The organism is Actinomadura mexicana, assembly GCF_900188105.1.
In the GTDB taxonomy this organism is placed as follows: Bacteria; Actinomycetota; Actinomycetes; order Streptosporangiales; family Streptosporangiaceae; genus Spirillospora; species Spirillospora mexicana.
On sequence record NZ_FZNP01000002.1, the window covers coordinates 230,257 to 340,989 of the forward strand.

A 110,733-nucleotide genomic window follows, 5' to 3' on the forward strand; every position below is an offset into this window, starting at 1 on the left:
GTAGTCTTCTTCGGTCAGGTCCGCCTTCTTCGCCCGCAGCAGCTCGACGATCCTGCGGCCGGACGCGTGCCCCGTCGACTCGCCCCCGCCGCCCTTCTGGCCGGCCGACCGCGACTCGTCCGTCTCCAGGAAGCGCTCCAGCTCCTTCGCGGTCATGTTGACGACCCTGCCGAACTCGGCGGCCGTCTCCTCGCCGCTCATCCGGACCCTTCGCCCTTGCGCCCGCCGCCTTCGCCTCCGCTCCCCCTGCCCCCGCGGTCCTTCTTCTGCTCGCGCAGCGCCGAGCCCTTGTGGACGGCCTTCTTGCCGCTCTTCTCACTGCGGACGACGTACTGCGGCTCCTCCGGCGAGGCGGCCACCGTGCGCCCCGCCTCCTCCCGCCTGTCGGTGACCTTCTTCTCCACGTGCCCCTCGGTGGTGGACCCATGAGTGCTCCAGGTGACCTCGTCCCCCGGTTCCGGCTCGTCCTTGCGCTTGTTCATATCGTCCCCCCGTTCGGTCCTACGGGTGGCGTTACCCGTCCCAGCGAGAACCATCCGGCGCATGCTTGCGCAGGTCAGCGCCGGGGACCGGACCGCATCAACGACGACCGACCACGGAGGCGCACATGAATGCCGGCAATGGGCGAACCTGCCTCGTCACGGGGGCCAGCGGCTACATCGGAGGCCGCCTCGTGCCGGAACTCCTGGACGCCGGCTACCGGGTGCGGTGCATGGTGCGCTCGGCCCGGCGGCTGCGCGACCACCCGTGGGCGGACCGGGTGGAGATCGCGGAGGCCGACGCGACCGACCCCGGGTCTTCCCGCCGGGCCCTTGAGGGCGTGGACGTCGCCTACTACCTGATCCACGCGATCGGCGGCACCGGCGGCTTCGCCGAGACCGACCGGCGGGCGGCCCGCACGTTCTCCGGCGCGGCGCGGGAGGCGGGGGCCCGGCGGCTGGTCTATCTCGGCGGGATGGAGCCGGAGGAGGAGTTGTCGGCGCACCTGCGCTCCCGCGCCGAGGTCGGCCGCATCCTGCTGGACGGCGGGGTGCCGACCGCGTGGCTGCGCGCCGCGGTGATCATCGGGTCGGGCTCGGCGTCGTTCGAGATGCTGCGGTACCTGACCGAGCGGCTGCCGGTGATGGTCACGCCGCGCTGGGTGCGCACCCGCATCCAGCCGATCGCGATCCGGGACGTCCTGTACTACCTGGTGGCGGCCGCGGACCTGCCCGCGGACGTGAACCGGGGCTTCGACGTCGGCGGGCCGGACGTGCTCACCTACGTCGACATGATCCGCGGCTACGCCCGCGCGGCGGGGCTCAAGCAGCGGATCATCCTGCCGGTCCCGGTGCTGAGCCCGCGGCTGTCGAGCCTGTGGGTGGGGGGCATCACGCCCGTTCCGGGCGCGCTGGCGCGGCCGCTGGTGGAGTCGCTGCGCAACGAGGTGGTGTGCAGGGAGAACGACCTCGCCGAGTACGTGCCGCCGCCGCCCGGCGGGCCGGTCGGGTTCGAACGCTCGGTCGAACTGGCGCTGCGCCGCGTCCGGGAGGCGGACGTCGCCACCCGCTGGTCCTCGGCGAGCACGCCCGGCGCGCCCAGCGACCCGCTGCCGACGGACCCGGACTGGGCGGGCGGCAGCCTCTACACCGAGGAGCAGGTCCGCCGGACGGACGCGCCGCCCGAGCGGTTGTGGGAGGTGGTCGAGGGGATCGGCGGCGACCGCGGCTGGTACTCCTTCCCCGTCGCCTGGCGGGCGCGGGGCGTCCTCGACCGGCTGGTCGGCGGGGTCGGGCTGCGGCGCGGCCGCCGCGACCCGCGCCGGCTGCGGATCGGGGAGGCGGTGGACTTCTGGCGCGTGGAGGAGATCGAGCGGGGGCGGCTGCTGCGGCTGCGGGCCGAGATGCGGCTGCCGGGGCTGGCCTGGCTGGAGTTCGCCGTGCGGCGCGACGGCACCCGGACGTCCCTCACGCAGCGGGCCCTGTTCCACCCCCGGGGCCTCGCCGGGCACGCGTACTGGTGGGCGTTCCGCCCGTTCCATGACCGGATCTTCGGGGGGATGTGCGCGGGCATCGTCCGCGCGGCCGAGCGGGGCGGGGCGCCGAATCGGCGAGCGACGGTGCGGGCCCGCTGAAGCTCCGCCCACCCTGACCCGCGGCCCGCGGCCCGGGGCGATGCAACCGACCGGGCGTCGCGTCACGAAGAACTGTGCAGACCTGAAGAACCGTGCAGAACTCACTCGGGACGACGATGCAGAGAAATGGCGTGAACCCGACATCGTGCAGCACGCCGGCCCAGCCGTCGCGGTCGGCGCCGACGACGCGAGCGGTACTGAGGGGAGGGCGGGGCTGATGGGAGGGCGGGGCCCGGTCGTCGTGATCGGGGCGGGTCTCGGCGGCCTGTCCGCCGCGATCCACCTGGCGGCGCGGGGCCGCGAGGTGGTGCTGGTCGAGGCCCGGGACGTGCCGGGCGGCTGCTGCGGGACCGTGCACACCGGCCACGGCGGGCGCGGCGGCGAGTACCGGTTCGACACCGGCCCTTCGGTGCTGACCATGCCGGAGGTCCTCGCCGAGACGTTCGGCGCGGCGGGCGCGGACCTGGAGAGCGTGCTGCCGCTGCGGCGCCTGGACCCGTTCTACCGACTGGCGTTCCACGACGGGTCCCGGCTGGACGTGGTGGGCGGCGCCGAGCGGATGGCCGCCAACGTCCGGGCGCTGTGCGGCCCGGCCGAGGCGGCGCGTTACCTGCGGTTCCGGCGGCGGCTCGGGGAGATGTTCGAGGCGGAGTGGTCGTCGTTCATCGACGCCGACATGACCCGGCTGCGCGGCATGGCGCGGCCCGCCGCGCTGCTCAGGCTGGCGGCGGCGGGCGGGTTCCGGCGCCTGGACCGCTTCGTGGCCGGGCACCTGACCGACGAACGGCTCGTCAGGGCCCACACCTTCCAGGCGCTGTACGTGGGGCTGCCTCCGCACAGGGCGCTGGCGATCTACGCCGTCGTCGCGCACATGGACACCGTCGGGGGCGTCTACTTCCCGTCCCGGGGCGGCATGCACGCCGTGCCGCAGGCGCTGGCTGCGGTCGCGGAGAAGGCCGGCGCCTCGATCAGGTACGGCGTCCGCGCCGAACGGGTCGAGACCGGCGCGGACGGGGTGGCGGCGGTCCGGCTGGACACCGGGGAGCGGCTCGCCGCGAGCAGCGTCGTGGTCGCCTGCGACCTGCCGCGGGCGCACGCCGGGCTGCTCCCGGAGGGGGCCGGCGACTGGCGCCTGCGCAGACCGCGCTACTCGCCCTCCTGCCTGGTCATGCACTTCGGGCTCGACCGGCGGCTGCCCGGCCAGTCCCACCACACCCTGCACTTCGGCCGCGAGTGGGGCGCCGCCCTCTCCGCGCTGGCGGCCGGACGTCCGCAGCCGGACCCGAGCCTGCTCGTGACGTATCCCGAATCCGACCACACCGCCGCGCCCGCCGGGCACTCGACCCTGAGCGTCCTGGAGCCCGCGCCCAACCTGGCGGGCGGGGCCGACTGGGGCCGCCTCGCCCCGCGACTGGAAGACCGCCTGCTGGGCCGTCTGGCCGACCTCGGGTACGGCGACCTGTCGGCGGCGCCCAGGGAGACGTTCGACCCGCCGGCGTGGGCGCGCCTCGGCCACTCGGCGGGCACGCCCTTCGCCCTCGACCACCGCTTCCGGCAGACGGCGTGGTTCCGCCCGTCGGGCCGGAGCCGCCGCGTTCCGGGGCTGCACTTCGCCGGGATGTACACCGCGCCGGGCGTGGGGGTCCCGCCCGCGCTGATCTCCGGGAGGCTGGCCGCCGCCCGGATCCTGGAGGGCGCCCGATGACGCTGACCGCGAGCTACGAGCACTGCCGCCACCTGAACGCCCGGCACGGGCGCTCCTTCTACCTGGCGACGCTGCTGCTGCCCACGTGGAAACGCCGGCACGTGCACGCCCTGTACGGGTTCGCCCGCCACGTCGACGACATCGTCGACGAGTACAGGGCCACCGGCGCGGAGGGACGGGCCGCGGCGCTGGACCAGGTCAGGGGACGGCTCGACGCGGCACTGGCCGGCGAGCACGTCCGGGACCCGGTACTGCCCGCGTTCGTGCACACCGTGCGCTCGTTCGGCGTCGAGCACGAGGACATCGACGCGTTCCTGGAGTCGATGCGCGCCGACCTGACCGTCACCCGGTACGCGACCTACGACGACCTGCTGGCCTACATGGAGGGGTCGGCCGCGGCCATCGGCCTGATGATGCTGCCCGTCCTGGAGACCCTGCCCGGCGCCGGACGGACCGCGCGCGAGCCCGCCCGGGAGCTCGGCCGGGCTTTCCAGCTGACCAACTTCCTCCGCGACGTGGCCGAGGATCTCGGCCGGGGCCGCGTGTACCTCCCGACGAACGACCTGAAGAGGTTCGGCGTGACCGAGGCCGACCTGGCCGCCGGCGCGTGCACGCCCGGCATCCGCGAACTGGTGGCCTTCGAGGCCGGCCGTGCGCGGGAGCACTACGGCCGCGCGCTGGAGGGGGTGAAGCTGCTGGTGCCGTCCTCGCGCCCCTGCATCCGCGCGGCGCACGAGCTGTACGGCGGGATCCTGAACGAGATCGAGGCGGCCGGCCACGACGTGCTGGCCGCGCGGGCGCGGGTGCCCCGCCGCCGGCGCGCCGTGATCTACGCGCGGCACCTGCTGGCGGCGTCGGCCGCGGGCCGGGCCGAGCGGCGGATTCCCGCCGGGATGGTCTGACATGGGGGAGACGGGCGGCACGGCGCGGGTCGTGCTGGACGCGATGGGCGGCGACCACGGGCCCGCCGAGACGGTCCCGGGCGCGCTGGCGGCACACCGCGAGCACGGGGTCCCCGTCCTGCTGGTGGGACGGGCCGACGAGGTCGACGAGGAGCTGCGGCGGCACGGCGGCGTCGGCGAGCTGGAGGTGCAGCACGCCGACGACGTGATCCCCATGGCCGAGCGGGGCTCGAACGCCGCGTTCCAGTCGAAGTCCAGCCTGATGGTGGGCTGCGAGCTGGCGCGGCGCGAGGGGGCGGCGTTCGTGTCGGCCGGGTCCACCGGCGCGGTGGTGACCTGCGCGGTCCGCGCCTTCGGGCGGCGCGAGGGCGTGCTGCGCCCGGCGCTGGCCGTGGCGCTGCCCGCGGTGTCGGGCTTCACCGTCCTGGTCGACGCGGGCGGCACCGCCGACCCGTCGGCGGAGATGGTGGCGCAGTTCGCGACGCTCGGCACCGGGTACGCGCGGAGCGTCCTCGGCGTGGCCGATCCGTCGGTGGGGCTGCTGTCCATCGCGGCGGAGCCGGGCAAGGGAAACCGGCTCGTCCGGGACGCGGCGCTGCTGCTGCCGGAGATGCCGGTGCGCTTCCACGGCAACGTCGAGGGCCACGACGTGCTGGCCGGAACCGTCGATGTGGTCGTGACCGACGGGTTCACCGGGAACGTCGTGCTGAAGAACATCGAGGGCTGCGTCCGCACGACGCTCGGCCTCGTCGCCCGCGCCGGAACCGTCGACGCCGGGCCGCTGGAGGCGGTCGCGCGGCTGTACGCGGCCGACACCCACGGGGGCGCCGCCCTGCTGGGCCTCACCGGGACGGTCGTCGTGGCGCACGGCTCGTCGAGCGCGGCGGCCGTCGCCCGCGCCTGCGTGGTGGCACGCGGCCTGGCCGCGGAGGGTCAGTGAGCCGCGGGGCCGGTGCCGTGGGCGGCTCCGTCCCGGTCGCCGGGGCGCAGCGGGTCGCGGCCGTTCCAGGTGCCCTCGCTGCCGAACGGAACGAAGCGGGCGAAAAGCTCCTCGCTGTACCAGCCTTCACGGCGGACCCGGCTGATGACGGCGCGGTGGGCGCCGCCCTGGTAGGCGTAGCGGCGGACGGCCGCCTCGTCCCGCCACAGCGAGAACGTCGCCTGCCGGGCGAGCGGCCACTCACCGATCCCGACCGAGGCGAGGCAGCCGTCCTGGCCGCGCAGCAGGCGGTCCACGTCCGGTACGGAACGGTAGAACGCCACCAGCCGTCCCGGACGGATCGACGCCCTGGTCAGCACGGCCACCGGCCCGGGCGGCGGAGGGTGTGCCGCCGCTCCGGCGAGCGGATCGGCCCCTCCCCAGCCGCCCCGGGACGCCACCGGCGCGAGCCGCACATGCCAGGACTCCTCGGCCTCGTCCCGCCACCGCGCCCCGATCGGCGAACGCGCGAGGAAGCGCTCCAGCGCCGGTTCGCCGTCCCACACCGCGAACAGGGCCCAGCGGCGCAGGTCGGCGCCGAGGCTCATGGACCGGCCCCGGCCCGTCCCGAGCAGCCGCCAGAACCGCAGGCCGCCGGTGCCGCGCAGCACCGGACGGTCGAACGCCATGTACCGCATGGCGTCCACTCCCGCGTACCTGACGAGGTGGAACGAGGCGATGACTTCCGTACCCGTGGCGGTGCCTTCCGTGTTCATGCGATGGTTCCCGTGTTCACAGCGGTGATTCCCGTGCTCGCGGCGGTCATCGGCGGCTACCTGCTGGGCTCGGTGCCGGTCGCGGTGCTCGTCGGCCGCGCCCACGGCCTCGATCCGCGCGACGTCGGCGACCGCAACCCCGGCTTCTGGAACGTCATGGAGCAGCTCGGCCGGAAGGCCTCCGTGCCCGTCTTCGCCGGCGACATGCTCAAGGGGACGGCGGCCGGGCTGCTCGGCCTGCTGGTGAGCGGGGCCGAGACGGGCCGGTTCGGCTCGGTGGCCGGGGCGAGCGTCCTGCCGGTGTACGCGGCGGTCGGCGCGGCGATGGCCGGCCACGCCTGGCCGGTGTTCGCCGGGCGGCGGGGCGGTCGCTCGATCCTGACCTTCGCGGGCGGGTTCGCGGTGATCTGCCCGGCGGCGTTCGCGCTCGGCCTCGTCCTGCTCCTCGCGGGGAGTCTCGTCTTCTCGTTCGCGTGGGGCGCCCGCCTCTCGGTGTTCTCGCTGCCGGTGCTGCAGCTGTTCTTCGCGCCGGTCGAGCAGGTCGCCGGGACCGGGGCGCTGATGTGCCTCATCGGGCTGCGTTTCGGACAGGCGGCGCTGGCGGGGCGGCGGGCCTGACCACCGCCGGGCCGTAGTCCCGGCCGCGCCAGGTGCGCGTCGGCAGCAGCGCCGACCAGGTGAGCCGGACGGCCGTCGCCACGTCCAGGAACGGGGACGCGGCGAGGCCGGGGCCCGGACGCGCGTAACTGCCGCGCAGCGCCGTCACGAGGAGGAGCCGCTGCGCCAGCAGGCCGAGGTCGAGCGGCGTCGGCCGTCCCGCCGCGAGCCGCAGGACGGGGAGCGCGGCGGTCAGCCAGACCACGGCCAGGTCGCCCGCCAGGTGGGCCGCGGGGGTGACGTCCCGCAGCGCGATGGACCGTCCCCATTCGTGCCACACGCCGGCGGCGGAGGTGTGCATGTCCACCTCCAGCAGCGGGCCCGCGTCCACGAACGCGACCCGCCAGCCGTCGCGGGCGAGCAGCCTTCCGAGCGCCACGTCGTCGGTGAGATGGTGCCTGACCCGCGCGAACCCGTCGGCCTCGTCCATCCGCGCCTTGCGGAAGGCCATGCACTGGCCGGTGACGAGCAGCCGCTCCACGGACGCCCCCGGCCCCGCCTGCGCCGTCGTCGAGCCGATAGGCCCGAAGCGGTAGACGAGCGTGGCCAGCAGCGAAGCGTGCAGCGCCTGCTCCACCGCGTTGTCGCAGATGAAGCGGGGTCCCGCGCTCACCAGGTCGTGGGCGTCCAGGAGCGCCGCCAGTCGCGCGCAGAGGCCCGCCTTGGGACGCATGTCGGCGTCCAGCAGGACCACGATCGGGCCGGTCGCGGCCTGCACGCCCTGGTGCAGGGCCCACTGCTTGCCGATCCACCCGTCCGGCAGCGGCGCGCCGGGGACGACGGTGGCGCCCAGCCGCCCGGCCAGCCGCGCGGTGCCGTCGCGGGACTCGTCGTCCACGACGATGACCTCGCCCACGGCCGGGTCGGCGAGCAGCGGCGCCAGGCACTTCTCGATCCGGGACTCCTCGTCGCGGGCGGGGATCACCACGGACACCCGCTCGGACGGCGGTCCCGCCGCCCCCGGCCCCAGCGGCGCGGGACGGCGGCGCCCCCGGGCGAGCCGCGCCGCGACGACCCCGGCGGCGGCCGCCTGGAGGACGGTCAGCGGCCTCATCGCGCTTCCGGCCTCATGGTGTTTCGTTTGTTTCGCGGGACGGGGTGCCGCGTGCGCCGCCGAAGTCCTGGTTCACGAGGGAGGCGACGATCCGTCCGCCCATCGCGACGAGCGGGAGGCCGCCGCCCGGATGCGCCGACCCGCCCACCAGGTAGAGGCCGCGCCGCGGGCCGCGGTTGCCCGGTCGGCGGAACGGAGCGAGACGTCCCTGGTAGGCGGTGCCGTAGATGGCCCCGCCCCAGGCGCCGTACCGGTCGCGCAGGTCGGCGGGCGTGAACATGTCCACGAACCGGAGCCGTCCCGAGAGGTCGTGCCCGCGTTTCGCCAGCCGCTCCAGCACCATGTCCCGGTACGACTCGCGGGACATCGGCCACCGGCCGGGATCGCGCGCCGGGACGTTCACCAGCATCACCCAGTTCTCGGCCCCGCCCGGGGCCTGCGTCGGGTCGTCCACCGCCGAGCAGCCGATGTGGACGGTCGGGTCGTCCGGCGGCACCTTCCGGTGGAAGATGTCGTCGAACTCCTTCCGGTAGTCCGCCGAGAAGACGACGGAGTGGTGCGGCAGGTCCTCGGTCCGGCCGTCCACCCCCGCGAGCAGCAGAAGCGCCGACGACGACAGGCCGAGCCCGGCGAGCCTGCGCAGCCGGCGCCGGTCGGGCAGCAGCCAGCCGTACAGCGCCGCGGCATCGGCGTTGACGATCACGGCGTCGGCGCTCACCCGCTCCCCCGACGCCAGCACCACGCCCGAGACCGCCGACCGGCCGGCGGCCACTTCCACCACCTCGGTCCCCGTGTGCACCTCGACGCCCGCGGCGGTCAGGAGCCGGGCGAGGGCGTCGGCGATCCGCGGCAGGCCGCCCGCGACGTACCAGCCGCCGTCCCCGTGCTCGATGGCCGGCACGCAGCCGAGGGCGGCCGGCGCCTGGTACGGGCTCGACCCCGCGTACGTCGCGTACCGGCCGACGTACTGGCGCATCCGCGGATCGTCGAAGAAGCGCCGCGCCAGGCCGTCCAGCGTCCGGCCCGGCGCGACCGAGAACAGGTCGCCGATCCGGGGCCGTTCGGGAGGACGGCCCAGCGGCCCGGCGAAGAACGTCCGCTCCGAGGCCGCGTAGCACTCCCGCGCCCAGCCGTAGAAGGACCGCCAGGCCGCGCCCTGCCCGGGGCTCAGGCGGTCGACCTCCTGCTCCATCCGGCCGGGGCCGCGGAACGCGCGCAGCCGCGACCCGTCGGCGAAGCGGTACCGGCACAGCTCGTCCAGTTCCACCAGCGGGACGTCCACGCCGAGTTCCCGGAACAGGCGCGGCATGGTCAGCAGGGACGGGCCGAGCGAGAACGCGAACCCGTCCCGCTCGTGCTCCGCCAGCTTCCCGCCGAGCCGGTCCAGCCGCTCGTAGAGCCGGACCTCGTGGCCCCCGCGCGCCAGCCGCAGCGCGGCGGTCATCCCGCCGACCCCGCCGCCGACCACGATCACTTCCGCCATGCGCGCCTCCATGCCGGGACGGCGAACGCCCCCATCGCCACCCCGCCCGCCGCCGCGACCAGCGGGTCCCGCGGCTCGAACACCGCCGCGAACGCCAGCGTCTCCATGCCCGCCATCACCGAGTACAGCGTGACGAGCCCCCGGGAGGGGCCGGGCTCCGAGGACGGGCCGTACCCCCGAGCCGACCCGTGCCACCAAACCGGGCCGTGCCTCCAAGCCGGAACGGCGGCGTCCTCCCGTCCCACGATCAGATCTATCGCCAGCATGACCAGGAAGGACACCACCAGCCATCCGGCGAAGTTGCTGAGCGGCACGCCGCGGTAGGGGCCGCCGTCCGCCCACGTCCACAGGCCGAGCCGCAGCATCTGCGGGTCCAGGAACAGGTCCCACGCCGTCAGCGCCGCGGCCCCGGCCGCCCACCGCGCGAACCGATTCCCCGGCGCGATCGCGGTCGCGACGGCGTGCGCGGCCAGGCCCATGCCGCCCCACGCCGCCGCCACGATGACCGGCACGCCGCCGGCCTGCGGCCGCAGCACCGAGGTGTAGGAGTACTCCCCGAACGGCAGCCCCGTGCGGATGCCGGCCCATTCGGCCGCGTACCCGATGGCCACCGTCGCGGCGAAGGCCCCGGCCGCCCGGCCGGGGCCCCGCCGGTCGGCGAGGAACGCCACGGCGCTGGCGGACAGCAGCACCACGACGACGCTCGTCAGCCGGATCGGCTCAGGTCTCAGCCCGGACGCGACCTGGGCCGCCACCATCGCGGCCAGCAGCCCGGCGCCGAGCAGTCCGAGGGGTCGCGACACCCGCGCGTCCCAGCCGAGCCGCGTTCTGCGCACAAAGCCCACACGACCACTTCGTACCGAGGCGCCTCACCGGATGCATCGATCGTCAGGCCGCGGCCCGGACGCGCGGCAGCAGCAGCCCCGCCACGGCGATGAGCAGGCCCAGACCGGCCGCCATGAGGAAGACCCGGTCGTAACCGGCGGCGAGGGCGGCGGTCGTGGCCGGCGCGCCGGGCGCCGCCTGCGTCCGCGCGGTGGCCGCCGTCGCGAGCACCGCCAGGCCCACAGCACCGCCCGCCTGAGCGGCGGTGTTGGCCAGCCCGCCGATGACCCCCGCGTCGCGCCGCCTTGAAAGGGTGGGTTGGTGTTATCTCACGTCTGGGTAGGCGTCCAGGGGGGCCTGGATGGGGCACAAGGGATGAAGCGGGCACCGTGGAGGTGCCGAGAGCACGGGTGAGCTTACCGACGGTGCGGGCGGGTTCATTTCGGACGAGAGTGACCTCCGGACGACGGTTGTTATCTGCCCGCCTCCAGGTCGGCTTCGGACACGGGTGGAAGCGCTGCGTGATCAAAGCTCACCGTCTGGACGGTGCACTGGGCGAACAGTTGGGGTGGCGGAGCGGTCGAGGGGCTCCCAGTCGGAGTTCGGCATTACGGGCCGCTTACTCGACCTGGTCTTTCGGGGATGTCGACTGAGCGTGCGTGATCCCGGGCGCGTCTTGTCTGGTCACGATTACGCCCGGGTGGGTGGCCGTGGCCGGTTGCCTCGGTACTGTAGATCAAGAAGGAGCACAAACAAGATTCCCTAATCGAGGAGTTCTCGCATGTCCGAGATCACCACCACCAAGGCGCCTTTCAACACCGACGCTCCGGCACGTGCGACCAGGATCTCTTTCCTGAACCACCTGAGGGCTCGCTTGGTCTTCGACAAGCACGACTACGACCGCTACGTCGACGCCCGCAAGGCCGGTGCCACCCACGCGGAGGTGCTGGAGGCTCGCGCCGACGGCGTGCCCCTGTGGGACTACACCAAGGCCCGCAAGGCCGGTGCCACCCACGCGGAGGTGCTGGAGGCTCGCGCCGATGGTGCCGACGTCGGGCACTACGCCATGGCGCGAATCGCCGGTGCCGCCCACGCGGAGGCACTGGAGGCTCACGCCCGCGGCGTCAACGTGGCGTTGTACGCCGGCGCGCGGGGCCTGGCCGACATCCTCAGTTGGCGGGGGGCCTCAGAGTGCGACAGCGCTTCCCACGCGGAGGCGTTGGAGGCACACGCTCACGGCATCGACCTGAAGCGCTACGCCAAAGCGCGGCAGGAACACCACGCCTCCCACGAGGCCGTTCTGTTCGGCCACGCCAGCGGGATCGACGTGGCCGACTACGCCCACGCGCTGAAGGCCGGCGCCACCCACGCGGAGGTGCTGGAAATCCAGGCCGAGGGCATCGTCCTGCGCTGCTACGCCGAGGCGCGCGGCAACAGCGCGTCTCACGCGGAGGTGCTGGAGGCGCACGCCAATGGCATCAAGGTGTGGGACTACCGGTCCGCGAGGGCTCGGGTCGCCACGCACGCGCAGGTGCTGGAGGTGCACGCCATCGGCATCGACGTGGGTCAGTACGCGTCCGTGCTGCCTCACGCCACGCACGCGGAGGTGCTGGACGCCCACGCCAAGGACGTCGACCTGGACGAGTACCGGGACGTGCGCAGCTACGAGGGCTTCCGGTCGCACGAGGAAGCCCTGGAGGTCTGCCTCGCGGGCATCCCCTGGGAGAGGTACGTCTCCGCAACGCGCGCGCTTTACCCCGCCTCTCACGCCGAGGTGGTCAAAGCGCTCCTGGACTCCCCCGACCGCGAGGATTGGGAAGACTGACGGAGCCCATCCTGGCTCGGCCGTACCCCCACCCACCGTCTTCGAGGCGGAGGGTGTGTGCTCAACGATCGCGCGTGCCCCAGGGCACGCGCGAGGAACTGCACCAGGCCGGCCTGCCCCTCGTCGGGCGGGCCGGTTTCCCTTTCAGCAGCCGGCTGCTGCGCGTGGCCGCTACTGCCTCTTCCGTCCCTGCTGAGTTCGACGGTACGGGGAGTCCGGAGGTGATGGCGCCGGGGACTGGGAACCGGGGGGCTGGTGAATCCAGCCAGACGGTCTGCTCTTCGGCCGTCACCGAAAGCCGAACCGCATCGGACCAAGGCCCGCCGGAATCAAGCCACCACTCGTAGGCCCGCTGAAGCTCGTCCAAGAGCCGGGCGCGGCCCGTGGTGGCGAACAAGACCAGGGACTGTTTGGTCGTGGATACACGGGCGTAGCCGAGTTCGAGTCCGCCCCGAAGATGATCGCTGCCGGTTCCCACCCTCGGATCGTACCGAAATCGGTTCCGTACGGCTCTTCTGGAACACCTCTTGTGGAACGGCTTCCGGAACGGGCAGTGTCCGTCGGTGTCCGATTCTCCGGTGCGGCCCTGGCGGAACGGGTCAAGGAACTGTGGTGCGCCCTGGCGGAGGAGACCGTGACCGGCCTGCCCGAGCAGACCGTGGCGGACCTGCCCGGCGTGCTCGGCACCCTGACCGCCAACGTCGACACCCGGCGCCCACGCGCCCGATGACACCCGCCGGCCGTGATGCGCCGCCCCGGCCTCCCCCCGGCGTAACGCCGGGGGGAGGCCGGGTTCATGCCGTCACGGGTTCTGGGTCCTCCCTCCGAAAGTCACGACGAGGCGGCCGTCGGACGCGAAGGACCAGCCGAGCCCGCCCGCGTAGGAGGAGCACCGGGAGCCGTTCGAACCGGACCAGAACTGGTTGGACCCATCGGCGTCGCCGACGACCTTGTCGTTCGATCCGTCCACGCCGAACCGGCACGAGGTGTTGTTCCGGAACACCGAGGTGCCCGCGTCGAACGAGAAGTTGCGCTCGCTGTTGTCGATGCTGACGTTGTCCGACACGGTCATCGGGCCGGGGTTCCTGTTGTAGGTGAACCCGTGGTGGCCGTTGTCGTAGGCGATGTCGCGCCGGACGATGTGCTTGACCGCGATGTCCTCGCCGCCGAGCTTGTAGCCGTTGCGGTCGCCGTTCCCGGCCTGGCCGCCGTTGGAGAGCGTGCCGTTGCCGTAGGAGAGGGAGTCCTCGATGGTCACCGGGCCGATGGCGCCGGTGTCGCTCTTGGTGTAGAGGTCCCAGCCGTCGTCGATGTTGTTGTGGGAGACGTCGTAGCGGAAGACGTTGCCGGAGCCGATGGTGAGCTTCGCGGCGAAGCCGTCGGCGTCCTCCCCGTCGGAGTCGGCGTTGTCGTGCGACTCCGCGCTCACCACGAGGTTGTCGGCCGGCCACTGGTCGCGCGGCGTGTCGGAGGCGACCCGGGAGATCTGCAGTCCGGAGTCGCGGTTGAAGCGGGTCACCGTGCGCTCGATGACATTGCCGCTGCCGCCCACGAAGATCCCGTTGTCGCCGGCGTGCTCGACGACGACGCCGCGGACGTGCCAGTACGACCCGTTCACGGCGAGGCCGCGGTTGGCGGGGTCCTCGCTCATGGCGGCGAAGTTCAGCACCGGGGTCTCGCCGGGATAGGCGAACAGCTCCGTGGGATCGCCCTGCGCGCCGTTCCGGCCCTGCGGGATGGCGACCGTCTGCGAGTAGCGGTAGGTCCCGCCGCGCAGGTAGATCGTCCCGCCGGAGGCGATGCGCCCGATCGCGGAGGTGAGGGTGGTCGGGTCCGACTGCGTCCCGGCCGCGCCGTCGCTGCCGTTCGGGGCCGCGTACAGCGTGTCGCCGCCGGTGGGCGGCGGGGTGTCCCCCGTGTCGGCCTCGACGTAGTCGATGTTCGGCAGTCCCTCGGCGCCGGTGGGGGTGAACCGGATCGTGTTGGCGCCCGCGCTCACCGGCACCGTGATCGTCTTGGTGGCCCAGGCGTCCCACGAGGCGGTCCCCTCGAACGACACCCCCGGGACGGCCGCGCCGTTCACCGCGACGTCCGTGGCCCGCGCGGCGGAGGTGCCGTTGGCGAAGCGGACCCGCAGCGTCGCGTTGCCGGCCACCGGAGCGTTCACCGTTAACTGCGCGTAGGCGCCGGCCCGATTGGTGCCGTTGCAGAATCCGCTGCCGGAGTAGCCGCTGTGGTCGGAGTCGATGGTGCCGGTGCACACCGCGGGGGAGGTCTCGGCCTCGTAGCGGGTGGTGGCGGCATGCGCGGCGGCGCCGGGCAGGGCGACGAGCGCACCGGCCAGCAGGCCGCCGCACGCGATGAGTGGTCTCAGCTGCATCGTCGTTCTCCAGTCGAATATCTGAGCAGGGTCGAGAATTGCGCGGCGACCGAGGTGGCCGCCACCCATCGATCGTTCACGAATTACCGCGGGAGGCGGGGGCGAGCGAGCCCATGACGAAGGAATGGGGCACACAGGAAAGACGCCTTTCTGTCGCGATCGCGGCCGCTGCCATGGGGCCGCTCATCGAGGTGGGAGCGGATGGACGATCGATTCACGACCGTCCTCAGAAAGCGCTTTCTAACACATTAAATCCGCACCGCGAAGACGTCAACAGGACTGCAAGTGTTTCATAACATCGCCCTGGAACCATGCGTCACTAAACACAGGAGAATCCACAAACGCCCGGAACGCAAAGTGCCATAGCACCGAAACTTCGCCGGTCGAATTAACGGCCGCTCGACCTCGGTACTACTGGCGCGGATCGCCGCGGACGATCTCGGCGAGCCAGGCGAAGGCCGCTTCCTGCATGGCGCGGTCGAAGCGGTGCGGGGCGTCGAAGAACAGGCCGGTGTAGCGGCCGGGCGCGTCCCGGTAGGTGTCCGCGATCTGGCGATGGGCCCGGCGCATGCCGGTCACGGGGAAGAGCGGATCCGCGGCGGCGTAGAGGACCATCCGCGGAGCCGGGGCACGTGCGGCCACCACGCCGGGCCAGTCCGCCAGCCGGGTCAGCCCCGGCGGAAACAGCATCCAGGAGTGGGCCGCCACGTGCTCCGCACGAAGGTCACGGAACGAGGAAACGGCCGCGGCCATCACCACCGCGCACACACCGGAGCCGAGCGCCCCCAGAACAGCGGCCCGCACCCCGCCCGCCGAAAGCCCGATCGCGGAGACACAGGCCGCACCTGACAAGGAGGCCACGTCTGACGCAGCCCTGTCCGAGCCAGAGGCGCTGTCTGCGACAGAAGCCGGGCCTGGGGCGGAGGCCATGCCCGGAGGGGAAACATCGCCTGACACGGAGGGCGAGTCCGAGACGGAAGCCGTGCTCGATCCAGAGGCCGGGCCTGGAACACGGACGCGCAGATCGAGAACGCCCAGGGCGTTTCGGAGGCGTTCGGCCAGGTCCGGCCCTGGCGACGGGAAGAGCCCCCGGTCACGGCGAGCGATCTCCGCCAGCTCCGCAAGCTCCACCCAGTCCGCACTCTCCACCCGGTCCACCTCCTCTCCCCGGCCAACGCTCTCTGCCCGAGCCGCACTCTCCACCCGGGCCGCACTCTCCACCCGGCCCACGCGCTCCGCTTGGTTCGTGCGCTCGCCCCAGCCGGAGTGCGATGCCTGGTTCGGGTGCATCAGTTCGCCCGGCGGGTGCCGTCCGCCGTGAGGGCGACGGGGGCGCCGGTCGCCGCGGACAGGCCGGCGGACACGCCGATCATCACGCTCGCGACGCCCGCGCGGTATCCGGCCTGGCGGGCGAGCGGGTCCTGCGACGGCCCTCGGAACACGTCGTCGAGCAGGAGGGCGTCGCCGCCGCCGTGCGCGCCCGCGCCATTCCCGATCACGATCTCTTCCGGCTCCCGCCAGTGCCGGTGCAGCACGAGCCGCTCGGACGCACCCGCGGCGTGCTCCTTCCCGGACGCGGTCGGGTCGATCGCCGCGTGCGGAGGCGTCCACGCGCGCTCGACGACGTCCAGTTCGAGCCGTCCGGCTGTGCCGTTGAGGACGGCCCGGTATCCCTCGGCGGGCGCGTGCGCGTTGAGGGAGTAGGTGAGCAGCGCGCCGCGCTCGTAGCGGACGAGCACCGCCATGTTGTCGTCGATGGTCACGCCCTCGCCGAAGACGTCCTGGTCGCGCAGGTAGCCGTCCTCTTGCTCGGCGTCGAGGTAGAGGCGCTTCAGCCGGGGGTCGGCGGACAGGTCCAGCAGGAACGGGTCCGTGCCGAGGCCCGGCGCGCCGCGGGCTCGGACGGGACGGTCGGCGAGGCCGCGGGCGCGGGCGTTCGCGGCGCCGTAGAAGCGCAGGGACGTCTGGGCGTAGACGGAGGCGGCGGCGTCGGCGATCCACCAGTTGACCAGGTCGAAGTGGTGGGTGGACTTGTGCACGAGCAGCCCGCCCGAGTTCGCCCTGTCCCGGTGCCAGCGACGGAAGTAGTCGGCGCCGTGGACGGTGTCGAGCGCCCAGCAGAAGTGCACCGAGGTGACCTCTCCGATCGCGCCTTCCGCGACGAGTCGGCGGACGGCGCTGTTGCGCGGCGAGTACCGGTAGTTGAAGGTGACGACGAGCCTGCCCGGGCCGCGCTCGGCCGCCTCGGCGACCGCCGCGCAGTCCTCGGCGGTCGTGCACAGCGGCTTCTCCACGACGACGTCCTTGCCGGCGTCGAGGGCCGCGACCACATAGCGGGCGTGTGCGGCGTCGACGGTCGTGACCACGACGGCGTCGGCGAGGTCGAGCACGGCCCCGAACCCCTCGGGCGCGAAGCACGGCACCTCGCGGCCGATCCGGTCGAGGTAGTAGCGCAGGCGCGTCCGGTTGGGGTCGCAGAGCGCGGCGATCTCGCCGGTGTCGCTCCACTCGCCGAGCAGCGCGTCGACGTACATCTGCGCCCGGTGGCCGAGCCCGACGAAGGCGTATCGCATGGCGGGAGAACTCCAGGGAGGGGTGGCGCCGTGCGGCCCGGCCGTCCTCGGGCCGCACGGCTGCTCATGGCTTGGGACCCGCGATACGAGTCCCCGGAACGCGGATCCCCGGTACACGAGTCGTCCGGAAGGCGGGCATGAGCCCGCGTCATCGCAAGGAAGGCGCGGTGTCACCGGACGGCGCGTCGCCGCAAGAACAGCGCCAAGGACAACGCGTCGTCTCCAGGACGGCGCGTCGTCGCGAAGACAGCGCCCTGATCGGGTGTGTCGTCAGGACAGGGCGGTGTCGGACTCGGTGAGGAAGGTCTTGGCGGCCGCGTCCGGTTGCGCCTTGCCGAACAGCACCGAGTCGGTGGCGCGCTTGAGGATGTCCTCCATCTCCATCGCGCCCTTGGGCGGGACGACCACCGGGCTGAGGTCGCCCTTGATCGAGTCCATGAAGGCCAGGACCTTCTGGTCAGCCGGGGTGAGCCTGCCCTTGATCGTGGTGATCACCTTGGCGTTGGTGGGCAGGCCGCGGTCGCTGAGCAGGATCCCGCCGGCGTCCGGGTCGTTGACCAGGAAGTCGACGAACTTGCGGGCGTTGTCGGCCTTCTCGGTCCTGGACGAGATCGTGTAGTACATCGCCGGCTGGAGGAACATGCCCGAGGCCGAGGCGCCCGGGGCCTTCGGCATGCGCAGCAGGTCCAGCTCCTGCCCGGAGCCCTTGGTCAGCGCGTCGAGCTGGTTGCTCCACCAGCTGCCGAACACGCTGGTGTTGGTCGCGAGCAGCGCCTGGTCGACCTTGGTGCCGGTCTCCAGCATCTTGGCGGCGGCCGGGCCCGCCTTCGTGTCGATGATCTTCTTCAGCAGGGCCCACCAGTCCTTGATGGTCTGCTCCGACAGGGCGACCTTGCCGTCGCCGTAGAACTGCTCGCCGCGCTGCGCGGCGAAGATCTGCAGGAAGGCCGGGTTCTCGTTGTACTCGGTGCCCCAGACCTTCCCGCCGCTCTTCTCGGTCACCCTCTGGGAGGTCGCGACGTAGTCGTCCCAGGTCCAGGTCTTGTCGTCGGGCACCTTCTGGCCGTACTTCTCCAGGGCCGCCTTGTTGACGACCATCGGGAAGGCGTTGACGCCGGTGGGAACGGCGTACTGCTTGCCGTCGACCTGACCGGCCTTCAGGACGCTCTGGTCGAGGTCGGTGGTGTTCACCTTGCCGGTCAGGTCGGTGAGGGTGCCGCGGCCCGCGTACTCCGCCAGCCCGCGGATCTCGATCGACATCACGTCGGGTGCGTCCCCGGCCGCGGTCTTGGTGGCCAGCTTCTCGTAGTAGCTGTCCCAGTCGGAGAAGTCGCCCTCGACGTCGATGCCGGGGTTCTCCTTCTCGAACTCGGCGATGGCCGCCTCGGTCAGCTTCTGCCGGGAGTCGCTGCCCCAGTAGGAGAAGACGATCGTGTTCTTGCCGCCGGAATCGCCGTCGCCGCTGCCGCACGCGGTGGCCGGCACCGCGAGCAGGGTGAGGGCGGTGGCCGCCAGGATGCGCTTCATTTGTCGGGTACCTCCGGGGACGGGGGTGGGGAGGGACGGGGGCGTTCGGGAGCGGGGCCTATTTGAGGCCGGTGGTCGCCATTCCTCGGACGAGGTATTTCTGGCCGGCCAGGAAGAAACCGAAGATCGGGCCGAGTGAGACGATCGACATCGCGAACATCGGTCCCCAGGAGGAGTTGCCGCTGGAGTCCATGAACTGGCGCAGCGCCACCGGCGCGGTGAGCCTGTCGGAATTGGTGAGGTAGAGGTTCTGGGTGAAGAAGTCGCTCCATGTCCAGATGAAGGTGAAGATCGCCGTGGTGGCCAGCGCGGGGACGCAGAGCGGCATCACCACCTGCAGGAACGTCCGCCAGTAGCCGGCGCCGTCGATCGCCGCGGCCTCGTCCAGCTCCCGGGGCAGGGTGCGGATGAACTGCACCATCAGGAAGATGAAGAACGCGTCGGTGGCGAGGAACTTCGGCACCACGATCGGCCAGATCGTGTTGATCCAGTCGATCTTGTTGAACATGATGTACTGCGGCACGACCGTCACGTGGTGCGGCAGCATGATCGAGCCCAGCATGAGCGCGAACCAGAACCGCTTGAACGGGAACTCCAGCCGGGCGAACGCGTAGGCCGCCATCGAGCAGGCCAGCAGGTTGCCGACGACCGCGAGGGACGTGATGACCGCGGAGTTCCAGAGGTAGTAGCCGAAGGAGTGCTTGAGCGCCCCCCAGCCGCCGGAGTAGTTCGCGCCGGTCACCTCGGACGGCACCAGGCCGGGCTCCCGGAAGATCAGCTCCTCGGGCTTGACCGAACTGGAGATCATCCAGAGCAGCGGGTAGAGCATGAACAGGCCGAAGGCGATGAGCAGCAGGTGCCTGGTCAGCCGCGACACGGGCCGGAACAGCACCGGCGCGCGCCTGCCCGGCGTGCGCCTGCCCGTCGCCGAACGCCTGCCTGTCACCACGCGCTTACCTGTCGTCGCCATAGAAGACCCAGAATCGAGACATGAGGAAGTTGACGGCGGTCAGGGCCGCGATGATGAGCAGGAGCACCCACGCCATGGCGGCCGCGTAGCCCATCTCGTAGTTCTTGAAGCCCTTGATGTAGAGGTAGAGCGTGTAGAAGAGGGTCGAGTCGACCGGCCCGCCGTTGCCGCCGCTGACGACGAACGACTGCGTGAACGACTGGAACGACTTGATCACTTCCAGCACGGCGTTGAAGAAGATGATCGGCGTGAGCAGCGGCAGCGTGATCGAGCGGAACTGCCGCAGCCGGCCGGCGCCGTCCACCCGGGCCGCCTCGTACAGGCTCCGCGGGATCTGCCGCAGCCCGGCCAGGAAGATCACCATCGGGGCGCCGAACGTCCAGACATGCAGGACGATCAGCGTCCAGAGCGCGGTGTCGGGGCTGGTGACCCAGCCCTGGCCCTGGTAGCCGAACCAGCCGAGGAACGTGTTGACGATCCCGTCCGTCCCGAAGATCTTCCGCCACAGGATCGAGATCGCCACGCTGCCGCCGAGCAGCGAGGGCAGGTAGAACACCGACCGGTAGAACGACAGCCCGCGCAGGCCCCGGTCCAGCGCCATCGCCAGTCCGAGGGCGAAGGCGAGCTGCAGCGGGACCGACACCACGACGTAGGTGGTGGTGACCCTGAGCGAGTTGGTGAACCGGTCGTCGGCCGTGAACATCGTGTCGTAGTTCTTCAGGCCGACCCAGTGCGCCTCGCTGAGCAGGCTGTAGTCGGTGAACGACAGGTACAGCGAGGCGATCATCGGGCCGAGCGTGATGGCGAACAGGCCGACGAACCAGGGGGCCAGGAACAGGTGGGCGGTCCACGCCTGCGAGCGGGCGCGGGAACTCGCGCGGCGCCGGCGGCCCTGGCCGCTCCACCGTCCCCTCCGCCGCGGCGCGCCCGCCCCGGCGGGGGACGCGACCGGAGGCTGCGGCGTCTCCGCCGTTCCGGACGCCGCGGATCTCAGCGTCATCACTGGCCCTTCGGTGAGTCAGGTGAATTGAGATAGCGCTTTCTTAACGCTCCGGCGCCGAGGACGTCAACCCTTTGCAGTGACCCGGCTCACGTTCAGGTTCAATGCGGCCTTGAATACCAGCAGCTCAGAAGCGTATTGAGCACGCAGCGCAAGCGCCAGATTGTTTCGGGTTGCGAGCTTTTACTACAACCGATTGCAGTTCAGGCATGTCCGAAGCGATAGGTGGTGACCGAAACGTGCTCCTGGCCGGGCCGCAGCACCGCCGACGGGAACGCCGGACGATTCGGCGCGTCGGGGAAGCGCTGGGTCTCCAGGCACAGTCCGGCGAACGGGCCGTAGGGCGTGGCGACGCCGTCCAGCATGTGACCGGTGTAGAACTGGACGCCCGGCTCGGTGGTGGTGACCTCCATCGTCCGCCCGCCGGCCGGATCGGCGACCGCCACCCGGCCCCGGAGCACGAAGCAGTGGTCGTAGCGGCCGCCGAGCCGCGCGCCCACCCGGGTGGGGACGGTGAAGTCGAACGGCGTCCCGGCGACCGGGGCCGGCTCGCCCGTGGGGATCTTCCCCGCGTCCACCGGCAGGTAGCGGTCGGCCTCCATCGCCACCACGTGGCCGCGCACGTCGCCCGAGCCGGACAGGTCGAAGTAGGAGTGGTTCGTCAGGTTGACCACCGTGGGGGCGTCGGTCGTGGCCCGGTACTCCAGCCGCAGCGCGTCGCCGTCGAGCACGTACCGGACGCGGGCGCGCAGCTCGCCGGGATAGCCCTCCTCACCGTCCGGGCTCACCAGGCTCAACTCCACCTCCGCCGGACCCGCCGACTCCACGCTCCACACCCGCTTGTCGAAGCCGCGGACGCCGCCGTGAAGGCTGTGCCCACCGTCATTGACGGCGAGCCGGTACTCCCTGCCGTCGAGTGTGAACCCGCCCCCGGCGATGCGGTTGGCGTACCGGCCGACGACCGCGCCGAAGTACCGGCTGCGGTGCAGGTAGTCGTCCAGCGTGGCGAGGCCCAGGACGACGTTGGCGCCGTCCGCGACCTCGAGCCGCTGGAGGATCGCGCCGTAGGTCAGCACGCAGGCGCGCAACCGCCCGTTGTCGAGCACGTGCCTTTCGACCCGCTCGCCTTCGGGTGTGACACCGAAGCCGCGCGTGGCTCCGGATTCGGGCGTGGCTCCGGCGGCGCCGTCGTGAAGCCTCATGGGGATCCTTTCGGGGGAGCGGTGGACTCGCGGACGACCAGGTGCGTCTCCAGGACGGTGGCGGCGCTCATCGACTTGATGAGCAGGTCGACGGCCATGCGCCCGGCGTCGGCCGTGGGCATCGCGACCGTCGTGAGCTTCGGCCGGTGCAGCCTCCCGGTGACGCTGTCGTCGACGCCGATCACGCTGACGTCGCCGGGGACGCTGACGCCCCGCTCCTCCAGCGCCTCGATGAGACCGATCGCGACGAGGTCGTTGTAGGCCAGCACACCGGTGACCCCCGCCTCGGCCACCCGTTCGGCGACGGCGATACCGCCCTGCTCGGTGGGGGCGTTCGGGCCGATGACGAGCGTGTCGAGGCCGGGCACGTCGGCCACGGCCCGGCGGATCTCGCCGCTCGTCCAGGAGCCGGCCGGCCCGGCGACGAGGGCGACGCGCCGGTGGCCGAGCGCGGCGAGGTGCCGCATCGCTGCGCGGGCGCCCTGGGCGACGTCCATCACGACGGTCGGCACCCCGCGCATCCGACGGTTGACCAGGACGAACGGGATCGTCTCGGCCAGCTTCTCCAGCGCCTTGTTGGACGAGCGCGGGCTGCACAGCACGATGCCGTCCACCTGCTTGGAGAAGGCCTGGACGAGGTCCTGCTCCTCCGCGGGGTCCTCGTCGGTGTCGGCGACGAACAGGTGGTAGTCCTGCCCGCGGGCGGCGGCCTGGGCGGCCTTGATCAGCGGGGGGAAGAACGGGTTGGCGAGATCGGCCACGATCAGGCCGAGGTTGCCGGTCCGGCCCGTGGTGAGCGAGCGGGCCGCCCGGTTCGGCCGGTAGCCGAGCCGCTCGGCCACCGCGAGGACCCGGGTCCGCGTCTCGGCGTTGACCATGTGGGGCGCGGAGAAGGTCCGCGACACCGTCGACACATGCACGCCGGACGCGTGCGCCACATCCCGGATCGTCACTGCCATGACGCTCATCCTAACGCAACCGTTTGCACGAGCTGGCCGTCACGTCAGTGTGTTTCACCTGGTCATCAGCCGATGCTTGACGAACGGCCGGGGATCGAGCGATCGTTACTGCAACTGTTTGCAGGAGATCGAGGGAGTCGACGCGGTGAGCAGAGTGCTCGTCACCGGAAGCGCGGGCCGGCTGGGCCGAAGCGTCGTGACCGTGCTGGCGGCCGCCGGGCACGAGGTGGTCGGCGTCGACACCGCCCCCGGAACCCCCCGGGACGCCGCCGCCACCCTACCGGCCGACCTCACCGACCTCGGCGAGGCCCATTCCGCCCTCACCCGGTTCCGGCCGGACGCGGTCGTCCACCTCGCCGCGATCGCCGTCCCCTTCGGCCGGACGGACGCCACGACGTTCCGCGTCAACACGCAGCTCGCCTTCAACGTCTGCGCGGCGTCGGTCGCCCTGGGCGTGGAGCGGCTGGTCGTCGCCAGCAGCCCGACCGTCATGGGCTACGGCGCTCCCGGCGGCTGGACGCCCGAGTACCTGCCGCTGGACGAGAGGCACCCGACCCGGCCCTGGAACGTCTACAGCCTGTCGAAGCTGGTCGCCGAGCAGGCCGTGCAGACGTTCGCCCGGTCGGCGGAGGGCACGCGGATGGCCGCGTTCCGTCCCTGCTTCGTGGTCGCGCCCGAGGAGTGGGAGGGCGCCCCCACCCAGTCGGGCCACACCATCCGCGAGCGGCTGGACCGGCCCGACATCGGCGGCGCCTCGCTGTTCAACTACCTCGATGCCCGGGACGCCGGCGCGTTCGTCGACGCCCTCCTCGCCGGGCTACCCCGGCTGGAGCGCAACGGCGAGGTGTTCTTCGCGGGCGCCGCCGACGCGCTGGCCCGCGAACCGCTGGCCGAACTGCTCCCCCGCTTCGTCCCGCAGGCCGAGGGGCCCGCCGAGGCGCTCACCGGCACCTCCCCCGCCTTCTCCTCCGCCAAGGCCGAGCGGCTGCTCGGCTGGACCGCCGAACGCAGCTGGCGCACCGAACTCGCTGAGCTCCCCTAGCTCCCCTGGAGGGACGGTCGCCCGTGGAACGGATACCGGCATGATCAAGGATCTGTCCGTCGCGGCGCGGTCGGTGCCGCTGGCCCGGCCGTGGGGCGCGGACGTGCCCCGCAACCACGTCCTTGTCGTCACGCTCACGCTGGACGACGGACGCCGGGGCACCGGCATCACCTGGACGCCGCGGGTCGGAGCGCACGCGGTCGAAGCGCTGCTGGAGCACGACGTCCTGGACGCGGTGATCGGGCTTCCGGCGCACCCCGGCGTCGTCTGGGACCGGCTGTCGGCCCACCTCGGTGAGGCGGGCCGGAGCGGGATCGTCCCGCTAGCGATGGCCGGAGTGGACCTCGCCCTGTGGGATCTGGAGTGCGGTGAACGCCCACTGGCCGAGGTCCTCGGAGCACGGCGGGAGAGCGTCCCCGTCTACGGCAGCGGCGTCAACCTGCACTACACGCTGGACGAGCTGACCGCCCAGGCCGGGCGGTGGACCGCCGCCGGGTACCCCGCCGTCAAGATCAAGGTGGGCCGGCCCTCGCTCGCCGAGGACGTCGCGCGGGTCGCCGCCGTCCGCGAGGTCGTCGGCCCGGACACCGCGCTGATGATCGACGCCAACCAGCGGTGGGACCTGCACCGGGCCCGGACCGCGCTGCGGGCGCTGGAGCGGTTCGACCTGTTCTGGATCGAGGAGCCGCTGCCCGCCGACGACGTCGCCGCCCACGCGGAGCTGCGCCGGTGCGTCGGCACGCCGATCGCGGTCGGGGAGAACGTCGCCACGGCGCACGGCTTCCGCGACCTGCTGACCGCCGGCGCCTGCGACGTCGTCCAGCCGAACGCGGTGCGGGTCGGCGGGATCACCCCGTTCCTGCGCATCGCCGGCCTCGCCCGCGTCTTCGACGTGCCCGTCTACCCGCACCTGCTCACCGAACTGTCCGGGCAGCTCGCCCTGGCGCTGCACCATCCCGCGATGGTGGAGCTGGTCGAGGACGCCTCGCTGACCGACCTCGGCCTGCTCGCCGCCCCGTCCCCCGTGGAGATCACCGGGGCGGAACTCCGCGCCACCGGTGCCCCGACGAGGTGGGCCCGGTGAAGCCGGTGCGGGTGGTCGTGGCCGGGGTCCACGGCTACGGGCGCCACCATCTGGACAACGTCGGACGGCTCGCCGCGGTGGGCCGGGCCGAGTTGGCGGGCGTGTGCGACCTGCGGCCGCCGTCCGGGCTCGGGGTCCCCGTCTCGGCGGACCTGCCCGCGCTGATCCGCGCCACCGGTGCGGAGATCGCGGTGATCGCCACCCCGATCCACACCCACGCCCCGCTGGCCGTGGCCGCGCTCGAAGCCGGGGCGCACGTGCTCCTGGAGAAGCCGCCCGCGCCGTCCGTCGAGGAGTTCGCGCGGATCTCCGAGGCCGTGGCCCGGACCGGTCTGGCCTGCCAGGTCGGCTTCCAGTCGCTCGGCTCGGAGGCGATCGCGGCCGCCCGGGCGCTGCTCGGCGGCCCGGTGCGCGGCATCGGGGTCGCCGGGGCGTGGAGCCGGCCGTTCGGCTACTACACCCGATCGGCCTGGGCGGGCCGCCGCAGGCTGGACGGCGCCGACGTCATGGACGGGGCCCTCACCAACCCCTTCGCCCACGCCGTCGCCGCCGCCCTCGCCGTCGCGGGCGCGGACACCGCCGAGTCGGTCGCCGGCGTCGAACTGGAGCTGTACCGGGCCAACGCGATCGAGTCCGACGACACCTCCAGCGCCCGGCTCCGGCTCGCGGACGGGACGGTCATCGCGATCACCGTCTCCCTGTGCTCCGGCGGGCGCACCGAGCCCTACCTGCACCTGCACGGCCGGGACCGGTCCGCCCGCCTCTTCTACACCGTCGACGAGGTCGAGGCGGGCGGTGTCATCACGGGCCATGGCCGGACGGACCTGCTCGACAACCTCGTCGCGCACGTGCGCGAGGGCGCGGACCTCCTGGTTCCGCTCGCGCGCACGGGCGGCTTCACCCGGCTGCTCGACGCGGTCCGGCTCGCTCCCGACCCGCGGCCGGTCGAGGGGCGGTTCGTCCGGGCGGAGCCGTCCAGGCTGGTCCTGCCCGGCATCGAGGATCTGGCCGTGCGCGCCGCCGAGAGCTTGAAGACCCTCTCCGAACTGGGCTTCCCCGGCAGCCTGGGATCCGTGCGGGCGCGCTGGCCGCGGACCGCGCTGCGGGCGGACGGGCGGGAGGTGGCCGCCTACGTCCAGCGCGGCGACCTTCAGGCCGCCGACGCGCCGCGCCCCCACCTGCACCCCGTCCGGACCCTCGGCGGGACGGTCGTCACCGAGAGCCGCCCGGACGACCACGTCCACCACCTCGGGGCGGGCGTCGCGATCTCCGACGTCGACGGGGTCAACTTCTGGGGCGGCTCGACCTACGTCCGCGGCGAGGGGCCGAGGATGCTCGCCGACCACGGACGGCAGAGGCGCCGCTCGCTCCGCCCCGTCGACGGCGGCTACGCGGACGACCTCGACTGGACCGGGCCGGACGGAACCGTCGTCGCCACCGAGGAGCGGACCCTGACGGCGCGGTCGCTGACACCCCGGTCCGCACCCGGCGCGTGGGCGCTGGACTTCGCGTTCACGCTGACCGGCCGGACCGGGCGGCCGCTCGTCCTGCGGAGCTCGGCGTGCAAGGGCCGCGCCGGCGCCGGATACGGCGGCTTCTTCTGGCGCGCCCCGAAGGCATCCCCGGGGCTGGACGTCTTCACCGGCGAGGCGTCCGGTGAAGAGGCCGTGCACGGCAGCGTCACCCCCTGGCTGGCGCTGACCTCGGACGCCTGGAGCCTGGTGTTCGTCCAGACCACCGGGCTCGATCCCTGGTTCGTCCGCGTCGCCGAGTACCCCGGCGTCGGGCCCGCGCTGGCGTGGGACGAGCCGCGGACCGTCCCGCGACGCCTGGAGCGGGCGATCACCGTGGTCGTCGCGGACGGACGGCTCACCCCCGACCTCGCCCGCACCCTCGCGGCGGCGCAGGCGACCGGGCAGGTCAGCCGGAGGTGAAGACGTCCGCGGCGGCGCTCTTGCGGAGGTCTTCGAGGAGGTCGATCTGCGTCAGGGCCCGGTTGAGCAGTTTCTCCAGCTCGTCCGCGTCCAGGTCCGGCGTCCGGTCGGCGATGGTGAGCAGCGTGCGCCATCCGGCGGCCTTGCCCTCGACGGCCAGGCGCAAAAACTCGTACTCCACCACGTCGGTCAGCGGCGAGCGCTCCTTCAGGCGGCCGTTGAGCTTGAGCCGTCCCGCCCTCTCCACCACGGACATCGCGATGCTCTTGTAGTGGCGGACGGGGACGCCGAGCGACGCCATGATGGACAGCAGCGCCCCCCGGTCGGCGGTGATCTCGTCGGCCAGCCGCCGCAGCCGCTCCTCGCCGGGTCTGCCCCGGTGCGCCTCGGCCACCGCGCGGGCGCGCCCCACGCCGGCCGCCGCGCCCGCGAGGTGGTCGTTCAGGTAGATCGCCAAGAATGATTCGGCCGGCTTCTCCATGCGAGTCCTCTCGGATGCGGGGACCATGGCCCTGCTCATCGGGTTGACGCACCTCGCGGTACCCAGCGGGCGGACGGCTACGCACCGCGCGACCTCCCGCCCGACCGCCCGTGCGCGGCGGCCGGACACCCACGCGTTCGGAGTGGGCAAAGACCGGCCAATGCGCGCTTGTGCAGGTGAACGCCGGGTACGGCCCGACCGACCGAGGGGGGAACATGATCAAGACACTGCACAAGCGGGGCATCAAGTCGCATCACATGTACACGGCCGGACTCGGGTCGATCGCCCTGGCGTTCGCGTCGTGGGCGCTGTCCGAACGGCTGGAGGAGGCGGGAATGGACCGCGCCGACCGATGGGGCATCTTCGTCGGCGAATGGGCCCCGACCTTCTTCGCCATCGGCGTCGCCATGCGCCTGGAGGAGATGCACGAGGAGGGCGGCGACGTTCCGCAGCAGCGCGGCGAGATGGACGAGCGAGTCGGCGGCCGCGCGTCCCACGCGATGCGCTAGTCACGCTCGGCCGCACAACCTGGACCCGGCCGCCCGCGCGTAGCTCCGGGGCGTTGCGGGGGTGGGCTCTGGAACGATGGCCCGCATGACCGAACGCATCGGCCTGCGGGCGGCCGAGGAGGAGCTGCTTCCTCCGGCCGAGTGGGGACGCGGACGGGGCGCGGCGTCCGGGGTTCGCGCGGCGTGGGCGTTCTGCGCGCTGGCGGCGGTCCTCGTGCTCGGCCGGGCGTGGGCGGCGCCGCGGATCGGCGCGCGAGCCCTGGACGCCTGGGCAACGACCTTCGTCGCGGTGTGCGTCCAGGCGCTGCCGTTCCTGGTCTTCGGGGTCGCGCTGTCGGCCGCGATCACCGCGTTCGTCCCGGCGTCGGTGTGGCGGCGGGTGCTGCCGCGCCGGCCGGGGGCGGCGGTCCCGGTCGCGGGCGTGATGGGGGCGGTCCTGCCGGGGTGCGAGTGCGCGTCGGTGCCGGTCGCGAGCGGACTGATGGCGCGCGGGGTGGCTCCCGCCGCCGCGCTCACGTTCCTGCTCGCCGCCCCCGCGATCAACCCGATCGTGCTGGTCGCCACCGCGGTCGCCTTCCCGGGGCGGCCGGAGATGGTGGCGGGGAGATTCGCCGCCTCGCTGCTGGTCGCGGTGCTGGCCGGGTGGGCGTGGCTGCTGCTGGGCAGGCGCGAATGGCTCAGGGTGCCGTCCCGGCCGCACGCGCATGGAGCGGCCGGACGCCTGGACGCGTTCCGGCAGGCCATGCGGCACGACATCATGCACGCCGGAGGGTTCCTGGTCGTGGGCGCCGCGGCGGCCGCGACCATCAACGCCGCGGTGCCCTCCGAGTGGGTCTCGTCGGCGGCGGGCAATGCCGTGGTGTCGGTCCTGCTCCTGGCGGTGCTGGCCGTGCTGATGTCCATCTGCTCGGAGGCCGACGCGTTCGTGGCGGCCAGCCTGTCGCAGTTCTCCACCACCGCGCGGCTGACGTTCCTGGTGGTCGGCCCGATGGTGGACCTGAAGCTGATCGCCTTGCAGGCGGGGTTCTTCGGCCGGAGTTTCGCGGTCCGGTTCGTCCCGCTGACGTTCTGCCTGGCGGTGGGGGTCAGCGCGCTCGTCGGAGGGCTGCTTACGTGAGCAGGTCCGCGCAGAACCTGCTGCTGGTCCTGCTCGGCGGCGCGATGCTGTGGATCACGCTGGGCAGCGGCGAGTACGTCAACTACGTGCGGCCCGGGTTCCGCTACCCGCTGGTGGCCGCGGCGATCGCGTTGGTCGTGCTGGGCGCCGCCGGGCTGCGCCGGGACTGGCGGGGCACCGGCGACGACGAGGACCATGACGAGCACAAGGACCATGACGAGCACGAGGAGCACGGGCACGGGCACGGGCACGGGCACGGTCCGGGCGTGGCGTGGCTGCTCTGCCTTCCCGTACTGACGATCTTCGTGATCGCGCCGCCCGCGCTCGGCTCGTTCACCGCCGCACGCGGCGCCGGTCGCGCCGCGCAGCCCCCGCCGTCCCCCGCCGGGGGCTTCGCCCCGCTGCCGAGGACGGGGACGCCCGCCCCGATGAGCATGGGCGAGTTCATCGGACGCGCCTACGCGGCGCAGACGGGCGATCCCGCGTCGTTCGCGGGGGTCCCGGTACGGCTGACGGGCTTCGTGAGCCCGCCGGCGAAGGGTGAGCGCGGCTGGCGCGTCACCCGGCTGAAGGTCGCGTGCTGCGCGGGGGACGCCATCCCGTTCCCCGTGATCGTGCGCGGCCTGCCGCGACCGCCCGCCGACACGTGGGTGCGGGTCGACGGGGTGTGGGAGCCGCCCGCGACCGGGCGCCGGGCCACGGTCGTCCAGACGCTGCGCGGGCGGTCCCTCCAGCGGATCGGCAGGCCCGGCAACCCCTACGAGTGACCGGGCCCGCCGCCCCGGTCAGACGTGGCCGACGCCGGCGCCGGCGGTGACGGTCGCCTTCACCGTGCTGTTGGCCTCGGGCGTGTAGGAGTACGGGATCGCCGCGACGGATCCGGAGTTGCGGGTGACGGGCGTCCCGGAGTTGACGAGGTAGTTGTTCAGGACCTTGATGTTGCCCTGGTCGGACGAGCCCTCCTGCAGAGAGGTGGGCCGCGCGACGTTCTCGAAGTAGTTGCGCTCGACGTAGACGCCGGCGTTCTCGGTGGACGCGACACCGTAGCTGCCGATGCCGCTGTAGTAGTTGTTGAGGACGTGCACGGGGTTGGCGAAGCGCACCCGCGGGTGGCGCTGGTTGGTGCCGTCGAACCAGTTGTGCACGTAGGTGACGCGCAGGTGGCCGAGGTCCTCGCCCGCGTTGTCGTCGCTGTGGCCGAGCAGGGCGGTCTTGTCGTGGTCGTGGTAGTGGTTCCACGAGACCGTGATGAAGTCGGACGCGCGCTTGACGTCGGTGAGACCGTCATACCCCTTGGACAGGTCGTTGTGGTCGATCCACACGTTCGTCGAGTACTGGACGTTGATCGCGTCGTCGCTCGCCCCGGTGAACGTGAGGTTGCGGATGATGACGTTGCGGGCCTGGGAGACGTTCAGCCCGCCGCCGGTGATCCGGCCGGACGTGCCGACGCCGATGACCGTCTTGTTGGACGCCACCTTCTGCATGCCCGACACCGCGATGCTGCCGGTGATCCGGATGATGTAGGGGGCGCTCGCGGTCGCGTAGGTGTTGAGCTGGGACGCGCTGGTCGCGGTGACCGTGGCGCCGCCCGCGCCGCCGGTCGTCCCGCCGTTCATGCTCGCGTACCCGACCGGCGACGACTCGGCCGCGACGGCGGCGCCGGGCTGAAGGGAGTCGGCGGGCGGCACGGCGGCGCCCGACGCGCCGGACGCGACGGTCACGGCCACGCCCGCGGTCACGGCGAACGTGCCGAGGAGCAGGGTTCTGGTCTTCATGCGGGGTTCCTCCTTTGTCACCGCACGTAGATCTGCGGCTGGGGTGGGGTGGACATGCCGTCCCCGAGGAAAAGCTCGGGTGCGGCGGCTCGTCGACCACAGGACCCGCCCGTCGCGGGGGTCGATGTAGAGCGAGGAAGGCCGGCCCGACGACTCGCTGACCTTGACGTACTCCAGGCCGGGCCGCGCGGGGTCGAAGTCGCCGAGATGCTGGGCGTCGCCGTGGCCGGTGCGGGTCGTCCCCAGGCCGTCGCCGTCGAGGTCGGCCACGCTCGCGTCGTTGGCGCCTGCGAGGGGTAAGGGTTTCGATCTCACAGACCACTTCCTTGGGAGCGGGGCGGGGGGCCGCCCGGGAGCGGGTCTTCACCCCCTAGTCGCCGCCCGCCTCCAGAAGGTTGCCGCGCGGCTCCACGAGCCGCGTCCCCTCAAGCCGCCCCCACCACGGCACGCACCCGGAGCTGCTGATCGATCCGAAAGCCCCAGACCGCAAGCTTGCGCCCGGAACCGCAGGCCGGGGACTACCTTTCGGTGAGTCGTCGCTCGGGGAGTTGAGGGTCGGCCAGGTGGCGGGCCAGTTCGGCGACGGCCTTGGCGGTCTGGCTCTTCACGGTGCCGACCGCGACCCCCAGAACGCGGGCGGTGTCCTTTTCGGACATGTCGAAGCCGAATCGCAGGACCACGCACGCGCGCTTGCGCGGGGGCAGCGTCCGGAGCGCCGCCCGCACGTCGACGACCGCCGGGACGTCGGGCTCGCGGACGCGGTCGTCCATGCGGGCGCTCAACCGCGCGGCCTTGTCGCGCTCGCGGACGAGGGCGCGGATCCGGCTCCGCGACATGTTGACGACCATGCGGCGCACGTAGGCGAGGGGCTGGTCGGCCGCCCGCACCCGGTCCCAGCGCTGCCAGGCGGCCGTCAGGGCCTCGGCGGCCAGGTCGTCGGCGCCGTCCTGATCACCGAGCAGCAGGAAGGCCAGCCGCGCCAGCTCGCGGTGGTGCCGCTGGAAGAAGCGGTGGAACTCGGTGCGGGCGGACTCGTCCGGCAGGGCCGTCTCGCCCGGTGCAGCCGTCTCGCCCGGTCCAACTGTTTGGGAGCGCTCCCAAGCGTGTTGCGGAAGCATCGTCACCGCCTTCAGGGGATCGGCCGGACGAGCGTTCCCGGGCGGCGTGCCCGGTTCGCCCGCGGCTCCGGCGCGGTTCAGAAAGCGCTTTCTCAACGACCGTACGGACGCGCTCCACGGCCCGTCAACAACTCTTTCACCGCACGGCTCACGAGCCTTCCCGCGACCGGGAACGCCGGACGGCCCGCACCCGGGGTCACCGGGCGCGGGCCGTCACTGCATCGGCCGACGGGCCGCCTGCCAGCGGATCGCAACCGCCGACGAGTCCCCATCGCGAACCACCACCGCAGGCAGCTCTCCACGGTCAGGACTCCTGCCCGTCAGGGGCTCCTGTCCGCCAGGGGGCTCACGTTCGCCGGCGGGCTAGGGTCTTCAGCAGGTCAGGTTGCTTCCTGCGGAGACGCCGAGGATCTGGGTGAATCTCTGGTAGGCGTTCACCCGGCTCTGCACTTGGGCCGGGTTCCGGCCGTCGCACTCCAGAGCGCCGTTGATGCTTCGGATCGTCTCGCCGAACCCGCGGCCGTTGACCATCGCGCTGTGGCCGGTCATGGTGCCGGGGCCGTTCTGGGTCATCCAGTACCAGAGCCCGGTCCGCCAGGAGACCGACGCGTCCCGCTCCACGAGCCACGGGTTGTTCAGCAGGTCGAGGCCGAGGGCGTCGCCCGCCGCCTTGTAGTTGAAGTTCCAGCTCAGCTGGATGGGACCGCGACCGTAGTAGGCCGCCTGCCCCGCCGGGCATCCGTAGGGCCGGCCCGCGTCGCAGTAGTGCGGGTAGTTCCCGGTGTTCTGCTCGACGACGTAGACGAGTCCGCCGGTCTCGTGGTTGACGTTGGCCAGGAAGGCGGCCGCCTCCTGCTTCCTCACCGTGTCGCTTCCGGTGCCGGCGAACGCGGGGAAGGCCGCCATGGCCGCGGTAAGGCCGCCGTAGCTGTAGAACGAGTTGCGGCTCGGGAACATCTGGTCGAACTGCGATCCGCTCACCACGGACCCGCTCTGGCTGGGCGGATCGCCGGGGTCGGACGACCCGCCGCCACAGGTCCCCTGGTCGGCCCACACGTCGGCGCGGCCCGGGGTCTCGTTCTGCGTCCACCACTTCGCCGACCAGTTGTGCCCGTTGTAGGACACCGCGGCACCGCCGGTGTAGACGGCGGAGGAGCTCCACGCCGCCGCGCAGTCCGCGGCGGAGGCCGACGCCATCGGCAGGACGGCCGGCAGCGTCCCCGCCGCGAGCAGGAGAGCACCGGCGAGCCGGGCACCGAGCAGCAGGGGGACGCGCCGCGCCTCGCGGACCGGCATCACTGGACGTTCACGTCGACGCAGGCGTAGAAGGCGTTGGCCGTGTCGGCGATGTTCCAGATCGCCAGCACCTTCTGCCGGCCGGTGACGCCGCCGAGGTCGACCGAGTGCGAGACGGTGGACGGGGGCTGCTGGTTGTTGCCGTCGACCACGGCGACGCGCCTGCCGCCGACGTAGTACTCGTAGTTCGAGGTGCGGTGCCGGGCGGTGAAGGTCCAGGTGAAGGTCACCGTTCGGCCGACGGTCGTGGCCCTCCAGCCCTTGCCGTCGTCGTCGAGCTCGGCGAACCGCGCGTTCCCGCCGCTGCAGCTGCGCAGGCCCTTCGGGCCCTCGACGCTCTGCGGCTCCCACTGGATGGAGCCGCACTGGACGATGTGCTGCGCGCACTGGGCCTGCCGGCTCATCGGCGCCGAGACGTATCCGTGGGCCCAGGCCGAGGTCGCCGGGATCACCACGGCGACGAGCGGGGCGATTCCGACGCCCGCCGTGATGGCGGCGATCCTTCGCGTGCGCTTCGTGCGGGGGGTCTTCTTGGTGCGGGGGGTGGTTTCCATGCGGGGGGTCCTTGCGTGATGGGGATGGTCATGGAACGTCGTCGCGGCAGGGCCTGCCGCAGGGGGAGCAGTCGACGAACGCGGGGGGGGGGCACGGGGCGGAGCGCGGGGGCGGGCCATGAGCCTCCATTGAATAGGAAACTTTCCTATTGAATTTAGGGAACGGTAACCCCGCGCCCGATCGCGGGCAAGACTCCGGCGGAAACCACCGAAACGGCGCCGCACCAGCACGGCCGGACCAGTGCAGGCAGGGAAGCGAACCAGCTGGTTGCGGTCGGAGAATTCGGCACCATTCCCCGCAACCGCCCACCGATGGTCGGCGAGATCTGCCAACGGACCGCCCGGATCCCCATATCGGGTGCCGGCGCGGGTGAGATTCCGGTCACCGGGACACCCCTTGGAGGCCCGTCCCCGCCCTTCTACGATCGGGCCACCCATTTCTGTCGCCCGACCGGCGGGAACTCCCGCGTCCGGCCGGGACGGCGGCGCCGACAAGGGCCAGGCGCGGGCCCTCGTTTAGCGGTCGCCTCGCTGCACGGCGTCCGCCGAGAGGATCACATGGACCGGAGCGCTGACTACGTCGTGGTGGGGGCCGGCAGCGCCGGCTGCGTGCTGGCCAAGCGGCTGGCCGAGTCCGGGGCTAGCGTCGTCCTGGTGGAGGCGGGCGGTCCGGACCGGACGCCGCTGGTCCGCAAGCCGGGGCTGATCGCCGTCTTCCACAACGTCCCGCAGCTGAAGAAGCGGCTGGACTGGGGCTTCTACAGCGCCCCGCAGAAGAACGCGCTCGACCGGAGGATCCCGCAGGTCCGGGGGCGCGTCCTCGGGGGGTCGGGGTCGATCAACGGGATGCTGTTCGTGCGCGGCCACCGCAAGAACTACGACGACTGGGCCGCCGAGGGCTGCACGGGGTGGGGCTTCGACGACGTCCTCGACAGCTACCGGCGGATGGAGAACTGGGAGGATGGCACCTCCGACCTGCGCGGCGCGGGCGGCCCCATCCAGGTGACCCGGCAGCGGGACCTCACACCCGCCTCCGAAGCGTTCATCGAGGCGGTCGTCCAGACGGCGGGCGTCAAGCGCAACGACGACTACAACGGCGCCGAGCAGGAGGGCGTGGGGGTCTTCCAGCAGAGCGTCGCGGACGGCCTGCGCTACAGCTCGTCCGTCGGCTACCTGGACGACCACGGCCTGCCGAACCTGACGGTCCTGACGAACGTGACCGTGCAGCGGGTCGTGATCGACAAGGGGCGGGCCACGGGCGTCGAGGTCGCCGGCAAGCGGGGGAAGGCGACGATCCGGGCGTCCCGGGAGGTCGTCCTGTCGGCGGGGGCGTTCGGTTCCCCGCACCTGCTGATGCTGTCCGGCGTGGGCCCGGCCGGCCATCTGGGGGACCACGGCATCGAGGTGCGCGCCGACCTCCCGGTGGGCGACAACCTGCACGACCACATGTTCGTGCCGATGACGTTCGTCATGGACACGGCCCGCCACAGAGGCACCTCGCCCTACTTCGCCAGGGGCGTCGCCAAGGAGTGGACGAGAGGCGGGACGTGGGTGGCCCGCAGCGTGTTCGAGGCGGTCGGCTTCGTCCGCAGCGGGCAGGCGGGCGACGTGCCCGACATCCAGTTGCACGCGTTGCCGTGGTCGTACCCGTTCCCGAACCAGGACGCGCCGACCCGGCACGCCGTCGACAAGCGGTCCGCGCTCACGATCATGCCGACGCTGATCTACCCGAAGAGCCGCGGCACGATCCGGCTGGGGTCGGCGGACCCGTCCGCCGCGCCGATCATCGACCCCGGCTACCTCACCGAGCCCGACGACGCCCGGCTGCTGCTGGACGGCATCGAGCTCGTCCGCGAGGTGATGGCCTGCCAGGCCATCGCCGGGGACGTCAAGGAGGAGCTGTCCCCCGGGCCGCGGTACCCCGACCGGAAGGCCCTGGCCGAGGAGCTGCCGAACCGCGCCACGACCGTCTACCACCCCGTCGGGTCGTGCCGGATGGGCGCCGACGAGCGGGCCGTCGTCGACCCCGAACTGCGCGTGCGCGGCATCGAGGCACTCCGCGTGGCGGACGCTTCGATCATGCCGACCATCATCGGCGGCAACACCAACGCCCCCAGCATGATGATCGGCGAACACGCCGCGAAGCTGATCCTCGAATGAGGCCTGCCCTCCCGTGCGGACCGGCCCCCGCCCAGGGGCTGGTCCGCACGCGAGGGCCAAGCCCACGCGACCCGGGAGGTGCGTTTCCGGACTGAGCACAGGGTCAGGCTGGGAAGCGGGTTATCCAGCGGCGTTGCCAGGGGGTTTCGACGGCGCGGGGGTGGTGGTGCTCACGTGTCCAGGTGACGGCCTCGGACGAGGCCACTCCCGACAGGACGGCCAGGCATGCGATGACCGTGCCGGTGCGGCCGACGCCGCCTCCGCAGGCGACCTCGACGGCGGCGCCGGAGCGGGCCCGCTCGTGCAGGGCGCGGATCTGCCGGACGGCCTCGTCCCGGTCCCGGGGCAGCAGGAAGTCCGGCCAGTCGATCCAGGCGGACGGCCAGCTCAGCTCCGGCTCGTGCCTGCGGCGGAGGCGGCCGGAGCCCAGGTAGAGCCCGAAGTCGGGGGCCGGGCCGTCCGGAGGCGGGTTCCGCAGGCCGCGTCCGCGGATCGGTGTCCCGTCGGGAAGCCGGATCGCGCCGGTGAGCGTCATCGGGCCCCCGCCCGGCGGCGCGCGCGGTGGTTGGCGACGTTGAGTCTGTTTCCGCACAGCTCTGGCATGCAGTAGCGGCGGCGCCCGGCGCGGCTGGCGTCGGCGAACACGCCGCCGCATCCGGGGGCGGCGCACGGGCGGAAACGGCCCTGGCCGAGGGCCCGGACAAGGTCGAGCAGCGCGACGCCGACGAGGGCGGCCACCTCCCCGACGAGCGAGGCGTTCCGGGCCGTCGGGACGTACCACTGCCACCGGCCGGACGGATCGCGGCGCAGCACGGGCGCGAGCCCGGCGTGCCCGGCCAGCAGCGCCGCTCGCTCCACCGCCTCGTCCTCGGTCCCGGACTCCATGAGGGTGCGCACCTCGCCGCGCAGGAAGCGGACCTTCTCGACGTCATCGGCGGTCGGCACCGCGACGTCGTACGCCGCGAGCAGGTCGGCCAGGTCGGCGGGCCCGCGGAGCGCCTCGGCCCCCCGGACGTCCGGCGACGTGCCGACGAGGTCGTTCGCGACCTCGACGCCCGCCGCGTAGTCGGCCATCGGGATGAGCACACGTCCTCCAGTAAGGTTTATAGGAGGACTGTAGCCCTTACTTCGTGGCGACGTCGAACTGGAGGCCGCCGTTCACCGCGGACACGTCGACGTGCCCACCGGGCTGCAGGTCGCCGGACAGGAGAAGGTCGGAGAGCCGGTCGTCCACCTCGCGCTGGATCGTCCGGCGCAGCGGACGGGCGCCGAACTCGGGCTGGTAGCCGCGCCCGGCGAGCCAGTCCACGGCCTCGGCGCCGAAGGTGACGGAGACGTCCTGGGCGCGCAGGCGGCGGCGCGTCTCGTCCAGCAGCAGGTCGGTGATCTGGCGGAGCTGGCCCTCCTCCAGCCGCCGGAAGACGATGATCTCGTCGATCCGGTTGAGGAACTCGGGCCGGAACGCCTCGCGCAGCCGCCGCATGATCCGGTCGCGCAGCCCGCCGCCCTCGCCGGACGTGCCGAAGCCGATCTCGGTCGTGCCGGTGATCAGTTCCGAGCCGAGGTTGCTCGTCATGATCACGACCGTGTTGCGGAAGTCGACGGTGCGGCCCTGCGCGTCGGTGAGGCGGCCGTCGTCGAGGAGCTGGAGCAGGACGTTGAACACGTCCTGGTGCGCCTTCTCGATCTCGTCCAGCAGGATCACCGAGTACGGCTGGCGGCGGACGGCGTCGGTGAGCTGCCCCGCCTCCTCGTAGCCGACATACCCGGGTGGGGCGCCCATCAGGCGGCTGACGGTGTGCCGCTCCTGGAACTCGCTCATGTCGAACCGGATCATCCGGTCCTGGCTGCCGAACAGGGCCTCCGCCAGCGCCTTCGCCAGCTCGGTCTTGCCGACGCCGGTCGGGCCGAGGAACAGGAACCCGCCGATGGGCCGGTCCGGGTCGCCCATCCCGGCGCGGGATCGCCGGACGGCCCGCGCGACCGCCGCGACCGCCTCCTCCTGCCCGATCACGCGCTCGTGCAGATGACCCTCCAGGTTCGACAGGCGCTCCCGCTCGGCCTGGGTGAGCTGGGTGACGGGGACGCCGGAGATCCGGGAGACGACCTCGGCGATGTCCTCCGTGGTCACCTCCGGGACCGTGGCCGGCCCGCCGTCCCCGCGCGTCGCGGTGAGGTCCTTCTCCAGCCGGGCGACCTCGTCGCGCAGCTCGGAGGCCCGCTCGTAGTCCTCGTCCGCGACGGCCTGGTCCTTCTCGCGGCGCCGCTGGTCGAGGCGCTGCTCCAGCTCGCGGCGCCCGCCGTCCCGCGTGGAGCGCAGCCGGACGCGGGCGCCCGCCTGGTCGATGAGGTCGATCGCCTTGTCCGGCAGGAACCGGTCGGTCAGGTAGCGGCTGGACAGGTCGACGGCCGCGACGAGCGCCTCGTCGGTGAAGCGCACCTGGTGGTGCGCCTCGTACCGGTCGCGGAGGCCGCGCAGGATCTCGATGCTGTCGGCCGCGCTCGGCTCCGGCACGAGGATCGGCTGGAACCGCCGCTCCAGCGCCGCGTCCTTCTCGATGTTGCGGCGGTACTCGTCGATCGTGGTGGCGCCGACCACGTGCAGCTCACCGCGGGCGAGCGGCGGCTTCAGCATGTTCCCCGCCGACATCGCGCCCTCCGCGCTGCCCGCGCCGACGATCGTGTGGATCTCGTCGATGAACACGACCAGGCCGTCGGTGTGCTCGCGGATCTCGTCCACGAGCTTCTTCAGCCGCTCCTCGAAGTCGCCCCGGTAGCGGGTGCCCGCGACGACGCCGCCGAGGTCGATCTGGACGATGCGCTTGCCGCGCAGCGTCTCGGGGACCTCGTCGTCCACGATCCGCTGCGCCAGCCCCTCGGCGATCGCGGTCTTGCCGACCCCCGGGTCGCCGATCAGCACCGGGTTGTTCTTGGTGCGCCGCGAGAGGACCTCGACCGTCTCCTCGATCTGGTCCTCGCGCCCGATCACCGGGTCGATGCGCCCCTCACGGGCGAGGGCGGTCAGGTCGCGTCCGAACTCGTCCAGCGTCGGCGTCCCGCTCGGCTGGCCGCCGCCGCTCCCGGGCGGCGGCTGCCCGGAACCTCCGCCGGACGCCGCCTGCTGCAGCGAGTCGGGCGTCACGTGCTCGTGGTCGAGGATCCGCCCGGCGCTCGACCCGCGGTCCAGCGCCAGCGCGAACAGCAGGTGCTCGGGCCCGATGTAGGACGATCCGAGCGCCCGCGACACCTGGTGCGAGTCGAGCAGCGCCCGCTTGGCGGAAGGGGTCAGCTCGGGCGGGACGTCGCGGGGCTCACCGCGCCGCGCATGGTCCTCGATCTCTCCCCGGATCTTGTCCGGGTCCGCGCCGGCCCGCGCCATCCACTGCCGGGTCCCCTGCTGGCGGGTCGCCGCCCACAGCAGGTGATCGGTGTCCAGGTCATCACTGCCCCACTGCGCCGCCTGCGCGGCCGCGTCCCGCACCAGCTCCCGCGCGGGCTCGCTCATCAGCCGCGCGATGCTGATCCGCTCCATGGGCCGCCGGTGCGCCCGCGCCCCGAAGAAGCGGGCGAGCATCTCCTCGAACGGGTCCATATCCCCTGGCCCGTACCATCCCGCGGTCATCTCCGAAAACCCCCCGGTAGTCGAAGGACACGTCATAACAACGGACATCCCCCTGCCCATGGCATGCCCCGGAAAGCACCCACGCCAACCGTCCCGCGGCATAGCTCGCCTGCCTTCGGCAGGACGGACGCCCGACCGGTCAGAAATCGAGAAGCGCCCTTGACCGGGCCGCGCCTAGCGTGAGGACAACGGATATCAGTACGGCCGACCGGAAGCAGGCGTTCGCACGAAATCAGCAGGTGAAGGCGCGCAAGAGCGGAAAGCCCGGGGGCGGTGTCGCGGTGGATGCGGCAGTGGCGCATCACCGCCGCCCAGCCCCGCCAGCCCCTGCCGACTGCCCCGCGCCAAGCCGCGTCACCTGGCCGGCTAGTCCAGGCTCCCGGCCTTCACGCGCTCGACCAGCCCCCGGAAAGCGTCCCGTCCCACGGTAAGGCGCGGCCCGCCGGGATCCTTGCCGTCCCGGATGCTGACCGCATGAACCCCTGTCGCCACCTCAACGCATTGCTGCTGAGAGTTGTTGTGGCTGTAGCTGCTCCTGCGCCACCGGACGGCGGACGAACCGGACTCGGGCATGGCGGCCTTCTCACCTGGACGACCTTGTTCAGACGACTCTGCCGCCACCGTAAGCCGCCCCCTCCACCCGCACCAGCAACGACCTCGTCACCGCCAAGCCAGGTCATACGGTTCGGATGACCCGTCCCCGGCGGCCGGGCGTTTCCTACTTCTTCTCGGGGCGGCCGAATCACGGGCGCGTCGTGCGGGCAGGGCGCGGAGAGCGGACAGGCCCCGGGCGAGGCGTGCGGGTCTCAAGACCTGCGGGTCCAGCGGTGATAGGCGTCTACGTCGACGTTGCTGCCGCACACGATGGTGACGACGTGTCGGCCGGCGAAGCGGTCGCGGTCTTCGCGGATCGCCGCGATGCCGAGGGCGGCCGACGGTTCCACCACGAGTCCGGCGCCGTCGAGGAGCATCCGCATGCCGGCGACGATCGACGCCTCCTCGACCAGGACGGCGTCGTCGGCGACCAGGAGGAGGTCGTCCAGGACGTCCGGGATGGGACGTCGTCCGGCGACGCCGTCAGCGATGGTGTCGGTCGATTCGGTGGTGACGACGCGCCGCTGATGCCAGGAGCGCGTCATCGCCGGTGCGCCCGAGGGCTGGACGCAGATCACCTCGACCTCGGGCGCGAAGGTCTTGAGCACATGCCCCACACCCGTGGCCAGCGCCCCGCCGCCGAGCGCGATCAGGACGGTGTCGAAGGGCGGTGCGGAATCGGCGGACGGCGAGACCTCGTAGAACGGCGCGGAACCGGAGGCCGGTGCGGAGCCGAGCGCCGGTGCGGAGCCGAGCGCCGGTGCGGAGCCGAGCAGTTCCAGGGCGATGGTCGCAGCGCCCTCGCACGTCTCGATGTCCAGGCTGTCCTCGACCAGCCGGATGCCGTCGTGCCGCGCGATGGCCACCGCCCGCTCGCGCGCCATGTCGAAGTCGCCGTCCACCAGTTCCAGCCTGGCGTCCAAGGCGCGGATGCGATCGAGCTTGACCGCGGGCGCCGAACGGGAGGCCACAACGGTGACGTCGAGCCCCCTGGCACGCCCGGACCAGGCGAGGGCCTGACCGAGGTTGCCCGCGCTGGCGCACACCGCCGCACGCGGGCCGTTCTCGGCGAGGAGGCCGGCGACGATCTCGGTGCCGCGCCCCTTGAAACTGCGGACGGGATTCGCCGTCTCCAGCTTGATGCTCACCGCGCATCCGAGGTCGGGCTCCAGCGCCTCGCAGCGATACAGAGGTGTGTCGAGGAAAGCCGGGGCGATCATCCGGCGAGCCGCCCGGATCCGAGCAGTGTCGAGGCGCGTCTCCAGCACGACACAGCAGCGTAGCCCGCAAGGCTCTGATGACGGCCCGGCAGGGCGTCACCCCCCCCCGCCGGGCCGACGGGCGGATGTGGGTGGCGTACTAGATGAGGCCCTGGGCGAGCATTGCGTCGGCTACGCGTTCGAAGCCGGCGATGTTGGCGCCGACCACGTAGTCGCCGGGGGCGCCGTAGCGGTCGGCGGTCTCGTAGCAGGTGTCGTGGATGCTCGTCATGATGGCAAGCAGTTCCTCCTCCACCTGGGAGAAGGGCCAGGCGGCGCGGCTCGCGTTCTGCCGCATCTCCAGTGCGCTCACCGCGACGCCGCCCGCGTTGGCGGCCTTGCCGGGGCCGAAGGCGACGCCCGCGTCCTGGAGGACGTGCACGGCGTCGGGCGTGGTCGGCATGTTGGCGCCCTCCGACACGGCCTTCACGCCGTTGCGGACGAGGATCGCGGCGGCGTCGGCGTCGAGTTCGTTCTGCGTCGCCGACGGCAGGGCGATGTCGGCGGGGACGTCCCAGACCCGGCCGCCCGGGACGAACCGGGCGGAGGCGCCGCGCAGGTCGGCGTAGTCGGACACGCGGCCCCGGTCGACCTCCTTGACCTGCTTGAGCAGGTCGAGGTCGATGCCCTTCTCGTCCACGACGTAGCCGCCGGAGTCGGAGACGGTGATGACGTTCGCGCCGAGCTGCTGCGCCTTCTCGATGGTGTAGATCGCGACGTTGCCGGAGCCGGAGACGACGATCTGCTGGCCGTCCAGGTCCTCGCCGCGGCGGCGGAGCATCTCGGCCGTGAACATCACGTTGCCGTAGCCGGTCGCCTCCGTCCGGACGGCGGAGCCGCCCCACAGCATGCCCTTGCCGGTCAGCATCCCGGCCTCCCACCGGTTGGTGACGCGGCGGTACTGGCCGAACAGGTAGCCGATCTCGCGGGCGCCGACGCCGATGTCGCCGGCCGGGACGTCGGTGTGCTCGCCTACGTGGCGGTGCAGCTCGGTCATGAACGACTGGCAGAAGCGCATCACCTCCGCGTCGGAGCGGCCGTGCGGGTCGAAGTCGCTGCCGCCCTTGCCGCCGCCGATGCCGAGGCCGGTGAGCGCGTTCTTGAAGATCTGCTCGAAGCCGAGGAACTTGACGATGCCGAGGTTCACCGTGGGATGAAAGCGGAGGCCGCCCTTGTACGGCCCGAGCGCGCCGTTGTACTCGACGCGGAAGCCGCGGTTGACGTGGATCTCTCCGTTGTCGTCCTGCCAGGGGACGCGGAACATGATCTGGCGCTCCGGCTCGACCACCCGCTCGACCAGCTTGGCGGTGGCGAGGCCCGGCCGGGCGGCCAGCACCGGACCGAGGGACTCCAGCACCTCGTGCACGGCCTGGTGGAACTCGGCCTCGCCCGGATCGCGGCGCAGCACCCCCGCGTAGGTCTCCTCCAAGACGGCCATGGTCTCGGGCGGGGCCGGCAGGCGTGAGGCGAGGGGCATGGTGAGGTTCCTTCCTTGAGACCCCCTCACTCTAAAACCCGTTTCGGGCTGCACCGAAACGCCTCGCCGCAGCGAACCCCGTCCGGACCGCGACCGGGCCGCGTTCTCCCGACGGTCGGTCGGGCCGGAGGAACCGCCCGCCGGCGCCATGTAGTGCGTGGACTCAACTGGCCAGTGGGGTCGATCTCTGCTTCACGCGAACGTCTGGAACCTCAGATGGGGGCTTCCCCAAGGGGGCGGTCAGGGAAGTCAGGAGTCGCGGAGCCTGTCGGCGATGACGGCGGCCTGGCTGCGGTCGATGTCCTTGGTCGCGGTGAGCAGGGTGACGGTGCTCTGCCGGGCGAGGTCCCGAAGGTGGTCGAGGGCCGCGGCGCGTTCGGGCTCGGTCAGTTCCGCGTCGTAGCGGCGGGTGAACTCCTCGAATTTGGCGGCGTCGTGGCCGTACCACTTGCGGAGTTCGGTGGAGGGGGCGACGTCCTTCTCCCACTCGTCCAGGCGGGCCTTGTCCTTCGACAGGCCCCGGGGCCACACCCGGTCGACCAGGATCCGTGTCCCGTCCTCGGTCGACGGCGGCTCGTACACCCTGCGCAGCCGTACCTCCATGACGCGTCTATACCCCGGGCCACGGATGTGACGCGCGACCCCCTGGCCCCCAGACGGGCGGGGCGCTCTGGCTCACTGCGGGTTTCGGGGGCGTCCTCGCGGGGGCAGGGGTGGGCGGCGCCCGTCGAGATCCGGCCACGCGGGTCGGGGCTGTCCAGGGGCCCATCCCCTGCCGGGGCCGCCCTCCAGGGTGTCCCTGCGGTCGGCGGCGGCGCGGCGGGCGAATTCGGCGGCGGCCGTCCGGCGGGCGAACTCGGCGGCCAGGGCGCGGCCGAGGACGTCGTCGTCCGGGCGGTGCCTTTCCAGATATTCGAGGGCCTCGGCGAGTTCCGCGGTCGTCAGTCGCCGTACCGGCTTCCCGGTCCAGCGCGGAGGTCCGGCGAGCCGTCCGGCGGACGGGGCGGCGCGGGGTTCGGTGCTCAGGGCGGGGGTCCTTTCAATTCTGGTGCCGGCAAAGCCTTTTCCGTACCGGCGGCGGGGCGGCGCGGCGCAATGGGCCGCATTCGTGTCACCGAATAGAATCGCCACGTGCATTGGTGGAACCAGCAGGCCTGCGAGGCGGCAGCGGAGGCGCAGGCCGCCGATCCCTCGCCGGGGAATCTCATGGCCGCCGCGCAGGTGCAGGCGCTCGTCTCGATGGCGGAGGCGCTGCACCGCATTGCGGCGGCGCTGGAGGCGCACGACGATTCCGAGGCATTGACGCTTCCCCTCCGGCCGAAATAACCGGCCGCCCCAGCGGAATACCGGTGCGCCCTGTCGACGGGGCGCACCGGTATTCCGCGGGGTGTCAGGAGTCGCTGAACGATGTGCGTTCCGTTCTGCCGTTCGCGCTCGGCGCGAGGCGGGAGGCCTTGGCGACCGAGGGGCGCGGCGCGGTCTCGGCCAGGTAGTCGGGGGCCGGGGCGGTCGGACGCTGCTCGGGTCCGGCCGCCGGAGGGGCCTGGTCGCGGGGACGGTCCCGCAGCCGCCGCGCCGCCTGCCGGAGGGCGCGCTCACCGACGAGCCGCGTCAGCTCCAGCCCCCAGCAGTCCAGCTTGTCGGCGTCGGTCAGGTCGTCGCGGCTGCTCAGCTCGGCCGCCAGGCCGCCGAGCCGCTGCGCCTCGGCCAGGTCGAACTCGCGCATGAGGTGGCAGCACAGCTCCGCGAGGGCCGCGTGGTCGCGTTCGAACGACAGCCCCGCCAGGTCGTCGTGCGACAGCCTGCTGAGCGCGCGCTTGCGTTCCAGCTCGCCGTCGGCGACCCGCAGGATGCCGCTGAGGAGGGCGACGGGCCCGGCGCCGGCGCCGCGGCCCTGCGCGGGGGCGAACGACATGCGCAGCACCGCCGCGGAGCCGAGCCCCGCGGCGATCACCCGGACGACCACGAGGCTCATCGGGGGCGTGCTCGGGGGCAGTCCGAACGTCCAGCCGGAGGCTGTCACCGCGATCAGCGCGACGGTCGACGCGCTGGCGTTGACGAAGACGAACAGCAGCCCGCCCGGGGAGAGCAGGGCCGCGACGGGACGGTCGCGGTAGCGCGCGACCAGCTCGGCGAAGCCGATCGCGCCGCCGATGAGAGCGGCGAGGAGCATCTCGATGGTCATGATCTTCCTTACGCGCTGCGGGCGGACAGCCGGCCGAACGGTGGCTCCTCGGTCCTGCCGCGCCGGGACGGCAGGGCGGCGGGGCGCTGCCGGGCCGCCAGCCCGGCGCGCTCGACCTCCAGGAAGACCAGCAGCCACTCGGCCGGGCCGGAGGCGACCCCGGAGTGCGTGCGCAGCGCCTTCTCGCGGGCGCCGAGAAAAGCCAGCAGCCACTTGACGGGACCGGACGCCCCGCAGGCGGCTCGAATACGTGAATCCATGCGGGAGACCATTCCGCAGGCGTGCCTCGAAGTCGACTCCCACGGGGTCAATTTTTCGGCCCAGGCTCGCGGAACGACCATTTCATGTCAGATCGGAAGAGTCCACCTGACGTCAGGATCTTCGATCCTTTGGCACGGGACCCTCGGATGCTGGGGCGTTCGCGGGGATTCCTTTACCTGAATTTGCCGCAGCCTCCTGGGAGGCCCGTGAGGGGAGATCCCCATTTATGCGGCGACGCTCGTCCCCGCGCCGCCCGGGTCCGTCCTTGCGACACGCCGGGGCGCCGCCTCCCGGCTGCCAGCCGGGTGACAATCCGCCCCCTCGCACCTTTCCGAACATGCCTATCGGTCCGTCGTTCCCGGAACCGAACCTGAGGAGGTGGTCGGCTCCAGGAGGACACGCCCAGGGCGAGCCGGCCGGTGCCGCGGACGCTGGCCGCCGTCGCGGTGCGGCCCGAGCCCGGCGGGGCCGTCCCGGGCCGCCCTGGCGCTGCGCTGGGCGCGGCGGGGGCTCGCGCTGGTGGAGCTGCCGCTCGTGCGGGAGGAGCGACTGTTCCGCGGTGGGGGTCAGGGGGTCCAGACGGGGAGGTGGAGGGCGGAGGGGTGGGCGGCGTCGCGGAGGATCTCGAAGTGGGTGCGCCGGGATGCGATGGCCTGGCCTGCCGGCTCCGGGGTGCCGTGGTTGCGGGCGAAGCGGGGGAACGCGCCGCCCGCGAGCATGACGCGCAGGCGGTGGCCGCGGCGGAAGCGGTACGCGGTCGGATGCATCTCGATCTCGGCGCGCACGGTCCCGGTGGACGTGATGCGCAGGATGCCGTCGGTGACGTTGCGGGATACGCCGCTCCGGTCGACGTCGCAGAGGCGGACGAACAGATCGCCCTGCCCGGTGCTGGTGCGCACGTGGATCGTCGCCGAGACGGGCCCGATCACGTCCAGGTCCTCGGGCAGCGGCGCGCCGGTGAGGACGACCACGTCGCCCCGGCGTTCGAGCGGGGCGTTGTCGCGCTGCTTTCCCTTGCCCGGTGACAGGAGCGGGCCGCCGACGTTCGGGGTCGGGTCGAAGGGGTCGTAGGTGAACGTGGCAGGGTCCGCGTCCGGCTCGTCCCAGACGAGGCCGTGGGACAGGTAGAGCGGCGTGGGCTTGGTCTCGGGCGGGGGCCACTGGTCGAAATCCAGCCAGGTGTCGGCCTGTTGCAGGTGCAGCCTTACCGGCGCCCTGCGGAGTTGGGCTTCGTCACCGTTCAGGTGGGCGTTCAGCCAGGAGACCTGGTCGTGGAGCGTCGCGCGGAGGGCTTTGGCGTCGTGTCCCCAGGGGCCGATGGTGATGCGGACCTGGCGTCCCTCCGCGCGCAGGGCGGCGAAGTCCCTGAGCTGGCCGCGCAGGAAGAGGTCCCACCAGCCCGTGACCATCGTGGTGGGCGTGGTGGTCGCGGGGACGGCGGCGCTGTGGTCGGTGGCCTTCCAGAAGTCGTCGCCAGGCTCGGCGTGGGCCGCGACCTCGCGCAGGAACGATTCGGGACGTCCGATGGCTGCGAGGTCGGCCTCGCCTACCGGCAGGTGCCGCATCGCTCGCCGGACGCGCCTGTTGTGGAACGGTCGCCTTCTCTCCTCCCGCGTTCCCATCAAGGACGACCAGACGAGCGTGTTGTGCAGGGCGAGTGCACCACCGGGGTAGAACGAGCTGGCGAACTCGGACGCGGTGATGCCCAGCCCCATCGCGGCCAGGGGCGGGTCCGCGTAGGGCGCGACGGCCCACTCGGTGAACCCGAGGTAGCTGGCGCCGACCATCGCGACCCTGCCGTCGCACCAGGGCTGCGCGCGGAGCCACTTGAGCGTGGCCAGGCCGTCGTCCTTCTCGTCGTGGAAGGCGTGGAACTCGCCGCCCGACCCGAAGACGCCGCGCACGTTCTGCACGACGACCTGGAACCCGCGCCGGGTCAGGACGCCGGCGAACAGCCGGACGACGGCCTGCCGTTTGCCGTACGGGGTGCGCATCAGCACGACGGGCAGCGGCCCCGCACCGCGCGGCCGGTACAGGTCGGCGACGAGCGCGACCCCGTCCGGCATGGGCACCCGCAGGTCCCGCGCCGACTCGGCATGCGGGGACGGCGGCTCGGGGAGGCCGAGGAGGCGGTCGACGAGTCGTCCCGAAGCGGTCATCGAACGCCCCTTCCGTTCCCGTTGGTTCCTGACGTGCCGGCTGTCGGCGATGTGCCCGAGGGGTCCCGGTGGCCTAGCTTGCAAGAATGATCGCAGTGCTCGACGCACCGTCCAACCTGGGGCTCCGCCCGGCCCGCCGTTCGGGTCAGGCTGCCGTCAGGCGTTCGTACTCGTAGAGGACGCTGGCGAACTCGCCTGTCGGCACCTCGCAGGTGTGGCCGGGCAGCCACAGGTGTTCCAGGCGGACGGTCTGGACGTCCATGTGGATGTGGCAGGCGTTGCCCGTGTGCTCCCAGCCGGGTCGCGCCGCCCGGACGACCTCCAGGTGGTGGCGGTGGCTCTGGATGTCGTGGAGCAGGAACGCCGTGAGGACGTGCCGCGGCCCGTACACCGAAGGCGTGAACGCGCCGGCGCTGGACGCCGCGGTCGCCAGGTCGACACCGGAATCGGCGAGTTCGGGGAAGAACACCTTGACGCGCCGGACGACGCCGCCGATCTCGATGGGCCGGCAGGGGAGCCGCAGAACGGCCTCCGGGTCGACGTAGCCGTGCACCGGCACCCCGGCGACGACGCCCGACCACGCCCCTGGGACGCCGTTGAGGAAGCGTGCCTCGGTCAGGGCGTTTCCCAGTTCGCCCATGATGCGTTCCGGGTCGACGCCCTTCGGCATGAAGGTCTTGGTGCCGCTGCATAGGCGCTTCCCCGATTCGTCCAGGACGGCGAGGTCGGCCCAGCAGGCGCCCGAGCCGGTCTCCATGACGCCGTGCGGAAGGCAGGCGTCGGGGTGCGGGGTCAGACCGGCCAGGTCCTCCAGCACGGCGCGCGGGGTCTGGACGAGTCCCCATCCCTGCGTCCGCTGGGAGACGGAACCGAGGGCGAGGGAGGCGGCCATGGGCTCTCCGTTGCCCGGCCTGCCGAGGTCGCGTTCCAGGCTGCGGCGGCTCTTGAGGGCGCCGACCTGGTGGAGGTACTCGTCCAGGCACCGCCGCAGGACGGCCGGTTCCAGGTCGCAGGACGCCCAGCCTGCGACGTCGCGCACGTGCACGGTCGTGCCGTCGAAGTCGAGGCGGTGGTAGCGGTACTGCTCCTGCCAGGGGCGGGCCGCGCCGTCGCTCAGCCGCCCCTGGGCGCGCGCTATGGCGGAGACGTCCTCGCCCAGGTCATTGATGAGAAAGTCGCGCAGCGGGGCGTGCAGGGGGTCGGTCTCCACCGCCACCCGCACCCCGTCGCTGCGGAACCGCACCGGAAGCGATATCGCCATTCGGGTGATTATGCCGATAAGCGAAGATCATCACTGGTATGGCTGAATGTTCGTTCCGATCGGGCGGGCTTTCGCCCGTCTCCGCGCCAGCCGTCTCCGCGCCAGCCGTCTACGAGTCCGGCGTCTACGAGTCCGGCGTCCAGTCGTCCGCCATGTACGGGGGCGCGGGCTCGTACTGGATGTAGTGGCGCACCTTGCGCGCGTGGTCGCGGCCGTGGATGCGTCCGACCAGCCAGAGGGCCATGTCGATTCCGGCCGATACGCCTTGGCTCGTGGCGAGGTTGCCGTCGACGACGTAGCGTGCGTCCCGGACGACCGTCACGTCCCCCAGAGCTTCCAGGGCGTCCTCGAAGGCCCAGTGGGTCGCCACCCTGCGCCCCTTGGCCGGGCCTGCTGCGTGCAGCAGGAACGACCCGGTGCACACGCTCGTCACCCAATCGGCCTGTTCGGCGACCTTCGCTATCCAGCCGGTGACGGACGGGTTGTTCGGTTGCGTCTCCCTAGCGCCGCGCCCGCCGGGCACCAGGAGAACGTCCAGCTTCGGGTGGCCGTCCAAGGTGTGGTCGGGCACCACCCTCATGCCCTTGTTGCAGCGGACCGGCTCCGTCCCTTCGGCGACCAGCACCGCCTTGTCGCCTTGGTCGCGCACCATGGCCGATGCCGTGAACACCTCCCACGGCCCTACGAAGTCCAGTTCCTCGGCTTCCTCGAACACCAGCAGCCCATACGTCGTCATCTGCACTCACACCTCATCTGTACTCACACCTGGAGCTGCTCCTCCCGGCCCCAGTGCGTGGTGACGCGCCGTCCCTCCAGGACCCCGGCCTCGGCGAGCAGCAGCGCGCCGCTGCACACCGACGCGACCCGCCGCGCCGTCCGCGCGGTGCGCGCGACCCAGCCGACGAGCGCCGCATCGCCCCGTGCCTCGTCGACCCCGGCACCGCCCGCCACGACCAGCGTGTCGATGCTCTCGGGCGCGAGGTCCGGGCCGGAGGGCGCGTGGACGCGGAGCCCGCCGGACGCCGTCACCGGCCCGGCCCGGCGGCCGACGACCAGGCACTCGTACCGCCCGGTGGCCTCGAACACCTCGTGCGGGCCGGTCAGGTCCAGGATCTGGAAGCCGTCATAGATCACGAACGCGACGCGCATGCCTCCAGGCTGTCACCGGGTCCGCATGGCGTCCACGACGGGCACCCCACACATCACGCCACCTTCTCGCAGACCTCGTCGCTCGCCCGGCTCTCGCCGCGCTGCACCGGGACGCCGCCGGACGTCCGGACGCGTGTGAAGCCCGTCCCGATGACCAGGTCGACGACGCCAGGGGCCGTCCTGGCGCGCGGCGCGACCCGTGCGCCCGGCAGGAGGCCCGCGAGCGCCCTCGCCTGCGCTTCCGCGCCCCTCCCGTAGCGGACGACGGTGGCCTGCGAGCGGGAGCCGAGGTTGCCGACTCCGGTGACCTGCCAGCCGGCGTCCGTGAGCTGCGCCGCCACCTGGGCGGCGCGGCCCTCGGTCCCGGAGGCGTTGAAGACCCGCACCCTCCCCGGCCGCGCGCCCGGGGCCTTCGCAGGGGCCGGCGCCACCACGTCCTTGCGGAGCGCGTCGAAGAACTCGTCCGCGGCGGGCCGGGAGAGCGCCACCCGGTTGCGGTTCGGCGGGTACGGCCCGGACGGCACGGTGACGAAGCGCAGCTTCCCCGCGTCCAGATCGCGCATGCCCTGCGCGATCTTCAGCATCTCCGCGACGGTCAGCCCCTTGTCGGTCGTGAGCGACTCGGCCGTGGCTCTGAGCAGCGCGTTCAGGCGCCCCGGATCGGTGAGGACGCCCGCGCTCATCGCCTCCTTGGCGAGCGCGCCGAAGAAGTGCTGCTGCCGCCGGATGCGCTCGGTGTCGCTGCCGTTCCCGAAGCCCTTGCGGCTGCGGACGTAGGCCAGGGCGTCCTCGCCTTCCAGCCGGTGGCCGCCCTTGGTGAGGGTCAGCCCGGAATTTTCGTCGTGGACGTCGGCCGTCACGCACACGGGCACGCCGCCGACCGCCGTCGCGATCCGCTTGAAGCCCACGAAGTCCACCTGCACGAAATGGTCGATGCGGATCTTCGTGAGCTGCTCGACGGTGTGGACCGTGCAGGTGGGGCCCGCATGGGCGATCGCCTCGTTCAGCATGGCGGTGCCGCTGCCCGGCGCCTTCGTCCCGTCCCCGCGGGTGCAGGCCGGAATGGGCACCATCAGGTCGCGGGGAAAGCTGACGGCGATCGCCTGGCCGCCGCCCGGCGACAGGTGCAGCAGCACCATCGTGTCGGACGCGGGCGGCTTTCCCCGCAGGCCCCGCCCGTACCGGGCGTTGGCGCCCTCGCGCGTGTCCGATCCGAGCACGAAGATGTTGATCGCGCCGTTGAGCTTCCTGGGCCGGTTCCCGCCGATCATCCGGTCGGCGTCCTCGTGCTGGACGGCGTTCTGCAGCCGCCAGTAGTACCCGTACGCGGACAGGCCGCCCGCCACCATCATCGCGGCCGCCGCGACGGCGACCCAAGCAAGCAGCTTCATGGAGCCTCCCGGCATGTATCGCCGTTTCCCCGCCTTCGGGTTCACGACCGGCGGGAATTGACGGTTGACACGCCGCCCGGACCTATGGCTAACTATTCTCCATGAAGCTTTGATCTTTCTGCGGTTGAGCCGCCCCCGGTACTGCCGCGGGCCCGCTCCCGTCCTCCTCCCACGGCGCTCCTCCTTCGCACGGGCACACCGGTGTCCTGCGGCGATGCGGCGCGCCCTTCCCCATCTCCCCGCGGCCTTCCACGGCCGAATTCAGACGTGCCCGGAGGCGATCTCTTCATGCGTGCAATGAACCATGAAACCAACCCCGCAATGAACGCCGACCCCTTCGCCAAATCCAGAAAGAAGGGCAAGCGGAAGAACTCCGACTTCCGGTCGGCCAATCTCGCGAACAACCGCCGCAACGCCCGGCAGATGCCGACCCGGCAACTCAACCGGGGCCGCTGACCGGCGCTCCACCGACCCGGCCCCGGGCGCCGCGCCGCGTCGCGGTGCCCGGGGCCGGCGGCAGCGCCGGGGCCGGGAACTCCGCCCACACCACCGTCCGGGCGCCGTCCGTCCGGAACCCCCACCGCGACGCGAGCGCCTCCACGATCCGCATCCCGCGTCCCGACTCGGCGCCCGTTCCCTCCCCCGCGTGCTCGTCCTCGGCGGGCCCGCCTTTCACGTGCGGGCGCCCGCCCGCCGCCCCCTCGTCGGCGACCTCAAGCGTGTACCCCCCGTCCCCGGCCAGGACGGCGACCCTCACCACCCCGCCCTCCAGCCCGGACGCCGTGTGCGCGATCGCGTTCGCGACCGTCTCGCTCACCACCAGGACCATGTCGTCCAGGGTGGGATGACCGGCCGCCACGCTCCGGACGAAGCCGCGCGCGCAGCCGACCGACCGCCGCACGCCCGGCAACGTGATCTCGCCCATCACCACACGGTCCCGCGTCCCGACCACAGCACCGCCTCCCCGTCCCGGCCGCCCTCACGTCCGGAAGACGGCCCGTCACCCTCGATATACGGATCGCGGGCCTTGTCCTGTTCACGGCACCCGATCCGGTGCCGCACGCGCCGCGAGCATCTCACGCTGAGTGACTTAGGGTGACGGTGTGTATGGTTCCGGGAGTCCACGGTGACGACGGAGAAGCGGGATCACGCCCGCCTGCGGGGCAGGCACCTGCTCTTCTCGGTCCGCGGGCGCGCGACGCTCATCACCGTCGTGGCGTCGGCGCTGATCCTGGTGCTGGCGCTCGTCCTGATGCTGCTGCTGGCGCGGGACTGGGCGGAGAACAGGGTGGGGCGCGAGACGGAACGGACCGCCGAACGGATCGCGTTCGACCTCTCCAGGGAAAGGAACCCCGGCGTCCTCGACGTCGGCCCGGACGAGGCGCCGATGGTGCAGGTGGTGAACCCGGAGGGAAAGGTCGTGGCCGCCGGCGACGCGATCCGCGGGCGTCCCGCGCTCGCCACCGCCGACCTGGCGCGTGGCGAACTGCTGATCGACCAGCGGGTCTGCCCAGCTTTCCTGGACACGTGCGTGTGGGCGTTCGGCCTCCGCATCCGCACGTCCCCGTGGGGCGCGGACGTCATGGTCATCGCCGCGGCCCCGCTGCCCGGCCTGCTGAACGTGTGGCTGCTGCCCCTCGGCCTCTTCGGCCTGCTGGTCGTGCTGCTCAGCCTGATCGCGTGGTGGACGTGGCACACGATCGGGCAGGCGTTCGTCCCGGTCGACCTGATCCGTTCCGAGATGGCCGACCTGGACGCGCGGGGTCTGGACCACCGGGTGCCGGTCCCGCAGGCCGCCGGGGGGATCCGCGACCTCGCCGAGACGGTCAACGCCACCCTCGACCGGCTGGAGGAGGCGGCGACCCGGGAGCGCCGCTTCGTCTCCGACGCCTCCCACGACCTGCGCAACCCGATCACGGGCCTCCGGACGCGGCTGGAGGTCGCCCTCAGCGAGCCGGACGACGCCGACTGGAAGCCGATGGTGCGCGACGCGCTCCGCGACACGGGGCGCCTGAACGACATCGTCGCCGACCTCCTGGAGCTGTCCCGGCTCGACGCCCGCACCCCGAAGCCCGTGGAACCGGTCGACCTCGCCGCCCTGGTCCGCAGGGAGGTCGGCCTCCGGGCCGGCGAGGTCCCGATCAGCATGCGCCTGGAGCCCGGCGCGGTCGTGCGCGCGAACCCGGTGCGGCTGAGCCGGGTGCTCGGCAACCTGCTGGGCAACGCCGAGCGGCACGCCGAGTCGCGCATCGGGGTGACGGTGGCGCGCGACGGCGGCGACGCGGTCGTGGAGGTCCTCGACGACGGCTCCGGCATCCCCGAGGAGGCCCGCGAACGCGTCTTCGAGCGGTTCGCCCGCCTCAGCGAGTCACGCGCCCGGGACCCCCAGGGCACCGGCCTCGGCCTGCCCATCGCGCGCGAGATCGCCGAGATCTACGGCGGCTCCCTGCGCATCGCCGACTCCCGCGTCGGCGCCAGGTTCGTCCTCCGCCTCCCGCTGGTCACGGGCGGCGAACCGCCTCGATGACGGCGGACAGCCCGTCCTCGCCGTGACCGGCGTCCACGGCCCGCCAGAACAGATCCCGCAGAGCGGCCGGGCCCGCGGCGTAGATCCCGGCTTCGCGGGCGGCCTCCACGACGTGGTCGGCGCCTACGGCCTGCATGCGCAGGGTGTTGTCCGCGCCCGGGGAGACGGCGGCGTCGATCTCTTCCGTGAGGTGCTTGACGAACCCCATCGGCCCGTCGCCGCCAAGGTCGAGCAGCAGGGACGTGGCGAACGGACGGAACTCCTGGGCGGAGACTCCCGCAGTGCCCAGCAGGGCAACGGCGTGCATGTAGGCGGTCGTGGTCGACCAGAAGAGGTAGAGCTGCGCCTGGTAGTAGAGCATCGACAGGCCCGGGTCTCCGCCGACGAACGTGACGTCTCCCAGCTCCCCCAAGGTCTCGCGGTAGCGGGCCAATGCCTCCTCGGGACCGCTGTAGAAGACGTATGCACCCGGCCGGCCGATGCCCGGCGGAGGCACCATGACGCCGCCGGTGAGCAGGACGCCGCCCCGCTCGGCGACCCATTCGCTCGCGCGGCGCAGTTCGCCGGGGCTGCCGGAGCTGAGGTTGACGATGACGCGCCCTTGGAGGTCCGCGCCGTCGAGCGAGTCGTACATCGCCTTGTAGTCGGTCTGGCTGACGACGACCAGCTCGGAGTCCGCGAGGGCATCGGCGGCGGTGGGGGCGAGGGTCGCGCCCTCCTTCACCAGGGGAGCCGCCTTGGACGCCGTCCGGTTCCAGACCGTGGTCGGGTGGCCGTTCTCCAGGAACCTCCTGGCCATCGTCGCGCCCATGGGTCCGAGACCGAAGACGGTTACCGGGGATTTCACATGTCCTCCTGGGGTGTGGTGTTTCCGCCACCCTCGTCTTGGCCGCTACGGACGTGCTGCGGGTCCGTCCGTAGCGGTGGCTACCCTGGACGCCGTGCGATTCGGGGTGCTGGGACCGCTCGCGGTGTGGACGGACGCCGGGGCGCCCGTGCGCGTGCCGGAGGCCAAGGTCCGCACGCTGCTCGCCGTCCTGCTCACCCGTCCCGGCCGCCCCGTGTCCGTCGATCGGCTGATCGACGCGCTGTGGGGCGACCGGCCGCCCCGGAACCCGGTCGGAACGCTCCAGGCCCGGGTCTCGCAGCTCCGCAGGGCGCTGGAGGAGGGCGAGCCGGGCGGCCGGGGGCTCGTCGCCGCCCGTCCGCCCGGTTACGCGCTCGACGCCCGTCCGGACGCGGTCGACGCCGCGCGGTTCGCGGCGGCGCTCGGCCGCGAGACCGCCGATCCCCTCGCCCGCAAGCGGCTGCTCGGCGACGCGCTCGCGCTGTGGCGCGGCCCCGCCTTCGCCGACTTCGCCGACGCCGAGTTCGCCCGCACCGCGATCATCGAGCTGGAGGAAGGGCGGCTCGTCGCGCTGGAGCGGCACGCGCAGGCCCGGCTCGACCTCGGCGAGCACGCGGCGGTGGCGGCCGAGCTGGCCGCGCCGGCGGCCCGCCATCCGCTGCGCGAGCGGCTGCACGCCCTCCACCTGCGCGCCCTGCACCTCGCGGGCCGGCAGGGCGAGGCGTTCGCGGGCTACCACGCGCTGCGCGAGCGGCTCGCCGAGGAGCTCGGCGCCGACCCGGGACCCGAGCTCGCGGCGCTCCACCGGTCGATGCTCGCGGACGGGCCCGCGCCGCCGCCGCGGCCCGCCCCCCGGCTGCCCGCCGCGCTCGACGAGCTGATCGGGCGCGAGGACGCGGTCGAGCGGGGCCGGGCCCTGCTCGCCGAGCACCGGCTGGTGACGCTCACGGGGGCGGGAGGCGTCGGCAAGACCCGGCTGGCCGTGGAGATCGCCTCCCGGTCGCTCGCCGACCACCCCGACGGGGTGTGGATGGTCGAGCTGACCGCGCCCGACGACGTGGCCGGGCAGGTCGCCCGTGCGCTGGGGCTGCGCGAGGAGTCCGGCGGGAGCCCCCTCGCGGACGCGCTGCGGGGACGGCGGGCGCTGCTCGTCCTGGACAACTGCGAGCACGTGCTCGAACCCGTCGCCGAGCTCGCCGGGCGGCTGCTCGCCGGCGCGCCCGGACTGCGCGTCCTCACGACGTCCCGGGAACCCTTGGGGATCGCGGGGGAACGGCTGCAGATCGTCCCGCCCCTCGACCTGCCGGGTCACGGGACCGCGCCGGCCGTGCTGCGGGAGTCGAGCGCGGTCCGGCTGTTCGTCGCGCGGGCCGCGGCGGCGTCCCCCGGCTTCGCGCTGGACACCGGCACGGCGCCGTGGGTCGCGGCGATCTGCCGGCGCCTGGACGGGGTGCCGCTCGCGCTGGAACTGGCGGCGACCCGCGTCCGCGCGCTCGGGGTGCGGGAGCTGGCGGCGCGGCTGGACGACCGGTTCCGCGTGCTGGCCGCCGGGCGGCACGGCGGCCCGGCCCGGCAGCGGACGCTCCGCGCGGTGATCGACTGGAGCTGGGAGCTGCTCACCGGGTCCGAGCGGGTCGCGCTGCGGCGCCTCGCCGTCCACCCGGGCGGCTGCACGCTGGAAGCGGCGGAGGCGGTCGGCGACGCCGGCGCCGACGTGCTCGCCCGGCTGGTCGACCGCTCCCTCGTCGTCCGGACGGAGGAGGGCCGGTACCGGCTGCTGGAGTCGGTCGCCGCCTACGCCCTGGAACGCCTGCGGGAGGCGGGCGAGGAGGACGGCTTCCGCCGCCGCCACGTCCTGCACTACACCGGCCTGGCCGAACAGGCGGCGCAACGGCTGCGCGGGCCGGAACAGGGCCACTGGCTGAAGGTGCTCGACCAGGAGTCCGCGAACCTGCGCACCGCGCTGGGCAACGGGACGGGATTCCGGCTGGTGAACGCGCTCGCCTGGTACTGGTACCTGCGGGGCCGCTTCGGGGAGGCGCGTCGCGCGTTCGCCGGGGCCCTGTCCGCCCATCCGCAGGCGTCACCGGCCAGAACCGAGGCCGCGACGTGGCTGACCGCCTTCACCATGCTGGTCGGCGAAGGCACCGATTCGGAGGAGCTCCGGCAGGCCGCCCTGGCCGAGCATGACGATCCGCTCGCCAGGGCCAAGGCCGAGTGGCTCCTGAGCCACGTGCATTGGGCGTACGGGGATCTGGCCGTGAACGAGCGACGCGTCGACCGCGCCCTGTCGGTCTTCCGGGAGCGGGGCGACCGCTGGTTCACGGCCGCCGCGCTCGCGACACGGGCCAAGCTGGCCGTCGGTCACGGCGACCTGGTCTCCATGGAAAGGGACGCGGTGCGGAGCGCCGCGCTGTTCGCCGAACTCGGCGACCCGTGGGGGCGGCTGGAGGCGTCCGACTCCCTCGTCCGGCGCGCCGAGATCACCGGGGACTACGCCGAGGCCGCACGGCTGCTCCACGACGGGCTCCGGCTGGCCGAGGAGTCGCGGATGTGGCCGGAGGCCTCGTTCCGGCTGTCCGGCCTCGGCCGCGTGGCGCTCCTCACCGGCGCCCTCGGCGAGGCCCGCGACCTGCACGAGCGGGCGCTGGACCTGGCGCGGCGGCACATGGCGCGGTCGGCCGAGGAGTTCGCCGAGGTCGGGCTCGGGCTGGTCGCCCGCGCCCGCGGCGACCTCGACGCCGCCGAGACCCATCTGCGCGCCCGGCTCGCCTGGCTGCGCGGCATCGGCGGGACGGCCGGCCTCGCGTTCGCGCACGCCCAGCTCGGCTTCATCGCCGAGGAGCGCGGCGACGCCCCCGGCGCGCTGGCCCTGCACACCGAGGGGCTCGCCGCCGCGCGCGCCGTCGGCGACCCGCGCGCGATCGCGCTCGCGCTGGAAGGGCTGGCCGGGGCGCGGTCCCTGGCGGGCGATCACGCGGCCGCGGCCGGGCTGCTCGCCGAGGCGGGCGAGCTCCGCGCGGCGGCCGGCGCCGCGCTGCCGCCCGCCGAACGGCGCGACGTCGAGCGGATCGCCGGGAGGATCCGGGGCGCCTCCGGTGTTGTCGCCATTACCGGCGAATCGTCATCGCCGGGGAAGTCGTCATCGCCGGGGAAGCCGCCATCAGCGGGGACGCCGCCATCAGCGGGCTGAAAGGGAGACATGAGCGAGGATCTCGGTTACGGATGGCAGGGCGAGCTACTCGACCTGCCCGCCTACCTGAAGCGGATCGGCCACGACGGCGACCTCGCCCCGAACGCCGATACCCTGCGGGCCCTGCACCGCGCGCACGTCACGTCGATCCCGTTCGAGAACCTGGAGATCATGCTCGGGCGGCCGATCGGCCTGGCGCTGGACGCCGTCCAGGCGAAGCTGGTCGAGCGCCCGCGCGGCGGCTACTGCTTCGAGCACAACCGGCTGTTCGCAGCGGTGCTGGAGAGGCTCGGGTACGAGGTCACGGCGCTGGCGGCGCGGGTGACGCTGGGGGCGGCGCGGCTCCTGCCGTCCACGCACGCGCTCCTGCACATCCGCCCGCCGGACGCGTCGCGGGACGAGCCGGCGTGGCTGTGCGACGTGGGGTTCGGCGCCGGCCCGCTGGAACCGCTGCGGCTCGTGGACGGCGAGGAGGCCGTCCAGGACGGCTGGGGCTTCCGGCTCCGGCGAGGACGCACCGTCACCGCCTGGACGCCGAGCACGACGGAATGGGAGATGCACCAGCGCGGCCCGGACGGCTGGATCCAGCGGCACACGTTCGTGCTCAACGAGGTGTTCCGCATCGACTTCGAGGTGGGCAGTCACTACGTCTCGACCAGCGCGCGTTCGCCGTTCACGACCCGGCCCTTCGCGCAGAGGTTCTCATCCGATGCCCTCCACGTGCTGGACGGGACCACGCTGACCACCACCCGCCCGGACGGGAGCGTCGAGACCCGCGGGCTCGCCGCTGCGGACCTGCCGGGCACACTGCGCGAAGACTTCGGGATCGTCCTGGAAGGGGAGGACGCGGATCGGCTCATCGAGTTCGTCCGCGCGAGGAGCTGATCGCGAGGCCGTTCATCGCCGTGTCCGCGATGGCCGCGGGGCCGCGAGTGCGCGGGGCGCTCGCCGTCTGCGCAAGATCGGCGCGGTGCTGCCGTCCCGCCCGGTCCCGGCGGCCGCGCGCACCGGGAACGATGCGCGCACGGCCTCGGGCCCGGCACCGGACCGGCGAAGCACTAGCCCAGGTCGAGGCGGGCGAGGGCCGCTCTGGTGGTGACGCCGAGCTTGGGATAGGCCTTGTAGAGGTGGTAGCCGACGGTCCGGGGGCTGAGGAACAGCTGCGCGCCGATCTCCCGGTTGCTGAGGCCCGTCGCCGCCAGCCGGGCGACCTGGAGTTCCTGCGGGGTGAGCCGCGCGGCGAGGTCGTCGCGGGAGGCCACGTCGTCCCGCCCGGCGGTGAGGCTCTCTCCGGCGGCGCGCAGTTCGGCCCGGGCGCGTTCCGCCCACGGCGCGGCGCCGAGCCGCTCGAACGCCTCCAGTGCCGCATGCAGCCGCGCCCGCGCGTCGTTCCTGCGCCGTGACCTGCGGAGCCACTCCCCGTACAGCAACTCGGTGCGCGCCTGCTCGAACGGCGTCCTGCCCTCGCGGTGCAGATCGAGGGCCTTCGAGTACAGCGGGTCTGGGTCGTCCGGGGCCAGGAGCGCCGCGCAGCGTGCCGCTATGGCCTGCGCCCAAGGCTGCCGGGTCTGCGCGGCCCAGTCGCCGTACCAGTCGGCGGCGTCCCGCGCGCGCTCCGGGACACCGGCTCTGACGGCCGCTTCGACGAGGTCGGGCAGGGCGGCGATGGCGCCTTGCCGGCTGGGTCCGGCGACGACGTCGGCGAGACGTTCCAGGGCCGCGTCGTACCGGCCGAGCCCGAGGTCGAGCAGGCTGCGCGCGGCGGCGGCGTGCACGTTGCTCGGCGGGAGGCCGCGCGACAGCGCCTCCTCCGTCAGCTCCAGGCACCGGTCCTCGTCGCCCTGGATCGCGGCGAGCTGTCCCAGGCTGGTGTCGAGGTAGACGCGGATGCGGTGCTGGCCGGTGTCGGCGGCGATCCGCACGCCCTCCGCCGCACCGGTCAGCACGTCGCGGTACCTGCCGAGCAGCAGGTCCGTGCGGGACCGGAGCATCAGGACGGGCGCGAGCAGCCCGATCGCGCCCCGGTCGCGGAAGCGCCGCTCCAGGTCCGCCGCGACCTCGGCCGCGCCCCGCACGTCGCCGATCATGAGATGCCACATGCCCGCGCGGATCCGGTCGCGCGGCGCGTAGCAGGCGCCCATCGCGGCCATCAGCTCGCGCAGCGCCGCCACGCCGTCCGCCGGATCAGCGTCCGAGAGCGGGTTCTGCCCGGCGAACACCCGGCTCAGCGCCCGCAGGTGCGGCGCGTTCGGGACACCGAGGCGCACGCCCTCGGCGGTGATGCCGTCCATCGCGGCGAAGTCCCCCGCGTTGGCGGCGGCGGCCGCGGCCTGGAAGAACAGGTAGCCGGACGTGTGGGGATCGAGCCGCGTGACCGAGGCCGCCGTCTCGGCGAACAGCCGGTGGGCGTCCCCCGCCCGGTCCTGCTCGTCGGCGAGGGACGCCCGGATCAGCGTCAGCTCCGCCCGCGCCAGCGGGTCCGGCAGGTCGGCCTCCGCCCGCGCCGCCAACTCGACCGCGCGCTCGGGCAGCCCCGCGTCGGCCGACGCCCGCGCCGCCGCGGCCAGCCGCCGGCCGCGCTCGGCCGGGTCCGGGGTGAGATCGGCGGCGGCCTCGTACATGGCGGCGACGGCCGCGTTGCCGCCCGCGTTCCGCTCGGTCTCGGCGGTCTTCTCCAGCACGGCCGCGACGTGCTCGTCCGGTTCCGTCACCGAGCGGGCCAGGTGCCAGGCGTGATGGCACACGTCACCGCGTTCCAGGTACGCCTCCGCCAGCGCCTGGTGGGCGGCCAGGCGCAGGCCGAGCGTCGCCTCCCGCACGGCGGCGGTGCGGATCAGCGGATGCCGTACCTCCAGCCGCCCGTCGGACGTGGTGCGCAGCAGGCCCGCGCGCTCGGCGGGCTCCAGGTCGTCGATGGACCCACCGGCCGCGAACCGTGCCGCCGCCTTCACCACCACCCCCGCGTCGCCGAGATCGTCCACGCCCACCAGCAGGACGAGCCGCCGTGCCGGTTCCGGCAGGGCGGCGATCCGCCCGGCGAACGACCGCAGGATCCGCTCGTAGGCCGACCCGTGCCCGCCCCGGCCCGGGAGTTCGAGCAGCGCGAGCGGATTCCCCATCGCCCCGGCGAGGATCTCCCGCCGGACGTGGCCGGGCAGGTCGGGGGCGCGTTCGGCCAGCAGCCCGGCGGCCGCGGCCCCGTCGAGGCCGCGCAGGCGCAGCTCCGGAAGCCCCTGCGCGGCGAACTCCGGCGCGGCGCATTCCGGCGCGACCGCGTCGCGGGCCGCGAAGACGACCGCGATGGGCTCGGCGTCGAGGCGGCGGGCGGCGAACAGCAGCGCCTCGGCGGACGAGCCGTCCATCCAGTGCGCGTCGTCGACCAGGCAGAGCAGCGGCCGCTCCTCCGCCAGGTCCGACAGGAGGGTCAGCACCGCGAGCCCCACGAGGAACCGGTCGCTCTCGGCCTCCGGGCCGCCCATGTTGAGAGCCGCGCGCAGGGCCTCGGCCTGCGCGGCGGGCAGGCCGCCGATCCGGCCGAGATGGCGGCCGAGCAGCAGGTGCAGACCCGCGTACGGCATACCGCTCTCGGTCTCGACGCCCGTCCCGCGCAGGACGCGCATCCCGTCCGCGGCGCCGGCGGCGTGGTCGAGGAGGGCGGACTTGCCGATCCCGGCCTCACCGCGCAGCACGAGGGTCCCGCTGCGCCCGGCGCGGGCCCGGTCGAGGAGTCCGTCGATCGCGGCCAGTTCCCCATCCCGCCCGTACAGCATGCGCTCACCCTACTCAGCCCGCCGCGGCCCCTGATGGTTGAAGCCCGCACCGCGGGTACCGCCACGAGTCGAACCCGACAGTTGTCGAACAGTCACAGGAGGGTGTCATGGCCGACCAGGCCACCCAGGAGAACGTCGTCGATCTGCTGCTCGCGCAGCACGAGGAGATCCGCCACCTCGCCTCGACCGTGGAGAAGAACCACGGCAAGGTCCGCAAGGACGCCTTCGACCGGCTGCGCAGGCTTCTCGCCGTGCACGAGACCGCCGAGGAGGAGGTCGTCCACCCGTTCGCCCGGCGCGCCACCGGCGACGGCTCCCGCGTGGTGGACGCGCGGCTGGAGGAGGAGAACAAGGCCAAGGGCGTCCTGTCGGACCTGGAGAAGATGGACCCCGAGTCCGCCGACTTCGAGGGAACGTTCGCCAGGTTCCACCGGGACCTTGAGGCACACGCCTCGCACGAGGAGGAAGAGGAGTTCCCGCGCATCGCCCGTGAGGCCACGCCCGAGCAGATGCGCGGCATGGCCAAGGCCGTCAGGGCCGCCGAGGCGATCGCCCCGACCCATCCCCACCAGGGGACGGAGTCGCCGACCAAGAACCTCGCGCTCGGGCCGATGGCGGCCGTCGCCGACCGCGTCCGCGACGCCATCGGCAAGGCGCGCGGCTGACCGACCCTGGGCGGCCCGCCGGGCCGCCCCCCTTCGAGGAGGTGCGATGACCGACCGCAAGGACGACCGGGACAAGCCGCTCGCCGACCGGCGCGCCGAGGCCGGGGCGCCGCAGGAGGACGATGCGGACGTGGGGGCCGAGCACACGCCCAGCCCCACGGACCCGCCGAACGCCGAGGCCGAGGCCCCGGGCGGCGAGGACGACGGCTACAGCCCGCAGACCGAAGTCCCCTGATCCGCCCGGGGCGCCCTGCTCCTACTCCCTGTCGTCGTCCTGGTCGGCTCCGACCGTGACGCCGACGACGTCCTCCAGCTCGCTCAGGACCGCGGCGAGCTCCGGGACCGAGCCCGTCCCCTCCAGCGTGAGCGTCACCACGGCGTTGCCGGGGCGGCGCCGGTCGGGTTCGCGCCGGTCCCGGCGCTCGTCACGGCCGCGGTCGGAGTCGTCCGGCAGGTAGTCGCGGTCGACGTTGACCTCCAGGATCACGAAACCGCGCTGCGTTGACTCCATCAGGACCTGCCGCAGCACGCCGTGCCCGTCCCGGTAGACGATCCGCATCCGCGCGACCCCGGCCCGGCGGTACCGCTCCAGCGGCAGCCTCTTCGTCAGGCCGCTCAGCCCGTAGACGACGAGGAAGTGGATCGCGGTGACCGCCACCGCGAGCACCGGCAGCCCGCCGCCGGCCGCCATGCCGACGGCCGCCGTCACCCACACGACGGCGGCGGTCGTGAGGCCGCGCACCGCGTCCCGGCGGACGAAGATCAGCCCGCCGCCGATGAAGCCGATGCCGGACACGATCTGCGCCGCCACCCGGGAGGGGTCCAGCGAGACGTTCCCCGGGACGTTCTCGAATCCGTACTTGCTGACCAGCATGAACAGGGCCGCGCCAACGCCGACGAGGGTGTGCGTGCGCAGTCCCGCGCTCTTGTTGCGCAGCCCTCGTTCCAGCCCGATCGCGGCCGACAGCACCATGGCGAGCAGCAGCTCGCCGATCTCCACCCAACCCTGCCCGGGGGACAATTCGAACACCCTCGTACCACCCCTCGCTCTTCCGTTGTCGACCCGACCGCACAGCACCCGACCGCACAGCACCCGACCGCACAGCAGCAGGTCGGAGGCCGCCCCGGACTCTCTCCGGGGCGGCCTCCGACCTGCTGCTAGACGGGGTGCGGGGGCTGCTGGTCCGGCGGTGTCCCGCCGCCCTTGCCGCCGCCTCGGTCCCCCTTGTCGGTGCCGTGCGCGTGGCCCTTGGACCTGGCCGACCTCGGGTCGGTGGCCTCGGGCGCGGGCTCGTCCGTCACCGCGGTCCTCCCGGACCGCCTGATCTCGGGCTGCTGCGGGTTCGGCATGCTCTCGCCTCCTATGCGCTGGACGGTTCGGGACGCAGCGGGTCGTGCCCCACGCTCATCAGCGCGTGACGCCATTCCTCGTCCCGTTCCGCGTTCGACGGTCGCTGCTCCAACCGGTCCTCCACGTAGTCGACGACCTCCTGCATCACCTCCCCGTCACTTTCGGTCAGGTCGACCTTCCGCTTGCGCAGCACGTCCACCACGCGGGCTCCCAGCTCCGACACCCCGGGACCGGGGCCGCCGGCCGGGAACGCCTCCTCGCCGGACGCGTCCGTGAGCAACCAGGTGCGCAGTTCGTCGGAGGTCATGTTCACGAGCCGGTGGAAGTCCTCCCATGCCAGCTCCACCTCGGGCGATACGCGGTCCTTCATCGGCGAAACTCCCTGTACGGATTCATGGCCGCCGTACCCGGAGACCGCTGCCCCATTCGTCCCATCTTGTGCTACTGCGGCCCGAACAGCTCGCGGAACGCCCGGATCGGGCCGGAGCCGCCGTCAGGCGGCGGGGCGGCGCTGTGGAAGACTCCTACCGGCACGGCGGCTAGATGGGGAGCGTCATGGAGTTGGTCCACTCGGGCAAGGTCAGGGACGTCTACGCGGACGGCGACGAGCTGATCCTCGTCGCGTCCGACCGGGTGAGCGTCTACGACGTCGTCCTGCCGACCCCGGTCCCCGACAAGGGGAAGATCCTCACGCAGCTGTCCCTCTGGTGGTTCGAGCGGCTCGCCGACATCATTCCGAACCACGTCGTTTCGGCCACCGACGTGCCCCAGGAGTGGGCCGGCCGCGCCATCCGCTGCCGCCGCCTCACCATGCTCCCCGTCGAGTGGATCGCGCGCGGGCACCTCGCCGGGCTCGGCCTGAAGGAGTACCAGAAGTCGGGCACGGTCTCGGGCATCGCCCTGCCGGAGGGCCTGACCGAGGCGTCCCGGCTGCCGGAGCCGATCTTCACTCCGACCACCAAGGCCACCGAGGGCCACGACGAGTTCATCACCTACGACGACGTGGTCGGCGAGATCGGCGACGACACCGCCGCCCGCCTCAAGGACGTCACGCTGGAGATCTACGAGCGCGGCGCCGCCCTCGCCGCCGAGCGCGGCATCATCATCGCCGACACCAAGCTGGAGTTCGGCCGCGCCGCCGACGGCGCCCTCGTCCTCGGCGACGAGGTGCTCACGCCTGACTCGTCCCGGTTCTGGCCCGCCGACCAGTGGGTGCCCGGCCGTCCGCAGCACTCCCTGGACAAGCAGTTCGTGCGCGACTGGAGCAGCACGCTCGACTGGGACCGCACCCCGCCCGGCCCCGCCATCCCCGACGAGGTCGTGGAGGCCACCCGCGCCCGCTACACCGAGGTCTACGAACGCCTGACCGGCACCGCCTGGACCTCCTGAGGACCCGGCGCGCAGCCGGGGCAGGACCGGGCGAGGCGGCCCGCCACCTCGGCGCGGCGCCGGATGAGCGCGCGGATCTCCGCGTCGATCTCGGCGAGCCCGCGCCGGTAGACCGCGACCGACTCGGGGCACGCGGCTCCGTCGGCATGGCCGGCGCGCAGGCAGTCGAGGAACGGGCGCGTGTCGTCCAGCGTGAAGCCCGCCTCCAGCAGCGCGCGGATCTGCGCGACGAGCCGCAGGTCGGACTCCTCGTACTCGCGGTACCCGTTGGCCGCGCGCCGCGCCGGCAGCAGCCCCTGCTTCTCGTAGTAGCGCAGCATGCGGGTGCTCACGCCCGCGCGGGCGGCCAGTTCCCCGATCCGCATCGGCCCTCCTCGCCTTCGCGGCCGACGTTACTCCTTGACACCGCCGTCAATGTCAAGGAGGGCGAGCCCGGGGCGCGGGCCCGGCGGACGCCGCCGGGCCCGCCCCGGGTCAGGCCGTCAGCGGCCCTGGAGCCCGCGGGCGTTGTCGCCGAATGACCAGCTCTTCGATCCGTCCCAGTTGATGGACCAGGTCATCAGGCCCTTCAACCGGCCGTTGAAGTGGTTCCACGCCTGGCCGACGAGGCCCGGCGACATGTGGCCGCCGCCCGCGCCCGGCTGCGCGGGAAGGCCCGGGACCTGCTTGTCGTAGGGAACCCTGATGGTGGTGCCCTGGACGGTGAGGCCGTTGTCCAGGCACTCGGTCTGCTTCACGAAACCCTCGACCGTCCCGGCGGAGTAGGAGTCGCCCGAGCATCCGTACATGCTGCCGTTGTAGTACTGCATGTTCAGCCACCACAGCCGGCCGTTGTCCGCGTACTTCTTGACGATCGGCAGGTAGGCGCCCCAGATGGAGCCGTAGGTGACGCTGCCGCCGGTCACGTACGCGGTCTCCGGTGCCATCGTGAGCCCGAAGTTGGACGGCATCCGGCCGAGGACGCCGTCGATGATGCGGATCAGGTTGGACTGCGACGCCGACGGCCGGCCGATGTTCCCGCTGCCCGACAGCCCCGTCTCGATGTCGATGTCGATACCGTCGAAGTTGTACTTCTTCAGGATCGGCACGACCGTCTGGACGAACCGGTCGGCGACGCTGCTGGAGCTGAGGTCGATGCCCGCGGCGGCGCCGCCGATCGACATCAGGACGGTCGCGCCCGCGGCCTTCGCCGCGCACATCTGGGCGGGGGTGGAGACCTTGACCGTCGAGTCCATGCCGTCCTCCCACAGGACGGTGCCGTCCGAGCGGATGACGGGGAACGCCGCGTTGATCACGTTGTAGCCGTGCTGCTTGATCACGGGATTGTCGATCGGCGTCCAGCCGAAGGGCGGGTGGACGCCGTTGGACGCGCCGTCCCAGTTCTCCCAGTAGCCCTGAAGGATCTTGCCGGCGGGCTTGGACTTCACCGCGCAGGTCTCGTCCCCGCCGGGCGGGGTGGTGGGGGGTGTGGTCGGGGGCTCCGAGGTGTCGCAGGTGCCCAGCTCACGCCACAGCGTGGGGGTGGACGCGGGGTTCCAGCCGGCGCCCGGGTAGGCGGTGTGGGCGACGATCGCCTCGTAGCCGTGGCCGCTGTGGACGACCCTGTCGCCGACCTTGTAGGAGGTGCCCTCGGCCCACGCCGGATACGTGCAGGCGATCGCGGACGCGAGCTGGGCCGACGACGGCGCTGACACCGCGACCAGCGTGCCGAACGACAGGACGGCCGCCGCGGCGGCGGAGGCCAGCGCGGCACCGGCCGCATGTCTGAAGGGACCGTGTTCGGGGTGCGCGTGCTTGAGCTTCACGGGGACGACTCCTCAGCTGAACGGGAGACAGAGGAGCCGGTGCAAGAGCCGAACAAGTCCCGTGGGGACGGAACTCTCCCAGAGCAAGGCACATACGACCGGCGTGGACGCCAGTTAGAGGGTAACCGTCCCGCCGAACCCCGTGAAGCCCCTTGAAGGGCGGTCGTTCAGAAGGCCGTGGTGCTGTCCGACGGGACGATCTCCTGGCCCAGCGGGGTGAGCGAGATCGGGATCAGCTTGAAGTTGGCGATGCCGAACGGGATCCCGATGATCGTGATGCAGAGCAGGACCCCGGTGACGAGATGCCCGAGGGCCAGCCACCACCCCGCGAAGATGATCCAGATGATGTTCCCCAGCAGCGAGCCCGCGCCCGCGCCCCGCCTGGGGACGGTCGTCCGGCCGAACGGCCACAGCGCGAAGCCCGCGATGCGGAACGCGGCGATGCCGAACGGGATGGTGATGATGAGGATGCAGCAGATCACCCCGGCGACCACGTAGCCCATCGCCATCCAGAAGCCCGCCAGAACCAGCCAGAGGACGTTCAACAGCGTGCGCACGAGTTCCCCCCGAAAGTAATCAAATGCTGTTATTTCACACCGCCCTCAGGCTCAAACCGGCGGGCCGTATGCAGAAGACCGTAGGGCACCCCGTCCCGCCAGGTGCCGTCATGCGCGACCGCGCTTGACCCTGACACGGTGACAAGCTCTTCACTGTGACCAGGGAGGTGGTCCCGGTGACCATTCCGCAACAGGACGCGGACACGCTTCGGGCCTTCCGGGGGCTGGAGAACAGCGACGCCTCGGTGCGGCTGCGGGCGGCGATGGCGGTCGGCACGGCCCCTGACCCGGGGTTCGTCGACAAGCTCATCGAACGGTGCGCGATCGAACCCGAGTTCTTCGTGCGCGACATGCTCACGTGGGCCCTGACCCGCCACTCGGCATCGCTGACGGTTCCGAAGCTCGTCGACGAACTCCGCTCGGAGCGGGCGCAGGCACGAAGCCAGGCGCTGCACACGCTGTCCAAGGTCGGGGACCGGCGGGCGTGGCCGGCGATCACGCGGGACCTCATGACCGACGGCGACGACGAGGTGGCGCGGAGCGCCTGGCGGGCGGCGGTCGTCCTCGTCCCCGAAGGCGAGGAGCCCGAGTTGGCCGAGGTGCTGGCGACACAGCTCGGGCGCGGGGAGCGCGCGACGCAGCAGAGCCTCAGCCGGGCGCTGATCGCGCTCGGCGAGGTGATCCTGCCGGTCCTGCGCGCTGCGATGACGGCTCCCGGCCCCCGCGTGCGCGCGCACGCGATCGCCACGGAACGCCTGCTGCGCGATCCGGACGCCGACTTCGCGTTCGCGATCGAGGAGGCGAAGCGCATCGTGGCCCTCGGCACGACCGGCCAGCAGGGGTGACGGGCCGTGTTGATCGGTGAGGTGGCGCGACGGTCCGGGGTCAGCGCGCGCATGCTCAGGCACTACGAGTCGCTCGGCCTGGTGCGGCCGACGGGCCGTACCGGCGCCGGCTATCGCGAGTACTCCAGCGAGGACATCCGGCGGATCTTCCACATCGAGAGCCTGCGGTCGCTGGGACTGTCGCTGCGCGATGTCGGGCGTGCGCTCGATGATCCCGGCTTCGCCCCCGCGGAGCTCGTCGACGGCCTCGTCCGCCGGACGCGGGAACGCATCGCACGCGAGACGGAGCTGCTCACGCGGCTCCGCCGGATCGATGCCGCGGAACCCGCCGGCTGGGAGGACGTCCTCCAGATCGTCGCGCTCCTCCAGGCGCTGGGGTCGGAAAGCGCCGGGAAGCGCCAGCGCGCGGCCCTGTCCTCGGTCGAGGAGGTTCCGGTGCCGGTGGAAGCACTGGTCGAGGCAGCGCTGAGCGAGACGGACACGAACGTGGCCGGAGCCCTTCGATGGGCTCTGGCGCAATCGGGCGACAGCGCGTTGGCGCCGCTGGCGGAGGGCCTCGGCTCACCGGTGGCCGAGGTGCGGAGACGCGCCGTCCAGTCGATCGCCGAGATCCGGAGCGACGGGGCGACCGCACTGCTGCGGGACGTCCTCACCGGCCCCGACCTCGTGATCCGCAGGTACGCGGCTCTGGCGCTCGGAGCACGGGGAGTGGAGGACGCCGTCCCGACGCTGGTCGACATGATCGTCGAGGAGGCGAACGACGTCGACGCGGCCGACGCGCTGAGCACGCTGGCGAGCCGTCCCGCGCTGGCGGACCAGATCGCCACCGGGCTCGTCGACCGCCTCGCCCACGGCACCGTTGATCCGTCCGCCCGTCGACGGCTGGCACAGGCCCTCGCGGACATCCCGGGAACCACCGCGTCCCGCGCCCTCGCAGACCTGTCACAAGACGAAGACCGCGCCGTCGCCCTAACCGCGACCTACATCCTGGGCCTACGCAACACGGACTGACGGCACCTGGTAGGCGTCGAGCACGTGACTCCCGAGGATTCCCGCCCGTTCCGGTGTAGGCGGAGCGGGCCTGCCGGACATCTCTGGGCGACATCGACCCGAGAGAAGGGAGCCGGCGTGCCCGATCCAGACGGGGGATTCACCCGGTTGTGGGACGCGCACTACGACGATGTGCTCAGGTACGCGGCGCGGCGAATCGACCACGAGACGGCCCGGGACATCGCCGCGGAGACGTTCCTGGTCGCCTGGCGGCGGCGCGGCGACATCCCGCCCGACCGCCCGTTCCCATGGCTGCTGAACGTCGCCCGCAACGTCCTGGCCAACGAGATGCGGGGCCGCCGCCGGCGCACCCGGCTGTGGGACCGGCTGCGCGGCAACGACCAGCGCGGCCCCGCCGCCGACGCAGCGTCCGGACTGGCCGAGGGCGACCGCATGGCCGCCGCGCTCGGCCGCCTGTCCACCCGCGACCGCGAGGTTCTCCAACTCGTCGGTTGGGACGGCCTCGACGCACAGGCCGCGGCGACCGCGGTGGGCTGCTCGGTCAAGACGTTCTCCGTGCGCCTGCACCGCGCCCGGCGGCGCCTGACCGCCGCCCTCGCCGAGATCGACGCCGCCGACCGTCCCGCACCCGCCGCCCCGCTGCAAAGGAGCCACCAGGTATGAACGACCTCCACGAAGTCCGCCGCATCATGGCCCCGGCCGACCCCTGCCCGCCCGGCGCCTTCGACGGCGCGGCCCACGACCCGGCCGGACGCGCCGCCTACGAGCGGATCACGGCGTCCACGGCCCGACGTACCGGCTCGTCCCGCCGGACGACGTTCCGCCTCGTCGCCGCGGGAGGTATCGCTGGGGCGCTCATCGCCGGCACCGTCGTCGCCACGGGCGGCGGCGGCCCGCGCCGGCCGGCGCCCGTGGCGGCGTCGGAGGCGCAGCAGGTGCTGAACGTCGCCGCGACGTTCGTGCTGAAGCAGCCGTTCACCGCACCACGTCCTGGCCAGTGGGTCTACACCGAGACCCGTTACCGGCGCAGCGGAGTCCCCGGCCGCGGCCAGGTCATCGAGCCGGGGTCACCGCTGAAGACGACGGTCGACCGGGAATGGGTCCGGGCGGACGGCAAGCGCTTGGCGCTGTACGACAACGGCAAGCTCGTCACCTCCGCCACGGGCGGGGGGACACCGCCGATCGACTACGCCACCGTCGCCAAGCTGCCCACCGACCCCGACGGGATGCTGGCCTGGGCCCGCGGTCAGAAGACGCCGGCCGATCCGAACGGGGGCGCGTTCCAGCTGCTCGGGTCACTGCTGCTGAACAACGGCGTGCTGCCCCCGGCGCAGACCGCCGCCGCCTACCGCGCGATGGCGAAGATCCCCGGCGTCACCGTGAACCGGACGGCCATGGACGGGGCGGGGCACAAGGCGGTCTCGGTTTCGTTCCTCATCGAGGGCTGGGCAAAGGACGAGATCCTCCTGAACCCGATTACCTACGCCTACCAGGGCCACCGCACCACCGTCGCCCGGGACCACACCATGCCGGACGGCGGGCGCTTCCTGAAGGGCGCCGTCGAGAGCCAGTCCATCCGCCTGGCCGCAGGCGTCGTGGACCACCCCGTCCAACGCCCCTGACCCGCCTCCGGGAGGTCATGCTCCGCGCCGCCGTCCGGTCGGTGCTGCGCGCCGGGCGGGACCCGGGCGGGCCGTCCTCGACGCTGGCCGATCTCGCCGAGCAGATCGCAGAAGCGCGCGGCTGGGACGTCGGCTCGGGGTGACCCTGCGGCCGGGCGCGGGCGTTTGGTCAGTCGGTGGCCTGCGAGGTGACTCGCTGGATGGCCTTGATGGCCACCTCGGGCTGTTCGAGGTAGATGTAGTGCCCGCTCTTGGGAGCGGTGCTCAGCCTGCTGCGGCTGGAGAGGGCGAGCCACGCGCGTTGTCGAGCGGACCATGACCGCTCCAGGCGCGGCCCGTAGGTGGGGACGGCCGCGAGGTACGGCTTCCCGTGCTTGATCACCTCTACTGGGATGTTCCCGGCGGAGCCGACCTTTCCATCGGTGATGACGAGCTTCTCCGGGTTCTGGCCCTGGAAGATCGCGAGGTTCTGTGCGCGCATCTCGGCCGCCGGCCCCTTGGCGGACGCGGGAATCGCCTTGGTGATGTCCCCGACCATCGTCGGCGGTGTGGCGTCCATCAGGACCAGCCCCTTCACCCTGTCCCGGTGGTCCGGTGCGTACCTGGCGGCGATCAGCCCGCCCAGCGAGTGTCCGGCCAGGACGACCGGACCGTCACCGGCGATCCGGTCGAGCACCCCGGTCAGGACCTTGCCGCTACTGGTGAAGTCCTGCGGACCGGCCGGCGGGTCGCTCTTGCCTGCGCCGAGCCTGTCGTAGGAACAGACCCGGTTGTCCTTGCTCAGCGTCTTCTGGGTGGCGGCCAGCTTGTCCAGCCCGTCACCCCCTCCGTGCATCAGGACGACGACCGGCTTGCCCTTCACGGCGTCGCCCGCGCAGGAAACGTTCACCGACGTGCCGCCGACCTCGATCTTCTTGGTTCCCGTGATCAGGTCGGCTTCGGCTTTCGGTGTGCCGGAGGAGAACAGGCCCCCGTCCGCCACCGGGTCGTCCTCGCAACCGGCAAGCCCCGCGCCGACGACAGTGCAGCACGCTGCGGCGACGGCGGCCGTCTTGATCTTGCGGATCATGTCTTCTTCTCCTGGGGGATCGCCGCCGTGATTCACATGGCGGTGTAGCGGGAGATGCAGCCGGAACGCTGCGACCACCGCAACGCTAAGGAATCGGCGGCGCACGAATCGTCACCGCTCGGTGGACAGTTCCCGGTAGCTCGGATGGGGGACAGATGAGCCGCCCAGAGCAATCTCCACGACCTCACTGGAAGCGGCGGGAACCGTTCTGGGGCCGGGTCGGTCCGATCAGGGTGATCACGGGAGGGGACGGCGTGGAGACGGGTAGCGGAGAGGCCGAGTTCCAGGAGGCGAAGTCGCTCCAGGAGCAGGGGCAGGTACGGGAGGCCGAACGGCTGTTCAGGGTCGCCGCCGAGGCGGGGCATGTCGGCGCCATGCTCAAGCTCGGTGTCCTGGTCGTGGAGCGGGACGAGCGCGAGGCCGAGCGGTGGTGGCGTGCGGCGGCCGAAGCGGGCGATCGGGTCGGGCAGCTCAACCTCGGCATCCTGTGTTCGGACCAGGGCCGGGACGAGGAGGCCGAGAGCTGGTATCGCAAGGCGGCCGAGGCGGGAGAGATAGGCGCTCGGCACAATCTCGGGCTGCTGCTCATCGGCCGCCGTGACCTGCCAGGGGCCGCCGAGCAGTTCCGTGTCGCGGCTGAGGCCGGGCACGCCGATGCGATCACCAATCTCGGTCTGGCACTCGGCGAGATGGGCCGGGCGGAGGAGGCCGAAGAGTGGCTGCGGCGCGCCGCGGAGAAGGGCGACGGTCGCGCGCTCGGTGCCCTCGCCAACCATCTCTACTCCCAGGGCAGGCGCGAGGAGGCCGATGAGTGGTGGGAGAAGGGGGCGGCCGCGGGTGATCCGGACTCCCTGTTCAACCTCGGCGTCCGGTCCGAGCACAAGGACGACATGGCGGGGGCCGAGGAGTACTTCCGCAGAGCCGGTCGAGCCGGGCATCCGCGCGGGGCGGCGAGGGCGATGGCCGTGGCCCGCGGAATCCGCGCGAACGGCGCCCCCTACATGCCCGGCCTGTTCTGACCGGCCCGCTGCTGCGATCGAGGAACGGGTTATCGGGTGGCCGGCCCGCGCCTCAGTAGTCGGTCAGGTTGACTGACTCGGCGGTTCGGCGTGCCGGGTTGGCGACCATCGCCTTGCCCGGCAGGTAGGGGATCAGGGCGTAGTAGCGGTCGAGCAGTGCGACTGCGGCGTGCTCGCCGCCGTCGTCCCGCCACGCACGCGCCCGGCCGTCAGGGTTTGCCGATTCAGTCGACTCCATAATGTGACTGAATGGACACTTTGCGTGCGCGCCGCGGTCGATGTGAACTGTGGCCCATCAACCCCTCGCGCAAGGAAGGACTGCCAATGACCCGCGCTCCCCGCATGTCCAGCGTTTCCCGGCTGATGGCCGCCGCCCTGCTGGCCACCGCCATCCCCGCCGCCGCAGTGGTGTCGACCGCACCCCCCGCCCAGGCGGTCACGGGCACCATCGCACACGCCGACCCGTCCTCCATCCCTCCCTCTCCCGACTACGTCTGCGACGACCTCATGACCCTCAGACTTCCCACCATGCCTTTCACCGAGGTCTACGCGGACAACTGCGAGGCCCAGCACGGAACGCCGTACGGCCAGTTCACCGACAAGATCATCGCCGAGAGGCATGCTCCGCAGGCACACATCCGCTGCCAGCGGGGACTGGTGATGGAGGGGGCGAAACACTTCGTCACAAACGACATCGACTGCCATCTGGTGTGGTACCAGAAGCCTTCATGACGAGACCGGCTGAGTGACAGAGCGGGCTCCGGCTTCAGGGAGGGCGGTGAGTTTGTGTTGGAGGAGGGCGCGTTCGCGTTCGTTGGCTGCCAGTTCGACGGCTCGCTCCAGCTCGGTTCGTGCCTCCTCGGGGCGGCCCAGGCGGGTGAGGAGTTCGCCCCGGACGCTGGGGAGGAGGTGGGAGTTCGCCAGGGCGCCTGAGGCCGCCAGGTCGTCCACGACGGGGAGGGCGGCGGCCGGGCCCTTCGACATGGAGACCGCAACGGCCCTGTTGAGGTCCACGACCGGGGACGGCGCCAGGCGGCCCAGGGCCTCGTAGAGGAGGACGATGCGGTCCCAGTCGGTTTCGGCGACCGAGGGGGCGAGGGCGTGGCATTCGGCGATCGCCGCCTGGAGGCCGTAAGGGCCCAGGCCGCGGCCTGCCTCCTCGGCGCGGGCCAGGGCGGCGCGTCCTCGGTGGATCGCGGCGCCGTCCCAGCGGGTGCGGTCCTGGTTCTCCAGGAGCACCGGCCCGCCGTCCGGGGCCGTGCGGGCGGGGAAGCGCGCGGCGGTCAGCTCCAGCAGCGCCAGCAGGCCGTGGACCTCCGGCTCGTCCGGCATCAGCCGGGCCAGGACGCGGGCCAGGCGCTGCGCCTCGCCCGCGAGGTCGAACCTGATCAGCGCGCCGCCCGAGCTGGCCGTGGAGCCCTCGGTGAAGATCAGGTAGACGACGTTGAGGACCGAGGGGAGCCGCTCGGCCCGCTCCGCGGCCGGCGGTACCCCGAACGGCACCCTGGCCGCGCGGAGGGTCTTCTTCGCGCGGGTGATCCGGGCCTGGACGGTCGCGGTCGCGACGAGGAAGGCGCGGGCGATCTCGTCGCTGGTCAGGCCGCCGACCACGCGCAGCGTCAGCGCGATCCGGGCCTCCCGCGACAGGACGGGATGGCAGGAGACGAACATGAGCGCCAGCACGTCGTCGTCGATCTGGTCGGGGTCCCAGAGCACGTCGTCGTCCTTCTCGGGCGGGCGTCCGGTGGCGGCGCCGCCCTCGTCCAGGTCGTGGGCGAGGGCGGCGTACCGCTCGTCGAGGGCGCAGCGGCGGCGGAACGCGTCGATCGCGCGCCGCCGGCCCACGGTGAGCAGCCACCCCGACGGCTTGCGGGGGACGCCGTCGCGCGGCCAGGTCACGAGCGCCTCGGCCAGCGCCTCCTGGGCGAGGTCCTCGGCCAGCGCGAAGTCGCCGGTGTAGCGGGCGAGCGCGCCGACGATCCGCGCCGACTCGATCCGCCAGACGGCGGCGACGGCCTCGCGGCCGGTGGGGTCGCCCATCACAGCTGGCCGGTGGCCTCGCGCCAGGCCCGCTCCTTCTTGATCCACTCGTTGTCCTGCGGGAACTCCTCGATGGTGGGGACGCGGCGGATCTCGGTCTTGAAGCCGGGACCGGCCGGCGCCCGCTTGGCCCACTCGACGGCCTCCTCCTTCGAGGCCACGTTGAGGATGTAGAACCCGCCGAACAGCTCCTTGGTCTCGCCGTAGGGGCCGTCGGTGACCGCGGGCGGCTCGGAGGAGTGGTCGACGACCACGCCTTCGGACGGGTCGTCGAGGCCCTCCGCGGCGAGCAGCACGCCGGCCCGGATCAGCTCCTCGTTGAACCGGCCCACGGTCTCGATCATCTCGGTGTGGTCGGTGTCCGCCATGCCCGCGTAGGCCTCGTCGGTCGCCCGCATGATCAGCATGTACTTCATGTCCGCTGTCTCCCTGTCCTTCGGGTCCCTCCGCGGGACCCTCTCACCCCTAGGTCGAACGGAGGACGGTCGGATCAACACGGCCTGGGCCAACCCCCACGAGTTTTTCCCGGAAACCTCCTCCTCGCACATCTCTGCTGGTAACGACGGCTGCCCGCCGGTCGCGGCCGTGCCGAAAGGTATGCCGACGGTGTAGCGCCAGCGGCCGTCCGGTGCGCACCTTGCCCAGGCGGGCGTTCTCGAACGGCAGAGAAGGGCGGGCCGGCCGCCGCGCACGCGCTACGCGCCCACTCCGCAGGGCCGTCGCCTGGGCCCGGTGCTCCAGGCCCTGTGGGACTGGAGCGCCGAGGCGTCGTCAGGCGGGCGGCCGCAGGACCGCTCCGAGGTGGTCGCGGTAGGCGTCATCGTGCGGGAGGTCGCGTTCGGTGCGAATCCGGCGGCGGGTGGTGGTCACGTACGTGTCGCGGACCGGGTCGTGGCCCGTCTTCTCGTACGTCTCCCACCAGAGGCCGATGCCCTCTCGCTGCCAGGCCGGGACCTCGTTGAAGTTCACGCCGCGCGAGAAGAGCAGCTTCTTCTTGTCGGCGGCGGAAGTCCCCTCCAGCTCGCGGCTCGCCCTCCGCGCGGACAGCCCCTCCTTGCGGAGCGTCCAGTAGCACCAGGTGTTCACGGCGCAGCGCGCCGCGTCGGCCCGGCGCCAGATCAAGTAGCCGACGACGTCGTCGAGGGAGGTGCCCATCCAGACGCGGCCGTCGAAGACGGCGGGTGTTCCGGCGGCGTGGGTGAAGGCGGCGGTGGCGATGCCCGCCGACAGCGAGACGAGCTTCTCTACCTCGCGGCCGAACAGGTCGAAGGCGGGGTCGAGGACGACGGAGATCTCGTCGCTCTCGGTGTAGGCGTACCGTCCGCCGAGCTCGGTGAGGAGGGTCGCCGCGGTGTCGACCATGAGGTCGGAGAAGCGCGCGTCGAACGGCTTGTCGAAGTTGGCCTCGGTGTAGCGGGAGAAGGACCGGCCGTCCACGCGGACGACGGCCCAGGCGCCGGGGAGCAGGGTCAGGGAGTGGAACCACTCGCGGGCGCGCATGCGCGCTTCAAGGTCCTTCATCGAGGGGCTCCTCGGGGGCGGTGAAGTCGTTCGAGCGTGGCATGGATCCGGACGTCCGGCACCTGGATTTCCGTCGGGCGCCCCGCGCGGCGGGACCGTCTCAGGCGGGGGCCAGGGCGGCCACCAGGTCGGCGGCGGGGGTTTCGGTGGTCTTGTCGAACGACTCCCCCGCCCAGAGGTTGACGCTGTCCGCGTTGCCCTGGGCGGCGGACGCGCGGCGCAGGGGCGCCGTCACGTAGTGGACGTCCGGGTAGGCGGCGGGCGCGTCCCCCGAGTGCTCGGTGAGGAAGCGGTTGATCAGGCCGCGCGCGGGACGTCCGCTGAACGCCCTGGTCATCGCGGTCGAGGTGTAGCGGGGGTCGGTGAGGGCGGCCTTGTGGACGGCGCTGGCACCGCTCTCCGGGCAGCGCAGGAACGCCGTCCCGAGCTGGGCGGCGACGGCGCCGAGGGAGAGGACCTCGGCGACGCCGGCGGCGGTGGCCAGGCCCCCGGCGGCGATGAGGGGCTGCCGAGTGATCTTCTGGACGGCCGGGAGCAGCGCGCGCAGCGGCAGCGGGTCGTCGAGGGTGTTGGTGAACGAGCCCCGGTGGCCTCCGGCCTCAAGGCCCTGGAGGCAGAGCGCGTCGGCGCCGGACGCCTGGCGGGCCTCGTTCACGGAGGTCACGGTGACGACCACGGTGGCGCCGCGGTCCTTGAGGGCGCGGATCACGTCCGGGGCGGGGCAGCCGAACGTGAAGCTGACGATCGCGGGCGGGTCGGACACCAGGTCGGCGATCTTCGCGTCGTAGGCGTCGTCGCGGGGGCCCGGGGTGCCCGGCTCCACGCCGAGGCGGGCGGCCTCGGGGGCGAGGAGGGCGCGGTAGGCGGCGACGGCGGCCGGGTCGATCTCGTCCAGGGACGGCATGAAGACGTTCATCCCGAACGGGCGGGACGTCAGCTCGCGCGTGGCGGCGATGTCGGCGCGCATGGCCTCGGTCGTCTTGTAGCCGGCGGCGAGGAAGCCGAGGCCGCCGGCGTTGGAGACGGCGGCGGCCAGTTCCGGCGTCGACGGCCCGCCCGCCATCGGGGCCTGCACGATCGGTAGTTCCGTCCGCATGGCGCTCACCTCGGTCCGGCTCCAGGTCATGGTGCGCACGATAATCGCGGGGGACGCCTGGTGGTGACGCCGGGGTCGCAGCGAGAGGGGATCGGCATGCGTGTGCTGCTGCACTACGACAGGGAACACGAGGAGCCCGGCCTCGACATCGTGAGCTGCTCGGAGCAGGACGACGCGCGGTTCGCCGCGCTGCTGCCGGACACCGATGTGCTCTGGCACGTGCTGCGCCCGGTGACGGCCGCCGACATGGATTCGGCACCGAAGCTGAAGCTGATCCAGAAGCTCGGCACGGGCGTGAACACCATCGACCTGGACGCCGCGGCCGAGCGCGGCATCGCGGTCGCGAACATGCCGGGCCGCAACGCGCAGGCCGTCGCGGAGACGTCGCTGCTGCTGATGCTGGCGGCGCTGCGGCGTGTCGTCCCGTTCGACGCGCGCACGCGGCGCGGCGAGGGATGGCCCGCCGACCGGTCCCTGGTGGGCGGTGAGCTGGCCGGACGGACGGTCGGGCTCCTCGGCGGCGGCGAGATCGCGACCCTGCTGCGCGGAATGCTGGAGGCGATCGGGGCGAACGTCCTCTACACGACGCGGCGGCCCCGCCCTGAGGATCCCGCCTGGCGGCGGCTGGACGACTTGTTGCGCGCCAGCGACATCGTCTCGGTGCACATCCCGCTGACGGACGAGACCCGCCATCTGCTGGACGCGGGGCGGCTCGCGCTGCTGCCGGAGGGCGCGATCGTGGTGAACACGGCGCGCGGCGCGGTGATCGACGAAGCGGCGCTGGTGGCGGCGCTCGCGTCGGGGCGTCTCGGCGGCGCCGGGCTGGACGTCTTCGAGAAGGAGCCCGTGGACGCGGGGGATCCGCTGCTGGCCCTCGACACCGTGGTCGTCATGCCGCACGTCGCGTGGCTGACCCGCGAGACGTGGGACCGCTACTTCGCGGTCGCCGCGGAGAACTGCCGCCGCCTCGCGCGCGGCGACGGCCTCCTCCACCGTGTCGTCTAGGTCCGGTCAGACAGGTTCCGTCACACTCCGGCGGGCTCCCACCAGGTGAGGTTGGCGGCCGCCCGGGCCACCGGCTCGATGATCTCCCATGCCTCGGCGAGCAGCCCGTCGTCGATCCGCCAGATGTCGACGACCGCGATCTCCGGCCCGTCCGGGAGCCGCCGCCGCGTGTGCAGCACCACGTGGTCGCCGTCGGCCAGCAGGTGGCGGATCTCGACCTGCATGCCGGCGAGGGGGGTGAGCGCCGCCTGCACGGCGTCGAGCCATTCGGTCTTGGTCGAGGAGGTCCCGTCCGGCCGGTGGTGCGCGAATCCGTCGCTGAGCAGCGGTCGGAGCCCGTCGGTGCCGCCCGTGGTGATCAGTTCCGACAGTGCCCGCTGAACGATGTCCTTGTTGGTCATGGACGCAGTGTTTCCGCGGTCGTGGCGGATTGTCGATGAAGTCCCATTTCATGGCGTCCCGCCGCATGATGAGTACCCTCGATGACCGTGCACACGGTCGGGGAGCTCCTGCGGCAGTGGCGGCATCGCCGGCGGCTCAGCCAGCTCGACCTCGCGATCGCCGCCGACGTCTCGGCCCGGCACGTCAGCCTCGTCGAGACGGGGAAGTCCAACCCGAGCGCCGCCATGGTCCTGCGGCTCGCGGACCAGCTCGACGTGCCGCTGCGCGACCGCAACCGGCTGCTGCTCGCGGCCGGCTTCGCGCCCCGGTACGCCGAACGGCCGCTCGCCGACGACGCGCTGTCCGCAGCCCGGAACGCGGTCGAACGGGTGCTCCGCGCGCACGAGCCGTATCCGGCGCTGGCGTTCGACCGCCGCTGGAACATCGTCATGACCAACCGCGCCGTCGAGCCGTTCCTCGCCGAGGTCGACCCCGAGCTGCTCCGGCCGCCGGTCAACCTGCTGCGGCTCGGCCTGGACCCGCGCGGGCTCGCCGGCCTGGTCGTCAACCTGGCCGACGTGCGCGCGGTGTTCCGCTCCCGGGTCAGGCGCCAGCTCGCCGCCGCGCCCGACCCCGGACTCGCCGCCCTCTACGCGGAACTGCTGGAACCCGGTCCCGAGGACGCGCCGGCCGATGCCGACGTCACGATCCAGATGATCGTCCGCTCGGGGGGCCGGGAGCTGCGGATGTTCTCCACCATCACCACGTTCGGCACGCCGATGGACATCACGCTGGACGAGGTCGCCATCGAGTCGTACTACCCGGCGGACGCCGAGAGCGCCGCCCACTTCGAGGGCCCCGGAAGGGGCTTCACGGGATCAGGACGGGCTTGACGACCTTGCCGGACGTCGTGTCCGCCTCCGCCTCGTTGATCTGGGCGAGCGGGTAGGTCGTGACGAGCCGGTCGAACGGGAAGCGGCCCTGCCGCCACATCTCGATCATCCGCGGGATGAACGTGTGCGGGACGGCGTCGCCCTCGATGATGCCCTTGACCGTCCGTCCCATGAGCAGGAGGTTGGCGTCCAGCCGGTACTCGGCGGCGCCGACGCCGACCAGGCCGCAGACGCCGGTGGTGCGCAGCGACGCGACCGCCGTCGAGACGACCTCGGGGACGGCCGTGGAGTCGAACGAGTACTGCACGCCCTCGCCGCCGGAGATCGCCCGGATCTGTCCCGCGATGTCGTCGTCCGCCCCGTCGAGGACGTGGGTGGCGCCGAGTTCGCGGGCCAGGTCGAGCCGGGACTCGTGCAGGTCGACGGCGACGATCGTGGAGGCGCCCGCGATCCGCGCCGCCATCACCGCGGCCAGCCCCACCGCGCCCGCGCCGAAGATCGCGATGCTGTCGCCCGCGCGGACGCCGAGCGAGATCAGCACGGAGGCGGCACCGGTCTGCACGCCGCAGCCGAGCGGCCCGAGCACGTCGAGGGGGACGTCCTTGCCGACCGGGACGACGTTGCGCGCGGTCCCGAGGGCGTGGCTCGCGAACGACGACTGCCCGAACCAGCGCGTGTGGACGGGCTCGCCGCCGGGACCGGTGGCGCGGGGCGTCCCGTCCAGCGGCATCGCGAGCATGTTGAGCGCGGTCATCTGCGGGCACGCGCCGGGCTTGGCTGCGCGGCAGTTGTCGCACGCCCCGCACGAGTCGAACGACATGACCACGTGGTCGCCGGCGGTGAGGCCGGTGACGCCGGGGCCGACCGCCTCGACCACGCCGGAGCCCTCGTGCCCGAGGACGACCGGCTTCGTGACGAGGTCGCCGGGGATGCGGCCGAGCATGTCGGTGTGGCACATCCCCGCGCCCGCGACCTTGACGAGGACCTCGCCGGGTCCGGGGTCGGCGAGATCGAGCGACTCGATCGTGTAGGGGGCGTCTGCGGCGCGCAGCACCGCGGCTTCGATCTGCACCGGGGGTTCCTTAGGCGAGGGAGTAGCGGACGGGGAGGCGCTTGAGGCCGCCGACGAAGGTGGTGGCGATGCTCTGCGGCGGCCCGGCGAGCTCGATCGAGCCGAGGCGGGGCAGCAGCTCCTCGAAGAAGGCGCGGACCTCGATGCGGGCCAGCGCCGCGCCCAGGCAGTAGTGGACGCCGAAGCCGAACGCCAGGTGCTTGTTCGGGTCGCGCCCGACGTCGAAGCGGAACGGGTCGTCGAAGACCTCCTCGTCCCGGTTCGCGGACGGGTAGGACAGCAGCACCGCCTCGCCCTGGCGGATCGTGACGCCGCGCAGGTCGTAGTCCTCGGTGGCGGTGCGCATGAACTCCTTGACCGGCGTGACCCAGCGGATCATCTCGTCCACGGCGAGCGGCATCAGCTCCGGCTTCTCGCGGAGCCGCTCGATCTGGTCGGGGTGCTCGATGAGCGCGTGCAGGCCGCCGGCGATCGTCGCGCTGGTGGTGTCGTGCCCGGCCGTCGCGACGATCACGTAGTAGGACGCGGTGTCGAAGTCGTTGAGCGGCTCGCCGTCAATGCGCGCGTTCGCGATGGCGGAGGCGAGGTCGTCGGTCGGGTGCCTGCGGCGCTCCTGCGTCAGGCCCTGGAAGTAGGCGAAGAAGTCCAGGAGGACCTGGAGCTTCTCCTCGTTGGTCGCGCCCCGCTGGAACTCGTCGTCGTCGCCGCCGAACAGCTCCTGCGTCAGCTTCAGCATGCGGTCGAAGTCGCTCTCCGGCAGGCCGAGCAGCGAGAGGATCACATACAGCGGGAAGTGGACGGCGACCTCCCGCGCGAAGTCGCACTCGCCGCCGAAGTCGACCATCCGGTCGACGTACCGCTTCGCCAGCTCGCGTACGCGCGGCTCCAGGGACCGCATCGCGCGCGGCCGGAACCAGTCCGCGCCGATCGCCCGGACGACCCGGTGGTCGGGGTCGTCCATGTGGACGAGCGTGCGCAGCGCGACGCCCTGCTCCGCGCGCTGGCGGTTCAGCGCGTCGAACTCGGCGGTGCCGAGCACCGGGCGCGGCGCGTTGCGGAAGAGCTGGTGGTTGCGCTCGATCTCCAGGACGTCCTCGTGCCTGGTGATCCCCCAGAAGGGCGTGTAGTCGGGGGCCTCCACCCGGTGCACCGGGGACTCGCGGCGCAGCAGCGCGAGGGACTCATGGAACCGCCGGTCGTCGGCGTAGGCCTTCGGGTCGGCGAGCGCCAGGCCCGCCTCCTCCACGGTCAGCGTCATCGCTTCGCTCTCCTCGGTCACGGCGGCCGCCCCTCAGGAACCTACGGTCCCGAATTGCATTCGGTCAACGACCTACGGGTCATGTCGAACGGGTGATGCGAGCGGCCAATCTCCGGCTCGGATGTCGGTGAAGCAGCCGGGTCAGATGTCTTCGAAGTCGCCGTGCCGTCCGCGGCCGCCCGCGAACCGTCCGGCGCCCTTGATCGCATCTCCCAGGGAGCCCAGGCCGTGGCGGTACTCGGCGGCAAGCGCCTCGTCCTCGGCGAGGCCCTCCGCCTCCAGCACCGCCAGCCGGTCGCCCCGCAGGCAGGTCTGCGGGAAACGGGCCAGTTCGGCCGCCAGCTCCTCGGCCGCCTCCCGCGCCTTCCCCAGCGGGACGAGCCGGTTGGCGAGGCCGATCTCGAACGCCTCCCGCCCGTCCACCGGCCGTCCGGTGAGGATCAGGTCCATGGCGCGGCTCGCCCCGATCAGCCGCGGGAGCCGGACCGTCCCGCCGTCGACCAGCGGGACGCCCCAGCGCCGGCAGTAGACCCCGAACGTGGCCGTCTCCTCCGCGACACGCAGATCGCACCACAGCGCCAGCTCCAGGCCCCCGGCGACGGCGTGGCCCGCGACGGCCGCGATGACCGGCTTCGACAGGCGCATCCGCGTGCAGCCGAGCGGCCCGTCGGCCGGGGGCGGGTCGAGGCGCGGGCCCCGGTCGGTGCCGACCGAGGTGAGGTCGGCGCCGGAGCAGAACGTCCCGCCCTCGCCCCACAGGACGGCGACGCTCGCGCCGTCGTCCGCGTCGAACGCGCGGAACGCGGCCTTCAACTCGCGCGCCGTCGGCCCGTCCACGGCGTTGCGCGTCGCGGGGCGGGACATCACCACCGTGGTCACCGGGCCGTCCCGCTCGATCCGTACCGCCACGCGGCCTCCCAGTGGGCTAGTACAGCTAGTCGTCGGTGAACGCGCCGTCCGCCAGGTCCTCGAAGCGTTCGAGGTCGTCCGCCGGGTCGTCGATGCCCCGCAGCGGACCGGGTTCGGCGAGGTGGCTCCGAGCGTAGAGCCGCGCGACCAGCGCCTTGCGGTCCTCGCCGGAATCGGCGCGCTCCCACCCGGCCTGCTCCAGCAGCAGTGCCGCCGCGTACACGTCGGCCATGTACTGGGCGAGCGGGAAGAGGCGGGCTTCGGCCAGAGTCCTGTCGAGCCCGCGCCACTTCTCTATGGCCTCGCGGAGATGCCCGATGCTCTGCCCGACCAGCGCGGCCGTCTCGTCGTCCCCGGAAGGCGCCCGCTGGACGGCCTGGTCGAGCCGTTCGAGGAACGGCTCGTGCGCCTCCTGCCGCTCGACGGCGCGGCGGACGTCCAGGCACAGGATGTTGTCGCCGCCCTCCCAGATGGGGTTGACCTGCGCGTCCCGGAGGATCCGCGCGACCGGCCACTGCTCGATGTAGCCGTTCCCGCCGTGGATCTCGATGGCGTCGCTCGCGGCCGTCACGCCCAGCCGGGCGGCGCGCAGCTTGATCAGCGCGGCGCCCAGGCGCAGCCGGGGGCGTCCCAGGTAGCCGTCGAAGACGAGCGCCTGCACGGCCTCGGTCTCCACGATCAGCTCGGCGAGCTTGCGGCGCATGAGCGGCTGCGCCCCCAGCGGCGCGCCGAACGCCTCCCGCGCCCGCGCGTAGCAGAGGGACTCGACGAGGGCCCGCCGCGCGCAGCCGAGGCCCATCATGGAGATGCCGAGCCGGGCGCCGTTGGTCAGCTCCATCATGCGGGCCAGGCCCTTGCCGTCCCCGCCCTCTCCCGCGCTCGACCCCGGGGCCAGCAGGAACGCCTCCGCGTCGGTGAACTCGATCTCGGCCGACGCCACCGACCGCGTGCCGAGCTTGTCCTTGAGCCGCCGGATCCGGACGCCGTTGCGCGAGCCGTCCCGCCGCTCCCGCAGGACGAGGAACGGCGCGATGCCCCGGACCCCGTCCACGGACCCCTCCGGCTTGGCCAGCACCACGAACGCCGAGCCGCCCGCGTTGGAGGCGAACCACTTGAAGCCGTTGAGACGCCAGGCGTCCCCGTCCCTGGACGCGGTCGACTCCAGCGCGCCGAGGTCCGAGCCGCCCGACCGCTCGGTCAGCATCTGCGCGGCCTCGCCGGACATCTCCCCGGCCGCGAACAGCTCCCGCACCCGCGCCTTGACGTCGTCCGGCGCGAACATCTCCGTCAGCCCCACGACCATGTCGCCGCCGGTGCCGAGCGCGCACGCCATGCCGATGTCGGCCTGGTCGAGCAGGTAGCTCCAGGCCACGCCCATCGGCGCGGGGTCGACGCCGCTGCGCCTGGCCTCGGCCACGAAGTCGGGCCGGGTGAACGCGGTCGCCACGATGTCCCGGCGCGCCGCCTCGAACGAGGGCGGCATGACGACCTCGCTGATGTCGCGTCCCCACCGGTCGTACTTCTCCAGGCGCGGCGGGTTGCGGTCCGTCTCCTCGGCCCGCTCGGCGACCGGCCCGCCCATCAGCGCGCCCATCTCCCTGAGCCGGGGCTCGGCCCAGCCGAAACCGTCGCCCAGATGCCGGCGCATGAGGAACCGCAGCGTGGGGTCGCAGTCGTACCAGTTGCGGCCGGCCGCGCCCCGGTAGCGCTCGGTCGCGTAGCGGCGCGCCTTCTCCGCGCCCCCGAACGGCAGCCGGTCGAACGACTCGATGAGGTAAGACGCCATGAGTCGACATTACACTTATAGTTCACGCGACGGAAAGACTGTAATCTGAGGACGAGGCCACCCTCCCTCCCCGGTAGGGTCACCACCAGCCATGGACAGCCTGGAGATCCGCCCGCTCACCGCTCGGTCCGTCGTCCTGAGCACCCTGCTGGGCGTCCACCCGCCCCGCCTCCCGGCCCGCTACCTCGTCCGCGTCGGCGACCTGTTCGGCATCGCGGAGGGGACGATCCGGGTGGCGCTCTCGCGCATGGTCGCCGCCGGCGACCTCGTCCAGTCCGGCGGGACGTACGCCCTCACCGAGCGCCTCCTCGCCCGCCAGGCCCGCCAGGACGAGGCCCGCCTCCCGCCGACCCGGCCGTGGGACGGCGCCTGGGAGATCGCCGTCATCACCGCCGAGCGCCGTCCCGCCGCCGACCGTGCCGCGCTGCGCCAGGCCATGTCGACGCTGCGGCTCGCCGAACTGCGGGAGGGCACCTGGCTGCGCCCGGCGAACCTGACGCGCCCGCGGCCCGAGCCCGTCGTCCGCCAGTGCACCTTCCTCCTGGGCCGCCCAGAGGACGACCCCGCCGCCCTGGCCGCCTCCCTCTGGGACCTGGACGCCTGGACCGCCAAGGCCGGCGCCCTGCGCACCGCCCTGGCCGAGGCGACCGCGATCGCCGAGCGCTTCACCTACGCGGCGGCCATCCTGCGCCACCTCCTGAACGACCCGCTCCTCCCCCCGTCCCTGCTGCCCGCCGGCTGGCCGGGGCCCGACCTGCGCGCCCGCTACGAGGCCTTCGAAGCCGAGTTCGAACAACTCCTGACCACCCACGTCCTCGCCTGAGGCACGGCATGAGACGCTCCTGGAGCATCGCGGCGGCGGTCTGCGCCGCGGGGTGCTTATCGATCACGCAGTGGGACACGGCCGCGCACGTCCCGCCGCGCCTGACCGCCTTCCGGTACGGCGACGATCCCGTTCTCCGGGTCTTCTCCTTCTTCGCGCCCATGACGCAGAACGACGCCGTCGAGCCCTATCTGGCACCGTGGATCTGGCCGCTGCGAATCGGCGTCTACCTGCTGACCGCCGCGCTCGTCTATCTCGCCGCCCGCTCCGTCACGGCGAGGACGAGCCTCGTGGGGGCTCTCCTGCGCTGGACGAGCGTGGTGATGCTGGCCTTCGGCGTCGGCGAGGCGGCGGCGCTGACGATCGTGATCCTCGCTGGGTCGGACGACCCGCCGGGCATCCCCCTGGCGATCGAGATCGAGGCGCGGTGGGACCCCCACTTCTGGTCTTCCGACGGGATGTTCGCCGGTGTCGGCATGTCGCTGTGGATCGGGCTCCCGCTGGTCGGCCTCTACACGGCACACCGTATGAGGAGGGCGAGACGGCCCGGCGACCCACCCGGCGTGCTCGCGCGAACCGTGGGCGACCTGCCGGGGCGGGCGCGCCACGTCGCCACCGCCGGGATCATTCCCGCGTTGTGCCTGGCCTTCGTCGGCGGCGCCACGACGTTCGTCTCCCGGGGCGATGACAGGATCTCGCTACCCGAAGCGCTGTCGAACATCTCGCTCTATCCGCGACTGCGGCCGGAGCCACCGCCGAGCGCGGTCGACGACTGGCTCGCCCCCAAGGGCGGTGAGAAGCCGATGATCTATTCCGGCATCAGCGAGAGCTGGCCCGTGTCGACCGCCGTGGCGCTCGTCTTCCTCGTGCTGCTGTGGCTGCTGCTGTGGAAGGTCGTCTCGGGGCTGGAACCGGGGTCGCGCCATGGCACGCTGTACGCGTTCCTCTTCGGCTGGTCGGTCATCGTTCTCACCGGCGCGCTGACCGCGCTCGTCCATGCCGCGCTGTCCCGCCTGAACCACGACGGCATCGGGTTCGGGACGCAGGTGACGCTCATCCTGCCCTTCGCGATGCGGTTCGGCGTCGTCTGGGGCTGGCTCGTCGGCCTGGCCGTCGCGTTCTCCTACCGGAGGAGCCGGTTCCCCGAGGCGGTGGTCGCGCCTACGGACACTCCATCGGAGACGACGCCTTGAGAAGCTTCGCGTACTTGGACGCCGACACCCTCGTGTAGTGCGGCCTCGCGCACGTCAGACGATCCAGGAACACCGCCTGGTACCGCGCGACATCGGGGAGGGCACCGGTGAGCGCGAACGGCCGGTTCCCCGGTGCTCTGATCGACATCTGATGGCGCCCGCCGCCCGCGAGGTAGTCGACCCGCACGCTCCACTGGCAGTACGGCCCGTTCCGCGACGGGGACTTGTCCGGATGCCCGATGCTCGCCACGATCGCGAGCGTCTCCTTCTTGCCCTTCTCCAGGGTCACCCGCTGCGCCTCGGCCCCGACGAAGAACGGGGAGAGTCTCCCTTCCTCGTTCCGCTGGAAGACCGGGCGCGGGCGCGGTCCGTCGATCACGAGGTAGAGCGCGATCTTGCCCCCTCCTCCCGCGGACTGGTTCGTGATGAGCGCGCCCGACGGCGCCGGGCCGCACCGCGGGGCCGCCATCACCGGGCGGATGTCCACGATCTCCACGTCCTCGTTCCGCCGGGTCTCCACGGTGATCTCCCACCGGGACACGCCGACGTCGATCGCGCCGTGGGCGGCCAGCCATTCCTCGTCCAGCGAGTCGGGTGGCGCGCCACCGCCGGGGAGCGCGTTCCCGCCGCCCTTCCGCGCGGGTACGACGACGTCGTTGCCGGCGTCGAGGTCGTGGTGGATGTCGACGACCCTGATCGCATCGCCCGCGGACACCGAATCGGCGACCTCGCCGGGCGTCAGCCACCCCTCGGCCACCGCTCGGATCGTGTCCTGGAAATAGGTGGCGGTGACCGCCATGACGATCACGACCAACCAGGCGAGAGGCTGCTGGCGCCAGGGTAATTGCTGGTCAGGCGATTGCATCCGCCCGGTCCGCCTGCGTCCACCACCCGGCAACGTCCTCATTCATGCCCGCATCGCTCGCTTACAATGGTGAATTACGACGATAGCTATGCATATCTCTTTGTTCAAGGAAATGTAATCAGCTGGCGGACGGCCTCGGCGGTGTGGAGACGGTCGAAACCCGCATTGATCTCGTCAAGGGGAAGACGGCCGCTGAGGAGGGCGTCCACGGGCAGGGCGCCGTCGCGGTACAGGGCGATGAAGCGGGGGACGTCGCGCCGGGGGACGCAGGAGCCGAGATAGCTGCCGCGCAGGGTCCGCTCCTCGGCGACGAGGCTGAGCGCGGGCAGGGTCAGCGGCGCGCCGGGGGCGGGGAGGCCGACGGTGACGGTCGTGCCGCCGGGGCGGGTGGCCGCGTAGGCCTGTTCGAGGACGGCGACGACGCCCGTCGTGTCGACGACCTTCTCCGCACCGCCGGACGTCAGGTCGCGGATCGCCTCGACCGCGTCCGGGCCGCCCGCGACGGGACGGGCGCCGAGGCGCTCGGCGAGGTCCCGCTTGGAGGCGACGACGTCCACGGCGAGCACGGTGGAGGCTCCGGCGGCCTTCGCGGCGAGGACGGCGGACAGGCCGACGCCGCCGAGGCCGAAGACGGCGACGGTGTCGCCCGGCGCGACGGCGGCGCTGTGGAGGGCGGCGCCGGCGCCGGTGAGGACGGCGCAGCCGAACAGCGCGGCGACGTCGAAGGGCAGGTCGCGGTCGATCTTCACGGCGGAGCGGGACGAGACGACGGTGTACTCGGAGAACGCCGAGACGCCGAGGTGGTGGTGCGGGCGCGTGCCGTCCGGGGCGCGGAACCGCCGCCCGCCGCCGAGCAGGGTCCCGGCGCCGTTGGCCTGGGCGCCCGGCCCGCAGAGGGCGGGACGTCCGGCGACGCAGCGCTCGCAGTGCCCGCACGCCGGGACGAACGCGAGCACGACGTGGTCGCCGGGCGCGAACTCGGTGCCCGGCCCGGTCTCGACGACCTCGCCCGCGGCCTCGTGCCCGAGGGCCATCGGGAGGGGGCGCGGCCGGGACCCGTTGATGACGGACAGGTCGGAGTGGCAGAGGCCGGCGGCGCCGATCCGGACCAGGAGTTCGCCATGGCCGGGCGGGTCGAGGCGCAGGTCGGTGATCTCCAGGGGGCGGGACGCGGCGTACGGGGCGGGACGGCCGGACTCGACGAGCACGGCGGCGCGGGTGGCGGTCATGCGGCCAGCAGCTTCTGCATCTCGGTGCGGACCGCTCCGGTGATCTCGACCGGGCGGCGGGTGTCCCGGTCGACGAAGACGTGCACGAAGTGGCCCTCGGCGATGAGCGCGCCGTCCGACCCGCGCAGCATGCCGATCTCCCAGCGGACGCTGGAGCGGCCGAGCCTGCCGACGCGCAACCCGACGCGGATCGTGTCGGGGAACGCCGCCTCGGCCCTGTACTCGCAGTGCGACTCGACGCAGAGCGCGATCGAGCCGGAGGCCGCGGGGTCGAAGCCGGCGGTCCGGATCATCCACTCGTTGATGACGGTGTCCATCAGCGAGTAGTGGACGACGTTGTTGACGTGCCCGTAGACGTCGTTGTCCTTCCACCGCGTCGGGACGTTCTCCCAGTACGGGTACTCGCCGGTCATGAGGAGCAGACTAGGGGCGGGGCCGCGGCGGCGCCGCACCGCCCGGGCACTACGGTGACCGTGCAAAATCTCGCCCGGGTGCGTGAGGGCGCATGCCCAACCCGTTCGTGCCGGGCAGAGCGCGGCCGGCAAGGCGGAAGCGGCGTTCACCAGGCCGCGAGGAAAGGTTCTGAGCACGATCCCGGCCAGGTGAACGCCGCCCCCTCAGCGGCGCCGCGCGGACGCCGCCGTCTATCGGGAGGACACCCCGCGGGCCGCGTCGAAGCGGGCCTTCACGTCCGTCCAGTTCACGAGCGACCAGAGCTTCTCAACGTAGTCCGGGCGGACGTTGCGGTACTGGAGGTAGTAGGCGTGCTCCCAGGCGTCGAACACCAGCAGCGGCGTCGTGTTCATGCCGACGTTGCCGTGGTGGTCGTAGACCTGCTCGACGACGAGGCGCTTGCCGAGCGGCTCCCACGCCAGGACGCCCCAGCCGGATCCCTGCACGGTGGAGGTCGCCGCCGTGAGCTGCTTCTGGAACGCCTCGAACGCGCCGAAGTGCTCGTCGACGGCCGCCGCCAGCTCCCCGTCCGGGCGGTCGCCGCCGTCCGGCGACAGGTTGTCCCAGAAGATCGAGTGCAGGACGTGGCCGGAGAGGTTGAACGCGAACGTCTTCTCCAGGCCGACCAGCCCGCCGTACTGCTCCTTGTCCCGCGCCTCGGCGAGCCGCTCCAGCGTGTCGTTGGCGCCCTTGACGTAGGCGGCGTGGTGCCGGGAGTGGTGCAGCTCCAGGATCTCGCCGGTGATCGCCGGCTCCAGGGCGGCGTAGTCGTAGGGCAGGTCGGGAAGCGTGTAGTCGGCCATGGCACCACTATTGCAAACAAGTTGCAGTTACGTCCAATGCGCAACACGGACCGGACCCGCCCCCGGTGCGGGGACGGGTCCGGTCTCGGTGCGGGTCAGGGTCTGGTGGGGGTCAGGGTCTCGGGTGCGGGTGGGCTCAGTAGCGGCGGCGCCCGCCCCCGCGCCCGCGTCCGCGCGACAGCAGTCCTCGGACCTTCGCCTGGGTGCGCGGGTCCCGGGCGAGCCGTTCCGCCCGGGCACGCGCCTTGCGGCCCTGCGGGCTCCGGGCGAACCGCATGATGCGGTCGATGACGGAAGGCATGTTCTTCCTCCTCGGCCTAGTCTTTACGGTTCAACGCCTGCCCGTTTCGGAAAGTTCAGAACACCTCGTCGAGCGCGACCGTCCCCTCGACGCCGATCTGGTAGGCCGAAACGCGGCGCTCGAAGAAGTTGGAGAGCTCCTGGACGTCCTGCAACTCCATGAACGCGAACGGGTTGGCGGTGCCGTAGCGGGCGGGCAGCCCGAGCCGGACGAGCCGCTGGTCCGCGACGTATTCGAGGTAGCCGCGCATGTCGTCCGCGCTCATGCCGGGCAGGCCGTCCCCGCACAGGTCGCGGGCGAACGCCAGCTCCGCCCGGACGGCCTCCTCGATCATCGTGGTGACCTGGGCCGTCAGCTCCGCGTCGAAAAGGCCGGGTTCCTCCGCCCGGACGGTGTCGACCACGGAGAACGCGAACTCCATGTGCATCGACTCGTCCCGGAAGACCCAGTTCGTCCCCGACGCGAGACCGTTCAGCAGCCCGCGCGACCGGAGCCAGTACACGTAGGCGAACGCGCCGTAGAAGAACAGGCCCTCGATGCAGGCCGCGAAGCAGATGAGGTTCAGCAGGAAGGCCCTGCGGTCGGCGGCGCTCCGGAGCTCGTCGACGGAGCCGAGCGAGTCGATCCAGCGGAAGCAGAACTCCGCCTTGGCCCGGATGGACGGGATGTGCTCGATCGCCGCGAACGCCTTGACGCGCTCGTCCTGATCGGGCAGGTAGGTGTCCAGGAGGGTCAGATAAAACTGTACGTGCACGGCCTCCTCATATAGCTGCCGCGACAGGTAGAGCCGGGCCTCCGGGGCGTTCACGTGCTTGTAGAGGTTGAGCACGAGGTTGTTCGCCACGATCGAGTCGCCGGTGGCGAAGAACGCGACGAGCCGGTTGACGAGGTGCAGCTCGGCCGGCGTGAGCCGCGCGAGGTCCGCCATGTCGGAGGCGAGGTCGACCTCCTCGACCGTCCAGGTGTTGCGGATCGCGGCCCGGTACCGCTCGTAGAAGTCCGGGTAGCGCATGGGCCGCAGCGTCAGGTCCATGCCGGGATCGAGGAGCATTCCCCGCCCCTCCCCTCGCTCGTGCCCTTCTCGCGCGGTGGTCACTGGCACGCCTCGCAGGTCTCGGGGTTCTCCAGGGAGCAGACGGCCGCGGCGACCGTCGTCTGCGCGATCCGCGTCGCGGGACGGGACCGCAGGTAGTACGTCGTCTTGAGCCCGGCCCGCCACGCGTAGGCGTACATCGAGGAGAGCTTGCCGATCGTGGGCGTCTCCATGAACAGGTTCAGCGACTGCGACTGGTCGATGTACGGGGTGCGGGCGGCGGCGAGGTCGATGAGCGCCTTCTGCGGCAGCTCCCAGGCCGTCCGGTAGAGCGACAGCATCTCCTCCGGCAGGTCGACGAGCCCCTGGACGGAGCCGTTCGCCTTCTTGACCGCCTCGCGGACGGCCGGCGTCCACAGCCCGAGCGACTTCAGGTCCTCCACCAGGTAGCGGTTGATCTGGAGGAACTCGCCGGACAGCGTCTCGCGCTTGAACAGGTTGGACACCTGCGGCTCGATGCACTCGTAGCAGCCCGCGATGGACGCGATCGTCGCGGTCGGCGCGATCGCGACGAGCAGCGAGTTGCGCAGGCCGACCTCCGCGACGCGGGCGCGCAGCGCGTCCCAGCCGGCGGGACGGGACGGCGCCGCGTCCGGGAAGTGGTCCAGGTGGAGCAGGCCGCGCGCGGTGCGGGTCGCGTCATAGGCGGGCAGCGGGCCGTGGGCGGCGGCGAGGTCGGCCGACGCGTTGTAGGCGGCCAGCGCGATCTCCTCGGCGATGCGCGTCGACAGCTCGCGCGCCTCGTCCGAGTCGAACGGCAGGCGCAGCGTGAAGAACACGTCCGCGAGGCCCATCACGCCCAGCCCGACCGGCCGCCACCTGCGGTTGGCCTTCTCCGCCTCGGGCGTGGGGTAGAAGCCCCGGTCGATGGTGCGGTCCAGGAACCGGACGGCGGTACGGACCGTCGACCGGAGCCGCTCCCAGTCGACGCCGGACGGCCCCACGTGCGCGGCCAGGTTCACCGATCCGAGGTTGCAGACGGCCGCCTCGCCGTCGCCCGTCACCTCCAGGATCTCCGTGCAGAGGTTCGACAGGTGGACGACCCTGCCGGGCTCGGCGGTCTGGTTGCAGGCGCGGTTGGCGGCGTCCTTGAACGTCATCCAGCCGTTGCCCGTCTCGGCGAGCGTCCGCATCATGCGCCCGTACAGCTTGCGGGCCGGGACCTGCCGGACGAACCGTCCCGCCCGCTCCGCCGCCCGGTAGGTTTCGTCGAACTCGTCGCCCCACAGGTCGACCAGCTCGGGGACCTCCTTGGGGTCGAACAGCGACCACGCCGCGTCGGCCTCGACGCGCCGCATGAACTCGTCCGGGATCCAGTTGGCCAGGTTGAGGTTGTGGGTGCGGCGCGCGTCCTCGCCGGTGTTGTCGCGCAGCTCCAGGAACTCCTCCACGTCGGCGTGCCACGGCTCCAGGTAGACGCACGCCGCGCCCTTGCGGCGGCCGCCCTGGTTGACGGCGGCGACGGACGAGTCGAGCGTGCGCAGCCACGGGACGATCCCGTTGGAGTGCCCGTTCGTGCCCCGGATCAGCGAACCCCGCGACCGCACCCGCGTCCAGGAGATGCCGATCCCGCCCGCGTACTTGCTGAGCCTCGCGACCTGGCCGTACCGGTCGTAGATGGACTCCAGCTCGTCGCGCGGCGAGTCGAGCAGGAAGCACGACGAGAGCTGCGGGCGGCGGGCCCCGGAGTTGAACAGCGTGGGCGAGCTGGGCAGGTACGACAGCGTGCTGAGCAGCGCGTACAGCTCGGCGGCCTCGTCAACGGCTTCCATGTCCCCTGTGGGGGGCCGACCCCCCACACCCCCCGGCCCGACTCCGCCGGGATCCGTGTCACCCGTGGGGGGCCGACCCCCCACACCCCCCGGCCCGACTCCGCCGGGGAAGACGAGCCCGCACGCCACCCGCAGGAAGAAGTGCTGCGGCCGCTCCAGGACGAGTCGCGACCGCGGATGCCTGAGCAGGTAACGGTCGTAGACCGTCCGGAGCCCGAAGTACTCGAAGCGGTCGTCGGCCCCCGCGACTGCGCCCTTCGGGTGAGGACGGCCCCCCACACCCCCCGAACCCTCGTCGATGAGCGCGTCGAGTGCCGCCGCGTTGGCGGCGACGAAGGCGGCCAGGTCGTCCGCCAGGAGGCCCTCGCGGTGCGCGGCGGCGACCGACTCGGCGAACGTCCGGACGCCCGCGGCCGCGGCCTCGTCCCGGATCCGGCCGCCGAGCAGCCGCGCGGCCACCTTCGAGTACCCGGGCTCGGCCGGGATGAGCGCGGCGGCCTCCCCGATCGCGAGGTCCCGCAGGGCCGTCGCGTCCAGCCCGTCCGCGGACCGGACCGCGGCCAGCACCCGCCCGGCCTCTGCGCCCGGTACCCCCTTGCAGGCCGCCTCGACCTCGACGGCGATCTCCGCCGGCGGCGCGGCCAGAACCTGTGTCACGTGCATCTCCCCTCGCATGCCGCCTCGCGGAGGCATGCGAACGGCGCGCGGCGGCAGGCCGCGCTCCGTCCCCGGCCCACCCGCGAGGCCTGGACGTGTCGATCCGGGACGGACCCGGACCCCCGATGAGGCCGGTCTCCCGGCCTCGCGTGCGGGCAGGTCTTCGGACTCGCGGGCGTCGCCTCCGACGAGGCGTCCTACTGGCCGTCGCTTCCCAGGCCGCCGGGCCCAGTGCTCGATGACGGCGGTCGTTCCCGCTCACCGCTGCGGGGCAGTCCCGGAATCCCACCGGGTTCCCTCTCACGCCGCCCCCGCCGCGAGCGGCGGGGGCGGACCAGCACGGGACTGAACCCTACATCTAGTCGACGATCAACGCACAACCCCAAGATGTTGGGCGTGTCAGCGGATGTTCGGGGGCGGCTGGGCAGAGCGCGCAGGGGATGGGACGATGGGAGCCGTCATGAGCCCCCATGCGCCGCAGCCGCTGTTCCGGCCCGCACGCGCGGTGGTGTTCGCCACCGTGTGCGCGACGCTGGCGACCCTCGGGCACGTCCTGGCGGGCGGCGCGGCGGTACCCGCCTGGGCGGCGCTCACGGGCTTCGGCGCCGTCCTGGGCGTGACGCAGATGCTGGCGGGCCACGAGCGCTCGCTCGCGACGATCCTGGGCGGGCTCCTCGGCGGGCAGTTCGCCCTGCACACGCTGTACACGGCGGCCGCCGCGTCCCACCACACGCCCCTGTCCCGCATGCCCGGGGCGCACGCCGCCATGACGGGCGCCATGGAACCCGTCGCGGTCCCCGCCCCCCACGGCGGCAACGGCCTGGTGATGACGCTCGCGCACTGCACGGCCGCGCTGGTGGCCGCGTGGTGGCTGCGGCGCGGCGAGCGGGCCGCGTGGTCGCTCGCCCGGCGGGTCGCCGCCCTCGCGGACCGTCCGGTCCGGCTGCTGCTGGCCCTGCTCGCCGTGGAACCGGCCGAGCCTCCGGCCCGCCCCCTCCGGACGGCGCCCGCGGCGGCGGCCATCACGGCCACCGGACGCGCCCTGCGGCACCAGGTCGTCCGGCGGGGCCCTCCTCCGCGTTCGAGGGTGCTCGCTCACTTCTGAGCCCGGGCACCGTACGTCACCGGACGCCGGTTCTCGGCGTCCGGCCATTCCCGTACGCCTCGAACGGAGTTCCGCAATGCCCTTCCTCCCCCATGCCCGGCGCGCCGGCGCCGTCGCGTCCCTCGCCGCCCTGTCCGTGGTCGGCCTGGCCGCGGCGGCGTCCGCGCACGTCACGGTCAACCCCAGGACCGCCGAGCAGGGCTCGTACTCCAAGGTCTCTTTCCGCGTGCCGAACGAGCGCGACGACGCCTCCACCACCAAGCTCGTGGTGAACCTGCCGACCGACCACCCGCTGGCGTCGGTGTCGGTCCGGCCGCTGCCGGGCTGGACGGTGAAGGTGGAGAAGTCCAAGCTGCCCAGGCCGCTGAAGACCGAGGGCGGCGAGCTGACCGAGGCCGTCACGAAGATCACCTGGAGCGGCGGCAAGATCGAGCCGGGCCGGTTCGAGGAGTTCGACGTCTCCATGGGGCCCCTGCCCACCGACACCGACCAGCTCGTGTTCAAGGCCGACCAGACGTACTCCGGCGGCGAGGTCGTCAAGTGGGAGGAGCCCCCCGCCGAGGGGGCCGAAGAGCCGGAGCACCCCTCTCCGGTGCTGAAGCTCCTCCCCAAGGGCTCGGCGACCACGACCGGCCTGACCGCGCAGGTGAAGCCCGCCGCCGCGGCGTCGTCCGCGTCGCCGGACGACGGGACGGCCCGGCTGCTCGGCGGCATCGGCATCGCCGTCGGTCTCGTCGGCATCGCGGTCGGCGCCTACGGCGTGACCCGGGCGCGGAGCCGGGCGTGACCCGGGCGGCGCTGCGCGGGGCGGCCGGTGTCGCGGCGCTCGCGGCCGTCCTGGCGACGACCGCGGTCCCGGCTTCGGCGCACACCACGCTGACGTCGGCGAGCCCCGCGAAGGACTCGACGGTCGCGGCCCCGTCCCAGATCGTCCTGACGTACGGCGACCCGGTACGGCTGCCGCGCGTGGTCGTGACCGACGGGTCGCGCAAGCAGTACCAGGCAGGGTCGGCGCGGGCGGTCGACAACAAGGTCACCCAGGCGGTGAACGGCACGCTGCCCGACGGGGAGTACACCGTGGGCTGGCGCGTCGTCGCGTCGGACGGCCATCCGGTCGAGGGCACCTTCACGTTCACCGTGCAGCGCTCGTCCGGGGCCGCCGGGCCCCCCGCCCCGGCGCCGTCCCGCACGGACGCCGCGTCCTCCGGAGGCTCGGGGGGCTCGTCGGGCTGGCTCTGGATCGGCCTGATCGCCCTGGTCCTCGCGGCCGCGGCGGGCGCGGTCGCCTGGTTCCGCCGCGCACCGACCCAGGATTGATCGTTGCGCTTCCGGTCGGATGATTACAGGATTACAGTGATAATCCGACCGGAAGCAGCCTGGGGGCGCCATGATCGTCGAGTACATCCGCTACCGCATCGAGCCGCCGGACGCGGAGGACTTCGAGGCCGCCTACGCGCGGGCCTCCGTCCCCCTCGCCGCCGCTCCCGAGTGCGTGGACTACGAGCTGTCCAGGTGCGTCGACGAGCCGTCGTCCTACATCCTGCGCATCTGCTGGACCTCGGCCGACGACCACATGCGGGGCTTCCGGGGCGGCGAGCACTTCCCCGCGTTCTTCGCCGAGATCAAGCCGTACGTCCAGCAGATCGAGGAGATGCGGCACTACGAGCGGACGGCGGTGCGCGGCGCCGGATCGTCCGTCCCGACCATGTACGACTGGGCGGGCGGAGGTGAGGCGTTGGAGCGGCTCACCGAGCACTTCTACGAGAACGTCCTCAAGGACGACCTGCTGCGCCCGCTCTTCGAGCACATGGCCCCGGACCACCCGAAGTGGGTCGCGGCGTGGCTCGGCGAGGTCTTCCGCGGGCCCGACCACTACAGCCGCGAGCGCGGCGGCTACCACCACATGGTGCGCCATCACCTCGGCAAGTCCATCACCGAGGCGCAGCGGCGCCGCTGGGTCACGCTCCTCATGGACGCGGCGGACGAGGTCGGCCTCCCGGACGACCCGGAGTTCCGCGCCGCGTTCGCCTCCTACATCGAGTGGGGCACGCGCATCGCCCTGGCCAACTCCCAGCCGGACGCCGAGCCGCCCCTCCAAGCCCCTATGCCGCATTGGGGCTGGGGCGTCGCCCCGCCCTACATCCCCGCCGACTAGCATCCGGGGCGCTGATCCCCACGCACGGCCTGGGAGGTACTGCACCATGGCGGACCGGGACGACGTCGCCCTCGACGACCCTGTGGGCGAGTCGCTTCGCGGTCACCACGCGCACCTTGCCCGCCGGCTAGGCCGGGCCGCCACCTACCTGCCGGAGGTCTCGACCTTCTCGACCGTGTCCGCCGACCCGGAACCGGCGGACTGGGCCGACCTCGCCCGGCTGCTCGGCCGAGGCGAACTCGCCGACATGTTCAGCAGTCCCGCGACTCCGCCGCCGGGCTGGGAGCCGGTCTTCGTCCTCGAAGGGCTCCAGATGGTCTGGTCCGGTGGCGGCGAGAGCGAGACCGGCGTGGTGGAACCCGGCGTTGTCGGCCTGGGTGCGGACAGCGTCCCCGAGATGCTCGACCTCGTCGCACGGACCCGACCGGGGCCGTTCTGGCCGCGCACCCACGAACTCGGCGCCTATGTCGGCGTCCGCGACGAGGGCGCGCTGGTGGCGATGGCGGGCGAACGGCTCCGGCCTCCGGGATGGACGGAGATCAGCACCGTCTGCACCGCCCCCGAGGCGCGCGGGCGCGGCCACGCCGCCCGCCTGATCCGCGCGCTCGCGGCCCGCATCGTGTCCCGGAACGAACGCCCCTTCCTGCACGTGGCCGAGACGAACACCCAGGCGATCGCCCTGTACGAACGGCTCGGCTTCAACCCCCGGAGGCACGTGACGTTCCGCGGCTTCCGGGTCCCGTGACCGCCGCGGACGCTTAGGCCCGTCGTTGTGGGCAGAGCCCGTCGTAGTAGGAAAAGCCCGGCGTAGTAAGCTCTGCGGCGTTCCTGCGACAGGGGAGGTTGATGAATATGGCCCGCGTGGCGCTTCTTCAGCATGCCCTTGTCCGGGCCGCCCGCGGTTGAGCGCGGCCCGGTCGTCCAGAACGACCAGGAGCCAGACTTGTCTTCTTCCGACCTGACCACATCAGGCCTGCCCGACTCCGCCCCGGCCGGCGCCGACCCCGCCAAGGCGGGCCCGGCCGACGCGGACCTGACCACGGACCGGCTCGTCCTGCGGCCGTGGACGTCCGGCGAGATCGCCGTCGTCCTGTCCGGCGACAGGCCCGCCCATTGGGCGGACGACTTCCCCGCCGAGGGCGACCTCGCCATCGCCGGCTTCATCGCCGAGCACCCGTCCGCGCTCGGCGAGCACGGCCAGCGTCAGATCATCGAACGGTCCACCGGCCTGGTGGTCGGCGCCGTCGGCCTGTTCTGGCCGCCCGCCGACGGGGCCGTCGAGTTCGGTTACGGCGTCGTCCCGTCCCGCCGGGGCCGGGGGTACGCCACCGAGGCCGCCCGCGCCATCGTGGCGTTCGCCCTGACCTCGCCCGGCGTGGACAGGGTCGTCGCGACCGTGGAACCGTCCAACCCGGCGTCGGTCCGCGTCCTGGTGAACGCCGGACTCCGGCTTGTCAGCACGGGCCAGGATCTCGCCACCTACAGCACCGCCTGACGGCGGGCCGGGCGTGCCGCCCTTCCCCCAGGTGAAGGGCGGCACGTCCGCTGTCGGGGCCGGTCAGCCGAACTGGCCGGGCTCGTAGGCGCCGGCGGGCTGGCGGGTGATGACGTTCATCCGGTTCCAGGCGTTGATGAGGGCGATGAGCGACACCAGGGCCGCGAGTTCCTCCTCGTCGTAGTGCTTGGCGGCGTTCGCCCAGACCTCGTCGGAGACGCCGGCGCCGTCGGCGAGGCGGGTCCCCTGCTCGGCCAGTTCCAGGGCGGCGCGCTCGGCGTCGGTGAAGACGGTCGCCTCCCGCCAGGCGGCGACCAGGTTGAGGCGCACCGACGTCTCGCCCTTGTGGGCGGCGTCCTTGCTGTGCATGTCGACACAGAATCCGCAGCCGTTGATCTGGCTGGCCCGCAGCTCCACCAGATGCACCGTCGTGGACGGCAGCGTCGAGCCGGAGACGGCCTTGGCCGCCGACTGCATGTACTTCATGAACTTGCCGGCGGTCTCGGTGCCGTAGTAGGGGAAACGGGCGTCCATGGCGATCTCCTTGCCGTGTGGAGGCTTACGCCAGGTTGACGGGACGGCCGGGCGAGGTGTGACACCCCCCGGAAGTGACCCCCCTCACCTCGCCGGCCCGGGCCGTCGCCGGGCGCGCCGGGGCGGGACGCTGCTCGACGACCGCGGCTGGACCCCCGGCCAAATCGGCGACCACATGGCGCTGCTGCCGCGCTCAACCTTCGTGACGGGCGGGTAGGACCACTCCGCCACCCCCGTTCGGGGGTGGCGTGGGTCACCCGGATGGCCAACCATCCTTCTGACCGGGTGTCCGTGCGGCTACGAGGGAGAAGACCATGCCCGCAGTCGAGTTCCGCGCGGCGCGCGACTTCCTGCTCGCGCATCGCGACGACTACGCGACGGCGTACGAGAAGTTCCGCTGGCCGGTGCTGACCGGTTTCAACTGGGCGCTGGACTGGTTCGACAAGATCGCCGAGGGGAACGACTCGCCCGCGCTGTGGATCGTCGAGGAGGACGGCGCCGAGGCCAGGTACTCGTTCTCGCAGATGGCGCGGCGGTCGAACCAGGTCGCGAACATGCTGCGCCGGGCGGGGGTGCGGCGCGGCGACCGGATCATCCTGATGCTCGGCAACCAGGTGGAGCTGTGGGAGACCGTGCTCGCGGCGATGAAGCTCGGCGCGATCATGATCCCGTGCACGCCGCTGCTCGGCACGGCCGACCTCCAGGACCGGCTGACGCGCGGGAAGGCCCGGCACGTGGTGACCGCCTCGTCCGAGGCCGGGAAGTTCGACGGCGTCGAGGGCGAGTACACGAAGATCGCCGTGGGCGAGCCGGTGCGGGGCTGGCTGCCGTACGCCGCCGCCTACGAGGAGGGCGAGTCCTTCACCCCCTACGGGATGACGATGTCGCGGGACACGCTGCTGCTGTACTTCACGTCCGGGACGACGGCCAAGCCGAAGCTGGTCGAGCACACCCACGCGTCCTACCCGGCCGGGCACCTGTCGACGATGTACTGGATCGGGCTGCGGCCGGGGGACGTCCACCTGAACATCTCGTCGCCGGGGTGGGCGAAGCATGCGTGGAGCAACATCTTCGCGCCCTGGGACGCCGAGGCGTGCGTGTTCATCTTCAACTACACCCGCTTCGACCCCGACCGGCTCCTCGACACCCTCGAACGCTGCGGCGTGACGAGCTTCTGCGCGCCGCCGACCGTGTGGCGGATGCTGATCCAGGCCGACCTCGGGCGGCTCGGCAGGCCGCCGCGCGAGGTCGTCGCGGCCGGGGAGCCGCTGAACCCCGAGGTCATCGAGCGGGTGAAGCGGGCATGGGACCGCACGATCCGGGACGGCTTCGGGCAGACCGAGACGACCGTCCAGATCGCCAACACGCCCGGCCAGCCGGTCAAGCCCGGCTCGATGGGGCGTCCCGTGCCCGGCTACGAGGTGGTGCTGATCGACCCGCTGACCGGGGAGCCGGGCGAGGAGGGCGAGATCTGCCTCGACCTGGAGGACCGGCCGCTCGGGCTGATGACCGGCTACCACGGCGACGACGAGCGCACCGAGGAGGCGATGGCCGGGGGCTACTACCACACCGGCGACATCGGCTCCCGCGACGAGGACGGGTACATCACCTACGTCGGGCGCGCCGACGACGTGTTCAAGGCGTCCGACTACAAGATCTCGCCGTTCGAGCTGGAGAGCGTGCTGATCGAGCACGAGGCGGTGGCGGAGGCCGCGGTCGTGCCGTCGCCCGACCCGGTACGGCTGGCCGTCCCGAAGGCCTACGTCACGCTCGCGAGCGGCTGGGCGCCGGACGCCGAGACCGCCAAGGCGATCTTCGCGCACTGCCGGGAGCAGCTGTCGCCCTACAAGCGGGTCCGGCTGCTGGAGTTCGCCGAGCTGCCGAAGACGATCTCCGGGAAGATCCGCCGGGTCGAGCTGCGGGCCAGCGAGATCGACAAGCATCCCGGGCAGGACGACCGGCCGGCGGGCGAGTTCAGGGAGGAGGACCTGCGATGAACCTCTCCTACGCGTCGGGCGTCTCGGCCACGCCGCTGCTCGGCGACACGATCGGCGCGAACCTCGACAGGACGGTCGCGGCGCACGCGGACCGCGACGCGCTCGTCGAGCGGGCGTCCGGCCGCCGCTGGACCTACGAGCAGTTCTCCGACGACGTGGAGGCCGTCGCGCTCGGCCTGCGCGACCTCGGCGTCGTCAAGGGCGACCGGGTGGGCATCTGGGCGCCGAACTGCGCCGAGTGGATGCTCGTGCAGTACGCGACGGCCAAGCTCGGGGCGATCCTCGTCAACATCAACCCCGCCTACCGGGTGCACGAACTGGAGTTCGTCCTCAACCAGGCGGGGATCCGGACGCTGGTCGCCTCGCCGGTGTTCAGGACGTCCGACTACGCGGCGATGATCGAGCAGGTCAAGCCGGAGTGCGCCGCGCTTCGCGACGTCGTGCTCATCGGCACGCCCGGGTGGGACGCGCTGCTGGAGGCGGGCCGCACGGGCGAACCGGGCGTCCTCGCCGAGATCGGGCGGATGCTCACCGCCGACGACCCGATCAACATCCAGTACACGTCCGGGACGACGGGGTTCCCCAAGGGCGCGACGCTGTCGCACCACAACATCCTGAACAACGGCTACTTCGTCGGCGAGCTGTGCGGCTACGACGAGGAGGACCGCATCTGCGTCCCGGTGCCCTTCTACCACTGCTTCGGCATGGTCATGGGCAACCTGGCGGCGACCAGTCACGGCGCGTGCGTCGTGATCCCGGCGCCGGCGTTCGACCCGGAGGCGACGCTGGAGGCGGTCGCGGCCGAGCGCTGCACGTCGCTGTACGGGGTGCCGACGATGTTCATCGCCGTCCTCAACGAGCCGTCGCTCACCGGGCTCGACCTGTCCGGCCTGCGCACCGGGATCATGGCCGGGTCGCCGTGCCCGGTCGAGGTGATGAAGCAGGTCATCGAGCGGCTCGGGATGAGCGAGGTCGCGATCTGCTACGGCATGACCGAGACTTCGCCGGTGTCCACGCAGACCCGCGCGGGCGACTCGCTGGAGCGCCGCGTGTCCACGGTCGGGACCGTCCTGCCGCACCTGGAGATCAAGGTGGTCGACCCGGAGACGGGCGTGACCGTCCCGCGCGGCGTGCCCGGCGAGTTCTGCACGCGCGGCTACTCGGTGATGCTCGGCTACTGGGACGAGCCGGACAGGACGGCCGAGGCCGTCGACACGGCCCGCTGGATGCACACCGGCGACCTCGCGGTGATGGACCGGGAGGGCTACGTCACCATCACCGGCCGGATCAAGGACATGGTGATCCGGGGCGGGGAGAACATCTACCCGCGCGAGATCGAGGAGTTCCTCTACACCCACCCCGACATCGTCGACGCGCAGGTCATCGGCGTCCCGGACGAGAAGTACGGCGAGGAGCTGATGGCCTGGGTGCGGCTGCGCGAGGGCGCGCCCGGCCTGACCGCCGGGGAGCTGCGCGCGTTCTGCGAGGGCAGGCTCGCCCACTACAAGATCCCCCGCTACGTGCACGTGGTGGAGGAGTTCCCGATGACGGTCACCGGCAAGATCCGCAAGGTGCAGATGCGCGCCGAGGCCGTGGACATCCTCGGCCTGGAGGACACCGCCGCGCGGCACTAGCTTTGTCCGCCCCGCCACTTTCGTGACGGGGGTCGCTCAGGGCATTCTCGGAGCATGGGCGATGACGTGGGGGCCGTCCGGGCGGCGGTGCTGACGCTGCAGCGCACGACCGGCCTGCCCATGGTGTTCGGGGGCGCCCTCAGCGGCCAGGACCGGCTGGTGATCACCGAGCTGGTCGGCAACAGGACCGACTCGCTGAACGGCCTCGCGGTGCGCCAGGGCAACGGGCTCGGCGGCAAGGCGATGGCCATGGGACGTCCCGCGTGGGTCAGCAACTACCCGTGCTCGGCGTCGATCAGCCACGACTACGACAGGCCCGTCGGGCGCGAGGGGCTGCTGTCGATCGTCGCGGTCCCGATCGTCGTGCGGCGGCGCGTCCGCGGTGTCCTCTACGGCGCGCTGAGGGAGCCGCTCTCGCTCGCCGACCGCGTCGTCGGCGCGGCCGTGGAGGCGGCCCGCGACCTCGAACAGGACCTCGCCGTCCAGGACCGCGCGGAGGAGGCGCTGGCGCGGACGCCGCCCGGCACGTCGGCGGCGCGCTGGGAGGAGGTCCGGGCCGTGCACGCCGAGCTGCGCGCCCTCGCCGAGCAGGTCCGCGACCTGCCGGCCCGCGACCGGCTGCGGGAGGCGTCGCTGCGCCTCGCGGCGGCCGGGCTGGACGAGCCGGCCGGGTCGCCGCGCCCCGTCCTGTCGCCCCGCGAGCTGGACGTCCTGTCGTACGTCGCGATCGGCTGCACCAACGCCGAGGCCGCCGAGCGGCTCGGGCTGCTGCCGGAGACGGTGAAGAGCTACCTGCGGTCGGCGATGCGCAAGCTCGACAGTCACACCCGGTTGGAGGCCGTGACCGCCGCCCGCCGCGCCGGGCTGCTCCCCTGATCCTCGCGCCGCGCCGCCCGGTGCCCCGCGAGCGAGGCGGCGGTCGCGGCGAGCGCCGTCCCGCCGAATCCGAGCATCACGGCGGTGAACGCCGGGCCGTGGCCGCCGGGGACGCCGAGGTACAGGGTCCCGAAGACGGCGACGCCCGCCACGCCCGCGAGCTGGAAGTTCATGTTGACCAGCCCGCTGAGGTCCGCCGCGTGCCGGTCCGGGACGTGCGCCGTCAGCCGCCCGAGCTGCGGCGCGAACCCGAACCCGAGGCCGAGGCCGCCGAACCCGAGCAGGACGGCGAGCACCGTCCCGTCCGGGCGGGCCAGCCCCGCCGCGACGTACACCGACGCGAGCAGCAGGTAGCCGGCGACGGGCGCGCGGGCGGCCAGGCGGGCGGGGAGCCGCGGCACGAGCGCCCCGGCGATCCCGAACGCGGCGACCCAGGGCACGAGCACCAGGCCCGAGAACAGGGCGCTGCGGCCCAGCCCGTCCTGCAGGTAGAGGGCGAGGACGAACATCATCGCGTAGAAGGTCCCGGTGGCCGCGCCGAGGGCGCCGAGCGTCCACGCCACGACCGGGCGGCCGAGCACGCCCAGGGCGAGCAGCGGGGAGGCGACGCGCCGCTGCCGCCTGACGAACAGGGCGGCCGCCGGCACGCAGGCCGCGAGCGACGCCCACGTCCACGGCGGCCAGCCAGCCTCGCGCCCGAACAGCAGCGGGACCACGGCCAGCAGCGCCGCCGCCGACAGCAGGGCCGCCCCGGCGAGGTCGAGGCGCGCGCTTCGTCCGCCCGCGTCGGCCGGCAGCAGCCGCGCGCCGATCGCGAGCAGCACGATCCCGGCCGGCACGTTGACCAGGAAGACCGGGCGCCAGCCCAGCCCGCCCACGTCGGCCGAGACCAGCACGCCGCCGAGCACCTGGCCCGCGACCGCGCCGCCGGACAGCGCCACCGCGAGCAGCCCCTGCGCCCGCGCCCGCGCCGGGCCGGTGAAGTGGAGCTGGATGCCCGAGAGGACCTGCGGCACCATCAGCGCCCCGGCCGCCCCCTGCGCCAGCCGCGCGGCGACGAGCGCGCCGGTGGTCGGGGCCAGCCCGCACGCCAGCGAGGCCGCCGTGAACGCGCCGAGCCCGAGCAGGAACATGCGCCGGTGGCCGCGTGCCTGACCGAGCCGCGCGCCGGTCACCAGCAGGACGGCGTACGCGAGCGTGTACCCGGAGACGACCAGTTCGAGAGCGCCGCCGGACGGCCGCAGATCCTCCCTGATGGACGGACCCGCGACGTTCACGACCGCGATGTCGACGTTGACCATGAACTGCCCGGCGAGCAGCACCGCGAGCATGAGGGCGGGCCGCCGGAGGCCGGTGTTCGAGGGCGGAGCGCTCGAAGGCGGAGTGTTCGAGGGCGGAGTGTTCGAGGGCATGGCGGACCAACCCCGGCCGCCGCCACCGGGTTGCAGTGGGGCGGGCCGACGGGGCCTTCACGGGGCCGGTGAACACCGCGGGGCCGCGCGGTCTTCGTCGGATCGGGCCCGGCGACGGGGTCAGCGGCGTGGGCGCCGTCCAGTACAGATCGGCCCCCGCGGCGCACTGCCTGGTGATGGTCGCGCACGCCGGCTGCGCCGGGCGTGATCGCTCGGCCGTCCCGCCTCGTTCCCGGGCGGAGACGTCCGGCCCCCGATTCGCACTGAAGACGGTAACACCTCTCCCGGCACGATCGTCGCCGTCCTCACCCCGCCCCGGAGCAGGTCGCGGCGTCTCCCGGAATCACCTGTCGCAGGCGGGACGACGACCGCCGTTCGACCACCGAAAGTGGCCCGACCTGCGACGCTGTGCTCACACCCGAAATCGGACCACTCAGGTGAGCCGATCGTGATCCCAGAGCGGCCTCCTACCCGCCCAAAACCCCGATAGCGTGGGACTTGTGGAGGTTGAGGACTCAAGTTGGACATCCCGTCGCAAAGCACTCTGGCTGATGGGTGCCGCCGCCGGGCTCGCCGCGCTCGGCGCGGACGGCGCGCGTCCGCCGCGCGGGTCGGGGGCACCCGCGTGGGCCGCGCCGACCCCCCGCGCGAGGCCGGTCATCCATCCGACCCCGACCCCGACCCCGACGCCGACCCCCCGGCCCGCGCCGTGGACGCTGGCGAAGCTCACCGCGCTGGAGACCCCCGTCCGCGAGCTGTCGCAGCTGTCTCCCCCGCCGCCCGCGGAGTCGATCGCCCTCACCATTGACGACGGTCCGAGCCCCCTCTGGACGCCCCGCGTGCTCGACCTGCTGGCCGAGCACGAGATCCACGCGACGTTCTTCGTCATCGGCGAGCAGGTGAAGGAGTTCTCCAAGCTCACCCGCCGCATCACCGACGCCGGCCACCAGATCTGCAACCACACCGAGACGCACCCGATCAGCATCGCGGGCATGTCGAGGAAGCGGGTCCGCAAGGAGATCGTCGAGGCGCACGACCGGATCGCCGACGTGACCGGCGTCGTCCCCCAGTTCTTCCGCTCCCCCGGCGGCGCGTGGTCGAAGACGATTTTGGAGCTGGTGGAGGAGCACGACATGCTGCCGATCGACTGGGCCGTCGACCCGCGCGACTGGGCCCGTCCCGGCGTCGGCCACATCCGCCGCACGCTCCTGAAGGGCAAGGCCGGCAACATCATGCTGTGCCACGACGGGGGCGGCGACCGCTCCCAGACCCTCAAGGCCCTGGACACCGTCATCCCGAAGATGAAGAAGCGCGGCCTGACCTTCGTGGCTCTCTGAGCGTCAGCGGAGGCCCGCGAAGAGGTCGTTCTCGGGCAGCTCCGTCTCCACGCGGGAACGGGCGAGGTGGTAGTCCTCGGTCGGCCAGACGGCGCGTTCGACGTCGCGCGGGTGGGCCATGAAGCCCGCGTCCGGGTCGATCTGGGTGGCGTGCGCCAGCAGCGCCCTGTCCCGGACGGCGAAGTACTCCGCGCAGTGGACGCGGGTGGTGATGTCGAGCTTCGGCGCGGTGTCCGGCCATCCGGCCAGAATCGGGCCGATGGCCGATTCCAGGCCGCGTTCGGTCATCCCGTCGTGCAGCGCCTGGAACCACTCCTTCGAGAAGGCGCCCTGGTAGTAGAGCTTGTCGGGTCGCCACGGCTCACCCGTCCCCGGATAGCGGGACGGGTCGGCCGATGCGTCGAACGCCTCCGCCGTCACCTCGTGCGTCCTGACGTGGTCCGGATGCGGGTAGCCGCCCGTCTCGTCGTAGGTGACGACCACATGGGGACGGAACTCGCGGATCAGCGCCACGAGGGGGCGGGCGGCCTCGGTGAGGGGCGTCCGCGCGAAGCAGCCCTCCGGCAGGGGCTCGCCTGCGGCGGGCAGGCCCGAGTCGACGAAGCCGAGGAACCGCTGCCGGACGCCGAGGATCACGCGCGCCGCCTCCATCTCCGCCCGCCGGATCGCCGCCAGGTCCGCCCGGATGTCGGGCCGGTCCATCGCGGGGTTGAGCACGTCGCCGCGCTCCCCGCCCGTGCAGGTCGCGACCAGGACGTCGGCGCCTTCGGCCGCGTACTTCGCGAGCGTGGCGGCGCCCTTGCTCGACTCGTCGTCCGGGTGCGCGTGCACGCTGAGCAGCCGGTACCTCATCGGTTCTCCTTCCGGGACGGGTAGAAGAGGGCGGGAACGAGGGTCAGGGCGGACAGGGCCACCGCCCACCAGAAGGTGCGCCCGTAGGCGGCTGCGGGGGCGTGGCCGTCCAGGGAGCGTTGCAGGACGACCGCGAAGACCGCGGTGCCCAGGGACCCTCCGACCCGGTTGACGGTGTTAACCGCCCCGGCGGCGCGCGCGACCTCGTGGCGCTCGACGCTCGCGTAGAGCGTGGCCATGCCGGGCGCCATGACGACCCCGAGCCCCGCGCCCCGGACGACCAGCGACGCCACCAGGAGCCAGCCCGCCGGTGAGGAGCCCAACCGGGTGAAGGCGACCGTGCCGGCGAGGGTCAGCAGGATGCCGGTGAGGATCAGCGGGCGGGGTGCCATGCGGTCGGCCAGGCGGCTCGCGAAGAACGTGGCGGCGGCCGTCCCGACGGCCTGCGGGGCGAGCAGGAGACCCGCCTCCAGCGCGGACGCGTGCTCGACCTGCTGGTAGTAGAGCGGCAGCAGGAGCATGGAACTGTAGAGGGCGGCGCCCTGCAGGAAGGAGTTGGCCGTCGCGACGGCGAAGCCGCGCCGGGCGAAGAGGCGCAGGTCGATCAGGGCCGCCGCGCGGCGGCGCAGGGCATTGGCGACATAGCCGAGCACGAGCACGGCTCCGGCCAGCAGCGGCACCGTGACGCGGAGGGCGCCGAAGCCATGGTCGCCGGCCCCGGAGAAGCCGTAGACGAGTGCGGCCAGGCCGGGTGACAGGAGCGCCAGGCCGAGGACGTCCAGCCGGCCGCCGCCCGTCCCGCGCTCGGGGTCGGACGGGACGTGGCGGGCCGCCAGCAGCAGGGTCAGCAGGCCGAGCGGGACGTTCACCAGGAACATCCAGCGCCAGTCGAACCGGTCGACGATCAGCCCGCCGAGGACCGGGCCGAGGACCGGCGCGAACGTCAGCGGCAGGACGGTGATGCCGAAGACGCGGCCGAGACGGGCGGGCCCGGCGGCGCGGACGACGATCGACTGCCCGATCGGCTGGATCAGGCCGCCGCCGACGCCCTGGAGCACGCGGAACAGGATCAGGCTCCCGGCCGACCACGCGAGGCCGCAGAGGGCGGACCCGGCGGCGAACAGGGCGACGGAGACCATCCACATCCTGCGGGCGCCGAACCGGTCGCTCGCCCAGCCCGCCAGCGGCATCACCATCGAGATCGCGAGGAGGTATCCGGCCGACACCCACTGCAGCGTGGCGGGCGGACTGTGGAAGTCGCGAGCGACCGCGTCCAGGCCGACCGTCACGATCGTCGTGTCGAGCAGGGCGAGTATCGGGCCGAGGACCAGGACGAACGACGCCTTCAGCAGCGCCGGGTCCAGTCTCTCGGGCGGTCGCCGCGCGGCGGGGGCGCGGTCGGGTGCGATCACGGGACTCCTCCAAGTAAATGGAACGAACCTAAAATTAGACTCAGCACACTCACATGGTCAAGGTTATTTTTATGTCCGCTCTAGTTTTCGAGGCGAGCGTGGGGTGTACCCAGGTACACCCCACGCTCGGGTTGCGGGCACACTGTGCTGCGGGGACGCCGCCGGAAGACTGACTCCAGACGGCAAGCGACCCGCGGAGGATCCGGTGGACGGTGGACTGGTGCACGAGACACGGCTGCAACGGCATGTCAGGGCGCCCTGGCGCGGGCTGACCCTCTGGCTGCTCGCCATCCCCGCGACGCTCGTCGGCCTGTGGTTCATCACGGTCATCTCGATGATCACGAGCTTCGTCGGGGTGCTGCTGTTCCCGTCCGCGACGATGCTGCTGCGCAACCAGCTCGACGCGTACCGGGTCCGCATCAACCGGTGGACCGACGTCCGGATCGCCCGGCCGTACCTGCCGGAACCGGAGCAGGAGCCCGGCCTGAGCGGCATGTTCAAGCGGTTCGTCGCGCTGATCAGCGACCCGGCCACCTGGCGGGACTACCTGTGGGTCCTCACCGACCCGGTCGTCTCGGTGTTCACCGCGGCGCTGCCCGCGCTGCTGATCCTGTACGGGGTGTGGGGGTACGTGCTCGCCGCCTTCGCCGGCGACATGATCGGGCACTACGGCGGCAGCGACTGGTACGCCTACATCCACGTCACCGAGGGGTTCGGCCGCGACACCGGACGGGTCGTCTCCACGGTGGCCGTCGCCACGGCGTGCATCGCCGTCGGGTTCCTCATCGGCCCGTGGATGCTGTCCTTCTACGGGGCTTGGGGCAGCGCCATCCTCGGCCCGACGAGGAAGTCGGAGCTGGCGCTGCGCGTCCAGCACCTCACCGAGACCCGGTCGGAGGCCGTGGACGCCTCCGCCGCCGAGCTGCGCCGCATCGAGCGCGACCTGCACGACGGAGCGCAGGCCCGGCTCGTGGCGATGGGGATGAGCCTCGGCGCGATCGAGCACCTGCTCGACCGGGACCCGGAGAAGGCCCGCCTGCTGCTCGCCGAGACCCGCGCGTCGTCGGCGAAGGCGCTGCACGAGCTGCGCGACCTCGTCCGCGGCATCCACCCGCCGGTGCTCGCCGACCGCGGCGTCGGCGACGCGGTCCGGGCCCTCGCGCTCGACCACCCGCTGGACGTCGAGGTGTCCGCCGACCTGCCGGCGCGGCCCGAGCCGCCGGTCGAGTCCGCCGCCTACTTCGCGGTGTCGGAGATCCTCACCAACGCGGCCAAGCACTCCGGCGCGTCCCGCGTCTGGGTCGACATGCGGTACGAGAACGGCATGCTGCGGATCACCGTGACCGACGACGGCCGCGGCGGCGCGACCCTGGAGGGCGGTTCGGGGCTGCGCGGGATCGAGCGGCGGATCGGTACATTCGACGGCGTCCTCGCCCTCAGCTCGCCCCCGGGCGGCCCGACGATCGTGACCATGGAGCTGCCGTGCGCGTTGTCCTCGCCGAAGATCTCGCCCTCCTGAGGGAGGGCCTCGTCAGCCTGCTGGAGTCGCACGACTTCGAGATCGCGGCGGCCGTCGACAACGGCCCGTCCCTGCTGAAGGCACTGCTCGACCACCGCCCGGACGTGGCGGTGGTCGACGTGCGCCTGCCGCCGTCCTTCACCGACGAGGGCCTCCAGGCGGCGCTGGAGGCGCGGCGGCAGGTCCCCGGCCTGCCGGTCCTCGTGCTGTCGCAGTACGTCGAGCAGCTCTACGCCCGCGAGCTGCTCGCCGACGGCACCGGCGCGATCGGCTACCTGCTCAAGGAC

The 110,733-nt window shown here is 72.6% G+C and carries 111 protein-coding genes, 1 pseudogene and 1 riboswitch (2 of these 113 cut by a window edge); of the genes and pseudogenes, 46 read left to right on the plus strand and 66 right to left on the minus strand.

Annotated features, from left to right (window positions below; all coding sequences use genetic code 11):
• Positions 1-201, minus strand: the 5' portion of a protein-coding gene (locus tag CHC11_RS05420) for a DUF3140 domain-containing protein (protein WP_089310490.1). It extends 123 nt beyond the left edge of the window; the window shows 201 of its 324 coding nt (coding positions 1-201); it begins with the start codon at positions 199-201; the stop codon falls past the left edge of the window.
• On the minus strand, positions 198-482 hold the full coding sequence (locus CHC11_RS05425) for a hypervirulence associated TUDOR domain-containing protein (protein WP_089310491.1): 285 nt from the start codon (positions 480-482) through the stop codon (positions 198-200). Before CHC11_RS05425 ends, CHC11_RS05420 begins: the two co-directional genes overlap by 4 nt.
• A 125-nt stretch (positions 483-607) precedes the next feature.
• Between CHC11_RS05425 and CHC11_RS05430 the strand changes: the two genes are divergently transcribed.
• The 4 genes from CHC11_RS05430 to CHC11_RS05445 all read left to right on the plus strand — a co-directional run bounded on the left by CHC11_RS05430 (position 608) and on the right by CHC11_RS05445 (position 5,660).
• Positions 608-2,113, plus strand: coding sequence for an SDR family oxidoreductase (locus CHC11_RS05430; RefSeq protein WP_089310492.1), 1,506 nt, complete (start codon positions 608-610; stop codon positions 2,111-2,113).
• A 217-nt stretch (positions 2,114-2,330) separates the two neighbouring features.
• Positions 2,331-3,818: a phytoene desaturase family protein gene (locus CHC11_RS05435; protein ID WP_089310493.1), complete on the plus strand. Its 1,488-nt coding sequence runs from the start codon at positions 2,331-2,333 to the stop codon at positions 3,816-3,818.
• Positions 3,815-4,720: a phytoene/squalene synthase family protein gene (locus CHC11_RS05440; RefSeq protein WP_089310494.1), complete on the plus strand. Its 906-nt coding sequence runs from the start codon at positions 3,815-3,817 to the stop codon at positions 4,718-4,720. The genes CHC11_RS05435 and CHC11_RS05440 overlap by 4 nt, the downstream gene beginning before the upstream one ends.
• A gap of 1 nt (position 4,721) precedes the next feature.
• Positions 4,722-5,660 (plus strand): phosphate acyltransferase, encoded by a 939-nt coding sequence (locus CHC11_RS05445; RefSeq protein ID WP_089310495.1) that lies wholly within the window; start codon positions 4,722-4,724, stop codon positions 5,658-5,660.
• Here CHC11_RS05445 and CHC11_RS05450 read toward each other — a convergent pair.
• Positions 5,654-6,415: a spheroidene monooxygenase gene (locus CHC11_RS05450; protein WP_245918768.1), complete on the minus strand. Its 762-nt coding sequence runs from the start codon at positions 6,413-6,415 to the stop codon at positions 5,654-5,656. The two genes, CHC11_RS05445 and CHC11_RS05450, sit on opposite strands and share 7 nt — an antisense overlap.
• A 12-nt stretch (positions 6,416-6,427) precedes the next feature.
• Between CHC11_RS05450 and CHC11_RS05455 the strand changes: the two genes are divergently transcribed.
• A complete protein-coding gene (locus CHC11_RS05455) occupies positions 6,428-7,033 on the plus strand; it encodes a glycerol-3-phosphate acyltransferase (protein ID WP_245918769.1) in 606 nt (201 codons plus the stop codon).
• Here CHC11_RS05455 and CHC11_RS05460 read toward each other — a convergent pair.
• The 4 genes from CHC11_RS05460 to CHC11_RS05475 are packed head-to-tail and all read right to left on the minus strand — an operon-like array spanning position 6,984 to position 10,677.
• A complete protein-coding gene (locus tag CHC11_RS05460; RefSeq protein WP_089310496.1) occupies positions 6,984-8,126 on the minus strand; it encodes a glycosyltransferase family 2 protein in 1,143 nt (380 codons plus the stop codon). The two genes, CHC11_RS05455 and CHC11_RS05460, sit on opposite strands and share 50 nt — an antisense overlap.
• A gap of 13 nt (positions 8,127-8,139) precedes the next feature.
• Positions 8,140-9,609, minus strand: coding sequence for a phytoene desaturase family protein (locus CHC11_RS05465; RefSeq protein ID WP_179278697.1), 1,470 nt, complete (start codon positions 9,607-9,609; stop codon positions 8,140-8,142).
• A complete protein-coding gene (locus CHC11_RS05470; RefSeq protein ID WP_245918772.1) occupies positions 9,597-10,445 on the minus strand; it encodes a carotenoid biosynthesis protein in 849 nt (282 codons plus the stop codon). Before CHC11_RS05470 ends, CHC11_RS05465 begins: the two co-directional genes overlap by 13 nt.
• A 52-nt stretch (positions 10,446-10,497) precedes the next feature.
• Positions 10,498-10,677, minus strand: coding sequence for a hypothetical protein (locus CHC11_RS05475; protein WP_179278698.1), 180 nt, complete (start codon positions 10,675-10,677; stop codon positions 10,498-10,500).
• A 538-nt stretch (positions 10,678-11,215) separates the two neighbouring features.
• Between CHC11_RS05475 and CHC11_RS05480 the strand changes: the two genes are divergently transcribed.
• Together CHC11_RS05480 and CHC11_RS41095 are read left to right on the plus strand one after the other, a co-directional pair.
• Positions 11,216-12,259, plus strand: a complete 1,044-nt coding sequence (locus CHC11_RS05480; protein WP_089310497.1) for a hypothetical protein — start codon at positions 11,216-11,218, stop codon at positions 12,257-12,259.
• 553 nt (positions 12,260-12,812) lie between these two features.
• A complete protein-coding gene (locus CHC11_RS41095; RefSeq protein ID WP_179278699.1) occupies positions 12,813-12,989 on the plus strand; it encodes a hypothetical protein in 177 nt (58 codons plus the stop codon).
• A 72-nt stretch (positions 12,990-13,061) separates the two neighbouring features.
• Here the strand turns inward: CHC11_RS41095 and CHC11_RS05485 are convergent, their stop codons facing one another.
• From CHC11_RS05485 to CHC11_RS05520, 8 genes are all read right to left on the minus strand, one after another.
• A complete protein-coding gene (locus CHC11_RS05485) occupies positions 13,062-14,639 on the minus strand; it encodes a carbohydrate-binding protein (protein WP_089310498.1) in 1,578 nt (525 codons plus the stop codon).
• Positions 14,640-15,050: 411 nt separating this feature from the next.
• The gene (locus CHC11_RS05490; RefSeq protein WP_143226936.1) at positions 15,051-15,443 is read right to left on the minus strand and encodes a hypothetical protein; all 393 of its coding nucleotides are present in this window, start codon (positions 15,441-15,443) and stop codon (positions 15,051-15,053) included.
• A 485-nt stretch (positions 15,444-15,928) separates the two neighbouring features.
• Positions 15,929-17,212, minus strand: a complete 1,284-nt coding sequence (locus tag CHC11_RS05495) for a Gfo/Idh/MocA family protein (RefSeq protein ID WP_089310500.1) — start codon at positions 17,210-17,212, stop codon at positions 15,929-15,931.
• A 270-nt stretch (positions 17,213-17,482) separates the two neighbouring features.
• Positions 17,483-18,739: an ABC transporter substrate-binding protein gene (locus CHC11_RS05500; protein WP_089310501.1), complete on the minus strand. Its 1,257-nt coding sequence runs from the start codon at positions 18,737-18,739 to the stop codon at positions 17,483-17,485.
• Positions 18,740-18,797: 58 nt separating this feature from the next.
• On the minus strand, positions 18,798-19,709 hold the full coding sequence (locus tag CHC11_RS05505; RefSeq protein WP_089310502.1) for a carbohydrate ABC transporter permease: 912 nt from the start codon (positions 19,707-19,709) through the stop codon (positions 18,798-18,800).
• Entirely contained in the window at positions 19,693-20,709 is a 1,017-nt protein-coding gene (locus CHC11_RS05510) for a carbohydrate ABC transporter permease (RefSeq protein ID WP_089310503.1), read from the minus strand. The genes CHC11_RS05505 and CHC11_RS05510 overlap by 17 nt, the downstream gene beginning before the upstream one ends.
• A gap of 203 nt (positions 20,710-20,912) precedes the next feature.
• A complete protein-coding gene (locus CHC11_RS05515) occupies positions 20,913-21,911 on the minus strand; it encodes an aldose epimerase family protein (protein ID WP_089310504.1) in 999 nt (332 codons plus the stop codon).
• On the minus strand, positions 21,908-22,870 hold the full coding sequence (locus CHC11_RS05520; RefSeq protein WP_089310505.1) for a LacI family DNA-binding transcriptional regulator: 963 nt from the start codon (positions 22,868-22,870) through the stop codon (positions 21,908-21,910). Before CHC11_RS05520 ends, CHC11_RS05515 begins: the two co-directional genes overlap by 4 nt.
• Before the next feature lie 145 nt (positions 22,871-23,015).
• On the opposite strand from CHC11_RS05520, the gene CHC11_RS05525 reads away from it, so the two are divergent.
• The 3 genes from CHC11_RS05525 to CHC11_RS05535 are packed head-to-tail and all read left to right on the plus strand — an operon-like array spanning position 23,016 to position 26,930.
• Entirely contained in the window at positions 23,016-23,912 is an 897-nt protein-coding gene (locus CHC11_RS05525; protein WP_089311029.1) for an NAD-dependent epimerase/dehydratase family protein, read from the plus strand.
• Between the two features lie 40 nt (positions 23,913-23,952).
• On the plus strand, positions 23,953-24,996 hold the full coding sequence (locus CHC11_RS05530; protein ID WP_089310506.1) for a mandelate racemase/muconate lactonizing enzyme family protein: 1,044 nt from the start codon (positions 23,953-23,955) through the stop codon (positions 24,994-24,996).
• Positions 24,993-26,930: a DUF6807 family protein gene (locus CHC11_RS05535; protein WP_089311030.1), complete on the plus strand. Its 1,938-nt coding sequence runs from the start codon at positions 24,993-24,995 to the stop codon at positions 26,928-26,930. Before CHC11_RS05530 ends, CHC11_RS05535 begins: the two co-directional genes overlap by 4 nt.
• Here CHC11_RS05535 and CHC11_RS05540 read toward each other — a convergent pair.
• Positions 26,917-27,411 (minus strand): hypothetical protein, encoded by a 495-nt coding sequence (locus tag CHC11_RS05540; RefSeq protein WP_089310507.1) that lies wholly within the window; start codon positions 27,409-27,411, stop codon positions 26,917-26,919. The two genes, CHC11_RS05535 and CHC11_RS05540, sit on opposite strands and share 14 nt — an antisense overlap.
• 215 nt (positions 27,412-27,626) lie before the next feature.
• On the opposite strand from CHC11_RS05540, the gene CHC11_RS05545 reads away from it, so the two are divergent.
• The 3 genes from CHC11_RS05545 (at position 27,627) to CHC11_RS05555 (ending at position 29,804) form a co-directional block, all read left to right on the plus strand.
• Positions 27,627-27,920 carry a hypothetical protein gene (locus CHC11_RS05545; RefSeq protein ID WP_089311031.1) on the plus strand — a complete coding sequence of 98 codons (294 nt, stop codon included), beginning with the start codon at positions 27,627-27,629 and terminating at the stop codon, positions 27,918-27,920.
• Between the two features lie 76 nt (positions 27,921-27,996).
• Positions 27,997-29,037: a permease gene (locus CHC11_RS05550; protein ID WP_089310508.1), complete on the plus strand. Its 1,041-nt coding sequence runs from the start codon at positions 27,997-27,999 to the stop codon at positions 29,035-29,037.
• Positions 29,034-29,804 carry a TIGR03943 family putative permease subunit gene (locus CHC11_RS05555; RefSeq protein WP_089310509.1) on the plus strand — a complete coding sequence of 257 codons (771 nt, stop codon included), beginning with the start codon at positions 29,034-29,036 and terminating at the stop codon, positions 29,802-29,804. The genes CHC11_RS05550 and CHC11_RS05555 overlap by 4 nt, the downstream gene beginning before the upstream one ends.
• Before the next feature lie 18 nt (positions 29,805-29,822).
• On the opposite strand, the gene CHC11_RS05560 is transcribed toward CHC11_RS05555, so the two are convergent.
• The 4 genes from CHC11_RS05560 to CHC11_RS05575 all read right to left on the minus strand — a co-directional run bounded on the left by CHC11_RS05560 (position 29,823) and on the right by CHC11_RS05575 (position 33,780).
• Positions 29,823-31,082 (minus strand): pectate lyase family protein, encoded by a 1,260-nt coding sequence (locus tag CHC11_RS05560; protein ID WP_245918774.1) that lies wholly within the window; start codon positions 31,080-31,082, stop codon positions 29,823-29,825.
• A gap of 248 nt (positions 31,083-31,330) precedes the next feature.
• Positions 31,331-31,930, minus strand: coding sequence for a SigE family RNA polymerase sigma factor (locus CHC11_RS05565; protein WP_089310510.1), 600 nt, complete (start codon positions 31,928-31,930; stop codon positions 31,331-31,333).
• Between the two features lie 372 nt (positions 31,931-32,302).
• Complete coding sequence (locus CHC11_RS05570) at positions 32,303-33,226, minus strand: glycoside hydrolase family 19 protein (protein WP_089310511.1); 924 nt, start codon at positions 33,224-33,226, stop codon at positions 32,303-32,305.
• Complete coding sequence (locus CHC11_RS05575; RefSeq protein WP_089310512.1) at positions 33,226-33,780, minus strand: lytic polysaccharide monooxygenase auxiliary activity family 9 protein; 555 nt, start codon at positions 33,778-33,780, stop codon at positions 33,226-33,228. Before CHC11_RS05575 ends, CHC11_RS05570 begins: the two co-directional genes overlap by 1 nt.
• 558 nt (positions 33,781-34,338) lie before the next feature.
• On the opposite strand from CHC11_RS05575, the gene CHC11_RS05580 reads away from it, so the two are divergent.
• Positions 34,339-35,940, plus strand: a complete 1,602-nt coding sequence (locus tag CHC11_RS05580) for a GMC family oxidoreductase (RefSeq protein ID WP_089310513.1) — start codon at positions 34,339-34,341, stop codon at positions 35,938-35,940.
• A 103-nt stretch (positions 35,941-36,043) separates the two neighbouring features.
• Here the strand turns inward: CHC11_RS05580 and CHC11_RS05585 are convergent, their stop codons facing one another.
• The 8 genes from CHC11_RS05585 to CHC11_RS40065 form a co-directional block, all read right to left on the minus strand.
• The gene (locus tag CHC11_RS05585) at positions 36,044-36,475 is read right to left on the minus strand and encodes a phosphatase domain-containing protein (RefSeq protein WP_089310514.1); all 432 of its coding nucleotides are present in this window, start codon (positions 36,473-36,475) and stop codon (positions 36,044-36,046) included.
• Positions 36,472-37,026 carry a CGNR zinc finger domain-containing protein gene (locus tag CHC11_RS05590; RefSeq protein WP_089310515.1) on the minus strand — a complete coding sequence of 185 codons (555 nt, stop codon included), beginning with the start codon at positions 37,024-37,026 and terminating at the stop codon, positions 36,472-36,474. Before CHC11_RS05590 ends, CHC11_RS05585 begins: the two co-directional genes overlap by 4 nt.
• Before the next feature lie 37 nt (positions 37,027-37,063).
• Entirely contained in the window at positions 37,064-39,562 is a 2,499-nt protein-coding gene (locus tag CHC11_RS05595; RefSeq protein ID WP_089310516.1) for an ATP-dependent Clp protease ATP-binding subunit, read from the minus strand.
• Between the two features lie 366 nt (positions 39,563-39,928).
• Positions 39,929-40,135: a DUF397 domain-containing protein gene (locus CHC11_RS05600; RefSeq protein WP_089310517.1), complete on the minus strand. Its 207-nt coding sequence runs from the start codon at positions 40,133-40,135 to the stop codon at positions 39,929-39,931.
• Between the two features lie 233 nt (positions 40,136-40,368).
• A complete protein-coding gene (locus CHC11_RS05605) occupies positions 40,369-41,424 on the minus strand; it encodes a threonine ammonia-lyase (RefSeq protein WP_089310518.1) in 1,056 nt (351 codons plus the stop codon).
• Between the two features lie 91 nt (positions 41,425-41,515).
• Complete coding sequence (gdhA, locus tag CHC11_RS05610; protein WP_089311033.1) at positions 41,516-42,853, minus strand: NADP-specific glutamate dehydrogenase; 1,338 nt, start codon at positions 42,851-42,853, stop codon at positions 41,516-41,518.
• Between the two features lie 288 nt (positions 42,854-43,141).
• Positions 43,142-43,495, minus strand: a complete 354-nt coding sequence (locus tag CHC11_RS05615) for a DUF488 domain-containing protein (protein ID WP_089310519.1) — start codon at positions 43,493-43,495, stop codon at positions 43,142-43,144.
• A 72-nt stretch (positions 43,496-43,567) separates the two neighbouring features.
• Positions 43,568-44,023 (minus strand): hypothetical protein, encoded by a 456-nt coding sequence (locus CHC11_RS40065; RefSeq protein ID WP_143226937.1) that lies wholly within the window; start codon positions 44,021-44,023, stop codon positions 43,568-43,570.
• Here CHC11_RS40065 and CHC11_RS40070 point away from each other — a divergent pair, their 5' ends adjacent.
• Positions 44,024-44,218, plus strand: a complete 195-nt coding sequence (locus CHC11_RS40070; protein ID WP_143226938.1) for a hypothetical protein — start codon at positions 44,024-44,026, stop codon at positions 44,216-44,218.
• 64 nt (positions 44,219-44,282) lie between these two features.
• On the opposite strand, the gene CHC11_RS05620 is transcribed toward CHC11_RS40070, so the two are convergent.
• The 7 genes from CHC11_RS05620 to CHC11_RS05650 form a co-directional block, all read right to left on the minus strand.
• A complete protein-coding gene (locus CHC11_RS05620) occupies positions 44,283-45,077 on the minus strand; it encodes a hypothetical protein (RefSeq protein ID WP_089310520.1) in 795 nt (264 codons plus the stop codon).
• 8 nt (positions 45,078-45,085) lie between these two features.
• Positions 45,086-45,337 carry a hypothetical protein gene (locus CHC11_RS05625; protein WP_143226939.1) on the minus strand — a complete coding sequence of 84 codons (252 nt, stop codon included), beginning with the start codon at positions 45,335-45,337 and terminating at the stop codon, positions 45,086-45,088.
• Between the two features lie 567 nt (positions 45,338-45,904).
• Positions 45,905-47,497 carry a CocE/NonD family hydrolase gene (locus CHC11_RS05630; RefSeq protein WP_089310522.1) on the minus strand — a complete coding sequence of 531 codons (1,593 nt, stop codon included), beginning with the start codon at positions 47,495-47,497 and terminating at the stop codon, positions 45,905-45,907.
• A 145-nt stretch (positions 47,498-47,642) separates the two neighbouring features.
• Positions 47,643-48,758 carry a hypothetical protein gene (locus CHC11_RS05635; protein WP_089310523.1) on the minus strand — a complete coding sequence of 372 codons (1,116 nt, stop codon included), beginning with the start codon at positions 48,756-48,758 and terminating at the stop codon, positions 47,643-47,645.
• A gap of 124 nt (positions 48,759-48,882) precedes the next feature.
• The gene (locus tag CHC11_RS05640; protein WP_089311034.1) at positions 48,883-49,494 is read right to left on the minus strand and encodes a DJ-1/PfpI family protein; all 612 of its coding nucleotides are present in this window, start codon (positions 49,492-49,494) and stop codon (positions 48,883-48,885) included.
• A gap of 23 nt (positions 49,495-49,517) precedes the next feature.
• A complete protein-coding gene (locus CHC11_RS05645) occupies positions 49,518-49,907 on the minus strand; it encodes a DJ-1/PfpI family protein (protein WP_089310524.1) in 390 nt (129 codons plus the stop codon).
• Positions 49,908-49,960: 53 nt separating this feature from the next.
• Complete coding sequence (locus CHC11_RS05650) at positions 49,961-51,298, minus strand: LCP family protein (RefSeq protein ID WP_245918777.1); 1,338 nt, start codon at positions 51,296-51,298, stop codon at positions 49,961-49,963.
• A gap of 297 nt (positions 51,299-51,595) precedes the next feature.
• Between CHC11_RS05650 and CHC11_RS41100 the strand changes: the two genes are divergently transcribed.
• Entirely contained in the window at positions 51,596-51,754 is a 159-nt protein-coding gene (locus CHC11_RS41100) for a hypothetical protein (RefSeq protein WP_179278700.1), read from the plus strand.
• On the opposite strand, the gene CHC11_RS05655 is transcribed toward CHC11_RS41100, so the two are convergent.
• Positions 51,738-52,223, minus strand: coding sequence for an ATP-binding protein (locus tag CHC11_RS05655; RefSeq protein WP_143226940.1), 486 nt, complete (start codon positions 52,221-52,223; stop codon positions 51,738-51,740). The genes CHC11_RS41100 and CHC11_RS05655 overlap by 17 nt on opposite strands.
• A gap of 201 nt (positions 52,224-52,424) precedes the next feature.
• Here CHC11_RS05655 and CHC11_RS05660 point away from each other — a divergent pair, with 201 nt between their 5' ends.
• Complete coding sequence (locus tag CHC11_RS05660) at positions 52,425-53,825, plus strand: sensor histidine kinase (protein WP_245918779.1); 1,401 nt, start codon at positions 52,425-52,427, stop codon at positions 53,823-53,825.
• On the opposite strand, the gene CHC11_RS05665 is transcribed toward CHC11_RS05660, so the two are convergent.
• Positions 53,800-54,672, minus strand: coding sequence for an NAD(P)-dependent oxidoreductase (locus CHC11_RS05665; RefSeq protein WP_143226941.1), 873 nt, complete (start codon positions 54,670-54,672; stop codon positions 53,800-53,802). The genes CHC11_RS05660 and CHC11_RS05665 overlap by 26 nt on opposite strands.
• Before the next feature lie 94 nt (positions 54,673-54,766).
• On the opposite strand from CHC11_RS05665, the gene CHC11_RS05670 reads away from it, so the two are divergent.
• Both CHC11_RS05670 and CHC11_RS05675 read left to right on the plus strand, forming a co-directional pair.
• Complete coding sequence (locus CHC11_RS05670; protein WP_089310528.1) at positions 54,767-57,865, plus strand: AfsR/SARP family transcriptional regulator; 3,099 nt, start codon at positions 54,767-54,769, stop codon at positions 57,863-57,865.
• A 9-nt stretch (positions 57,866-57,874) separates the two neighbouring features.
• Positions 57,875-58,750, plus strand: a complete 876-nt coding sequence (locus tag CHC11_RS05675) for an arylamine N-acetyltransferase family protein (RefSeq protein ID WP_089310529.1) — start codon at positions 57,875-57,877, stop codon at positions 58,748-58,750.
• 173 nt (positions 58,751-58,923) lie between these two features.
• Here CHC11_RS05675 and CHC11_RS05680 read toward each other — a convergent pair whose 3' ends face one another.
• Positions 58,924-61,635, minus strand: a complete 2,712-nt coding sequence (locus CHC11_RS05680) for a helix-turn-helix transcriptional regulator (protein WP_089310530.1) — start codon at positions 61,633-61,635, stop codon at positions 58,924-58,926.
• A 107-nt stretch (positions 61,636-61,742) separates the two neighbouring features.
• Here CHC11_RS05680 and CHC11_RS05685 point away from each other — a divergent pair, with 107 nt between their 5' ends.
• Together CHC11_RS05685 and CHC11_RS05690 are read left to right on the plus strand one after the other, a co-directional pair.
• On the plus strand, positions 61,743-62,300 hold the full coding sequence (locus CHC11_RS05685; protein ID WP_089310531.1) for a hemerythrin domain-containing protein: 558 nt from the start codon (positions 61,743-61,745) through the stop codon (positions 62,298-62,300).
• Positions 62,301-62,346: 46 nt separating this feature from the next.
• Positions 62,347-62,535 carry a hypothetical protein gene (locus CHC11_RS05690; RefSeq protein WP_089310532.1) on the plus strand — a complete coding sequence of 63 codons (189 nt, stop codon included), beginning with the start codon at positions 62,347-62,349 and terminating at the stop codon, positions 62,533-62,535.
• A 21-nt stretch (positions 62,536-62,556) separates the two neighbouring features.
• Here the strand turns inward: CHC11_RS05690 and CHC11_RS05695 are convergent, their stop codons facing one another.
• The 3 genes from CHC11_RS05695 to CHC11_RS05705 form a co-directional block, all read right to left on the minus strand.
• A complete protein-coding gene (locus CHC11_RS05695; RefSeq protein ID WP_245918781.1) occupies positions 62,557-63,330 on the minus strand; it encodes an MgtC/SapB family protein in 774 nt (257 codons plus the stop codon).
• A 128-nt stretch (positions 63,331-63,458) separates the two neighbouring features.
• Entirely contained in the window at positions 63,459-63,650 is a 192-nt protein-coding gene (locus CHC11_RS05700) for a hypothetical protein (protein WP_089310533.1), read from the minus strand.
• A gap of 11 nt (positions 63,651-63,661) precedes the next feature.
• Positions 63,662-64,021: a DUF3140 domain-containing protein gene (locus CHC11_RS05705; protein WP_089310534.1), complete on the minus strand. Its 360-nt coding sequence runs from the start codon at positions 64,019-64,021 to the stop codon at positions 63,662-63,664.
• Positions 64,022-64,206: 185 nt separating this feature from the next.
• Between CHC11_RS05705 and CHC11_RS05710 the strand changes: the two genes are divergently transcribed.
• Entirely contained in the window at positions 64,207-65,040 is an 834-nt protein-coding gene (locus tag CHC11_RS05710) for a phosphoribosylaminoimidazolesuccinocarboxamide synthase (RefSeq protein WP_089311037.1), read from the plus strand.
• Here CHC11_RS05710 and CHC11_RS05715 read toward each other — a convergent pair.
• The 3 genes from CHC11_RS05715 to CHC11_RS05725 all read right to left on the minus strand — a co-directional run bounded on the left by CHC11_RS05715 (position 65,004) and on the right by CHC11_RS05725 (position 67,402).
• Positions 65,004-65,405, minus strand: coding sequence for a MerR family transcriptional regulator (locus tag CHC11_RS05715; RefSeq protein WP_089310535.1), 402 nt, complete (start codon positions 65,403-65,405; stop codon positions 65,004-65,006). The genes CHC11_RS05710 and CHC11_RS05715 overlap by 37 nt on opposite strands.
• A 117-nt stretch (positions 65,406-65,522) precedes the next feature.
• Positions 65,523-66,845: a carbohydrate-binding protein gene (locus CHC11_RS05720; RefSeq protein WP_245918783.1), complete on the minus strand. Its 1,323-nt coding sequence runs from the start codon at positions 66,843-66,845 to the stop codon at positions 65,523-65,525.
• 167 nt (positions 66,846-67,012) lie between these two features.
• Positions 67,013-67,402, minus strand: coding sequence for a YccF domain-containing protein (locus CHC11_RS05725; RefSeq protein ID WP_089310536.1), 390 nt, complete (start codon positions 67,400-67,402; stop codon positions 67,013-67,015).
• A gap of 176 nt (positions 67,403-67,578) precedes the next feature.
• Between CHC11_RS05725 and CHC11_RS05730 the strand changes: the two genes are divergently transcribed.
• From CHC11_RS05730 to CHC11_RS43295, 5 genes are all read left to right on the plus strand, one after another.
• Positions 67,579-68,247 (plus strand): HEAT repeat domain-containing protein, encoded by a 669-nt coding sequence (locus CHC11_RS05730; protein ID WP_089310537.1) that lies wholly within the window; start codon positions 67,579-67,581, stop codon positions 68,245-68,247.
• Positions 68,248-68,253: 6 nt separating this feature from the next.
• On the plus strand, positions 68,254-69,258 hold the full coding sequence (locus CHC11_RS05735; RefSeq protein ID WP_089310538.1) for a HEAT repeat domain-containing protein: 1,005 nt from the start codon (positions 68,254-68,256) through the stop codon (positions 69,256-69,258).
• 117 nt (positions 69,259-69,375) lie between these two features.
• Positions 69,376-69,921 carry an RNA polymerase sigma factor gene (locus tag CHC11_RS05740; RefSeq protein WP_179278701.1) on the plus strand — a complete coding sequence of 182 codons (546 nt, stop codon included), beginning with the start codon at positions 69,376-69,378 and terminating at the stop codon, positions 69,919-69,921.
• Positions 69,918-70,880, plus strand: coding sequence for a CU044_5270 family protein (locus CHC11_RS05745; protein ID WP_089310540.1), 963 nt, complete (start codon positions 69,918-69,920; stop codon positions 70,878-70,880). The genes CHC11_RS05740 and CHC11_RS05745 overlap by 4 nt, the downstream gene beginning before the upstream one ends.
• Before the next feature lie 17 nt (positions 70,881-70,897).
• Entirely contained in the window at positions 70,898-71,023 is a 126-nt protein-coding gene (locus CHC11_RS43295; protein ID WP_281258281.1) for a hypothetical protein, read from the plus strand.
• A 26-nt stretch (positions 71,024-71,049) separates the two neighbouring features.
• On the opposite strand, the gene CHC11_RS05750 is transcribed toward CHC11_RS43295, so the two are convergent.
• Complete coding sequence (locus CHC11_RS05750; RefSeq protein WP_089310541.1) at positions 71,050-71,949, minus strand: alpha/beta fold hydrolase; 900 nt, start codon at positions 71,947-71,949, stop codon at positions 71,050-71,052.
• Positions 71,950-72,203: 254 nt separating this feature from the next.
• On the opposite strand from CHC11_RS05750, the gene CHC11_RS05755 reads away from it, so the two are divergent.
• A complete protein-coding gene (locus CHC11_RS05755; RefSeq protein WP_143226942.1) occupies positions 72,204-72,968 on the plus strand; it encodes a tetratricopeptide repeat protein in 765 nt (254 codons plus the stop codon).
• Between the two features lie 52 nt (positions 72,969-73,020).
• Here the strand turns inward: CHC11_RS05755 and CHC11_RS05760 are convergent, their stop codons facing one another.
• Complete coding sequence (locus CHC11_RS05760; RefSeq protein ID WP_089310543.1) at positions 73,021-73,206, minus strand: hypothetical protein; 186 nt, start codon at positions 73,204-73,206, stop codon at positions 73,021-73,023.
• Positions 73,207-73,292: 86 nt separating this feature from the next.
• On the opposite strand from CHC11_RS05760, the gene CHC11_RS05765 reads away from it, so the two are divergent.
• Positions 73,293-73,700, plus strand: coding sequence for a hypothetical protein (locus CHC11_RS05765; RefSeq protein WP_089310544.1), 408 nt, complete (start codon positions 73,293-73,295; stop codon positions 73,698-73,700).
• Here the strand turns inward: CHC11_RS05765 and CHC11_RS05770 are convergent.
• Both CHC11_RS05770 and CHC11_RS05775 read right to left on the minus strand, forming a co-directional pair.
• Positions 73,695-75,008, minus strand: a complete 1,314-nt coding sequence (locus CHC11_RS05770; protein WP_089310545.1) for an RNA polymerase sigma factor — start codon at positions 75,006-75,008, stop codon at positions 73,695-73,697. The two genes, CHC11_RS05765 and CHC11_RS05770, sit on opposite strands and share 6 nt — an antisense overlap.
• Entirely contained in the window at positions 75,008-75,424 is a 417-nt protein-coding gene (locus CHC11_RS05775; RefSeq protein WP_089310546.1) for a YciI family protein, read from the minus strand. Before CHC11_RS05775 ends, CHC11_RS05770 begins: the two co-directional genes overlap by 1 nt.
• Before the next feature lie 232 nt (positions 75,425-75,656).
• Between CHC11_RS05775 and CHC11_RS43300 the strand changes: the two are divergent.
• Positions 75,657-75,761: pseudogene (locus CHC11_RS43300) on the plus strand (winged helix-turn-helix transcriptional regulator); the annotation flags it as partial.
• 18 nt (positions 75,762-75,779) lie between these two features.
• On the opposite strand, the gene CHC11_RS05785 reads toward CHC11_RS43300, so the two are convergent.
• Positions 75,780-76,529 carry a tRNA(His) guanylyltransferase Thg1 family protein gene (locus tag CHC11_RS05785; protein WP_089310547.1) on the minus strand — a complete coding sequence of 250 codons (750 nt, stop codon included), beginning with the start codon at positions 76,527-76,529 and terminating at the stop codon, positions 75,780-75,782.
• A gap of 100 nt (positions 76,530-76,629) precedes the next feature.
• Complete coding sequence (locus CHC11_RS05790) at positions 76,630-77,655, minus strand: nitronate monooxygenase (RefSeq protein ID WP_245918784.1); 1,026 nt, start codon at positions 77,653-77,655, stop codon at positions 76,630-76,632.
• A gap of 66 nt (positions 77,656-77,721) precedes the next feature.
• On the opposite strand from CHC11_RS05790, the gene CHC11_RS05795 reads away from it, so the two are divergent.
• Positions 77,722-78,630: an NAD(P)-dependent oxidoreductase gene (locus CHC11_RS05795; protein ID WP_089310548.1), complete on the plus strand. Its 909-nt coding sequence runs from the start codon at positions 77,722-77,724 to the stop codon at positions 78,628-78,630.
• 20 nt (positions 78,631-78,650) lie between these two features.
• Here CHC11_RS05795 and CHC11_RS05800 read toward each other — a convergent pair whose 3' ends face one another.
• The gene (locus CHC11_RS05800) at positions 78,651-79,031 is read right to left on the minus strand and encodes a nuclear transport factor 2 family protein (RefSeq protein ID WP_089310549.1); all 381 of its coding nucleotides are present in this window, start codon (positions 79,029-79,031) and stop codon (positions 78,651-78,653) included.
• An 81-nt stretch (positions 79,032-79,112) separates the two neighbouring features.
• On the opposite strand from CHC11_RS05800, the gene CHC11_RS05805 reads away from it, so the two are divergent.
• The gene (locus CHC11_RS05805) at positions 79,113-79,904 is read left to right on the plus strand and encodes a helix-turn-helix domain-containing protein (protein WP_179278702.1); all 792 of its coding nucleotides are present in this window, start codon (positions 79,113-79,115) and stop codon (positions 79,902-79,904) included.
• Here CHC11_RS05805 and CHC11_RS05810 read toward each other — a convergent pair.
• From CHC11_RS05810 to CHC11_RS05825, 4 genes are all read right to left on the minus strand, one after another.
• A complete protein-coding gene (locus CHC11_RS05810; protein ID WP_089310550.1) occupies positions 79,882-80,976 on the minus strand; it encodes an NAD(P)-dependent alcohol dehydrogenase in 1,095 nt (364 codons plus the stop codon). The two genes, CHC11_RS05805 and CHC11_RS05810, sit on opposite strands and share 23 nt — an antisense overlap.
• A gap of 10 nt (positions 80,977-80,986) precedes the next feature.
• Positions 80,987-82,255 (minus strand): cytochrome P450, encoded by a 1,269-nt coding sequence (locus CHC11_RS05815; RefSeq protein WP_245918785.1) that lies wholly within the window; start codon positions 82,253-82,255, stop codon positions 80,987-80,989.
• A 120-nt stretch (positions 82,256-82,375) separates the two neighbouring features.
• Entirely contained in the window at positions 82,376-83,143 is a 768-nt protein-coding gene (locus CHC11_RS05820; RefSeq protein ID WP_089310551.1) for a crotonase/enoyl-CoA hydratase family protein, read from the minus strand.
• Positions 83,144-83,168: 25 nt separating this feature from the next.
• Positions 83,169-84,929 carry an acyl-CoA dehydrogenase family protein gene (locus CHC11_RS05825; protein ID WP_089310552.1) on the minus strand — a complete coding sequence of 587 codons (1,761 nt, stop codon included), beginning with the start codon at positions 84,927-84,929 and terminating at the stop codon, positions 83,169-83,171.
• Positions 84,930-85,020: 91 nt separating this feature from the next.
• Between CHC11_RS05825 and CHC11_RS05830 the strand changes: the two genes are divergently transcribed.
• Both CHC11_RS05830 and CHC11_RS05835 read left to right on the plus strand, forming a co-directional pair.
• Positions 85,021-85,752: a PaaX family transcriptional regulator C-terminal domain-containing protein gene (locus CHC11_RS05830; protein WP_089310553.1), complete on the plus strand. Its 732-nt coding sequence runs from the start codon at positions 85,021-85,023 to the stop codon at positions 85,750-85,752.
• Between the two features lie 8 nt (positions 85,753-85,760).
• Complete coding sequence (locus CHC11_RS05835; RefSeq protein WP_089310554.1) at positions 85,761-86,945, plus strand: hypothetical protein; 1,185 nt, start codon at positions 85,761-85,763, stop codon at positions 86,943-86,945.
• Here the strand turns inward: CHC11_RS05835 and CHC11_RS05840 are convergent.
• From CHC11_RS05840 to CHC11_RS05865, 7 genes are all read right to left on the minus strand, one after another.
• The gene (locus CHC11_RS05840; RefSeq protein WP_089310555.1) at positions 86,914-87,753 is read right to left on the minus strand and encodes a hypothetical protein; all 840 of its coding nucleotides are present in this window, start codon (positions 87,751-87,753) and stop codon (positions 86,914-86,916) included. The two genes, CHC11_RS05835 and CHC11_RS05840, sit on opposite strands and share 32 nt — an antisense overlap.
• A gap of 161 nt (positions 87,754-87,914) precedes the next feature.
• A complete protein-coding gene (locus CHC11_RS05845; RefSeq protein WP_089310556.1) occupies positions 87,915-89,039 on the minus strand; it encodes a zinc-dependent alcohol dehydrogenase family protein in 1,125 nt (374 codons plus the stop codon).
• Entirely contained in the window at positions 89,036-89,452 is a 417-nt protein-coding gene (locus CHC11_RS05850) for an acyl-CoA thioesterase (RefSeq protein ID WP_089310557.1), read from the minus strand. Before CHC11_RS05850 ends, CHC11_RS05845 begins: the two co-directional genes overlap by 4 nt.
• Positions 89,453-89,683: 231 nt before the next feature.
• Entirely contained in the window at positions 89,684-90,295 is a 612-nt protein-coding gene (locus CHC11_RS05855) for a superoxide dismutase (RefSeq protein ID WP_089310558.1), read from the minus strand.
• 136 nt (positions 90,296-90,431) lie between these two features.
• The gene (locus tag CHC11_RS41105) at positions 90,432-90,596 is read right to left on the minus strand and encodes a hypothetical protein (protein ID WP_179278703.1); all 165 of its coding nucleotides are present in this window, start codon (positions 90,594-90,596) and stop codon (positions 90,432-90,434) included.
• A 55-nt stretch (positions 90,597-90,651) separates the two neighbouring features.
• Positions 90,652-91,647 carry a ribonucleotide-diphosphate reductase subunit beta gene (locus CHC11_RS05860; protein ID WP_089310559.1) on the minus strand — a complete coding sequence of 332 codons (996 nt, stop codon included), beginning with the start codon at positions 91,645-91,647 and terminating at the stop codon, positions 90,652-90,654.
• A 41-nt stretch (positions 91,648-91,688) separates the two neighbouring features.
• Positions 91,689-94,118 (minus strand): ribonucleoside-diphosphate reductase subunit alpha, encoded by a 2,430-nt coding sequence (locus CHC11_RS05865; protein ID WP_143226943.1) that lies wholly within the window; start codon positions 94,116-94,118, stop codon positions 91,689-91,691.
• Between the two features lie 137 nt (positions 94,119-94,255).
• A riboswitch (cobalamin riboswitch) is annotated at positions 94,256-94,472 on the minus strand.
• 106 nt (positions 94,473-94,578) lie between these two features.
• Here CHC11_RS05865 and CHC11_RS05870 point away from each other — a divergent pair.
• The 6 genes from CHC11_RS05870 (at position 94,579) to CHC11_RS05895 (ending at position 98,873) form a co-directional block, all read left to right on the plus strand.
• Entirely contained in the window at positions 94,579-95,223 is a 645-nt protein-coding gene (locus CHC11_RS05870; protein ID WP_218825948.1) for an MFS transporter, read from the plus strand.
• Positions 95,224-95,299: 76 nt separating this feature from the next.
• Positions 95,300-96,010, plus strand: coding sequence for a YcnI family copper-binding membrane protein (locus tag CHC11_RS05875; RefSeq protein WP_089310561.1), 711 nt, complete (start codon positions 95,300-95,302; stop codon positions 96,008-96,010).
• A complete protein-coding gene (locus CHC11_RS05880) occupies positions 96,007-96,540 on the plus strand; it encodes a copper resistance CopC family protein (protein WP_245918786.1) in 534 nt (177 codons plus the stop codon). Before CHC11_RS05875 ends, CHC11_RS05880 begins: the two co-directional genes overlap by 4 nt.
• Before the next feature lie 70 nt (positions 96,541-96,610).
• Positions 96,611-97,378: a group II truncated hemoglobin gene (locus CHC11_RS05885; RefSeq protein WP_089310562.1), complete on the plus strand. Its 768-nt coding sequence runs from the start codon at positions 96,611-96,613 to the stop codon at positions 97,376-97,378.
• Positions 97,379-97,424: 46 nt separating this feature from the next.
• Positions 97,425-98,123 (plus strand): GNAT family N-acetyltransferase, encoded by a 699-nt coding sequence (locus tag CHC11_RS05890; protein WP_089310563.1) that lies wholly within the window; start codon positions 97,425-97,427, stop codon positions 98,121-98,123.
• 198 nt (positions 98,124-98,321) lie between these two features.
• Positions 98,322-98,873 (plus strand): GNAT family N-acetyltransferase, encoded by a 552-nt coding sequence (locus CHC11_RS05895; protein ID WP_245918787.1) that lies wholly within the window; start codon positions 98,322-98,324, stop codon positions 98,871-98,873.
• Positions 98,874-98,936: 63 nt separating this feature from the next.
• On the opposite strand, the gene CHC11_RS05900 is transcribed toward CHC11_RS05895, so the two are convergent.
• Positions 98,937-99,407, minus strand: a complete 471-nt coding sequence (locus tag CHC11_RS05900) for a carboxymuconolactone decarboxylase family protein (protein ID WP_089310565.1) — start codon at positions 99,405-99,407, stop codon at positions 98,937-98,939.
• 314 nt (positions 99,408-99,721) lie between these two features.
• Between CHC11_RS05900 and CHC11_RS05905 the strand changes: the two genes are divergently transcribed.
• Genes CHC11_RS05905 through CHC11_RS05915 form a run of 3 tightly spaced genes read left to right on the plus strand, consistent with a single transcriptional unit; the run spans position 99,722 to position 103,914 of the window.
• The gene (locus CHC11_RS05905; protein WP_089310566.1) at positions 99,722-101,404 is read left to right on the plus strand and encodes an AMP-binding protein; all 1,683 of its coding nucleotides are present in this window, start codon (positions 99,722-99,724) and stop codon (positions 101,402-101,404) included.
• Entirely contained in the window at positions 101,401-103,038 is a 1,638-nt protein-coding gene (locus tag CHC11_RS05910) for an AMP-binding protein (RefSeq protein WP_089310567.1), read from the plus strand. Before CHC11_RS05905 ends, CHC11_RS05910 begins: the two co-directional genes overlap by 4 nt.
• 54 nt (positions 103,039-103,092) lie before the next feature.
• Positions 103,093-103,914 carry a helix-turn-helix transcriptional regulator gene (locus tag CHC11_RS05915; RefSeq protein ID WP_089310568.1) on the plus strand — a complete coding sequence of 274 codons (822 nt, stop codon included), beginning with the start codon at positions 103,093-103,095 and terminating at the stop codon, positions 103,912-103,914.
• On the opposite strand, the gene CHC11_RS05920 is transcribed toward CHC11_RS05915, so the two are convergent.
• Positions 103,860-105,326: an MFS transporter gene (locus CHC11_RS05920; RefSeq protein ID WP_218825949.1), complete on the minus strand. Its 1,467-nt coding sequence runs from the start codon at positions 105,324-105,326 to the stop codon at positions 103,860-103,862. The two genes, CHC11_RS05915 and CHC11_RS05920, sit on opposite strands and share 55 nt — an antisense overlap.
• Positions 105,327-105,877: 551 nt before the next feature.
• Between CHC11_RS05920 and CHC11_RS05925 the strand changes: the two genes are divergently transcribed.
• On the plus strand, positions 105,878-106,663 hold the full coding sequence (locus CHC11_RS05925) for a polysaccharide deacetylase family protein (RefSeq protein WP_089310570.1): 786 nt from the start codon (positions 105,878-105,880) through the stop codon (positions 106,661-106,663).
• A gap of 3 nt (positions 106,664-106,666) precedes the next feature.
• Here the strand turns inward: CHC11_RS05925 and mca are convergent, their stop codons facing one another.
• On the minus strand, positions 106,667-107,515 hold the full coding sequence (gene mca, locus CHC11_RS05930; RefSeq protein ID WP_089310571.1) for a mycothiol conjugate amidase Mca: 849 nt from the start codon (positions 107,513-107,515) through the stop codon (positions 106,667-106,669).
• The gene (locus CHC11_RS05935) at positions 107,512-108,927 is read right to left on the minus strand and encodes an MDR family MFS transporter (RefSeq protein WP_218825950.1); all 1,416 of its coding nucleotides are present in this window, start codon (positions 108,925-108,927) and stop codon (positions 107,512-107,514) included. Before CHC11_RS05935 ends, mca begins: the two co-directional genes overlap by 4 nt.
• A gap of 220 nt (positions 108,928-109,147) precedes the next feature.
• Between CHC11_RS05935 and CHC11_RS05940 the strand changes: the two genes are divergently transcribed.
• Positions 109,148-110,446 carry a sensor histidine kinase gene (locus tag CHC11_RS05940; RefSeq protein ID WP_245918788.1) on the plus strand — a complete coding sequence of 433 codons (1,299 nt, stop codon included), beginning with the start codon at positions 109,148-109,150 and terminating at the stop codon, positions 110,444-110,446.
• Positions 110,410-110,733, plus strand: the 5' portion of a protein-coding gene (locus CHC11_RS05945) for a response regulator (RefSeq protein WP_089310572.1). Its footprint extends 321 nt past the window's final position; only the first 324 of its 645 coding nucleotides appear in the window; the start codon lies at positions 110,410-110,412; the stop codon falls past the right edge of the window. The genes CHC11_RS05940 and CHC11_RS05945 overlap by 37 nt, the downstream gene beginning before the upstream one ends.

Bases quoted from the DNA above. Each gene is read 5' to 3' on its own strand.
- CHC11_RS05425 (WP_089310491.1), bottom strand. From the start codon at position 482: ATGAACAAGCGCAAGGACGAGCCGGAACCGGGGGACGAGGTCACCTGG.
- CHC11_RS05430 (WP_089310492.1), top strand. From the start codon at position 608: ATGAATGCCGGCAATGGGCGAACCTGCCTCGTCACGGGGGCCAGCGGC.
- CHC11_RS05435 (WP_089310493.1), top strand. From the start codon at position 2,331: ATGGGAGGGCGGGGCCCGGTCGTCGTGATCGGGGCGGGTCTCGGCGGC.
- CHC11_RS05440 (WP_089310494.1), top strand. From the start codon at position 3,815: ATGACGCTGACCGCGAGCTACGAGCACTGCCGCCACCTGAACGCCCGG.
- CHC11_RS05445 (WP_089310495.1), top strand. From the start codon at position 4,722: ATGGGGGAGACGGGCGGCACGGCGCGGGTCGTGCTGGACGCGATGGGC.
- CHC11_RS05450 (WP_245918768.1), bottom strand. From the start codon at position 6,415: ATGAACACGGAAGGCACCGCCACGGGTACGGAAGTCATCGCCTCGTTC.
- CHC11_RS05460 (WP_089310496.1), bottom strand. From the start codon at position 8,126: ATGAGGCCGCTGACCGTCCTCCAGGCGGCCGCCGCCGGGGTCGTCGCG.
- CHC11_RS05465 (WP_179278697.1), bottom strand. From the start codon at position 9,609: ATGGCGGAAGTGATCGTGGTCGGCGGCGGGGTCGGCGGGATGACCGCC.
- CHC11_RS05480 (WP_089310497.1), top strand. From the start codon at position 11,216: ATGTCCGAGATCACCACCACCAAGGCGCCTTTCAACACCGACGCTCCG.
- CHC11_RS05485 (WP_089310498.1), bottom strand. From the start codon at position 14,639: ATGCAGCTGAGACCACTCATCGCGTGCGGCGGCCTGCTGGCCGGTGCG.
- CHC11_RS05495 (WP_089310500.1), bottom strand. From the start codon at position 17,212: ATGCGATACGCCTTCGTCGGGCTCGGCCACCGGGCGCAGATGTACGTC.
- CHC11_RS05500 (WP_089310501.1), bottom strand. From the start codon at position 18,739: ATGAAGCGCATCCTGGCGGCCACCGCCCTCACCCTGCTCGCGGTGCCG.
- CHC11_RS05505 (WP_089310502.1), bottom strand. From the start codon at position 19,709: ATGGCGACGACAGGTAAGCGCGTGGTGACAGGCAGGCGTTCGGCGACG.
- CHC11_RS05510 (WP_089310503.1), bottom strand. From the start codon at position 20,709: ATGACGCTGAGATCCGCGGCGTCCGGAACGGCGGAGACGCCGCAGCCT.
- CHC11_RS05515 (WP_089310504.1), bottom strand. From the start codon at position 21,911: ATGAGGCTTCACGACGGCGCCGCCGGAGCCACGCCCGAATCCGGAGCC.
- CHC11_RS05520 (WP_089310505.1), bottom strand. From the start codon at position 22,870: ATGGCAGTGACGATCCGGGATGTGGCGCACGCGTCCGGCGTGCATGTG.
- CHC11_RS05530 (WP_089310506.1), top strand. From the start codon at position 23,953: ATGATCAAGGATCTGTCCGTCGCGGCGCGGTCGGTGCCGCTGGCCCGG.
- CHC11_RS05540 (WP_089310507.1), bottom strand. From the start codon at position 27,411: ATGGAGAAGCCGGCCGAATCATTCTTGGCGATCTACCTGAACGACCAC.
- CHC11_RS05545 (WP_089311031.1), top strand. From the start codon at position 27,627: ATGATCAAGACACTGCACAAGCGGGGCATCAAGTCGCATCACATGTAC.
- CHC11_RS05550 (WP_089310508.1), top strand. From the start codon at position 27,997: ATGGCCCGCATGACCGAACGCATCGGCCTGCGGGCGGCCGAGGAGGAG.
- CHC11_RS05565 (WP_089310510.1), bottom strand. From the start codon at position 31,930: ATGCTTCCGCAACACGCTTGGGAGCGCTCCCAAACAGTTGGACCGGGC.
- CHC11_RS05570 (WP_089310511.1), bottom strand. From the start codon at position 33,226: ATGCCGGTCCGCGAGGCGCGGCGCGTCCCCCTGCTGCTCGGTGCCCGG.
- CHC11_RS05575 (WP_089310512.1), bottom strand. From the start codon at position 33,780: ATGGAAACCACCCCCCGCACCAAGAAGACCCCCCGCACGAAGCGCACG.
- CHC11_RS05580 (WP_089310513.1), top strand. From the start codon at position 34,339: ATGGACCGGAGCGCTGACTACGTCGTGGTGGGGGCCGGCAGCGCCGGC.
- CHC11_RS05585 (WP_089310514.1), bottom strand. From the start codon at position 36,475: ATGACGCTCACCGGCGCGATCCGGCTTCCCGACGGGACACCGATCCGC.
- CHC11_RS05595 (WP_089310516.1), bottom strand. From the start codon at position 39,562: ATGACCGCGGGATGGTACGGGCCAGGGGATATGGACCCGTTCGAGGAG.
- CHC11_RS05600 (WP_089310517.1), bottom strand. From the start codon at position 40,135: ATGCCCGAGTCCGGTTCGTCCGCCGTCCGGTGGCGCAGGAGCAGCTAC.
- gdhA (WP_089311033.1), bottom strand. From the start codon at position 42,853: ATGGCCGTCTTGGAGGAGACCTACGCGGGGGTGCTGCGCCGCGATCCG.
- CHC11_RS05615 (WP_089310519.1), bottom strand. From the start codon at position 43,495: ATGGAGGTACGGCTGCGCAGGGTGTACGAGCCGCCGTCGACCGAGGAC.
- CHC11_RS05620 (WP_089310520.1), bottom strand. From the start codon at position 45,077: ATGACCATCGAGATGCTCCTCGCCGCTCTCATCGGCGGCGCGATCGGC.
- CHC11_RS05625 (WP_143226939.1), bottom strand. From the start codon at position 45,337: ATGGATTCACGTATTCGAGCCGCCTGCGGGGCGTCCGGTCCCGTCAAG.
- CHC11_RS05630 (WP_089310522.1), bottom strand. From the start codon at position 47,497: ATGACCGCTTCGGGACGACTCGTCGACCGCCTCCTCGGCCTCCCCGAG.
- CHC11_RS05635 (WP_089310523.1), bottom strand. From the start codon at position 48,758: ATGGCGATATCGCTTCCGGTGCGGTTCCGCAGCGACGGGGTGCGGGTG.
- CHC11_RS05640 (WP_089311034.1), bottom strand. From the start codon at position 49,494: ATGACGACGTATGGGCTGCTGGTGTTCGAGGAAGCCGAGGAACTGGAC.
- CHC11_RS05645 (WP_089310524.1), bottom strand. From the start codon at position 49,907: ATGCGCGTCGCGTTCGTGATCTATGACGGCTTCCAGATCCTGGACCTG.
- CHC11_RS05650 (WP_245918777.1), bottom strand. From the start codon at position 51,298: ATGAAGCTGCTTGCTTGGGTCGCCGTCGCGGCGGCCGCGATGATGGTG.
- CHC11_RS41100 (WP_179278700.1), top strand. From the start codon at position 51,596: ATGAACCATGAAACCAACCCCGCAATGAACGCCGACCCCTTCGCCAAA.
- CHC11_RS05655 (WP_143226940.1), bottom strand. From the start codon at position 52,223: ATGGGCGAGATCACGTTGCCGGGCGTGCGGCGGTCGGTCGGCTGCGCG.
- CHC11_RS05675 (WP_089310529.1), top strand. From the start codon at position 57,875: ATGAGCGAGGATCTCGGTTACGGATGGCAGGGCGAGCTACTCGACCTG.
- CHC11_RS05680 (WP_089310530.1), bottom strand. From the start codon at position 61,635: ATGCTGTACGGGCGGGATGGGGAACTGGCCGCGATCGACGGACTCCTC.
- CHC11_RS05685 (WP_089310531.1), top strand. From the start codon at position 61,743: ATGGCCGACCAGGCCACCCAGGAGAACGTCGTCGATCTGCTGCTCGCG.
- CHC11_RS05690 (WP_089310532.1), top strand. From the start codon at position 62,347: ATGACCGACCGCAAGGACGACCGGGACAAGCCGCTCGCCGACCGGCGC.
- CHC11_RS05700 (WP_089310533.1), bottom strand. From the start codon at position 63,650: ATGCCGAACCCGCAGCAGCCCGAGATCAGGCGGTCCGGGAGGACCGCG.
- CHC11_RS05705 (WP_089310534.1), bottom strand. From the start codon at position 64,021: ATGAAGGACCGCGTATCGCCCGAGGTGGAGCTGGCATGGGAGGACTTC.
- CHC11_RS05710 (WP_089311037.1), top strand. From the start codon at position 64,207: ATGGAGTTGGTCCACTCGGGCAAGGTCAGGGACGTCTACGCGGACGGC.
- CHC11_RS05715 (WP_089310535.1), bottom strand. From the start codon at position 65,405: ATGCGGATCGGGGAACTGGCCGCCCGCGCGGGCGTGAGCACCCGCATG.
- CHC11_RS05745 (WP_089310540.1), top strand. From the start codon at position 69,918: ATGAACGACCTCCACGAAGTCCGCCGCATCATGGCCCCGGCCGACCCC.
- CHC11_RS43295 (WP_281258281.1), top strand. From the start codon at position 70,898: ATGCTCCGCGCCGCCGTCCGGTCGGTGCTGCGCGCCGGGCGGGACCCG.
- CHC11_RS05750 (WP_089310541.1), bottom strand. From the start codon at position 71,949: ATGATCCGCAAGATCAAGACGGCCGCCGTCGCCGCAGCGTGCTGCACT.
- CHC11_RS05760 (WP_089310543.1), bottom strand. From the start codon at position 73,206: ATGGAGTCGACTGAATCGGCAAACCCTGACGGCCGGGCGCGTGCGTGG.
- CHC11_RS05765 (WP_089310544.1), top strand. From the start codon at position 73,293: ATGACCCGCGCTCCCCGCATGTCCAGCGTTTCCCGGCTGATGGCCGCC.
- CHC11_RS05770 (WP_089310545.1), bottom strand. From the start codon at position 75,008: ATGGGCGACCCCACCGGCCGCGAGGCCGTCGCCGCCGTCTGGCGGATC.
- CHC11_RS05775 (WP_089310546.1), bottom strand. From the start codon at position 75,424: ATGAAGTACATGCTGATCATGCGGGCGACCGACGAGGCCTACGCGGGC.
- CHC11_RS05785 (WP_089310547.1), bottom strand. From the start codon at position 76,529: ATGAAGGACCTTGAAGCGCGCATGCGCGCCCGCGAGTGGTTCCACTCC.
- CHC11_RS05790 (WP_245918784.1), bottom strand. From the start codon at position 77,655: ATGACCTGGAGCCGGACCGAGGTGAGCGCCATGCGGACGGAACTACCG.
- CHC11_RS05795 (WP_089310548.1), top strand. From the start codon at position 77,722: ATGCGTGTGCTGCTGCACTACGACAGGGAACACGAGGAGCCCGGCCTC.
- CHC11_RS05800 (WP_089310549.1), bottom strand. From the start codon at position 79,031: ATGACCAACAAGGACATCGTTCAGCGGGCACTGTCGGAACTGATCACC.
- CHC11_RS05805 (WP_179278702.1), top strand. From the start codon at position 79,113: ATGACCGTGCACACGGTCGGGGAGCTCCTGCGGCAGTGGCGGCATCGC.
- CHC11_RS05825 (WP_089310552.1), bottom strand. From the start codon at position 84,929: ATGGCGTCTTACCTCATCGAGTCGTTCGACCGGCTGCCGTTCGGGGGC.
- CHC11_RS05830 (WP_089310553.1), top strand. From the start codon at position 85,021: ATGGACAGCCTGGAGATCCGCCCGCTCACCGCTCGGTCCGTCGTCCTG.
- CHC11_RS05835 (WP_089310554.1), top strand. From the start codon at position 85,761: ATGAGACGCTCCTGGAGCATCGCGGCGGCGGTCTGCGCCGCGGGGTGC.
- CHC11_RS05845 (WP_089310556.1), bottom strand. From the start codon at position 89,039: ATGACCGCCACCCGCGCCGCCGTGCTCGTCGAGTCCGGCCGTCCCGCC.
- CHC11_RS05850 (WP_089310557.1), bottom strand. From the start codon at position 89,452: ATGACCGGCGAGTACCCGTACTGGGAGAACGTCCCGACGCGGTGGAAG.
- CHC11_RS05855 (WP_089310558.1), bottom strand. From the start codon at position 90,295: ATGGCCGACTACACGCTTCCCGACCTGCCCTACGACTACGCCGCCCTG.
- CHC11_RS41105 (WP_179278703.1), bottom strand. From the start codon at position 90,596: ATGCCTTCCGTCATCGACCGCATCATGCGGTTCGCCCGGAGCCCGCAG.
- CHC11_RS05860 (WP_089310559.1), bottom strand. From the start codon at position 91,647: ATGCTCCTCGATCCCGGCATGGACCTGACGCTGCGGCCCATGCGCTAC.
- CHC11_RS05870 (WP_218825948.1), top strand. From the start codon at position 94,579: ATGAGCCCCCATGCGCCGCAGCCGCTGTTCCGGCCCGCACGCGCGGTG.
- CHC11_RS05875 (WP_089310561.1), top strand. From the start codon at position 95,300: ATGCCCTTCCTCCCCCATGCCCGGCGCGCCGGCGCCGTCGCGTCCCTC.
- CHC11_RS05885 (WP_089310562.1), top strand. From the start codon at position 96,611: ATGATCGTCGAGTACATCCGCTACCGCATCGAGCCGCCGGACGCGGAG.
- CHC11_RS05890 (WP_089310563.1), top strand. From the start codon at position 97,425: ATGGCGGACCGGGACGACGTCGCCCTCGACGACCCTGTGGGCGAGTCG.
- CHC11_RS05900 (WP_089310565.1), bottom strand. From the start codon at position 99,407: ATGGACGCCCGTTTCCCCTACTACGGCACCGAGACCGCCGGCAAGTTC.
- CHC11_RS05905 (WP_089310566.1), top strand. From the start codon at position 99,722: ATGCCCGCAGTCGAGTTCCGCGCGGCGCGCGACTTCCTGCTCGCGCAT.
- CHC11_RS05910 (WP_089310567.1), top strand. From the start codon at position 101,401: ATGAACCTCTCCTACGCGTCGGGCGTCTCGGCCACGCCGCTGCTCGGC.
- CHC11_RS05915 (WP_089310568.1), top strand. From the start codon at position 103,093: ATGGGCGATGACGTGGGGGCCGTCCGGGCGGCGGTGCTGACGCTGCAG.
- CHC11_RS05920 (WP_218825949.1), bottom strand. From the start codon at position 105,326: ATGCCCTCGAACACTCCGCCCTCGAACACTCCGCCTTCGAGCGCTCCG.
- CHC11_RS05925 (WP_089310570.1), top strand. From the start codon at position 105,878: ATGGGTGCCGCCGCCGGGCTCGCCGCGCTCGGCGCGGACGGCGCGCGT.
- mca (WP_089310571.1), bottom strand. From the start codon at position 107,515: ATGAGGTACCGGCTGCTCAGCGTGCACGCGCACCCGGACGACGAGTCG.